Source organism: Kocuria aegyptia, from assembly GCF_039530085.1.
Taxonomy (GTDB): domain Bacteria; phylum Actinomycetota; class Actinomycetes; order Actinomycetales; family Micrococcaceae; genus Kocuria; species Kocuria aegyptia.
In genome coordinates, this window is sequence record NZ_BAAAOA010000046.1 from 1 (window position 1) to 108,391 (window position 108,391).

Sequence of the window (108,391 nt, forward strand, 5' to 3'; positions counted from 1 at the left end):
GCGCACGGAAGACATGGGTCGAGGCCTCTTTCCCGGCAGGCACGTGCCGGACGATCCGAAGGAGAAGATGGAATATGAACGAGATTGTCCCTCTGGTCGAGAGGGGGAACACGAGTACGGCGGCTCAATGAGGAAAGCTCGAAGGGTTGTCACTGAGTGAATGCGAGCGAACTGACAGTCGTGGTGGTACCCGGGTTGAGGTCTACTCGCGAACCATCGGGCATCAGGAGTTCCGCGGTAGCGCCGGTGGGGACGGTGGTTGTCACCGACAGTTGCCCGTTGTCGAGGGACCATTCGATGGCCACGGGTCCGTACGGGGACTGATGTGAAGCTCGGGCCCACGTCAGATCTCCGCCGGGGCGGGGCTGGAACCGTGTCCGGCGCCAGCCGGGCTCGATGGGCTCGAGTCCGGCGATGGTGGAGTACATCCATCGGGCGACCGCGCCGAGGGCGTAGTGGTTGAAGGAGGTCATTTGGCCCGGGTTGATCGTGCCGTCCTCCTGCTGGCTGTCCCAGCGTTCCCAGATGGTGGTGGCTCCCTGGGTGATCGGGTAGAGCCAGGAGGGGCAGCCGCGTTCGAGCAGTTGGCGGTACGCCGTGTCGAGGGAGCCGGTGCGGGTGAGGGCTTCGGAGACCAGCGGGGTTCCGACGAAGCCGGTGGCAATCCGATGGCCTGCGGCTTCGACCAGTTCCCGTAGCCGATCGCCGGCGATGGTGAGCAGGTCCCCGTTGACCAGTTCCATGCAGATGAGCATCGCGTAACCGGTCTGCGACTCCTGGGCCAGACGGCCGTCTTTGTCGAGGTATCGGCTGCGGATGGCGGCGGCGACCTCGTCGGCGAGTCTTGCGTAGTGGTCGGCGTCCTCGGTGCGGCCGAGGACCTGAGCGGTCTTGGCCAGATGGCGGGCGGACCAGGCGAAGTAGGCGCTGGCCACCAGGTCGCGGTCGGTCATGGCCTCGGCTGGGTCTTCCGGCGGTGCGGAAGGGTCCAGCCAATCGCCGAGCTGGAAGTCCCCGGTCCACAGACGGTCGTCTCCGGCGCGGCGCTCGAGCAGATCCACCCATGCCTTCGCGCTGGGCCACTGCCGCTCGAGTACGGCCCGGTCAGCCGAGGCGAACCAGACATCCCAGGGGGTCAGCACGGCAGCGTCACCCCATGCAGCGCCCGGGCGGATGGGGGTCCACGTCTCCCGGCCCGGTACCACAGGTACGTACCAGGGCACGGTACCGTCATCCAGTTGTTCGGCGGACAGGTCCTTGAGCCAGGACGAGAGCATGCCCGTGGCGTCGAAGAGCGTCATCGCGGTGGGGGCGAAGACCTGGATGTCCCCGGTCCAGCCGAGCCTTTCATCGCGCTGCGGGCAGTCAGTGGGCACGTCGACGAAGTTGCCGCGCATGGACCACAGAACGTTCTCGTGCAGACGGTTCAGACCCGCATCGGAGCACTCGAACCAGCCGGTGCGCTCCATCGCCGAGTGGTAGACCCTCGCCTCCACCTCCAGAGCGTTCAGTACCGCCGGGGGCGCTGTCACTTCTGCGTAGCGGAACCCGTGGTACGTGAATCGCGGTTCCCAGGATTCAACCTGGTCCGTGGCAAAGGTGTAGCGATCGGTGGCCTTGGCCAGGCGCAGAGGCCGGACACAGAGCTCCCCGTCCTGCAGGACCTCCGCGTGGCGGAACACGATCGTCTCCCCAGGGACGCCGGGAGCACGGAAGGCCAGACGACCCACCACGTTCTGCCCGAAGTCCAGGATCGCCCGGTTCTCCTCCTTGCGGTCGACCGAGATCGGAGTGACGGTCAGCATGTGTCGTATGGGAGGCCCGTCTGGGGCCACCAGGGTGGCGGGATCCCGTTCGCCGGTGCTCACGCCCTCCCAGTCGGAGTCGTCGAAGCCGGGCTCCGACCATCCAGCCGGAATCTGGCGGGCGTCGAAGGTCTCGCCGTCGTAAATGCCCGAGAACAGAATGGGGCTCGGTGCTGACCGCCACTGGGCGTCCGTGGCCAGGATCTGCCGTGAACCGTCGGCGTAGTCCACCTCCAGCTGCGCCAGCAATGACAGATCGGATCCGTAGAGGTTGCGGTTGCCGCCGTTGAAGCCCAACCGTCCGCGGTACCAGCCATCACCCAACCATGCGCCCACAGCGTTGGTGCCGGTGCGCAGGCCCTGAGTGATGTCGTAGGTGAACACGCGCAGCCGCTGGCCGTAGACCGTCCACCCCGGCGCCAGGGCATCCTCTCCCATGCGGCTGCCGTTGAGCTCCAGCTCGAACAACCCGTGGGCAGTGACGTGCACCCGGGCGCGCACCACGCCGGGGCCGACCTCGAACTCACGTCGCAGGATGGAGGGCCGGCGATCGGATTCCGGGTCCTCGGGACGGTCGGCGGCAACGGGCACGGCCTCCCAATCGGCGGCTGTCAGACCGCGCTCGAGCAGGTAAGGGTCACTCCACGGTGAGGGATCCCCATCGTTTCCGCGCACGCGCACTCGCGCCACGACGGCCTGCCGTGGTTCCAGTGAGGCCCCGGGCCAGGGCACGTAAAGGGACTCGTTGCTCTCCACGGGACCGTGGACGGTCACAACGCTGCGGTCGAGGGCGTCACTGATCTCGACCTCATAAGCCTTCTGCTGCCAGTCGACCGGTGCATCGATCCACCAGGACAGACGGGGGCGATCCTCGCCAACGCCGAGACTGGCCTGCCCGATCCCTGGAGTCGAATGGTGATTCTCGAAACGGACACCTCGAACGGCGATTTCAGTATTCACTCTCATAGCACTTTCATTCGATGGTCAGGAATCGGCTGGTGGGATGGCGGCGGGTACTGCACAGCGCGTACCGCTGGCCTCTCACGACGCCGAAAAAGGGTCATGGCGGTCGATCGAAGGGGCAGACATGGCCCCCACCATGGGTTGTGAAGCTCGGTGCCCGGCTGACGCGACGGCGACAGCCGGGCACCCGTGGCGCGGGAGACCCCGGGGACGCCTTTGTGAACTACTCGCCCTGTGCGTAGGCCGAGTCCATCTGGGCCAACGCGTCCTCGACCGTGGTCTGGCCGCCGAGGAGCTCCTGAACCGCGGCGAAGTGGGCCTGCTGGACGCGGGCGTTGGGCCAGAGCTGGTCCATGAACGGGTCGGTCTTGCCCTCCTGCTGGTGCTCCTGCAGGACGGTGAGAGCTGGGTGCGTCTCGTACTCGTCGTTGGGGATGGCGGGCAGGGCGGCGTTCGTTTCGGCGTACAGGTTCATGCCTTCGGGGCTCTGGATGAAGTCGATGAACTTGAGGGCGTTCTCTTTGTTGTCCGAGGACGCGTTGACGGCGTACGCGGAGCCGGCAGCGCCGGCCATCCGGGTCTCTTCGGGGTCATCGGTGGCGGGCAGGGGCAGCATGTTGAGCTCGGTGCCCTCAGGTGCTTGATCGAGGATCTGGGGAACGGCGGAGTTCACCTGGACGACGCCGAGGGCCTCTCCTTGTGCCACCATCGACAGGCTGCGTTCGTAGTCGGTGCCCAGGGGGTTGTCCTGGAAGCACCCGGCGTCCTGCATCTCGAGGTACTGGTTCATCGCGTCTTCCCACCCGGAGTCGGCGAATGTCGCTTCGCCGGCGGCCATGTCCTGGGCGAAGTCGGGATTGGGGCCGTAGACGAGGGTGGGGGTGAGCGCGTAGTTGACCAGCTGGGTGACCCAGTTGGTCTGCGCGCCCAGCGCGAATGCCGTCTTACCGGCATCCTGTGCGGCCTGGCAGAATTCGAGGAGTTCGGTGCGGGTGGTCGGCGCGGTCAGGCCGGTCTCTTCCATGGCGGTGGTGTTGTAGACCGCCCCGATGCCGGAGAAAGAGATGGGTGCGCCGTAGACGGTTCCGTCGACCTCCATGACCTGCGCGACGCCTTCCGGAAGGTCCCCGACGTGGTCTGATATGTCGTCGACGAATCCGCCGCTGCCGACGGTGTCCACGGTCATGGGGTTGCCGGTGCCCGGCCACACGAACACGATGTCGGAGGCGGTGCCGGAGGAGAGCTGGGTGCGCGTCGTCGTCTGGTACTCGTCCAGGGAGGATGTCGTGTATTCGATGTTGATGTCGGGGTTGGCTTCCTCGAACGCCGGAACGACGACGTCGAGAGCCGCCTTCTCGTTGGACGTGGCGGCGAGGGTCAGCGTGTCTCCGTCCCCACCGCCGGCCTCGCCACCGCCACCGCAGCCGACGAGGAGGAAAGAGGTGGCGAGGGCAACGGGCGGGAAGATCTGTGTTGAACGCATGGTGATCGCTTTCTGTGGTTGAGAGATGCGCGGTGCAGGGGGGTGCGGAGCGCTGGTCAGCCCTTCAGGCCGCCGGCGAAGCCCTGGATGATCGTCTTCTGCATCAGGAAGTAGATGACGAGGATGGGTGTGATGGTGATGACGAGGCCAGCAAAGACGAGGTTCCACTGGGACACGTACTGGCTGACGAACGAGAACAGCGCGACCGGGACGGTCTGGTTGCCACTGCCGCTGAGGTAGAGCAACGGGGTGAGGAAGTCGTTCCAGACCTGGAGCACGTTGAGGATAACGACCGTGCCGGTAATCGGGCGCAGCAACGGAAAGACGACGCGCCAGAAGGCCTGGACGGATCCGCACCCGTCGATCGCGGCGGCCTCCTCGTACTCCGGGGGCAGCACCCGGATGAAACCGGTGTAGAGGAAAACGGAGAAGGGAATCTGCGAGCCGCCGTAGAAGAGGATCAGTGACCACGGCGAGCCCAGCAAACCCAGGTCCCGAACAGTCGTGTAGAGCGGAATGAGTGCCAACTGGAACGGCAGGAGCAGACCGACCATGAACCCGTAGAAAGCCCACCTGGACCAGCCGCGTGCTACGCGGGCCAGGCAGTAGGCGGCCATTGCGGAGACGACGACGATCAGTGTGACGCTGACGACTGTCACAAAGCCACTGGTCAGCAAGGCCCGACCGAGGGAGGCCTGCTGCCAGGCGTCGACGTAGTTCTGGAACGTGATGTCTGTGACCGGAGCCAGCGGAGAGCTCTGATCATCGGTGCGCTTGAATGAGAGGTTGATGAGAACGTAAAGCGGCACGAAGAAGAGAGCGGTGACCCCGAGCATGAGCAGCTCGATCCCCAGCGTGCGGCCGGTATAGCGATTCACTTGGAACCTCCTTGGCGGGAGAGCAGGCCGTACTGGGCACCCGAAAGAACCGTGACGAAAATGGTGAGGACGAGTGCCATGGCGATGCCGTAGCCGAAGTCGCCGAACTGGAAGGCGTTCTTGTAGATCATCGTGGACATCGTGTCGGTGGCCGTGCCGGGCCCGCCACCGGTCATGACCCACACCTGGTCGAAGAGCTTCAGGCCACCAATGATCGACAGCATGAGATTGATGGTGATGGCCGGGGCCAGTTCGGGACGGATGATCGACCAGAAGCGACGAAACGCCCCGGCCCCATCCACATGCGAGGCCTCGAGGATCTCCTGGGGCACACCCTGCAAGGCTGCAAGAAAGATGACCATCGAATAGCCGGCGAACTGCCAGACGACAACACCGACGATCGCCCACAGCGCGATGTCCGAGTCGCCGAGCCAGTTCTGCTGAAGCGATCCCAGGCCGACCGCGCCGAGCAACTGATTGAGAGCTCCATCAGGGGTGTACATGAAGCGCCACAGATATGCGGTCGCCACAGGAGTCACCACCGCCGGGGCGAAGAGGACCACCCTGAGGACGTTACGACTTTTGATCTTCGTATTCACCCCCAGAGCCAGCAAAAGCCCGATGAGGTTCTGGATGATGACGACTCCAGCAGCGATGAGCAGGGTGTTGATAATCGCACCGTATGCGCCAGGGTCGGCGAGAATGCGGCGGAACTGCGCCAGGCCTACGAAGTCGCGGTCGGCGGAGAGTCCGTCCCAGTTCGTGAAGGCGAAGGCCGTGCCCTGGAGACTCGGCCACACCACCACGAAGAGATACAACGCGGTTGCAGGCGCGAGGAACCACCACGGTACTCGACCGGCCACCCCGTTCTTGCGGCGAGTTCGGCGCGGAGCAGTCTCCCGGGCGTGGGCTGCAGCCGACATCCGAGCTTCAGCCGCCTGCACGACAGGTTCCTGCTCCGTGTGATGTTGCTGAGGAATAGGCGGTGCCATCGTCGATGCTCCGATCTGAGTCGTTTCAAATTGAAACGTTCCCACAGCTACCTCAGAGTGTCAATGGTCACATTTTATGACATTGCCGTCCGGGTCCGGCGCTGGCGCGGACCATGCGTGTCCCGGTGGCGCGAGGGACTGCACGACCCCTCCGGGCGACATCGTCGTCGGCAGGTTGAGGTGCTGCAGCGACAGCCCTGGGTGGTGGCTCTGCCCGGTCATTCGCCCTGGGTGGACAACCATAAACCCTGCCATCGCTGGGTTCACGCGTTCATCAACAACCGTCACACCCGGTGGGTGCGTCGATCGGTATGGGCGGCGGCCCTGCATCAGCTTCTCTTCGAGGCAGATCGCCCAGCTGTCATACTCCAACCTGGGGGCGTCCCTGTCCTGTTCTGTGGCCCTCCTCCGTGGCTCACCATTGACGTGATAAGCATCACTGGATAGACTTATGAAACGATTCATATATTTGGTGACGGCATCGTGTCGGCCACCAGAGTTGTATCCCACAGCCGTCTCCCACAGCCGTCTCCCACGGAAGATGTGAAATACATGCCTGTTCTCGACGACATCGCGCCTCAGCTGGCCGCCCAGGCCATCGAGCTGCCCTCATGGGCGTTCGGCAACTCCGGGACCCGGTTCAAGGTCTTCTCCACCCCGGGCACCCCGCGCACGATCCAGGAGAAGATCGCTGACGCGGCCACGGTGCACCGATTCACCGGGCTGGCCCCGACGGTGGCGCTGCACATCCCGTGGGACCAGGTGGACGACTACGCCGCCCTGGCGCGGTACGCGAGTGACCAGGGCGTGGCTCTGGGCACGATCAACTCCAACACCTTCCAGGACGAGGACTACAAGTTCGGCTCCCTGACCCACTCGGACCCCACGATCCGGCGGAAGGCGGTCGACCACCACCTGCGGTGCCTGGAGATCATGGCCGCCACCGGGTCGCGGGACCTGAAGATCTGGCTGGCCGACGGGTCGAACTACGCCGGCCAGCAAGACATGCGCGGGCGCCAGGACCGGCTGGCGGAGTCGCTGGCGGAGATCTACGCCCAGGTCGGGGCCGAGCAGCGGTTGGTGCTGGAGTACAAGTTCTTCGAGCCGGCGTTCTACCACACCGACGTCCCGGACTGGGGCACGGCCTGCGCCCAGGTCACCGCCCTCGGGGAGCGGGCGCTGGTGTGCCTGGACACCGGCCACCACGCTCCGGGCACCAACATCGAGTTCATCGTGATGCAGCTGCTGCGGCTCGGGAAGCTCGGCTCCTTCGACTTCAATTCCCGCAACTACGCCGACGACGACCTCATCGTGGGGGCGGCGGACCCGTTCCAGCTCTTCCGCATCATGGTCGAGGTCGTCCGCGGCGGCGCCCTGGACCCGGCCTCGAGTGTGGCCTTCATGCTCGACCAATGCCACAACGTGGAGGAGAAGATCCCCGGTCAGATCCGCTCGGTGCTCAACGTCCAGGAGATGACCGCCCGCGCCCTGCTGCTGGACCGCGCGGCCCTGACCGCCGCGCAGGAGGCCGGGGACGTGCTCGGCGCCCACCAGGTGCTGATGGACGCCTTCTACACCGACGTCCGCCCCGCCCTGGCCGCCTGGCGGGAGTCCCGGGGCCTGCCGGCGGAGCCGATGGCCGCCTACGCCGCCTCTGGCCACCAGCAGCGCCTGGCCGCCGAGCGGATCGGCGGCACCCAGGCCTCCTGGGCCTCCTGAGCCCGACCGCGTCCTCCCCGACCGACCTCACCAGATCTCCCCGAACCTGATCTCTCCGACGAGGAGCACCCTGTCATGAACGCCCAGCACACCGCAGCCCAGCAGACCGCCCAGGACACCGTGGCGGACCTGATCGCCCGCTCCAACCGGCTCGGCGCGGACCCGAAGAACACCAACTACGCCGGCGGGAACACCTCCGCCCAGGGCACCGCCACGGACCCGGTGACCGGTGAGAACATCGAACTGCTGTGGGTCAAGGGCTCCGGCGGGGACCTCGGCACCCTGACCGAGAATGGTCTGGCCACGCTGCGCCTGGACCGGGTCCGTGCGCTGACCGGCGTCTACCGCGGGGTCGAGCACGAGGACGAGATGGTCGCGGCCTTCGACTACTGCCTGCACGGCAGGGGCGGGGCCGCGCCGTCGATCGACACGGCCATGCACGGGCTGGTCGACGCCGCCCACGTGGACCACCTGCACCCGGACTCCGGGATCGCGGTGGCCACCGCCGCCGACGGCGAGCGGCTCACCGGCGAGATCTTCGGTGGGAAGGCCGTGTGGGTGCCCTGGCGCCGCCCCGGCTTCCAGCTGGGCCTGGACATCGCGGCGGTCAAGGAGGCCAACCCGGAGGCCGTCGGCTGCATCCTGGGCGGCCACGGGATCACCGCCTGGGGCGACACCAGCGAGGAGGCCGAACAGAACTCGCTGTGGATCATTCGCACCGCCGAGGCCTACATCGACCAGCACTCTTCGGACGAGCCCTTCGGCCCCGCCCTGCCCGGCTGCGGGGCCCTGCCGGAGGCGCAGCGCCGGGCCAAGGCCGCGGCCCTGGCCCCGGTGATCCGCGGGCTGGCCTCCTCGGACCGGGCGCAGGTGGGCCACTTCACCGACGACGCCCGGGTGCTGGAGTTCCTGGCCGCCGCCGAGCACCCGCGCCTGGCCGCACTCGGCACCTCCTGCCCGGACCACTTCCTGCGCACCAAGGTCAAGCCCCTGGTCCTGGACCTGCCCGCCGGCGCCCCGGTCGAGGACTCGATCGCGCGGCTGAAGGAGCTGCATGAAGCCTACCGCGCCGACTACCAGGCCTACTACGACCGCCACGCCACGGCCGACTCGCCGGCCATCCGCGGGGCGGACCCGGCGATCGTGCTGGTCCCCGGGGTCGGGATGTTCTCCTTCGGCAAGGACAAGCAGACCGCCCGCGTCGCCGGGGAGTTCTACCTCAACGCCATCAACGTCATGCGCGGGGCCGAGGGGATCTCCCGCTACGCCCCGATCGACGAGGCCGAGAAGTTCCGCATCGAGTACTGGGCCCTGGAGGAGGCCAAGCTGGCCCGCATGCCGCAGCCGAAGCCGCTGGCCACCCGGATCGCCCTGGTGACCGGTGCGGCCTCCGGGATCGGCAAGGCCATCGCCACCCGCCTGGCCGCCGAGGGCGCCTGCGTGGTGATCGCCGACCTCGACCCCGAGAAGGCCCGGGCCGCGGCCGCGGAGCTCGGCGGCCCGGACGTGGCCGTCGGGGTCGCCGTCGACGTCTCCGACGAGGCCGCCGTGCAGGCGGCGATCGCTGAGTCCGTCCTGGCCTTCGGCGGGCTGGACCTGGTGGTCAACAACGCCGGGCTGTCCCTGTCCAAGCCGCTGCTGGAGACCACCGAGGCCGACTGGGACCTGCAGCACGACGTCATGGCGAAGGGCTCCTTCCTGGTGTCCAAGAACGCCGCCCGGGTGCTGATCGCCCAGGAGCTGGGCGGGGACATCGTCTACATCTCCTCGAAGAACTCGATCTTCGCCGGCCCCAACAACATCGCCTACTCCGCCACCAAGGCCGACCAGGCCCACCAGGTCCGGCTGCTGGCCGCCGAACTGGGCGAGCACGGCATCAAGGTCAACGGCATCAACCCCGACGGCGTGGTGCGCGGCTCCGGGATCTTCGCCGGCGGCTGGGGCGCCAAGCGCGCCGCGGTCTACGGCGTGCCGGAGGAGGAGCTGGGGGCGTACTACGCCCAGCGCACCCTGCTCAAGCGGGAGGTGCTGCCCGAGAACGTCGCCAACGCGGTGTTCGCCCTGTGCACCGCCGACTTCTCCCACACCACCGGGCTGCACGTGCCCGTCGACGCCGGCGTGGCCGCCGCCTTCCTCCGGTGAGCCCGGTGCGCACCACCGCGGCGGTCGCCGCCGTCGACCTCGGAGCCACCAGCGGGCGGGTGATCCTCGGGGGCCTCGCGGACGGGCGGCTCCGGATGCGCCCCGTCGCCCGCTTCCCCAACCAGCCCGTGCGCCTGCACGAGGGGCACCGGGCCGGGCTGCACTGGAACATCACCGAGCTCCACCGGTCCCTGACCGCCGGGCTGGCCCAGGCCTTGCGGGGGGACGAGGACGTCGTCTCCGTCGGGGTCGACTCCTGGGCGGTGGACTACGCCTTGCTGCGGGACGGCCGGATGCTCGGGGTGCCCTACCACTACCGGGACGAGCGCACCGCCGCCGGGGTGGCCGCCGTGCACGGGCAGGTCGGCCCCGAGGAGCTCTACGCCCGCAACGGCCTGCAGCACCTGCCGTTCAACACCGTCTTCCAGCTGGCCGCCGACCGGGTCGCGGGCACGCTCGACCTGGCCGACCGGGCGCTGCTGATCCCGGACCTCATCGCCTACTGGCTCACCGGGCAGGAGGTGACCGAGGCCACCAACGCCTCCACCACCGGCCTGCTCGACGCCCGCACCCGGCAGTGGGACACCGGGCTGCTGGCGGAGCTGGGACTCGCCCGGGAGCTGCTCGCCCCCGTCGTCGCCCCCGGCACCACCATCGGGTCGCTGCTGCCGGCGGTGGCGGCCGACCTGGGCGCCGGCCCCGGGCTGCCGGTCACCGCCGTGGGCTCCCACGACACCGCCTCGGCGGTGGCCGCGGTGCCGAGCACCGCCGAGGACGCGGCCTTCATCTCCTCCGGGACCTGGTCCCTGGTCGGCATCGAGCTGGAGGCCCCGGTGCTCACCGAGGAGAGCCGGGCGGCGAACTTCACCAACGAGGGCGGCGTGGACGGTCGGGTGCGGTACCTGAAGAACGTCTCGGGGCTGTGGCTGCTCACCGAGTCCATGCGCACCTGGGACGGGCCCGGGGCCACCGACGCCCAGCGCAGCAGCGACCTCGCGGCCCTGCTCGCCGAGGCCGCCGCGGTCACCCGCCCGGTGCCGGTCTTCGACGCCACCGACGACCGCTTCACCGCTCCCGGGGACATGCCCGCCCGCATCACCGCCTGGTGCCGCGAGCACGACCTCGAGCCCCCGCGCACCCGCGCCGAGGTGGTGCGCTCCATCCTGGAGTCCCTGGCCGCGGCCTACGCCACCACCATCGAGCAGGCCGAGCGGCTCTCCGGGCGGCCCATCCGCACCGTGCACGTCGTGGGCGGCGGATCGCAGAACGCCCTGCTGTGCCAGCTCACCGCCGACCGCACCGGCCGCCCCGTCCACGCCGGACCGGTCGAGGCCACCGCGATCGGCAACGTCCTGGTCCAGCTGCGGGCCGCCGGGGTCGTCCCCGGTTCCCTGGAGGCCCTGCGGGACATCGTGGCCAGGACCGCCGAACCCGTCCGCTACGTCCCGCGGGTGCTCAGCCCCGCCCGCCGGCCGTAGCCGGACCCGGCCGGATCCTGCGCCGCGGTGGTGTGCCGCGCCAGGGGGCGGACCATGAGGGCGCTCCGGGTGAAGGCGCCGGCGAGCGCCGCCGGCGCCGCGAGGGCGGCCGGCAGCGCCAGGCCCGGCCTGCCGGAACCGCCGGCCGGCGGTTCCGGCCGGTGCACCGGTCCTGGGCCACGGCCCTGTCCAGGCGGCACTCAGTGCGGCCTCCTACAGTTCGAGGCTGACGTCCGGAGTGCCGCGGCGTCCCGGAAGAAGCCCGAACGATCGAGGACCTGCATGCCGACCTCCCCTCATGCGCTGCCGTCGTTCCGGACGCTGCCCCGATGGTGCCGGCTGGCCGTGACGCTGGGCGTCGTGCTCGCCCTGCTCGTGGCGGCCACGGTGTCGGCCACCGCGGTGCGCTTCGCGCGGCTGGCCGCCGACATCGACACGGTCGAGCTGACGCGGGAGGAGACGGCGGCACCCGCGAGCACAGCGGCCGGGCGCGGGGTCAATGTGCTGGTGGTCGGCTCGGACGCCCGGGACGACGATCCGCTGATGGGGGACCGGGCCGACTCCATGGTCCTGGTCCACCTCAGCGAGGACCGCTCCCGGATCGATGCGATCCAGATCCCTCGTGACACCGTGCTGGACCTCCCCGCCTGCGCCGAGGACCTCGACGACGTGTACTCCGGCTACTACGGCATGATCAACGGTGCGCTGGGTGCAGGGGCCGGATGCCTCGTCACGGCGGTGGAGTCGTTGAGCGGTGTGTCCCTGGACCACTTCCTCGAGCTGCGCTTCGAGGGCTTCGCCCGCATCGTCGACTCCCTGGACGGGCTCCCGGTGGACCTGCCGGAGTCGCTCTTCGACCCGAAGGCGGAGCTCGACCTCCCGGCCGGTGAGCAGGTCCTGGACGGGGACCAGGCGCTGGCCTGGTCCCGGACGCGCTACAGCATCGGGGACGGCAGCGACATCGCGCGCATGGGCAACCAGCAGACGGTGATGCACACGGTCGTGGACCGCGTCAGGGACCGGAAGCTGCTCACGCACCCCCGGCGGGCCCATGCGTTCCTGGACGCCGTGACCTCGTCGGTGCGCACCGACACGGACCTGGCCCGGGTCGGCACCATGGCGAGGCTGGGGGCGGGTCTCGCCCGCGTTCCCCAGGAGAACATCAGCATCGAGACCATGCCGTGGGAGCCGGACGTCCACGACCTCAACAGGGTGGTCCCCGCGGCGGAGGCGGAGGAGATCTTCCAGGCCCTGTCGGCGGACGTGCCCGCCCTGGACCGTCCCGCACCGCCGTCCGGAGGATGGGCGCCCGCAGCGGACTTCTGAGGCCGGCCGGGACGGACGGGGCCGGGGCCCGGACGACGGGGCTGGGGCTCGGACGCCGGCCTCAGACCGAGCAGCAGCCGGTGACCTCGTCCTCCGAGAGGCGGCGCTCGCCCACGTAGAACAGCACGGAGCCCCCCGGCAGCGGGGTCTCCCACCCGGGGACGAGCAGCGCGCCGTCGTGCTGGACGGCGAGCACGGTGGCGCCGAAACCGCGGCCCATGGCCTCCTGGACCCGCCCGAAGCCCGTGCCGGCCAGCCCCGCGGGCAGCCGGATGCTGTAGGTGTTGCGCCCGCCGTGGGTCATGAGCTCGGTGTACACCGCGGCGATGCCCGGGTCCTGCAGCTCCTCGGTCGCCAGGCGCGGCGAGTGCCACTGCACGCACCGCACGTCGTCGTCGACGTAGGAGAAGTTCCGGGCCCGGCCCATGTCGCGCAGCGTCACGACGACGTGGGCGTCCGGGTTCACGTGCGTGACCGCCACGGTGAGCGTGAGCGCCTCGTTGTCGTCGCGCGCGTCGACGAGAACCCGTGCCGCGCGGTGCACGCCCGCCCGGCGCAGCACGGCCTCGTCGGCGAGATCGCCACGGACGAACCCGACGCCGGGGTGCTCGGGCATCGGGTGCTGCGGCACGTCCTCCCACGCGCACAGCACGATCGACCCGGTGCCGTCCCCGGTGAGCTCCTGGACGAGCCGTTCGGTGCGGCCGGGCGTGTAGCCGAGGATGACCAGGTGGTCCGACATGCCGAGGTCAATCCGGCCCTTCATGCGCTGTCCCTTTGCGTTCTCGATCGCGGTGGCGATCCTGGTGAAGATGATGGTCAGCGTGGCGATGCCGCCGACGATGACGTACACGCCGACCAGGTGGCCGCCGGGAGTGGTGGGGAAGAAGTCGCCGTAGCCCACGGTGGAGGCCGTCACCAGGAACCACCACCAGTAGTTCTCCGCGGCGGTGATCGTGTTCTCGGGCGGTTCCGCCCAGGCCATCAGGGGCCAGCTGGTGAGGAAGACCGTGGCGATGAGCAGCAGCGGCAGCCCCCAGGCCCGCAGACGGCCGAGCCGGCGGACCAGGCGGAACAGGATGAACGGCACCGGTGGTCTCCTGTCTGGTCGTGGGCACCCTCAGAGACCTTACGCCGGTCCGCGCCGGCGGCAACCAGTGCGCGCCCGGCGGTCTCAGCCGGCCGAGCGGCCCAGCCGCTGCCCGTGGTGGAGGTGCCCCGGGACCGTGCCGGTCAGCACGGTCTCCGCGAGCGCCTCGCCGAGCGCGGGAGCCTGCTTGAACAGGTTGTGCCCGGCCAGGGCGGTGAGCCCGTCCTCGGACCAGACGCCCACACCGTCGTCGCCCCACGGCAGCCGGGTGACCCAGCAGTGCACGTGGTCGACCGGATGCGGGTCCAGGCCGGGCAGGGCGCGCCGCACGTAGGCCGCGGTCCGGTCGGCCAGGGCGGCGAGCTCGGCGGGATCGGCGAGGCCGCCGCCCGGGTGGGCGGGCGTGTCCGCGCTGAGCCCCACCGAGTAGTGCCGGCCGTCCGGGTACGGCGCGGCGTACACGCCCGTCTCCCCGAAGGCCCCGCTGCCGTCCTGGAAGGTCGGGAGGCCGCGGCCGGTGCCGGGGGCGGCACTGCCGGGGCCTGCGCCCCCGGTGGTTGCCGGCCCGGGGGCCAGTGCGAAGCCGAGGCGGACGTGCGCGCCGACCTCCACGGGCAGGTCGAGCCCCGCTCCGCGGGCCAGCGGCGCGGTGCCCCGGCCGGCGCACAGCAGCACGTGGTCGTAGGTCTGGCAGCTGGTCCCGGTGCGCACCTCCACGGCCCCGCCGTCCGTGCGCCGCACCGAGAGCACGTGCTCGCGCAGCATCGCCTCCTCGAGCCGGTGCACCAGCGCCGCGACGGCGGCGAGGGTGCGGATGGCGCCGCCGTGGACGTCGAGCATCGCGGGGCCGGTCCAGTCGGCCAGCAGCGGCAGACGGTCGTGGAGCTCCCCGGGGGAGAGGCGCCGCACGGGGACGTCGGCGAACGGCTCCAGGGCGCGCAGCTTGTCCTCGACCCCGTCCCCGATCGCCACGGCGCCGTCGGGGGAGACCAGCTCGACGCCGAACTCCTGCTCCCACTCCCGCCACAGGGCCCGGCTGCGGGCGACGAGCGCCACCAGGCGGGGGTCGTCGTGGGCGTGCCGGAAGATCCGGCCCTGTCCGGCGGACTGCCCGCCGCCGGGCGGCCCGGACTCGTACAGGGTGACGTCGGCGCCGCGCGCCCGCAGGACGTGGGCGGCGGCGAGGCCCACGATGCCCGCCCCGACCACGGCCGTGCGCGTCACCGCGGCGCTCCGGGAACGCTGGTCATGCCGTTCGGGTGCTCCGCGGTCCGAGTGCTCAGCCGTCCTGCTCGGGGTCGGTGCTCTCGCCGAGGATGTCGTCCAGGGCCTCCCGCACGGCCTGCCGGGTGGCCAGGCGCACGCTCGCGGCGCCCTGCTTGTCCGCGGTGTCGGCGTCGGCGATGTTGCTGCGCTCCTCACGCTCCTGCTCCAGGGCGTGGTCGCGGGCGGAGCGGATACGGTCCATGATCTCGTTGGCTTCCATGGCTCCATCCCATCACGGACGTCCGGCATTGAACAGGGGGCTGATCATTCTCCCCGGGTCACCGGGCCCGCCGCCGGGTCCGCGGCGGCGTCCTCCTTCAGCTCGGGCGCTCCGCCGCCGACCATGACCACGGCGCTCGCGGCCACCACCAGGCCCATCCCCACGAGCTGCAGGCCCGTGAGCGCCTGGCTGAGCACCAGGAGCCCCGCGAGCGCGGCGACCGCGGGCTCCAGGCTCAGCAGGATCCCGAAGACCTTGGGCGGGATGGCCCGCAGCGCCAGCAGCTCGAGGGAGTAGGGGACCACGGAGGAGAGCATCGCGATCCCCACCCCGGCGCCCAGTACGCCCCACGTCAGGGCCGGGGCGTGCGCGGTGAGCACGCCCACCGGGGTGACCAGGACGGCGGCCACGACCAGGGCCACGGCGAGACCGTCCAGCCGGTCGAAGTGCCGGCCCGCGGACCGGCTGCCCAGGATGTAGGCGGCCCAGCCCGCCCCGGCGAGCGCCGCCCAGGCGATGCCGGCGAGGTCGAGCTCCGCCCACGGCACGGTGAGGGCCTGGGAGATGAGCACGATCCCGCACAGGGCCGCCGCCACGGCGACGATGTCGCGGGCGCGCCGGGAGAGCACCGCGGACAGGGTGAGGGGGCCCAGGAACTCGATGGTCACGGCCACGCCCAGGGGCAGGGTGGCCAGGGACTGGTAGAACGCGAAGTTCATGCCCGCCAGGGCCGCCCCGAAGGACAGGCCGGAGCGCCACGCCGCCCGGCTGCGCCCGCGCAGCCGCGGCCGGATGACGGCCAGCATGATCGCCGCGCTGATGAGTAGCCGCATGGTCACCGTGGCGGACGCCCCGATCAGGGGCACCAGGACGGCGGCGAGGGCCCCGCCGAACTGGACGGAGACGACGGCGGCCAGCACGAAGACGGTCGGCCGCAGCCTGGGACTGCGGGCGGGAGCGAGGGTGGTCACCCGTTCAGGGTAGGGCTCCGCCGCGGTTGCTCCGTCACCGGCGGTGCGCGAGGGCCACCGCGCCGTGCACCGGGTCGCGCTCGAGCACCCGCAGCTCCCCGAGACCGCGGGCCGCGGCGGCCTCCCGCAACCGGCGCCGCAGCAGCGGCTGGTGCCGTGCCAGGCCACCGCCCACCACTACCGGGCCGGCCAGTTCCAGGCGCCGGGACACGGTGGCGGCGAGGTCGGCCAGCGCGCCGGCCGCGCGGTCCACCAGCTGCAGGGCGTCGTCGTCGTGCGGCGCGGCCTCGAAGACGACCCGGGAGAGCCCGGCCCAGAACCCGCGGTCCGCGCCGCCGTGGAACCGCTCGATGAGCGCGCCGGGCTCGGTGAGCCCGCAGCGCGCCAGTACGGCCCGGTCCAGGGCGTCGGGCCGCAGCCCGTCGTCGAGCCGGGCGAGGGCGCGGCGCACGAGCTCGCGGCCCAGCCAGTAGCCGCTGCCCTCGTCGCCCAGCAGGTGCCCCCAGCCGCCGGCGCGGGCCTCCCGGCCGTCCGGGGCGGCGCCCCAGGCGGCGGAGCCGGTGCCGGCGATGACCGCGATGCCGGTGCTGCACCCGCCGGCGGCCAGGACCAGCCGGGTGTCGTGCACGACGACGATCCGCGCCGACCCCGTGTGCGCGGCGACGAGCGTGCGCAGCGCCTCGGCGTCCGCGGGCGTGTCGACGCCGCCGGCCCCCGCCACGACCACGTCCGCGGCGCCGGCCCCCAGCTCACCGAGGACGCCCGCCAGGGCGCGGGAGGCCTCCTCGGGACTGACGTTCTGCACGTTCGCGCTGCCGCCGACCGCCTCCTGCACCGGGTGGCCGTCCTCGACCCGCAGGCCGTGGGTCGTGGTGCCGCCGATGTCGAGGCCGATGAGGATGCTCATGGGCCCATCCTGCCGTGCACGGCCGCGCCGGCCCAGGGCACGACGACGCCCGACCGGGTGCCGGTGCGAACCGGCCCGATCGGGCGTCGTGGACCGTGTCCGGTCAGGCCGCGAGGGCCAGGGGCGCGGGGCGCAGACGGCAGCCCTCGAAGGAGAACAGCCGGCGGACGCCGGTGCCGGCCTCGAGGATCCACAGGACCCCCAGGGGGTGCGAGACCTGCCCCACGGTGCCGACGCAGCTCTCGTAGAACTCGTCCCAGATCTCGAGCCGGTCGCCGGGCCGGATCTGGTTCAGGTCGGTCATCCACTTCTCAGCAGCGGTCATGACGCCACCTCCCATCTTGGTTTTCGTCATCGGGTCCTTCCATGGTGCACTGTCCCGGGCGCCCCGTGCGGCCGCCCCGATTTGACAAACCGCCCGGACGTCTTGACCTTCGTCACACCCCCGTCCGGTCGGCAACCTGCACCGGTTGTCCGAGGGGTGTCGGGGGCGGCGTTCTGTGACGGCCGTCCCGGCCGCGGGCGTGAACAACAACACGTCGTGAATTCGTCGTCGCAGGCCGTCATCCGTGTCGCGGGCGCCGGCCGGCGCCCGCGCTGTGACGGGTCCATGCATGGATCTCCCATGCATGGACCACCAGGCCCGGCGCCTCTAGGGTCGAAGGCGGAGGTGGACCATGAGCGCAACGGAATGCAGCACCGAGCGGGGCGGCGAGGACGTCGTTCCCCTCCCCGAGGGCGCCCCGCACCGGGCCGGCACCGTCCCGGACGCCGTCTGCGATTCCGCCGGCGCGGCGTGAGCGGGACGGGCCTGCAGGCGCTCCTGGCCGCGGCACCGGTGCTGGTGGTGCTGGTCCTCATGACCGCGGCCGGCTGGTCGGCCGCACGGGCGGGGCTGGTGACCGCGGTGGTCACGCTGGTGCTGGCCGTGACCGCGTTCGGCTTCGGCGGGGCCGCCGACCCGTTCACCGCGTGGTCCGGATCCGCGGGAGTGCTGGCCGAGGCGTCCTTCATCGCCCTCACCGTGATCGGCATCATCGGCCCGGCCCTGGGGATCCACCACCTGCAGCAACGCACGGGCGCGGCCCTGCGGCTGCGCTCCGGGCTGGCACGGCTGCACCCCGACCCCCGGCTGGGCGCGCTCCTCGTGGCGTGGTTCTTCGCGCTGTTCCTCGAGGGGGCCGCCGGGTTCGGGACACCGGTGGCCCTCGCCGCCCCGTTCCTCGTGGCCGCCGGAATGCCGCCTTTGCACGCCGTCTCGGCGGCCATGATCGGGCACGCCGCCGGCGTCTCCTTCGGCGCCGTGGGCACACCGGTGCTGGCCCAGACCGCGCTGGTCGACGTCACCGGGGCCGAGCTGGCCCGCGCCACCGTGCCCTACCACGTGATCCTCGGCGGCGTCCTGATGACCGCGGTGGTGCTCACCATCGGCCGCGCCTTCGGCGACACCCGCGGACTGTGGTCCTGGGGCGCGCTCGCGGCCGCCGCCTTCCTGGTGCCCTACGGGCTCATCGCCTTCTTCGTCGGCCCCGAGCTGCCGACCCTGGGCGGGGCCCTCGTTGGGTTCTCCGTGTTCGCGCTGGTCCTCGTGCGGCGCCGCGGCCGGGTGGGTGCGGGTGCGGGGCCCGGTGCCGCGACCCCTGCTGCGCCCCGCGCCGTCCCCGGCGCGGAGCCGGTGGAGGGCCGGGAGCTGCCGATGGTGCTGGCGGCCGCCCCGTACCTGGTGCTGGTGGCGCTGGTGCTGGTCACCCGGCTGGTCCCGCCGCTGCGGGACGCCCTGCGGGACGTCGTGCTCGAGTGGGGGACGGGCACGGGCTTCTCCGGCAGCGTGCAGCCGCTGTTCCACCCGGCCGTGCTGCTGACGGCGGCCTTCGTCGCCGGTGCCCTCCTCCAGCGGGCGCCCGGCCGGGACGTCCTCGGCGCCTTCGTGGCGGCCACCCGTCAGCTGGGCCCCGTGCTGGTGGCGCTGGTCGCGATGGTCACCATCGCCCGCACGATGTCCCACGCGGGGATGACCGACGAACTGGCCTACGCCGCGGCCGGCGCCGGCGCCGCCTGGCCGCTGGTGGCCCCGGCCGTCGGGGCGTTCGGGACCTTCGTCACCGGATCGGCGACCGCCTCCAACGTGCTCTTCACGGAGCTCCAGGCCACCACCGCCGAGGCGGTGGGGCTGCCCGTGCTGCCGCTGCTCGGGGCGCAGGGGTTCGGCGCCGCGGTCGGCAACCTCATCTGCCCCCACAACATCGTGGCCGCCGTGGCCACCGTGGGCCTCACCGGCCAGGAGGGCCGGGTGCTGCGCTCCACGTTCCCCACCGCCATGGTCTACGTGGTCCTCGGCGGGGTGCTGGCACTGCTGCTCGCCCGGTGAGACCGTCCCGGCTGCCGCCGCGGCGCCGGGACGCCCCGGAGCGTGCCCGGGCACCGCGGTGGCAGCCCCCGCCGAGCTCAGCCGGCCGGTTTCTGCGGGTCGTCCGGGGCGGTCTGCTCCCGCAGGCGCCGGTCGAAGAACGCGACGATCCGGCGCCGGGCGTCCAGGGCGGCCGGGTCGTCGTAGGCGGTGCCGCTGAACCGGCCGAGCACCCGCAGCGCCGGGGAGAGGTCCTCGGGGTAGTGGTCGTTCATGAAGCCGTGGCCCATGCCGGGGTAGATCCTGATGTCGTGCTCCACCCCGGTCTCCGTGAGGATGCCCTCCAGGCGCCGGCCGGCGTCAGCGCCCAGGGGCGTGGTGTCCGCCCCGCCTCGACGTCGTCGAACGTGCGCCCCCGGCGGGCGCCGATGTCCTTCATGACCGTGCGCAGGCAGCGGAGCCGGCTGCCCCGGTGGATGAGGTCCGGGGCGACCGCCGGGAACTCCTCGCCCGCCAGCCGGTCCGCCTGGTGGCGCAGGTCCTGGCTCATCCCGGTGAAGTCGTGCACGAGCACCACACCGGGCCAGGGCCCGGGCCGCCGGGCACCGCCACGTGCACGGGCATCCGCCCGAGGTCCGTGGCGACGACGGCGTCGCTCATGACCGCTCAGGCCTGCCGGGCGTGCACGGCCTCGGCGGCACCGGACGCCACGAGCCGGCGGCGGTAGGACATGCCGCCGACCAGCGCCACCACGAACAGCACCGACATGGCGATGAACAGCGGCCACGGGCCGAACTGGTAGATCAGCGGCACCGAGGCCGCGGTGATCAGCCCGCCGCCGAAGAACGGTTCGAAGAACAGCTGCTTGTAGCCGAAGGCCTCCATCGCCGGGCTCTCGTCGTGCGGGTCGGCGATGCGCATGAGGATGAGGCCGGTGGCGGTCACGCCCATGGACTGGCCGAAGTCCGCGATGCCGCGCTCGAGCCAGTAGTCGGGGATGATCTTCGGCACGAACAGGATCAGGAAGCCGGTGCAGAAGACGATGCCGGCCACGGACAGGATCAGGAACGTCTCCCAGTTCGCGGCGATCGCGGTGAGGGACAGGGTCGCGATCGCGGCGAGGATCAGGAAGTCGAGGGCGATGCCCTGGATGCGCAGCATCATCTGGTGGTCCAGCAGATGGCCGATGCCTCGCCGGTCCATGACCAGCTGCACCACCACGCCGCCCAGCATGGCGAGCGGGAAGAGGGGCACGAACGCGAGCAGCTCCACGGTGTCCGCCCACAGGGCCTGCTCGATCCACTGCAGGGCCGTGAGGATGAGGTAGCCGATGAGGATGGCGATGCCCACCACGGCCACGTGCAGGGTGAGCGGCTCGATCGAGGCCGGCCGGGAGGTCATCATGGCCGCGGGGATGTTCTCGTCCCGGCGGTAGAGGCCCTTCTGCTCCTCGATGGACTGCTCCACGTTGGTCCTGATCACCTTGGTGCGCCCGGTCCGCACGCCCCAGTTGATGACGGCGATCCCGATGACGATGCCGCCCACCAGGCCGACGGTGGCCATGCCCAGGGCCAGGTCCGCGCCCTCGGCGAAGCCGAGCTCCTCCATCACGGGCCGCATCCCGGCCGCGGTGCCGTGGCCGCCCTCGAAACCGATCTCGATCAGGGCGCCGGCCATGGGGGAGATCCCGAACAGCGGACCGAGGACCGCGATGACCAGCAGCAGCCCGATGACGTACTGGCCGGAGCCGAAGGCGAGACCCACCGACAGCTGCGGGCCGGCGAGCCGGGCGACTCGCCGCGGGCCGGGGATGGACGCCCCGAGGAAGAGCGTCGCGAAGACCACGCTGATGAGCAGGCTGGGGAGCGCGGACCAGACCTCGAGGATCTCCGGGGTGAAGACGCCCCCGTCCGCGAGCCAGCCGACTCCGGCGGCCTCCCCGAGCCGGCCCAGGACCTGGGGGCCGGCCAGCAGGGTGAGGAAGCCCGCGATGATGGAGCTGGGCAGGAAGATCTTCTGGATCCACCGCACCCGGACCCGCAACCACTTCCCCACGAGGAACAGTGCTGCCAGCAGGATCAGGGCGAAACCAACGTGGTCGGGGCTCATGGTGGGGCTCCTGGGTCGAGGCTCGGGCGGTCGGGCCAGTCTACGCAGGAGTGGCCGACGGCACATCCGGGACCGTGGGGGCCGGCGTCCGCCCCGGTACCCTGGCAGGCGTCCCCTCTTCCACGCGCCCACTTCCGCCCGCCGTCTCCCACGGCACTCTCCCACCGCCCCCTCCCACCGTCCCCTCTCACCGCCCAGGAGCACCTGTGACGCCCTCCTCGCCCCCGGACCGTCCCTCGACACCGCCGGCCACCACGGCCACCGCCACGCCGACCGCCACGACGACCGCCGGCGGGGAGGTCCGCCGCAGCATCCCGGGCAACGTGGTGCGCGGCGCGCTCATCGGCGTGGTCGAGACCGTCCCCGGGGTCAGCGGCGGCACCGTGGCGCTCGTGGTCGGCATCTACGACGAGCTCATCAACTCCGCGGGGCACGTGGTGTCGGCCGGCAAGCGGGCGCTGCTCGGACCCGACCGCTCCGCCGGGGTGCGGCACCACCTGGGCCGGGTGCACTGGCGGATCGTGGTGCCCGTGGTGATCGGGATGGTGGCGGCCCTGCTCACCGTGGCCGGCCCGATGAGCCACCTCGTGGAGGAGTACCCCGTCACCATGCGGGCGCTGTTCTTCGGCATGGTCCTGGCCTCCGTCGGGGTGCCCCTGCGCCTGGCGGGCGGGGCCCTGCGGATCCGGGACGCGGCCGTGGTGGCGCTCGCGGCGGCGATCGCATTCGTGCTCGTGTCCATCCCGCCCACCACGGTGGCGCCAGCGCCGCTGCTCATCGTGCTCGCGGCCATGGTCGCGGTGTCCGCGCTGCTGCTGCCCGGGCTCTCCGGCTCCTTCCTGCTCCTGACGATCGGGCTCTACCAGCCGACGCTGCGGGCCGTCGACGAGCTCGACCTCGGCTATCTGTCCCTGTTCTTCCTCGGCGCCGCCCTGGGCATGGTGGTCATCGTCAAGGGCCTGCAGTGGCTCCTCGACCACCACCACCGCGTCACCATGCTGGCGCTCACGGGGCTCATGCTCGGCGCCCTGCGCACCCTGTGGCCGTGGCAGCTCGAGGACCGCACACTGCTCGCCCCCGAGGGGGACTGGTGGGTGCAGCTGCTCGCGGCCGCGGCCGGCTGCGTCGTCGTCCTCGCCCTGCTGGCCGTCGACGCCCGCACCCGGGCGCGCACCGGGCACGGCTCCCCGGAGGAGCTCGCCGGCGTCGAGTCCGGCGACGACGCCGCGGACGGCGCCCGGTAGACGGTCCCCGGCCCGCCGCGACAGACTGGCAGGAGACACCCCGTCCGCGGATCCCCTGGGGAGGAGGCCGGAGAGCGCCCATGGAGCACCTCACGCACTTCTCCCAGGAGTTCCTGAAGGCCCTGCGGAGCCTGCTGCCCATCGTGGTGGTGGTCGTGGTGTTCCAGCTGGCCGTGTTCCGGGAGGTGCCGGCCCAGCCCCTGCAGCTCGTCGCCGGGCTGCTGATCGTGGGCGTCGGCATCGCCCTGTTCCTCCAGGGCCTCGACCTCAGCGTGTTCCCGGTCGGCAAGAACCTGGCCAACCAGTTCGCCCGACGGGGCGCCCTGGGGCTGCTGCTGCCGTTCGGCTTCGCCATCGGCTTCGCCGCGGTGGTCGCCGAGCCCGCGCTGATCGCCGTGGCCGAGCAGGCCGAGCTCGTGAGCGAGGGACGGGTCAGCGCCCTCACGCTGCGCCTCGTCATCGCCGTGTCCGTGGGCGCGGTGCTCATCCTCGGCATCCTGCGCACCCTCCGGGGATGGGCGGTGCACAAGCTGCTGATCCCCGGCTACGCGCTCGTGCTCGCCGCCACCTACGTCGCCCCACCGGAGATCGTGGGCCTCGCCTACGACTCCGGCGGCGTCACCACGAACATCGTCACCGTGCCCCTCATCGCCGCCATCGGGATCGGCCTGGCCAACTCGATCCGGGGCCGCAGCGCGCTCCGGGACGGCTTCGGCCTCGTGGCCCTGTGCGTCATGGTGCCGATGATCGGCGTGCAACTGTACGGGATCTGGGTCTACGCCTTCGGCGATCCCGCGGAGGTCAGCGCCGCCGGCTCCGGGAGCGCCCCGGTGCACTGGGCCCTGCAGCACGTCCTGGGGCTCGCGCAGATGCTCCGGGACGTGCTGCCCATGGTGTTCGTGGTCCTGTTCTTCCAGTACGTCGCGCTGCGGCGCAGCCTGTCCCACCGGCTGCGCGTCGCCGTGGGATTCATGATGGTCCTCGTGGGGCTCTACGCGTTCGTCGTCGGGCTCAAGATCGGGCTGCTCCCCATCGGGACGCTCATGGCGGAGCAGCTGATCGAGCGCGGAGCGCCCGCCCTCATCCTGCTCTTCGCCCTGCTCATCGGGTTCGCCACCACCATGGCGGAGCCGGCCCTGGTGGCCATCGGGGAGCAGGCCGAGGCCGCCTCGCCGGGCAGGATCAGCGGTTCCGCCATCCGGCTCGTGGTGGCCGTCGGCGTGGCGGCCGGCATCACCCTGGGCGTGTACCGCATCCTCGTGGGAGCACCGCTGCACTACGTGATCATGGCGGCCTACGCCGTCGTCATCGTCCTGGTCCTGCTGGCGCCGAAGTACATCGTGGCCCTCGCCTTCGACCTCGGGGGCGTCACCACCTCGGAGGTCACCGTGCCCCTCGTGACGGCTCTCGGCATCGGGCTCGCCGGCGCGATCGAGGGCCGGGACGTGCTGATCGACGGCTTCGGCCTGATCGCCTTCGCCTCCATCTTCCCGATCATCTCGGTGCTCGGGTACGCCATGATCCTGGAGAGGATCCCCCGCCTGCAGAAGGAGCCGACATGAAGTTCACCGCCGTGGTGGTCATCGCCCCCGACGAGCTCGAGGACACCTGCATCGTGCAGGCCCAGCGCGCCGGGGCCACGGGCGTGACCATCCTCCCGGGCAAGGGGATCGGGGGCGAGACCAAGCGGACGTTCTTCGGCCTGACGTTCGAGGGCTCCCAGACCGTGCTGCTGATGGTCGTGGGCACGCACCTGGCCACCCCCATCCTCAAGGCGCTGCACGACGTCCTGATCGACGACGACGGCGGCTCCCGCGGCATCGCCTTCAGCGTCCCCATCGACCACCTCACCGGTATCGACATGCAGCAGGTCGCCCGGTTCGAGGAGCACATGCGCCGCGAGGGCGCCTGACCCGAACCCGTTCGAGCCCCGTCCGAGACCCCCAGGAGGATCCCCGTGCTGACCGTCAAGGACGTCATGGTGCGTGACGTCATCACCATCTCCCCCTACAGCACCCTGCGGGAGGCGCTGTCGGCCATGAGCAGCCACGGGATCAAGAGCCTGGTGGTGGAGCCGCAGCACCGCCACGACGGCTACGGGCTGCTCAGCTACAGCGAGCTGCTGCAGATGATCGTGGCGGAGGAGGGGGACGTGGACCTCCTCAACGTCTACGACGCCGCCGTCAAGCCGGTGGTGACCGTCGGCGAGGACCTGTCCGTGAACCAGGCCGCGGCGCTGATGACCCGCTTCCGCCTCAACCGCCTGGTGGTGGTCCAGGGCAACGAGCTCATCGGGCTGCTCGCGATGAACGACATCCTGGCGCGGCTGATCAGCGACCTCACCTGAGACCGCGGTCCGGGCCCGCGGTCCGGGGGCTCAGGCGGGATCGTCCTCCGGCGCGGCGGTGACCTCGGCGAAGTACCTCTCGACCGCCCCTTCCTGACGGCCGGGGGCGACCACGAGCAGCGTGTCGTGACGGCGCAGCACGGTGTCGCCCTCCGGTGCGAACGAGTCCGGGCCGCGCATCACCAGGGCGACCACCGTGTCCGCCGGCAGGTCCAGGCAGCGCAGCGGAAGACCGGTCAGACGGGAGTCCTGGGTGAGGGTGACCTTGAACAGGTCCGCCCGCCGCTCGTCCATCGGGGCCGGTTCGATCTCCACCGCCGTGCAGGCACCGGTCCGCACCAGGCCGAGCCGCCGGGCGACCCACGGCAGGGACGGGGCCTGGATCGCGGTGTAGCAGACCACGAACACCAGCACCGCGTCGAAGAGCCTGTCGGCGTCCTCCATCTGGGCGGCCATGGGCACCGTGGCCAGGATGATGGGGACCGCCCCGCGCAGCCCGGCCCAGGACAGGAAGGCCTGCTCCCGCCAGGGCATCCGGAACCACACGGCGCACAGGGCCACGGCGAGAGGACGCACCAGGAAGGTCAGGAACAGCCCGGCGAGCAGCGCGGTCACTGCGGTGTCCCAGGTGATCCGGCCCGGACTCGCCAGCAGCCCGAGCATCACGAACAGCCCGATCTGGGCGATCCACCCGGTGCCCTCGGCGAACGCCTGGGTGGCGTGCCGGTGCGGCAGGCGGCCGTTGCCCAGCACCATGGCGCAGAGGTAGACCGCCGCGAAGCCGGAGACGCTGATCTGGGTGGCGAGCCCGTAGGCCAGCACGGACCAGGCCAGGGCGGCCAGCGGGTACAGACCGGCCGCCGGCAGCGCGAAGCGGCGCAGGACGAACACTCCCAGGGCCCCGAGGACCGCGCCCAGGGCGATGCCCCCCGCGAGCTGGGCCACGACCATGGCGGCCACCCCGGCCACCCCGCCGGCCGGCCGGTCCCCGACGGCCAGGGCGGTGGCTGCGGTCACGATCAGCACCGTCGGGGCGTCGTTGAGCCCCGATTCCCCTTCGAGCACCGCCCGGACCCGCCCCGGCAGGGGAATGCCGCGCAGCACGGAGAACACCGCCGCCGCATCGGTGCCGGCGTTCACCGCGCCGAACAGCAGCGCGAGGATCAGCGGCAGCCCCAGGGCATAGTGCCCGATGACCGTCATCAGCCCGATGGTCACGACCACCCCGACCGTGGCGAGCACCGTGGCCAGCCCGATCGAGGGGCGGATCTCCTCCCACTTCGTCGTCAGCCCGCCCTCGGCCAGGATCAGCACCAGCGCCGCGTAGCCCAGTCCCTGGGCGACCGTGGCGTCGTCGAACTCGAAGCCGAACCCCGACTCGCCCAGCACCATCCCGAAGAGCAGGAACAGCAGCAGGGCCGGCAGGCCCAGCCGCGTCCCGACACGCACACCACCGATGGCCACCAGCGTGACGAGCGGGGCGATCAGCATCACGACGTCGATGGCATCCACAGCCCTATCATCCCATCCGGTCCCGGACGCCGCGGGCGAGCACGGCGGAGGGCCCCGGCGTCGACTGCGACACCGGGGCCCTCCGTGTGGTTCGACGGCTGAACCGTGTTGCTAGATTCCGTCCTTGAAGTTCTTGCCCGCGTCCTTGACGTTCTCGCCGGCCTGCTTGGCACTGCCGGACAGCTTGTCCGCCTGGCCCTCGGCCTGGAGGTCGCGGTTGTCGGTGGCGTCGCCGACCTTTTCCTTCGCGGTGCCGCTCGCCTTCTCCGCGGCGTTGCTGATCTTGTCTCCGAGTCCCATGGGCTCTCCCTCCGGTCGGTGAACAGGTGCATCCAGCCTAAGCCGCACCGGATGCTGTGGGAACCGGCCGGGCGCCCGGGAGCGGCCATTCCCCCCAGGGCGAACAGTGCCCGCTCAGCGCTCTGGGACGTCGAGCCCCGCCGCGGTCAGGCGTGCCCGCAGCCAGGCCGGGATCTTGCGGTCCATCCTGCGGTAGTGCCCCAGGTGCCTGCGCCAGTCCTCCGCGGCGACCGGGTGCGGGGCGTGCTCCGGGAGGGCCGGGTCCTCGTCGTAGTTCAGCACGAGCTCCACGCCGGGGCGCTGCCAGCGCCGCTCGGCCACGGTGACGATCAGCGTGGCGGAGAGCCAGGACCCGTCGACGAGGTCGGCGTAGTCCTCCTGGAGGGCCCGGGCCAGCCGCCGCGGGGCGCTGCGCAGGCCTGTCACGTCCACGGGGCGGCGGGTCGTGCGGTCACCGCGGACCTCCCGCACCTGCAGGCGCAGGTCCCGGCCCACGCTCAGGACGTCCAGCACCAGCGCGTCCCATCCCGGCTCGGCCCCGTGGGCGCGGACGAGCCACCGGGCCAGCCGGTCGATGGCCCTGCGCTGCCGGGGGCTCTGGAGTCTGTCGGTCCGCACGGCCACACGCTAGCAAGCCCCAGCCGCCCGGAGCGGAGCCGGACCGTCCGGGGACAGCGACCTGCTCCGCTCGACCGCATCCGGGTCCCCGGCGTCGACCTTGTCCGCGGGCGCGGGGAGCGCGGACCGGCAGGGCTCACTGGTAGGAGACGAACCACGGCTGGGGCTCGATCGCGGACGTCTCCTCCGGCGTGAAGGTGGGCGTGTCCTCGTCGTAGAAGTTCTTCCACGCCATCCGGATCCCCTCCGGCAGGCCCTGCTGCAGCCGCTCCCACGTGCCCATCTTCAGTTCCGGGGTGCCGTGGCCGTCCGCGTGCAGGACCAGCGCGAGCTCCGGGCGGGAGGCGTCCACGAGGTGGCGGTTCGTGATCATCGACTCCGCGAACTGGTGCAGGAGAACCACCTTCTGCGGCAGGTCGTTCTCGCGGGTCAGCTCGGCGAGCCAGGCCGTGGTCGCGTTGATCTCCGCCGCGTCCACCGTGCCGATCTGCACCATGTGCACCTGGTCCGGGCCCAGCCGCCACTCCGGGTCCAGGGCCAGGCCCACGTTGGGCAGCTCGAGCAGCTCCTGGTACTGCTGAGCCTGGCTCAGGAAGTCCTGCCGGCCGGGCTGGAGGTCCAGCACCACGTAGACGTCCTGCTCCGCCGCGGCCTCCACGTACGGGCGCAGCTCCGCCACGGAGAGCTCCTCGGAGTAGTCCCCGTCCTCGCCGGGGGCCGCGGACGCCGTGGTCGCGATGATCTCGAACGCGGGGACCACCGGCACCTCGCTGAAGGGTTCGTACTGGGCGGCGAGCTCCTTCGCCCGGGCCGCCGACTCCTCCGGGCCCTGCTCCCCGAGCACGCCGAGGGCCGGGGTGCCGGGGCGGCCGTACAGGGCCACCATCCGCCGGTCGGGGAACACCTCGGTGCCTCCGCCGATCAGCTCCGCGGGTTCCTCGGAAGTGGGCGTGGGGGAGGGGGAGGCCGCCGGTGACGACGCGCTCGCCGCCGGCGTCGACGCCGAGCCCGGGCGGGCGTCCTGGGCGCAGCCGGTCAGGAGGAGAGCGGCGCACAGGGCCAGGACGAGGGAACGGGGCAGCGACGAGCGGGTCATGGTCTGTCCTGGGGCCGGGAGCAGGGGGGTCCGCCCAGCCTACGCACCGGCCGGTGCCCCCGGTGGGAACCAGGCCGGGAACGAGGCCGGGAAAGGGCCGGACGCGGCGCCGGGCGCGTCACGGAGCGACCCGGACGGCCCGGGTCGCGGCCCGCCGGACCGCGACCCGGAGCGCCCGCCGGGCCTCAGGCGGAGCCGGGCTCGCCCAGCTCGCCCAGTTCCTCGAGCAGCCGCAGGCCGCGCTCGGCCCAGGCGATCTCCTGATCGGCGCGGGCCACCTGGCCCTCGTAGGCGAAGACCTTGAACCGGGTGATCCGCTCCCACTGGCCCTCGGGGTTGGCCGCCAGCCGGCGGACCAGGGTGGGGCTCGTGCGGTCCTGCAGCGCCTTGATCTGCTGGAGGGCCTGCGTGCGCTGGTCCCGGTAGTGCTCGATGTGGGCGCGCAGCTGCGCGGCCGCGGCCCCGGGGGAGGCCCACTCGAAGTAGGCGGCCTTCAGGTGGGCGGGATCCCGCTCCCGGACGTAGCCGAGCGGCTGGTCCTGCCACTGGCGCAGGGCACGCTCGCCCTCGGGGGTGATCGAGTACTCCGTCTTGGTGGCCCCGCGCGAGCCCCACGGGACGGGCCGGCTCGTGAGCAGCCCCTCCGCGTGCATCTTGCGCAGCTCCGGATAGATCTGCGAGTCGGGGGCGTGCCACACGTGGCCCACGGAGGAGCTGAACTGCTTGACCACGTCGTAGCCCGTCAGCGGCCCCGAGGAGAGCAGTGCCAGCAGGGCCGAGCGGAGGCTCACGGGCGGTTCCTTCCGTCGAAGCAGGAGTCGTCCTGCTGAGCCTAGCCCGGAGCCGTGCCCGTGACCCTTGTCACTCACTATGGAGATAGGTATTGTGTGTCCTGCGCCACCGACTACCTATCGAGATAGTAAGTGGCCGTGCTCGCCCCGGACCGCCCAGCAGAGGACCGCACCATGACCGTCTCCGCCACCAGGACCACCTCCACCGCCAAGCTCCTGTCCCACCCGCTCAACGCCTGGTACGCCGCCGGATGGGACCACGAGATCACCGGCAAGGGCATCCTCTCCCGCACCGTCGCCGGCCGTCCGCTGGCCCTGTACCGCACCGAGGACGGCCGCCCCGTGGCCCTGGCGGACGCCTGCTGGCACCGGCTCGCCCCGCTGTCCCAGGGCAAGCTCGTGGGCCGGGACGAGATCCAGTGCCCGTACCACGGACTGCGCTACAACGCCGCGGGGCGGTGCACCTCGATGCCCGCCCAGGAGACGCTGAACCCCTCCGCCACCGTGCCGTCCTACCCGGTGCTCGAGCGCCACCGCTACGTGTGGGTCTGGCTCGGCGACCCCACGCAGGCGGACCCCGCCCTGCTGCCCGACATGCACCAGATGGACAGCACGGAGTGGGCCGGCGACGGCGAGACCATCCACGCGCCCTGCAACTACCAGCTGGTCCTCGACAACCTCATGGACCTCACCCACGAGGAGTTCGTGCACTCCTCCAGCATCGGCCAGGACGAGCTGTCCGAGTCGGAGTTCGAGACCACGCACGACGAGCGCTCCGTGACCGTGACCCGCTGGATGCGCAACATCGACGCCCCGCCGTTCTGGCTCAAGAACATGCGGGACAGGTTCCCGGGCTTCGAGGGCAAGGTGGACCGCTGGCAGATCATCCACTACACCTTCCCCTCCACGATCTGCATCGACGTCGGCGTCGCCGAGGCCGGGACCGGGGCGCCCGAAGGGGACCGCTCCCGGGGCGTCAACGGCTACGTGATGAACACGATCACCCCGGAGACGGACCGCTCCTGCCACTACTTCTGGGCCTTCATGCGCAACTACCGCCTGGAGAGCCAGCTCATCACCACCCAGCTGCGCAACGGCGTGCACGGCGTGTTCGGCGAGGACGAGGCGATGCTCCAGGCCCAGCAGGCGGCCATCGACGCCAACCCCGAGCACGAGTTCTACAACCTCAACATCGACATGGGCGGGATGTGGGTGCGCCGGCTCCTCGAGCGGGCGCTCGAGGCGGAGGGCCGCCTCGCCGCCGCCCCGACCGTTCCCGCCGGGGCCTGAGGGGGGACCGTGGCCGACTCACAGCACGAGGTCTGGCAGAACGCCGCAGTCGCCGCGGTCGAGGACGTCGCCGCCGGCATCCGGCGCATCGTCCTGCGCCCCGACCGGCCCCACCCGGTGCGCCCGGGCGAGCACGTGGACGTGCGCGTCCTCGTCCACGGCGAGCAGCAGGTGCGCTCCTACTCGGTGGTCGACGCCGACGACGACGGTGCGCAGCTGGCCGTCAGCGTCTTCCGCACCCCGACCTCCCGCGGCGGCTCCGTGTTCATGCACGGCCTCGAGCCCGGCCAGGTCCTCGAGATCACCCAGCCGCTGCAGAACTTCCCGCTGCGCGTCGGGGCGCCCTCCTACGTCCTGCTGGCCGGCGGCATCGGGATCACGGCGATCGCCGGAATGGCCGCGCTGCTGCGCCGGCTCGGCGCGGACTACCGCCTCGTCTACGTGGCCCGCTCCCGCGCCGCCATGGCCTATCTCGACGACCTGACGGCCCTGCACGGGGACCGGCTCGAGGCGCACGTCGACGACGAGGGCGGCGCGCTCGACGTCCCGGCCCTCGTGGCCGGCGTGCCGGAGAGCGCCGAGCTCTACATGTGCGGCCCCATCCGGCTCATGGACGCGGTGCGCCGCGCCTGGACCGAGCGGGAGCTGGACCCCACCAACCTGCGCTACGAGACCTTCGGCAACAGCGGCTGGTTCGAGGCCGAGCCGTTCGTGGTCCGCGTCCCGCGGCTGGCCGCCGAGGTCGTCGTCGGCCCCGACGAGTCCCTGCTCGAGGCCCTCGAGCGGGAGGGCCTCGACATGATGTCCGACTGCCGCAAGGGCGAGTGCGGGCTCTGCCAGGTCAAGGTCCTCGGCCTGGCCGGGCGGATCGACCACCGCGACGTGTTCTACTCGGACCGGCAGAAGCAGACCGGCACGTCCATGTGCTGCTGCGTCTCACGGGTGGTCTCCGCCCCGCCGGAGACCGTGCCCGGCGGGCACCCGGCCGCCGTCCTCACCATCGACGTCCCCTGAGAGGCACCCCATGGACATCCGACACCAGATCGACGCATCCAGGATGTCGTCGTACCAGTGGCTCATCATCGCGGTCACCACGTTCCTCAACGCCCTCGACGGCTACGACGTCCTCGCCATGGCGTTCACGGCCACGTCCGTGACCGAGGAGTTCGGGCTCTCCGGCACCCAGCTGGGCTGGCTGCTCAGCGCCGGGCTCATCGGCATGGCCGTGGGCTCCCTCGTCCTCGGGCCCTTCGCGGACCGGTACGGCCGGCGGAAGATCCTCGTCGTGGCTCTCGCGGTCAACGCCCTCGGCCTGTTCCTGTCCACCACGGCCGGGTCCGTGCTGGAGCTCGGGCTGTGGCGGGTCGTCACCGGCCTGGGCGTGGGCGGCATCCTCGCCTCCGCCACCGTGATCACCAGCGAGTACGCCAGCGCCCGCCACCGCGGCATGGCCGTCAGCATCTTCACCGCGGGCTACGGCGTGGGCGCCACCCTCGGCGGGATGGGCGCGACCCAGCTGATCCCCGCCTTCGGCTGGCGCTCGGTGTTCCTCACCGGCGGCCTGCTCACCCTCGTGGCGATCGCGCTCGTGCTGACCGTGCTGCCCGAGTCCGTCGACTATCTCCGCACCCGGCGGCCGGCGGGCGCCGAGCAGAAGCTCGACCGCATCGCCCGGCGCCTCCGCCTCGAGGGCCAGGTCGAGCTCGGCCCGGCCCCGGCCGGCGACGGCACGCAGCGCAGCAGCGTCGGCAGGCTGCTCAGCGGCCGCTACCGCACCGCGACCCTCCTTCTGTGGGCGTCCTTCTTCGTGATCATGTTCGGCTTCTACTTCGCCAACTCCTGGACGCCCCGGCTCCTCGTGGAGACGGGGATGACCGAGCAGCAGGGCATCATCGGTGGGCTCATGCTCACGATGGGCGGCACCTTCGGGTCCCTGCTCTACGGGGCGCTGACCACCAAGTGGAACGAGCGGCTGACCCTGATGGCCTTCACGGTGCTCTCCGCCGTGACCCTCGTGCTGTTCATCACCACCACGTCAGTGCCCCTGCTGGCGTTCTCCTCCGGCGTGGTGGTCGGCATGCTCATCAACGGCTGCATCGCGGGCCTCTACACCGTGGCGCCCATGACCTACGAGCCCGGCATCCGGACCACCGGCGTGGGCTGGGGCATCGGGGTCGGGCGGGCCGGGGCGATCCTGGCCCCGATCGCGGTCGGGGCGCTGCTGGACACCGGCTGGACCCCCACGCACCTCTACATCGGCGTGGCCGTGATCGTCGCCCTCGCGGCCCTGGCGCTGCTCCGGCTGCGCCCCTACGAGGAGGCCGCGGAGCCGGCCGGCGAGCGACCGGGGCGGCGTCGTACGCCGTCCTCCCCGGCCGGCTGATCCCGGGCCGGCGCAGGACCGCGGCCGGGTGCCGCCGCGCGGGCGGTGACACCCGGCCGCAGGCGTCCCCGCCCGGCGGACCTGGGGGCCGACGCCCGCGGTGAGGAGCCGGGGACCGCGTGGCGGGCCGCGCTCAGTACCCAGCGAGGTCCGCGCAGTCCTCCTCGTGGGGCAGCAGCGGGCGGAGGGCGACCGACCAGCGCCTGTCGTCCTCGGACACCCACGGTGTCAGCGCATCGGCCGCCACCGCGGCGTCCAGGACGGCCCGGGCGTGCTCGCCGGTGGCCAGCACGCAGCTCAGCCCCAGGCGTGGTTCGAGCGGCTCCCCGGGCAGCGGGGGCCCCGGCCACGGCACCGGGCGGGGCTCCGGGCCGCTCCCCGGACCGCCTCCCGGGTCCCGCCACTCGGTGACCACGCCGGCGACCGCCTCCGGGACGTAGATCTCCTCCTCGCCGACGGCGTCGCCGGGCAGCACCGAGGCGGGCTCGCCCAGCTCCCGGACGAGCGCCTGCAGCTCGGCCCGTGCGGCCAACTGGTCGGCGGTCAGGCCGCTGCCCGGTCCGGGCGGCGCCTCGGCGCCCAGGGCGTACACCTCCCGCACCTGGGTCCCGCCCGGCGTCCGCACGGTGAAACGGGTCGAGGGCAGGTCGGCCACCGGCGGCCGGCCGAGGTCCGCGGACCCGCCGACCCCCGCCCGGAGCGCACGCTCGACCAGGACCGGAACGGCGTCCTCGTCGACGTGCTGCACCTGCAGGGCGGGAAGCGCGGGGGGCGGGAAGACCTGGATCTGCGGGCCCGGGGTGATGACCCGGCCGTCGGCGTGGACGCTGACCAGCGGCAACCGGGCGGCCAGCCGCTCCGGGGTGAGGAGGCCCCCGGTGTGGGCCACCTCGATCACCGGTTCCCGCGCCGGGTCCTCCGCGCGCTCCGCCGCCGGTTCCGCCGCCGGAGCCGACGGTGCGCCCGGGGGCGCCGTCGCCCCCGGGGGCGTGGAGGAGGCCCCGGCGGGATCCCGCGGCGTGCACGCGGTGACCAGGGGCAGGGCGGTCAGTGCGAGCGCGGTCCGCGCGGCGCGTGACATCGCGGCATCACCAGCCCCGGCTGCCTGGAGCGCCCTTGAACGGGCCCGCCACCCGCGAGGTGATCCAGCCCCCGTAGAACCCGCCCTCCTGCGGGAGCACCTGCTCCCCGGCGACGAGGCACCGGTCCATCAGGCCGGGCATCAGGGCCACGTGCCCGCGCAGGGACTCGAAGCCCGGTGCGGGGAAGGGGTAGGTCCAGGCTGCCCGGTGGGCGGTGCGGTCCCCGCCCCGGACGTCGAAGTACGCCGCCGCGCCCTTCCACTCGCACCACGAGCTCCCCTCGCACGGGAGCAGACTGCCGTCGGCGAACGCTTCGCGGGGCAGGTAGTAGGTGGGCGGGTGGCTGGTCTCCAGCACCCGCAGCGCCGCCGTGGTGGAGGCGATGCGCTCGCCGCCCAGCCACACCTCCACGAGCTCCGGGGTGGGCTCCGTCCGGGGCGGACGCGGATAGTCCCACACGGACTCCTGGCCGGGGCCGGGAGCGTCGGGCCGGGGTCGTCTCATGTGCGCTCCGTCCGGACGTCCGCCCGGCCGCGCCGACCGGCGCGGCCTTCGGGCGTCACACAGTGGTGAGTGCTGCATCACTATGCTACGGCGCATGACGGCACCCTGGAGTGCTTGCTCGGGAAATCATAGGGTTCTGGAGTGCTCATCTCAGGACTTCTCATCGGTGCCGCCCTCGGATTCGTTCTCCAGCGCGGCCGCTTCTGCGTCACCGGCGCGTTCCGCGACGTCTGGGTCGCGAAGAACACGTGGTGGCTGTCCGCCTTCTTCGTGGCCATCGCCGTCCAGGCGGTCGGCATCTGGGTGCTGAACGCGCTCGGCGTCATCACCCTCGAGGCCTCGGCCTTCCCCTGGCTGGCCACGATCATCGGCGGCTTCATCTTCGGCTTCGGCATCGTCCTCGCCGGCGGCTGCGCCACCGGTACCTACTACCGCGCCTCCGAGGGGCTCGTCGGCTCCTGGTTCGCGCTCATCTTCTACGCGCTGTTCGCGACCGTCTCCAAGTACGGTCCGCTGGCCGGGACCACCGAGGCCCTGCGCGGGGTCACCGTCGGCACGCAGGGCTCGATCCACGAGACCCTCGGAGTCTCCCCGTGGGTGCTCGTGCTGGTCCTCGTCGGCATCGCCGGCGTATGGGCCCGCCACCACCTCACCAAGCCCCGGATGAAGATGGCCACGCTCCCGCCGGAGAAGACCGGTCTGAACCACCTGCTGTTCGAGAAGGCGTGGAATCCGTTCGCGACCGCCCTGGTCATCGGCGTCATCGCCATCATCGCATGGCCCGCCAGCTGGGCCACCGGCCGCGAGTCCGGCCTGGGCATCACCACCCCGTCCGCCAACCTCACGAGCTACCTGACCACCGGCAACGTCGAGCTCGTCGACTGGGGCGTGTTCCTGGTCCTCGGCATCCTCGTCGGCTCGTTCGTCGCCGCCAAGGGCTCCGGCGAGTTCAAGCTCCGCGTCCCCGACGCGCAGACGATCATGCGCTCCATCGGCGGCGGCGCCCTCATGGGCATCGGCGCGGCGTGGGCCGGTGGCTGCACCATCGGCAACGCTCTGGTCGCCACCGCCGCGTTCGAGTGGCAGGGCTGGGTCAGCTTCGCCGTCATGATCCTCGGCACCGGCGCGGCCGCCAAGATCTTCATCGCCCCCCGCAAGAAGTCCACCGCCCCGGGCCGCGTCCCGGCCGGCGTCTGATCCCCACCGACCCCCAGCTCCAGGAGGAACCACTCATGGCACAGCACGTCCTCGAGACCGACGGTCTCGTCTGTCCGTTCCCCGTGGTCGAGGCGAAGGCCGCGATGGCCGAGATGCCCGCTGGCGACGAGCTCGTCATCAACTTCGACTGCACGCAGGGCACCGAGGCCATCCCGCGCTGGGCGGCCGAGAACGGATACCCCGTCACGCAGTTCAGCAAGCGCGGTGCGGCCGAGTGGTCGATCACCGTGCAGAAGGCCTGATCCCTCCGGATCGCCATCCAGCGGCGGACCCCCGCGGCCGAGTTCCCTCGGCCGCGGGGGTCCGCCGTCGTCGGTGACCCGGGTCACGCCCGCCCTATAAAAATGAACGTCGATCATTTAGACTGGCAGGCACCGCGTTCTCGTCCGCAGAGAGGAACCACCATGAGCGACGTCCTGCAGAACTACGTCGACGGCGCCTTCGTCGACGCCCACGGCACCGGCCGGATCGACGTCGTCGACCCCACCACCGGCACGACCGTCGCCGTCTCCCCGGTCTCGGACGCCACGGACGTGGACCACGCCTTCACCGCCGCCAAGAAGGCCTTCCGGGCCTGGAAGCGCACCACGCCGAGCGAGCGCCAGCTGCTGCTGCTCCGGCTCGCGGACGCGCTCGAGGCGCACAGCACCGAGCTCGTCGACGCCCAGCACCGCAACACCGGCCAGCCGCGGCAGATGATCGCCGACGAGGAGGTCGCCGCCGGCGCCGACAACCTCCGCTTCTTCGCCGGCGCCGCCCGGACCCTCGAGGGCAAGGCCGCGGCGGAGTACATGAGCGGGCACACCTCCTACGTGCGGCGCGAGCCGGTGGGCGTCGTGGCGCAGGTGACGCCCTGGAACTACCCGCTGCTCATGGCGATCTGGAAGCTCGGTCCCGCGCTGGCCGCGGGCAACACCGTGGTCCTCAAGCCCTCGGACACCACCCCGGAGTCCACCCTGGTGCTGGCGCGGCTCATCGACGGGATCTTCCCCGCCGGGGTGGTCAACGTCCTGCTGGGGGACGGCTCCACGGGCGCGCTCATGACCGCCCACCGCACCCCCTCGATGGCCTCCATCACCGGATCCGTGCGCGCCGGCCGCGCCGTGGCGCTGGCCGCCGCGCAGAACCTCACGCGCAGCCACCTGGAGCTCGGGGGCAAGGCGCCCGCGGTGGTCTTCGCGGACGCCGACCTGCCCGCTGCCGCGAAGGCGCTCGTGGAGTTCGGCACCTTCAACGCCGGGCAGGACTGCACCGCCGTGACGCGCGTCCTGGTCCAGGACGGTGCCCACGACGAGTTCGTGCGGCTGCTCGCCGCGGCGGCCCGGGACATCGTGACGGGGGACCCGGACGAGTCGAAGAACTTCTACGGCCCGCTCAACAACGCCCGCCACTTCGAGGACGTGTGCCGCAAGCTCGCCGAGCTGCCCGAACACGCGAGCGTGGTCACCGGGGGCAAGCCGGTCGCGGGCGCCCCCGGCTACTTCTTCGAGCCCACCGTGGTGACCGGCGTACGCCAGGACGACGCCCTCGTGCAGGAGGAGACCTTCGGCCCGGTGCTCACCGTGCAGCCCTTCACCACGGAGGAGGAGGCGCTCGAGCTGGCCAACGACGTCGACTACGCCCTGGCGTCCAGCGTGTGGACCACCGACCACGGCACGGCCATGCGGGTCTCCCGCGAGCTCGAGTTCGGGTGCGTCTGGGTCAACACCCACGTCATGCTGATCTCCGAGATGCCGCACGGCGGGTCCAAGAGCTCCGGCTACGGCAAGGACCTCTCCCTCTACTCGGTCGAGGAGTACACCCAGGTCAAGCACGTCATGCACGCCCTGGACGCCTGAGCCGGGGCGGCAGGGGCCCGGTCCCGCCCGGCGGCTCAGCCCGGTCCGGTGGACCGGTCCCGTGCGGCCGCCAGGCGCAGCCGGAAGCCGTCCAGCATGGCGGTGAGGGCGGCCTCGAAGGCCTCGTCCGCCGCGGCGGCGGCGTCCGCGGGCCGCGCCCGCACGGCGTCGGCGAACACGGGGGCGAGGTCGGACCGCTCCCCGGGGTCGAAGATGTCGGCGGGCGCCGTGGCGTCGTACGCCGCGCCGAAGACCAGCGACTCGACCGAGACGATCACGTCCACGATGCTGGCGCGCTCCCAGCCCGCATCCGCCAGGCCGGAGGCCACGGTCTCGTACATCTGCAGGGTGTGCGGCGAGTCGGCGACGGGCTGGACGGCCATGATCGGGATCATGGCCGTGTGCTGGGCGTAGCAGTCCCGGTAGGACCGCGCCCAGCTCTCGAGGGCCCGATCCCACGGGACGGTCCCGAAGGCGGAGCAGTCGATGCCCTGGTTGATCGCGTCCTGGACCCGGATCAGCACGTCGCGCTTCGAAGGGGTGTGGTTGTACAGGGCCGAGGTGGAGACCTTCAGCTGTCGCGCGAGCTCCGTCATGGTCAGATGCCGGTACCCCCGGGTGGCCACGATCTTGATGGCGGCGCTGGTGATCCGCTCCTCGGAGAGGACCGGCTGGCTCGGGCGCCCGCGGCGGCGAGGAGGGGTTCGGGCGGGGGCCATCGCGAGGTCCTCCTGGGGGTGGTGCTGCGGGTCCCGGCGCCGCGGCGGCCGCGGCCACCGCGGATCGGGCGGTCAGTTCGAGTGTAGGTCGGCGGCCGGGCGGCCGTGCCCCCGGCCGTCGTCTCCTTGACCGCCGCCGGGACCGCTCCTAGCGTGTGGACGATGACGGACGCCGAGCTCCACTTCTACTTCGACCCCACCTGCCCCTTCGCCTGGCTGACCAGCAAGTGGGTCCGCACGGTCGCGGCCCGCCGGGACCACCGGGTGGACTGGCGCTTCATCTCCCTGCGCCTGCTCAACGAGCACGTGGACTACGGCGCGTGGTTCCCGCCGGAGTACGAGGCGGGCCACACCGCCGGCCTGCGCCTGCTGCGCGTGGCGGCCCGGACCCGCGCCGAGCACGGGCGCGAGGCCGTGGGGCGGCTCTACGCCGCCCTCGGGGCGCACACCTTCGACGCCGACCCGGTTCCCGCTCCCGACGCGCCCGGGGAGGACCGCCGTGCCACGCAGGCCTTCCTGGGGCCGGTCCTGGAGGCCGCAGGGCTCCCGGCCGGGCTCGCCGCCGCCCTCGAGGACGAGTCCCTGGACACGGTGATCCGCGCGGAGACCCAGGAGGCACTGGCCCTGACGGGCCGTGACGTGGGAACCCCCATCATCCACTTCCAGCCGCCGGAGGGCGTGGCCTTCTTCGGCCCGGTCATCAGCCGGCTGCCGGCGGAGGAGGAGGCCCTCGAGCTGTGGGACCACGTGGTGGCGCTCGCCCGGTTCCCCGGCTTCGCCGAGCTCAAGCGCAGCCTCCGGGAGCAGCCGCAGCTGCGGGGCCTCGGCGCTGCCCCGGATCGCCCCGGTGCCGAGGAGGACTGGCACGCCGGGAGCCGCCGCACCAAGAAGTAGCCTGCTCGCCGCCCGGCGGACCCGCCGTGCGACTTTCTTGTTGCGCCTCTTGACGGGTCCCTGTCCGCTCCCGCTTAATGAATTAAGTTCATTTTAGCGTGAAGGAGAGCACAGTGACCGATCAACGCACCCTGGGCAGCGAGACCGCGATCGAGCGCGACGTCGTCGTCGTCGGAGCCGGCCCCGCCGGGCTGATGGCCGCCCGTGAGCTCGTGGCCGCCGGCCGGACCGTGGCCGTCCTGGAGGCCCGCGACCGCGTGGGCGGGCGGACCTGGTCGAAGACCGTGGACGGCGCGTTCCTGGAGATCGGCGGGCAGTGGATCTCCCCGGACCAGACCGAGCTGCTCGCCCTCGTCGAGGAGCTCGGCCTGGGCACCTACCAGCGCTACCGCGAGGGCGGGTCCGTCTACCTCGCCCCGGACGGCACCCGGCACACCTACACCGGCTCGATGTTCCCCGCCGGGGAGTCCACGATCGCCGAGATGGAGCGGCTCGTCGGGATCCTCGACGGGCTGGTCGAGCAGGTCGGCGTGGCGCAGCCCTGGGCGCACCCGCTGGCCCGGGAGCTGGACACGATCTCCTTCCACCACTGGCTGCGGCAGCAGTCGGCGGACGAGGCCGCCTGCGACAACATCGGCATCTTCGTGGCCGGCGGGATGCTCACCAAGCCGGCGCACGCCTTCTCCGCGCTGCAGGCCGTGCTGATGGCCGCCTCCGCCGGGTCCTTCTCCAACCTCGTGGACGAGGACTTCATCCTGGACCGCCGCGTGGTCGGCGGCATGCAGTCCGTCTCGGAGGCCATGGCCGCGGCCCTCGGCGAGGACGTCGTGTTCCTGGACACCCCGGTGCGCACGATTCGCTGGGGCGGGCCGGAGGACACCTACGCCGAGCACGCCCCCGGCACCCCGGTCACCGTCTGGTCCGACCGGATCACTGTGAAGGCGCAGGACGTGGTCGTGGCCGTCCCGCCGAACCTCTACTCCCGGATCTCCTTCGAGCCGCCCCTGCCGCGGCTGCAGCACCAGATGCACCAGCACCAGTCCCTCGGCCTGGTGATCAAGGTGCACGCCGTCTACGAGACGCCGTTCTGGCGGGCCAAGGGTCTCTCCGGCACCGGCTTCGGCGCCCACGAGCTGTGCCAGGAGGTCTACGACAACACCAACCACGAGGACCCCCGGGGCACCCTGGTGGGCTTCGTCTCCGACGAGAAGGCCGACGCGGTCTTCGCCCTGGACGCCGAGCAGCGCAAGCGGGCGATCCTCGAGTCCCTCGCCCGCTACCTCGGCGAGGAGGCGCTGGAGCCGGTGGTCTACTACGAGTCCGACTTCGGCTCCGAGGAGTGGACCCGCGGCGCCTACGCCGCCAGCTACGACCTCGGCGGGCTGCACCGCTACGGCGCGCACCAGGCCACCCCGGTCGGCCCGATCCGCTGGGCCTGCTCCGACCTCGCCGCCGAGGGCTACCAGCACGTCGACGGGGCCCTGCGCCAGGGCCGGGCCGCGGCGGACGCGATCCTGCGCGCCGGCTCGCTGACGGGAGCGGGGCGATGACCACCGCCGGGGTGCCGCGCTACGTCGTCGGCTGCAGCGGCGACCGCCGCAGCCGGGACGCCGTGCGGCTGGGTGCCGCGCTCGCCCGCGACGTGGGCGCCGAGCTGGAGATCGTCCTCGTGCTGCGCACGGACGACCCGTACCAGCAGGTCTACCCGCCGGTGGGGGACATCTCCGCGGTGCTCCGCCGGCAGGCCCGCCAGTGGCTGCGCGAGGCCGCCGCGCTGGTGCCCGAGGGCGTCACGGCCCGCGCCCACGTGCGGGAGGCGCGGTCCGCGCCGGCCGGCCTGGTCGAGGCCGCCGCGGAGTTCGGGGCCGCGATGATCGTGGTCGGCGCCGGCACGGGCGGCGGCCGCCCGGCCCTGGGCTCCGTGGTGAACTCGTTGCTGCACAGCTCGCCCGTGCCCCTGGCGCTCGCCCCGCGCCGGTACTCCGGGGACGAACCGCTCACCCGGCTCTACGCCGCCGTGGGCACCCGCCCCGGAGCGCACCAGGTCATCCGGGAGGCCGTCCGGGCGCTCGAGCGCTCCGACCTGGAGCTGGAGCTGATCTCCTTCCTCGAGGGGGAGGCCGCGGACCCGGACGCCACCGAGCAGGCCCGCCGCCGCGTGAAGGAGCACCTGGAGGCCGCGGCGGCCGAGGCCGGACGCACCCGGCCCGTGACCGTGCGGGTCGCCTCCGGGCGGACCCTCAAGAAGGCCGCCCAGGACGTCGACTGGGCCCCCGGCGGGATCCTGCTCATCGGCTCGTCCCGCCTGGCCCGGGGGCGGCAGACCTTCCTGGGCACCACCGCAGCACGGCTGCTCAAGCACATCCCGGTGCCGACGGTCGTCGTGCCGCGGCCCGCCCCGGCCGCCGACCAGGCCCAGACCGAGAAGGAGGCCGCGTCATGAGCACCGGCACCGCACCGCTCGTCGACCAGCAGGGCACGCGCCACGAGAAAGGGCTCAGCAAGGGGTCGGTGGGGCTGCTCGGCTCCGTGGTCATCGGCGTGTCCACCATCGCGCCGGCCTACACCCTCTCCGGGGCCCTCGGGCCCACCGCCGCCGCGGTGGGGACCCACCTGCCGGCCATCCTGCTGGTCGGCTTCGTCCCCATGCTGCTCGTGGCCATGGGGTACCGGCAGCTCAACCGGGCCATGCCCGACTCCGGCACCACCTTCACCTGGGTCTCGAAGGCCTTCGGCCCGTGGATCGGCTGGATGGGCAGCTGGGGCCTGCTCGCCGCCACCATCCTCGTGCTCTCCAACCTGGCCGGGATCGCCGTGGACTTCTTCTACCTGGCCCTCGCCCAGCTCACCGGCAACGAGGCCATCGCCGAGCTGACCCGCAACGTGCCCGTCAACGTGGCCACCTGCCTGGCGTTCGTGGCGCTCGCGGCCTGGATCTCCTACCGGGGCATGGAGGCCACCAAGGTGGTGCAGTACGTCCTGGTCGTCTTCCAGCTGCTCGTCCTGCTGTGGTTCGCCGCCGCGGCCTTCGGCCACGTGGCCGGCGGCACCGCCTTCGACGGCCTCGCCGTGCGCGCCGAGTGGTTCAACCCGTTCGGCGTGGAGACCTTCTCCGCGTTCGCCGCGGGGGTGTCCCTGTCCGTGTTCATCTACTGGGGCTGGGACGTGGTGCTCACCCTCAACGAGGAGAGCAAGGACTCCACCACCGGGCCCGGCCGTTCGGCCATCGCGACCATCCTCGTCATCGTCGCCCTCTACCTGGCCGTCTCGCTCGCCGTGCTGTCCTACGCGGGGGTGGGTGCCGCCGAGCTCGGCCTGGGCAACTCGGACATCCAGGAGAACGTCTTCGCGGCGCTCGCCGGTCCGGTCATGGGGCCGTTCGCGATCCTGATGTCCCTCGCGGTGCTGTCCTCCTCGGCGGCGTCGCTGCAGTCCACGATGATCTCCCCGGCGCGCACCATGCTCGCCATGGGTCACTACGGCGCGCTGCCGGCGAAGTACGCCCGGATCACCTCCCGCTTCCAGTCCCCGGGCTACGCCACGATCGCGGCGGCCGTCATCGCCTCGGTGTTCTACGCCGTGATGCGCGCGGTCTCCGAGAACGTCCTGTGGGACACCATCACCACCCTGGGGATGATGGTCTGCTTCTACTACGGCGTCACCGCCCTGGCCTGCGTGTGGTACTTCCGCCGCGAGGCCTTCCGCACCGGCAAGGGGTTCCTGACGAAGTTCCTGGCCCCGCTGCTCGGCGGGATCCTGCTGCTGGTCTTCTTCGTCCAGACGTCCTACGACTCCATGGACCCGGAGTACGGCTCGGGGTCGTCGATCGGCGGGGTCGGCCTGGTGTTCGTCCTCGGGGTGGGCATGCTCCTGCTCGGGGTCGCCGTGATGCTCGTCCAGTACCGGCGCAACCCCTCCTTCTTCCGGGAGCGGTTCGAGACCACCGAGCTGCCGGTCGTCGACTGAGCCGGGTCCTCGACCGAGGGGCCGGCCGGCCGGACCGGTCCAGGGGAGCGGGCCGGTGGCCCGGGGACGCGTTCCCCGGCCACCGGCCCGTCCGCCGTGGCCGCCGAGGGCCGGTCCCGTCCGGGTGGATCCTCGGTAGATTCGACAGGGCCCGCACCGTCCGAGGAGTACCCATGGCCCGTCCCCGTTCACCGCTCCTGTCGGTCGACGCCATCGTCACCGCCGCGCTCGCCCTCGTCGACGAGACGGGGGACTTCAGCTTCCCCAAGGTCGCCCGCCGTCTCGGGGTCAGCCAGTCGGCGCTGTACAACCACATCGACAACCGGGAGCACATCGTCGAGCTGATGCGCGGCCGCGTGTTCGCGGCTCCTGCGCCGGTAAACCTCGAGGGCGTGCCGTGGGAGGACGCGCTGCGCGCGCTCGTGCGGGGCTATCGCGACTGCATGGTCGCCCACCCCCGCCTCGTCCCCCTGCTCATCACCCAGACCGTCCAGGACCTCGGGGTGATCGGGATCTACGAGGACATGGCCGCCGTCCTGGAGCGCTCCGGGCTCGTGCGGGAGGCGATCGTCCCTGCGATCTCCGCGATCGACTACCTGGCCCTCGGCTCCGCCCTGGACCTGACGGCGCCCGAGGTCGTCTGGGCGCCCCCGGAGGGCCGGTTCCCCGTCCTGAGCCGGGCCATCGAGGGCCTGGGCTCCGTGGAGGAGCGAGCGGAGGCCGCCTTCGCCTTCGGCCTGGAGGTGCTCGTCGCGGGAGTGCGTACGCAGGCGTCACACGAAATTTACTGAAAGCCTTTCACCAAACTCTTGTGCCGTGCGGACCAGCGACCCATACTAATGAAAGCCTTTCATTTTATGTGACGGCACTCACATCCCGCCGACGAGGGGAAGACCATGTCCGAGACCAGCTCTGCGTCCGAGGGCTCCGGCCGCGTGCCGTTGACCGCCACCCGCGCCGTGTCCGTCTTCGGGGTCAGCGTGGTGGGGTTCATGACCGCCAACCTGGTCCCGGTGATGATCGTGGCCCTCACCGGGGGGCTCGGGCTCTCCGTCACCGCGGCGGGAACGCTGATGACCGCGTCGTTGCTGGCCTGCGCCGCGTCCTGCCTGGCCACCTCCCGCTGGACGGCCCGGGGCGGGCGCTACGTCGTGGCCCGGGCCGGACTGGCGCTGACCGCCCTGGGCTTCGGCGCGGCCGCGTTCGTCCCCGCCGTGCCCGTGGTCGTGGTCGGCGTCGTCCTCGGCGGTCTCGGCGCGGGCGGAGCGGTCTCCGCCGGGGGCGCGGCGCTGGGGGCGCTGCGCAACCCCGACCGGGCCTCGGGCATCAGCGGTTTCACCAACCGTGCGATCGTCTCGGTGGTCCTGTTCGTCATCCCGGTCCTGGGCGCGGGCATGGGCAGCGCCTTCGGCCTGCTCGCCGGCCTCGCCCTGGCCGCGCTGCTCACCACCGGCTGGCTGCCCGACCGTCCCGTCCCGGAGGCGGCCGCCCTCGGGCCCGTCCCCGGGGCCTCCTCCGCCGCGCCGACCACCACGGCGTCCCGGGCCACGACGGTGGCCGGGGTCGGGCTGCTGGCCTGCTTCGCGCTGTGGGCGCTGAGCGAGGACTCGCTGTGGGCGGTCGCCGCCACGATGGGCGCCGAGCAGGCAGGACTCGACGAGACCGGGATGGGCCTGGTGCTGAGCCTGTCCACCCTCGGCGGTCTGATCGCCTCGGCCCTCGTGGGGCTGGCCGGCAGGCGTCTCGGGCGCACCGCGCCGCTGGCGGTCGCCCTGGTGGCCGGGGGGCTGCTCAAGCTCCTGGCCGGGAGCGTGACGGACCCGGGGTGGTACATGGTCGTCGTCATCGCCTGGAACACGATCTACATGCTGGCCTTCATCTACATCATCGCCGTGGCCGCCGCCCTGGACGCCTCGGGCAAGTGGTCGGCGCCGGTGCTGGGGGTCTACCTCGTCGGGTCCTCCTTCGCCCCCGTCTTCGGCACGTCCGTCTCGGCGGCCGCCGGCTACACCGTCCTGGGCGCGGTGCTGGCCGGGATGACGTTCGTGCTCCTGGTCCCCCTGGTCCTCATCTCCCGCCACTCCGTGCGCGCCGAGGCCGCCGCCCGGCCGGTCCCGGAGGCCGGGTTCCCGCAGGCGGCGATCGTCTGATGTGCTCCGCCCCGATCGTCCCCGTCCCCCGAGCAGAGAGCAGCACCGTGTCCGCACCCACCGTCTACACCCACGCAACCGTCTTCACCGCCGACGGCGCCGACGCCGAGGCCTTCGTCGTCGAGAGAGGCCGTTTCCTGCACGTCGGCAGTGAGGAGTCCGCCCGGCGGGTCGCCGGCTCCGGCGCCGCCGAGGTGGACCTCGCCGGGGGCTTCGTCCTGCCGGGAATCATCGACGCCCACACCCACCTGCTGATGACGGGCCAGTCCCTGCAGAAGGTGGCGCTGCGCGACGCCGTGGATCTGACCGAGATCCAGGCCCGGTTGCGCCGGGCGGCCGAGGAGAACCCGCGCGCGCCCCGCCTGCTCGGCGCCGGCTGGCTCCACAGTGCCCTCGGGGGCGCCGCGCCGACCCGGCAGATGCTCGACGAGGCCGTCCCGGACCGCCCCGTCTACCTCGACGCCAACGACCTGCACTCGGTGTGGGTCAACAGCGCGGCCCTGGTGGAGCTGGGGATCGAGGACACGACCCCGGACCCGATCGGCGGCCGGATCGGCCGCGACCCGGTCACCGGGGCGGCCGACGGGATGCTGCTGGAGACCGCCGCCCAGCAGATCGTCTGGCCCGCGCTGGCCCGGGCGGCCACCGACGCCGATCGCGACACCCACCTGGAGTCGGCGTTCGAGCACTACCTCGCCGTCGGCGTCACCGGGGCGGTCGACATGGCCGTCCAGGACGACGACCTCGCCGCTCTCCGCCGCGCGCTGCACCGGCACGGTGGGACGCTCCCGCTGCGGGTCAAGGGCCACTGGCTCGTGCACCGCCGCGGCGACGACGCCGAGAACCTCGCCCAGGTCGCCCGGGCGGCACGGCTGGCCGAGGAGCTCTCCGGGGAGTGGCTGCGGATGTGCGGGATCAAGATCGTCGTGGACGGGGTGATCGACAGCTGCACCGCGGCGATGAAGGAGCCCTACGCGGACGGCAGCACGTGCGGGCCCATCTGGGACCGGGAGTCGTTGTTGCCCGTGGTCGCCGCCGCCGACGCCGCCGGGCTGCAGGTCGCCCTGCACGCGATCGGCGACGAGGCCTCGGAGATCGCTCTGGACGCGATCGAAGAAGCCCACCGGGTCAACGGGCCCCGGGACCGCCGGCACCGGCTCGAGCACCTGGAGACGGTCACCGAGGCCAACGTGGGCCGCCTGGCCGCCCTGGGCGTGGTGGCCTCCGTGCAACCGGTCCACGCCGACCCGGCGATCCAGGACAACTGGCGTGCCGTGCTGGGCGACCACCGTGTCGAGCGGGCCTATCCGTGGACCGAGTTCCTCGCTGCCGGCGCCACCCTGGCCATCAGCACCGACGCGCCGACCGCGCCCCACCAGCCGCTGCCCAACCTGTACGTGGCCACCACCCGGAGGTCGGCGCTGGACCCCGCGCTGCCGGCTCACCTGCCCCGCTACGCCCTGCACCTGGCCGACGCCCTGTGCCACGCCACCCGCGACGCCGCCTTCTCCTGCCGCGCCGAGCAGCAGGAGGGCCGCATCCGCGCCGGCCACCTCGCCGACTTCACCGTCCTGGACGCCGATCCCTTCGCGGCCGAGGCGGCGCAGCTGCTGACCAACCGCAGCCGGCTCACCGTCGTCGGGGGCCGCGTCGCCTTCGACGCCACCACCAGCACGCCCGCCGCCGCGACCGCGTCCTGAAGCCCCACGCCCCGACACCTGTCCGCCCGACGACCCGAGGAACACCGACCATGCACCCTGCCCCCGAGACGACGACCGGCACGGCCGCCGGCGCAGCCACCGTGATGCCCGCCGAGTGGGACCCCCACGAGCGGACCTGGATGGCCTTCCCGCCCCCCAACGACACCTTCGGACCCGCCGGCAGCGGGACCCTCGTCCGCGCGCGGCGCGCCTGGGCCGCCGTGGCGCGGGCGATCGCCCGCCACGAGCCCGTCACCGTGGTGGCGGCTCCCGCCGACGCGGACGCCGCCCGCGCCGCACTGGGGGAGGGGATCGAGGTCGTGCAGGCCCCGCTCGACGACGCGTGGCTGCGCGACTCCGGGCCCACCTTCGCCCACGATGCGGCCGGGGAGGTGGTCGCCGTGGACTGGGTGTTCAACGGCTGGGGCGCCCAGGCGTGGGCCGCCTGGGGCCACGACGAGCACCTCGGCCGCTTCGTGGCCGAACGGGCCGGGGCCGAGGTGCGGTCCAGCACCCTCGTGAACGAGGGGGGCGGGTTCCACGTCGACGGGGAGGGCACCGTCCTGCTCACCGAGACCGTCCAGCTGGACCCGGGCCGCAACCCCGGGGCCACCAAGGAGCAGGTGGAGGCCGAGGTCCACGCCCGCCTGGGCACCTCCCGGGCCATCTGGCTGCCGCGCGGGCTCACCCGGGACTACGACGAGTTCGGCACCCGCGGCCACGTCGACATCGTCGCCGCCTTCGCCGGGCCCGGCACCGTCCTGGTGCACCGCCAGGACGACCCGGCCCACCCCGACTTCGCGGTGAGCCGGCAGATCCGCGCGGTGCTGGAGGCCGCCACCGACGCGAACGGGCGGCGGCTGCGCGTCGTCGACGTCCCCGCCCCCACCGTCCTCGACGCCGGGGACGGGTTCGTCGACTACTCCTACATCAACCACTACGTCGCCAACGGCGTGGTCGTGCTGTGCGCCTTCGACGACCCGCACGACGCCGTCGCCGCGAAGATCCTCGCCGAGGCCTATCCCGGCCGGGCCGTCGAGCTGGTCGACGCCCGCGACATCTTCGCCTTCGGCGGCGGCATCCACTGCATCACCCAGCAGCAGCCGGCCGCCGGCGGTGCCACGGACGGGAAGGGCCTCCGGTGAGCACGGCCGGCCAGGAACTGGACCGCGAGCCCGGCAGCCGGCCCGGTACCGGGAACGGCAGCGGGTTCGGCGTCGTCGAGGCGAGCATCGCCGAACTCCGCGCCGCCCTGGAGTCCGGCCGGACGACCAGCGAGGAGCTGGTCACCGCCTACCTGGCCCGGATCGAGGCCTACGACCGCGGTGGGCCGGAGCTCAACGCCGTCGTCGTGGACAACCCCGCGGCGCTGGCGGAGGCCCGCGCCTCCGACGCCCGCCGGGCCCGCGGGGCCGCGCTCGGGCCGCTGGACGGCATCCCGTACACGGCCAAGGACAGCTACCGGGTGCGCGGGCTCACCGTGGCGGCCGGCTCGCCCGCGTTCGAGCACCTCGTGGCCCAGGACGACGCCTTCACGATCGAACGGCTGTGCGCGGGCGGCGCGGTGCTGATCGGGCTGACCAACATGCCCCCGATGGCCAACGGGGGCATGCAGCGCGGGCTCTACGGCCGGGCCGAGAGCCCCTACAACGGCGACTACCTCACCGCGGCCTTCGGCTCGGGCTCCTCCAACGGCTCCGGGACGGCCACGGCCGCGAGCTTCGCCGCGTTCGGCCTGGCCGAGGAGACCTGGTCCTCCGGCCGCGCCCCGGCCTCCAACAACGCCCTGTGCGCCTACACCCCCTCGCGCGGGGTGATCTCCGTGCGCGGGAACTGGCCGCTGGTGCCCACCATGGACGTCGTGGTCCCGCACACCCGCACCATGGCGGACCTGCTCGAGGTGCTCGACGTGGTGGTCGCCGACGATCCCGAGACCCGCGGCGACTTCTGGCGCGTGCAGCCCTGGATCGACATCCCGGCGGCCTCGGCCGTGCGGCCCGCCTCCTACCGGGCGCTGGCCCTCCCGGACCGCGCGGCCGCCGCGGGCGTCCTGGCCGGGGCGCGGCTGGGAGTGCCGCGGATGTACGTCAACGCCGACCCCGGGGCCGGCACCGCCGGGAACCCCGGGATCGGCGGCCCCACCGGCCGGCGGATCGAGACGCGCCCCTCCGTGATCGCCCTGTGGGAGGCCGCCCGCCGCGACCTCGAGACCGCCGGTGCCACGGTGGTCGAGGTCGACCTCCCCGTGGTGAGCAACTACGAGGGCGACCGCCCCGGAGCGCCCACGATCGCGACCCGCGGTCTGGTCAGCCCGGAGTACCTGCACCGGGAGATCCTGGACCTCTCGGCCTGGGCGTGGCAGGACTTCCTCGACGCCAACGGCGACCCCGCCCTGCACCGGCTCGCCGACGTGGACGGGTCCCGGATCTTCCCGCGCCCGGCCGGCGCCCTGCCCGACCGCTACGACGGGTTCGACGACGACATCGCCGACTACCCGGGCTTCGTGCGCGAGCACGGAGTGCCCGTCCTGACCGGGATCCCGCACCTGGCGGACGGTCTGCGCGGGCTGGAGCAGACCCGCCGGATCGACCTGGAGGAGTGGATGGACGGGCTGGGCCTGGAGGCGGTCGTGTTCCCGGCCGTCGCGGACATCGGTCCCGCCGACGCCGACGTGAACCCGGCCTCCGCGGAGCAGGCCTGGCGCAACGGCGTGTGGGTCGCCAACGGCAACCTCGTGCCCCGGCACCTCGGCATCCCCACCGTCACCGTGCCGATGGGCACGATGGCCGACACCGGGATGCCCGTGGGCCTGACGATCGCCGGGCGGGCCTGGGACGACACCGCCCTCCTGCGCCTCGCGGCAGCCTTCGAGGCCACCGGCTCCCGGCGCACCGCGCCTCCGCGCACCCCACCGCTGCCCGGCTGACCCCGAGCGTGCCCGCGAGGTGGCACGTGCCGGCGACCGGCCACGCCCCGGTCGCCGGCACGTGCCACCTCGCGGGAGGGGTGGGTCACCAGATGTTCACGCGCTGCTCCGGGGCCAGCCACAGGCCGTCGCCGGGGCGGGTGCCGAAGGTGTCGTGGAACGCGAACATGTTCTGCACCACGCGGTTGCAGCGGAACTCGTCCGGGGCGTGCGGGTCGGTGGCGAGCCGGTTGACCAGTTCCTGCTCCCGGGCGGTCGAGCGCCACAGCGCCGCGTAGGCGTAGAAGAACCGCTCCGCGCCGGTCAGCCCGTCGAGCTCCGGCGCGCTGTCCTGGTCCAGGCCCCGCTCGGCCAGGGACATCCGGTAGGCCACGAGGGCGATCTCCAGCCCGCCCAGGTCCCCGATGTTCTCGCCCACCGTGAAGGCTCCGCTGACGCGGTGCCGGGCCGGGTCCAGCCCGCGCGGGGTGCAGCCGTCGTACTGGGCGACGAGCGCGGCGGTGCGGCGGGCGAACTCCGCGCGGTCCTCGTCGGTCCACCAGTTCTCCAGGTGGCCCCGGGCGTCGTACTTCGCGCCCTGGTCGTCGAAGCCGTGACCGATCTCGTGGCCGATCACGGAGCCGATCGCGCCGTAGCACACGGCGTCGTCGGCGTCGATGTCGAAGAACGGCGGCTGCAGGATCCCCGCGGGGAAGACCACCTCGTTGAGCACGGGGTGGAAGTAGGCGTTGACCCAGTGGGGATAGAGGAACCACTCCCCGCGGTCCACGGGAGCGCCCATCTTCCCGACGGTGCGGTCGTGCTCCAGGGCCAGCCCCGCCCGGACGTTGCCGAGCAGGTCCCCGGGGTCCAGCTCCAGGCAGGAGTAGTCCCGCCAGGTCTCGGGATAGCCGACCTTGACCGTGAACGTGGACAGCTTCTCCAGGGCCCGGGCCCGGGTGGCCTCCGACATCCACTCCAGCCGGGAGATCCGCTCCCGGTACGCGGCCAGCAGGTGCGCCACGAGCTGCTCCACCCGGGCCTTGTGCGCCGGCGGGAACCAGCGGGCCACGTACTCGCGCGCCACGTCGTCGCCCAGGACCCGGGTGACCAGGAACTCGGCCCGCTTCCACCGCTCGCGGGGGCGGGTGATCCCGGACAGGGCGGTGCTGTAGAAGCGGAAGTTCTCCTCGACGAACGCCCGGGGCAGGAACGGGGCGCGCTTGGACACGATCCGCCACGACTGCCAGATCCGGATCTGCTCCTCGGACCACTCCTGCCACAGCCGGCCCAGCTGCGCCACGAAGGAGGGCTGACGCACGATGACCCGGTCGAAGATCCCAGCGCCGCGCCCCGGGGCGGTGCCCTCGAGCCACGCCTCCCACGGGAAGCCGGGCGCCATGGCCTCCAGGCCGGGCACGTCCACGGGGTTGTACATCTCCTCGACGTCCCGCGCCGAGACGGTGTCCCAGTGGGCGGCGGCGAGCTGCGTCTCCATGGCCAGCACGGTCGCCGCGGCCTCCGCGGCGGGCACGCCCCAGCGCGCCGGCAGGCCCGCCAGCTCGAGCATCGCCGCGACGTGGGCGGTGAACGCGGTGCGCAGCCGCTCGTGCAGCGGGTCCGTGTAGTAGCTGTCCGTGGGCAGGGACAGCCCGTCCTGGCGCAGGAAGAACGAGTAGCGGGAGGAGTCCCGGGAGTCGTTCTCCACGAAGAAGGACAGCGGCCCGTCCACCCCGGTGCGGTGCAGGGCGGCCGAGGCGCGGGCCAGACCCTCCTTGCCGCGGGCGGCGTCGAGCACCGCGAGGTCCGGGTCCAGGGCGGCCCGGCCCCGGCGCTCGATCTCGTCCTCGTCGAGGAACGAGCGGTACAGCGCGCTCATCCGCGACCCGGCCGGGGCCTCCCGGACGATCTCGTGCACCCGCTGCGTGTTCCGGTCGGTGAGGATCGCGGAGGCGCCGTCGAACGCGCGGTCGTCCGGCAGCTCGTGCGCCTCGATCCAGCCGCCGTTGACGTGACGGTACAGGTCGTCCTGCGGGCGGACGCCGGGGTGGACGTGCTGCAGCTCGAGGCCGGAGTCGGTGGTCACGGGAGCTTCCCCTGTCGTCGTGGCGGGGCGGAGAGCGCGCGGGGCGGTGGCGTCCGCCCGGCTCCAGCCTACGGACGACGGCGCCGTGGCCCGGTTCGCGCGGGCCACGGCGTCCGTGGTGCTCGTCACATCCGCCCGGCGGGTGCGGCGACGGGTCAGCTCGCGGCCGGCTCCGGGCTCCCGGTGCTCCCGGCGTCCGCGGAGCCCAGCCACTCGGCCTTGAGCTCCTCGAGGGTGCCGTCCTCCTCCATGGCCGCCAGCGACTCGTTGACCCGATCCAGCAGGGCCGTGTTGCCGGTCTTCACGGCCAGGCCCAGCTCCTCGCCGGTCTCGATCTCCTCGACGAGCTCCAGCTCGGGGTTGTCGTCGATCGCGGGGCCGGCCACCGAGATGTTGGCCACCACGGCCTGCACGTCACCGGTGTTGAGCCCTTGGATCATCAGGGACGAGTCCTCGTACTGGACCACGTCCGCGCCGTTCTGCTGCGCGAACTCCTCGCCGGTGGTGGCCTGCTGCACGCCCACGCGCCGGCCCTCGATGTCGGCCACACCGCTGATGCCGGAGCCCGGGGCCACGAGCAGCCCCAGGTTGTCCTCGACGTACGGCTGCGAGAAGTCCATCACCGACTCGCGCTCCTCGTTGATGGTCATCCCGGACGCGGCGAGGTCGCACTGGTCGGTGTCCAGCGCCGATCCGGTCTCGATGGCCTCGAAGGACGTGGTGATGACGTTCGGCTCCACGCCGAGGTCCTCCGCGATCCGGTCGACCAGGTCGATGTCGAAGCCCACGGTCTCGCCGTTCTCGACGTACTCGAAGGGCGCGTAGGGGATGTCCGAGCAGACCGTGAGGGTCCCGGGGCTGATCAGGTCCAGCTCGCCCTCGCCGGCGGCCTCCCCGCCCCCTCCGGTGCTCGTGCACGCGCTCAGGGCCAGCGCGGAGACGGCCAGCACGGACAGGGTCGCTGCGCCGTGGAACCTGCTCTTCATGGGTCTGTCCTTCCCTCGGGAGGTGGCGGGCCGCCGCGGCCGGCACGGCGTCGTGCCCGGTGCGCGGCCCGCCGGTGAATGTGCCCCAGTGTAGGTGCTGACCGGCTGCCGGGATGTTGCACACCACTGGTCGGTAGTCAATTCGTCGTCCCCACTCCGGGCGACACCCGGCGCGACACCCGGCGCGACGCCCGGTGCGGCACTGCGGCCCGCACCGGACGGGCTCCCGGTGACGTGCGGGCGGCCACGGTGGGCCTCCCGGCGTCCGCCGTGCTCGGCGGATTCGGCACAATGGGGCCATGACCCGCACCGACGACCCGCACCGCAGCACCCGGGAGGGACGATGACCGCACCGCAGGCCCCCGCGAGCGTGCGCGTGGACGTGTGGCTGTGGGCGGTGCGCGTGTTCAAGACCCGCTCCGCCGCCACGGCCGCGTGCCGCGCCGGCCACGTGAAGATCGACGGCACCTCGGTCAAGGCCGCGCAGCCGGTGCGGCCCGGCCAGCGGGTGGCCGTGCGCCGTCCCGGCCACGAGCAGGTCCTGGAGGTCGTGCAGCTGCTGACCAAGCGCGTCGGGGCACCGGTCGCCGCGAAGGCCTATGTCGACCACAGCCCGCCCCCGCCCCCGGCGCTGCACGCCGCCGTTCCGCGGCGGGACCGGGGCGCCGGCCGGCCCACCAAGAAGGACCGCCGGGAGATGGACCGCCTCCGGGGGCTGTGAGCCGCCCCGGCGCGCGGCGTTCCGTGCGCACTCCCAGGAAGACGCAGAATAATCCGCACTGCACGTGTGCCGTGGGTCACCCCGCCGTCCGGCGGTCCGACGCGCGGCCGGAACCGGAGGAGCAGACCCATGGCACTGCTGGACACAACGGTGTGGACCGGAAAGATCTACGTCAACGGATGGCGCGAGGGCCGCGGCGGCACCGAGGACATCACGAATCCGTCGACGGACGAGACGCTCGGGCAGATCGGCTTCGCCTCGCCCGAGGACGTGTACGAGGCGGCCGAGAAGGCCGCGGCCGCCCAGCAGGAGTGGGCGGCGCTGAAACCCTCCGAGCGCGCCGGGGTGCTGCGCCGCGCCGGGCTGCTGTTCGAGGAGCACGCCGAGGAGGTGATGGACTGGGTGGTCCGGGAGACCGGGGCGATCCCGCCCAAGGCCGGCCTGGAGGCCTCGGTCGCGGCCGCGGAGTGCTACGAGGCCTCGGCGCTGCCGACCCACCCGCACGGGGAGTACCTGCCCTCGGACGCGCCGCACTGGTCGCTGTCCCGCCGGGTGCCGGTCGGGGTGGTCTCGGTGATCTCGCCGTTCAACTTCCCGCTGATCCTCTCGATCCGCTCGGTGGCGCCGGCCCTGGCCCTGGGCAACGCGGTGCTGCTCAAGCCGGACCCCCGCACCTCCGTCACCGGCGGCGCGCTCATCATGCGCGTCTTCGAGGAGGCCGGGCTGCCCCCCGGCGTCCTGCAGCTGCTGCCCGGCGGCGGTGACGTCGGGGCCGCCACGGTGGAGGCCCCCCAGGTGGACGTCGTGTCCTTCACGGGGTCCACGGCCGCCGGCCGGCACGTGGGCGCGGCGGCCGCGCAGCACCTCAAGCGCGCCCACCTGGAGCTCGGCGGCAACAACGTGGTCATCGTGCTGCCGGGCGCGGACGTGGACCTGGCCGCCGGGGTCGGGGCGATGGGCTCCTTCTTCCACCAGGGCCAGATCTGCATGACCACCGGGCGCCACCTGGTGCACGAGGACCTGCACGACGAGTACGTGGACAAGCTCGCGGCGAAGGCGGAGGCCCTGGTGGTCGGGGATCCTTCCGGCGGGCCCGTGCACCTGGGGCCGATCATCGACGAGCGCCAGCTCAAGGCCATCGACGCGATCGTGCAGGAGACCGCCATCGCCGGCGCCCGGGTGGTGGCCGGGGGCTCCCACGACGGGCTGTTCTACCGGCCCACGGTGCTCACCGAGCTGACCCACGAGATGACGGCGTGGAAGGACGAGATCTTCGGGCCGGTGGCGCCCGTGATGAAGGTCAGCAGCGCCGAGGAGGCGGTGGAGCTCGCCAACGCCTCCGAGTACGGGCTGTCGGTGTCCATCATCGGGGACGTCGGCGAGGCCATGAAGATCGCCGACAGGATCCGCTCCGGCAAGATCCACATCAACGAGATGACCGTCGCCGACGAGGCCAACGCCCCCTTCGGCGGCACGGGCGCCTCCGGCACCGGCTCCCGGTTCGGCGGGCCGACCGCCAACATCGACGCGTTCACCGAGACGCAGTGGATCACGATCAGCCCGGACGTCCCGCACTACCCCTTCTGAGCGCCGGCCCGTCCGGGCGCCGTCCTGGCCGGGCGTGCGAGGCGGGGGCGGGGAGTCGTCGGTAGCCTGGACCGGTGACGACGACCTCCCGCCCCCGCGGCCTCAACCGGCAGATCCTGGCCCTGGCCGTCCCCGCCTTCGGGGCGCTCGTGGCCGAGCCGTTGTTCCTGCTGGCGGACTCCGCGATCGTCGGCCACCTCGGCACCCCGCAGCTCGCCGGCGTGGGCGTGGCCGCGGCCGTCCTGCAGACGGTCGTGGGGCTGATGGTCTTTCTCGCCTACAGCACCACCCCGGCGGTCGCCCGGCACCTCGGGGCGGGCCGGCTCCAGGAGGCCGTGGCGGTGGGCCGGGACGGGCTGTGGGTGGCCGCGGGGTTCGGCCTGCTCCTGTCCGCGGCGGGCTGGGCGCTGGGCCGCCCGCTGCTGGCGCTGATGGGCGCGCGCGGCGAGGTCCTGGAGCACGCCGTCGTCTACCTGCACTGGTCCCTGCCCGGGCTGACCGCCATGCTCCTGGTGCTGGCGGCCACCGGCGTGCTGCGCGGGCTCCAGGACACCCGGACCCCGCTGCTCATCGCGGGGATCGGGGCCGCGGCCAACGCGGGGCTCAACCTCCTGCTCGTGCACGGCGCGGGCCTGGGAGTGGCCGGCGCGGCGATCGGCACGAGCGCCGTGCAGTGGGCCATGGCCCTGGCGTACCTGCGGATCCTCCGCCGGCTCGCCCGCGAGCACGGCGTGGGGCCCGGGACCACGTGGCCCCGGCTGCGCTCCCACCTCACCGTGGGCTCGTGGCTCATGCTGCGCACCGTCTCCCTGCGGGTCGCCATCCTGGCCACCGTCCTGGTCGTCACGGGACAGGGCGCCCAGAACCTCGCGGCGCACCAGTTGGTGCTGACGGTCTTCAACTTTCTGGCCTTCGCCCTCGACGCCCTGGCCATCGCGGCGCAGGCGCTGCTGGGCCGGGACATGGGGGCGCGGGACGTCGAGGACCCGGCGGAGCGCCGGGCGATCCGGGCCCTGATGAACCGGCTGGTCCTGTGGGGCCTCGGCTTCGGCGTGCTGACGGGCCTCCTCGTGGCCCTGGTCGGCACCCGGCTGGGCTTCCTGCTCAGCCCCGACCCCGCGGTGCAGGCCCTGTTCGCGGCGGCCCTGCTGGTGGTGGCGGTCGGCCAGCCGCTGGCCGCCTACGTCTTCGTCCTGGACGGCGTGCTCATCGGGGCCGGGGACGCCCGCTACCTCGCGGTGGCCGGGGTGCTCAACCTCGCGGTCTACGCCCCGCTGCTGCTGCTCGTCGCGCTCCACGCCGGGACGGGGACCGGGGGGTTCGTGTGGCTGTGGGCCGCCTACGCCGGCGGCTACCTGGGAGCCCGGGCGCTGACCCTGGGACTGCGCGCCCGGGGCGACTCCTGGCTGCTCCGGAACGCTCGGTAACACGCCGGAGCGCACCCCGGGGATGTGCGCTGGATCACCTACGATGCCACCATGAACAGTGAATCCCGTGCAGAGAAGCAGTCCACCGCCGGCTCCGGGCACAACGTGGTGCTCGTCGGCATCGACGGCTCCGACCAGGCCCGGCACGCGCTCGAGCGAGCCATCGACGAGGCCCGGGCACAGGACCTGACCGTGCGCCTGCTGGGCGCCTACCCGGTCATCGGGGTGGGGGACCCCGGCCTCGAGATGCGGTTCACCGAGGCCGTGATGAAGGAGAACGCCGACCACCTGGCCGAGGCCCGGCAGGCCGTCGAGCAGGCGGGACTGCCCGTCGAGGTCGTGGAAGCAGGCGGGGACGCGGCCAAGGCCGTCGTGGAGCAGTCGGGCGCGGCCGCGCTCATGGTCATGGGCAAGCGTGGTCGCGGCGGCGCGCTGCGCGGCCGGCTGGGCTCGGTGTCCGCGGCGGTCGCGGCGCACGCCAAGTGCCCGGTCATCATCGTCCCCGAGGCCGCGGAGGAGCGGCACTCCGGACGGCGCGGCGGCAGCGCCGGTGACTTCGCACTCGAGGCCGAAGGGCCGGTCAAGGCGGAGGAGATCGACTTCACCGGCAAGGTCGTCGTCGGCCTCGACGCCCTCGGCTCGCGCAACCCGGCGCTGTGGAAGGCCGTGGAGTACGCCCAGGAGCACGGCAAGGCCCTCGCGCTGGTCTCCGTGAACGGAGCCATGTCCGGCACGCCCTCCTGGTTCCAGGACGAGTTCAACCAGGCCCGGTACTTCCACGAGGCCGACCGGAAGCTCGCCCAGGTCTCCGGCGAGATCGCCGCGGAGCACCCCGAGCTGACGGTCGAGCACCACATCTTCGTGGGCCGCCCGGCCCGCATCCTGATGAACGCCACGCACTCCGCGGACCTGGTCGTGGTGGGCTCCCGCGGCATCGGCGGGTTCCGGGGACTGCTGCTCGGCTCCGTGTCCCAGGCGGTGCTGGAGAACGCCACCGGCCCGGTCATGGTCGTGCCCGCGCACCCCGCCTGAGCACCCGGACGCCGGCGAGATCAAGGAGCAGCGGGACATGGCGGAACAGGTCGTCGTCGGCTACGACGGCTCCGGGAACAGCGAACGCGCCCTCGACTGGGCGATCCAGGAGACCGGAGCCCTCGCCGGGGAGCTCAAGGTGGTGGTCGCCATGGGGCGGCCCGTCGCCGTGGACCCCAGTCTCTACGGGCCGTTCCTGGAGGCGATCGAGGAGGAGGCCGACAAGGTGGCCGCCGCCGCCGTCTCCCGGGCCCGGGACGCCGGTGTCCCGGTGGCCGCGGTGGTCGAGCGCGGTGACGCGGCCGGGGTGCTGGTGCACGAGTCGGAGGGCGCCGCGGCGCTGGTGCTCGGCCGCCGCGGCCGGCGCGGGGTGCGCGGACGCCTGGGGTCGGTCACGGCCGCGGCCGCGGCGCACGCGAAGTGCCCCGTGATCGTCCTGCCGGACCGCTGGGACCCGCAGGCGCGGACCGGCCGGGGCGCGGTCGGCGCGTTCGCGGGCCGCGTGGTGGTCGGCGTGGACCGGCTCGGCCGGGACAACCCGGCCGTCCGGGCGGCCGGGCGGTACGCCGCCCGGCACGGCGAGGGCCTGGCGCTGATCAGCGTGGTCCCGGAGGCGCTGACCATGCCGACGGGCTCCGCCGACCTGGACCGGGCCGTGCGCGAGCAGCTCACCGAGCCCGCCCGCTCCCTCGTGGACCAGGTGGCGGAGTCGGTCCGGGAGGACCACCCCGACCTGGACGTCGAGGCCTACGTCTTCTCGGGTCTGCCCGCGGACCAGCTCGTCCGGGCCGGACGGTCGGCGGAGCTCGTGGTGCTCGGCAGCCGTGGCTACGGCGGGTTCCGGGGACTGCTCATGGGCTCCGTCTCCCAGGCCGTGCTCGCCGAGGGCGAGGGCCCCGTGATGGTGGTCCCGGCCCGCAGGAAGAGCTGACCCGTCCGCCCGCAGGAGGACTCCCGGGCCGTCCGTGGCCCGGGGCTCGTCCTGCGGGCGGATCCGCCGGCCGGGACCGGCAGGCCGTCCCGGGGAGGAGCCCGCGGACCGGTCCCGGACGGACGGGAGCACCCCGTGGACCGCGGAGCCCTCGCCGTGACCGCCCTGGCCGTCGCGGGACCGCCGGAGGCGGCGCCGGACCGCTCAGGCGGGAAGGCCGCGCCGGGCGGCCACGAGCGAGAGCAGGTGCCGGTGCACCGCGGTCTCCCCGGTCAGCTCGGGGTGGAACGAGATGCCGACGACCGCGCCGCTCGCCACCGCGACCACCTCGCCCCGGTGCCGGGCGAGGACCTCGACGCCCTCCCCGGTGCGGGTCACCGCGGGGGCCCGGATGAAGGCCGCGCGCACCACGTCCCCGCCGCCGCCCCAGGCGAGCGTGACCTCCTCGGAGGCCGTCTGGGGGCCGAACGCGTTGCGGGCCACCGTGACGTCCAGGACCTCGAGGGACTGCTGGCCGGGGGCCGGGTCCTCGATGCCGGACGCGAGCAGGATCAACCCGGCGCAGGTGCCCAGCGTGGGCAGGCCGCCGAGGACCGCGTCCCGCAGCGGATCCCGCAGCCCGAACAGGCGCAGCAGCCGGTCCATGGTCGAGGACTCCCCGCCGGGCAGGACGATCGCGTCCAGCCCGGTGAGCTGCTCGGCCGTCTTCACGAGCACGGGCTCGGCGCCGAGCTCCCGCAGCATCGAGGCGTGCTCGGCGACCCCGCCCTGCAGGGCGAGGACGCCGACGCGGGGCGCAGAGGTCACCAGCCGCGCTCCGCGAGCCGGTGCGGGGCGGGGAGGTCGCCCACGTTGATGCCGACCATCGCCTCGCCGAGCCCGCGGGAGGCCTCGGCGATCTTCTCCGGGTCGTCGAAGTAGGCGGTGGCCTTCACGATGGCCTGCGCCCGGGCCGCGGGGTTGCCGGACTTGAAGATGCCGGAGCCCACGAACACGCCGTCGGCGCCGAGCTGCATCATCATGGCGGCGTCCGCGGGGGTGGCCACGCCGCCGGCGGTGAACAGCACGACCGGAAGCTTCCCGGTGCGGGCGACCTCGAGGACGATGTCGTAGGGGGCCGCGAGCTCCTTCGCCTTCACGTAGAGGGCGTCGGGGGAGATCCTGTGGAGGGCCTGCAGCTCGGCGATCTGCCCGCGGATGGTGCGGATGTGCTTGGTGGCCTCGGAGACGTCGCCGGTGCCGGCCTCGCCCTTCGAGCGGATCATCGCGGCGCCCTCGGCGAGCCGGCGCAGGGCCTCGCCCAGGTTGGTGGCCCCGCACACGAACGGGACCGTGAAGCGCTGCTTGTCGATGTGGTTGACGTAGTCGGCGGGGGAGAGCACCTCGGACTCGTCGATGTAGTCGACCTTCAGGTGCTCGAGCACCTGCGCCTCCACGAAGTGGCCGATGCGCACCTTCGCCATGACGGGGATGGACACGGCGGCCTGGATGCCCTCGATCAGGTCCGGGTCGGACATGCGGGCCACACCGCCCTGCGCGCGGATGTCGGCGGGCACGCGCTCGAGGGCCATGACGGCCACGGCGCCGGCGTCCTCGGCGATGCGGGCCTGCTCGGCGGTGACGACGTCCATGATGACGCCGCCCTTGAGCATGTCGGCGAGACCGCGCTTGACGAGCGGGGAGCCGGTCAGCGGGGTCGCGTCCGAGGCCGTGGTGCGGGCGGAGTTCTGGGCAGGGGTGGTCTGCAGATCGGTCATGGCATCCATCCTGGGGCCCGAAGTGGTCCACCGACAGGTCCACCATCGATAGAATCTGTTGGACCACAGGAAGCCCGGGACGAACAGGAGCGGTCCAGTGCGGCACCCCCACGACGTCGAGCTGCCCGTGCGCGTGGACCGGTCCGCTTCCGCGCCGCTGCCCGCCCAGCTCGTCCAGCAGCTGCGGGAGCTGGTGGTCTCCGGGGCCCTGCGCCCCGGGGACGCGCTGCCCTCGACGCGCGGGCTCGCCGCCCGGCTCGGGATCTCCCGCGGCTCCGTGGTCACCGCCTACGACCAGCTGCACGGCGAGGGCTACCTGCACGCGACCAACGGGGCCACGGTGGTCCACCCGGACCTGGCCCGCTCCCGGGCCGAGCCCCCGGCGGCCCGGCCCGGTCCCCGCCCGTCCGCGGCGCCGCCGCGCCGGGCGCGGAAGCGGCCCATGATCGACCTCACGCCCGGGCGGCCGGACACCGGCCGGCTGGCCACCCCGCAGTGGCGCGCGGCGTGGCGGGACGCCGCGGCCGCCGCCGGCACGGATGCGCCTCCGCCCCAGGGCTCGGAGCCGCTGCGCGAGCAGATCGCCGAGCACCTGCGGCTGATGCGCGGCGTGGTCCGGGACCCCGGGGACCTCTTCGTCACGGCGGGCGCGCGGGACGGGCTCCAGCTGCTGCTCGCGGTGCTCGGGGGCCGCGCGGGCCGCGGGCTGCGCGTCGCCGTCGAGGACCCCGGCTACCCCTCGCTGCGCCGGGTCCCGGAGCGGCTCGGCCACGAGGTGCTGCCCGTGCCGATCGACGACCAGGGGCTCGATCCCGCCCGGCTTCCGTCCGGGGCGTGGACCGGCCCGGGGGAGTGGGAGATCGAGCGGGCCCCGGATGCCGTGATCGTCACCCCCAGCCACCAGTACCCCCTCGGGGCGTCGATGCCCGCCGCCCGGCGGCTCGAGCTGCTCGGCTGGGCGCGCGCCCACGACGCGCTGATCGTGGAGGACGACTACGACTCCGAGCTGCGCTATGTGGGCGAGCCGCTCCCCGCGCTGTCCGCCCTCGACCACGCCCCGGGCACCGTCCCGGAGCCCCCCGCCCCGGGACGGCTGCTCGGGGCCGGCGGCCACGTGGCCACGCTGGGCTCCTTCACCAAGGTCCTCGCGCCCGGGCTGGGGGTCGGCTACCTGCTGGCCCCGCCGGCCCTCCGGGGAGACCTGCTGCGGCTGCGCAACGACCTGGGCAACCCCGCCTCCGCGGTCGCCCAGGACGCCATGGCCCGCTTCCTGGCCGACGGCGGGCTGCGCCGGCACACCGCCCGGATGCGGCGGGAGTACCGGCGCCGGCGGGACCTGCTCACCGCCGCCCTCGCCGGGGTCCGCGGGGTGCGGGCCGTGCCCATGGACGGGGGGCTGCACGCCGTCCTCGAGTTCACCGGAGAGGTGGCCCTGGAGGAGCAGGACGTCGTGGACCGTGCCGCGGCCGCGGGCGTGCGGGTGGCGGCACTGGGCTCGTACTGGGCGCACGGCGCGCGGGGCGGTCGCCGCGGCGTCGTCGTCGGTTTCGGCGCCACCGGTGCCGCCCCGGAGGGCGAGGCCCTGCCGGACGCCCTCGCCGTCCTGGCCCGGGTGCTCGCGGCGCCCGGCGACGGCCCCGGTCGCTAGACTGGCCGGTGCCCCGCGGCTCTCCCCGCCAGCACGTTCCCCGAAAGGCGCACCGTGAACCCCGACCCGAGCACCGGCATCCACCGCGACCTGTTCGCGCCCACGCTGCTGCGCGCGCTCGTGGCCCTGGTCTTCGGCGCCGTGACCGTGTTCTGGCAGGAGCCGACGCTGCCCGTGGTGGCCTGGGGCGTGGGCCTGTACCTCGTGCTCACGGGCGCGGCGAGCGTGCTCCTGCAGCTGCGTCTCAACGGCAACGACCACGTGGACATGGGCCCCACCCGCCAGATCCCGCAGTCCTACGGCGTGCTGTACCTCCTGGGCGGGATCTTCACGGTCCTCGGCGCCGACACCCCCGCGTGGCTCGTGGTCTACGCGGCGTCCATCATGGGCCTGGCCGGGCTCACGGAGCTGGCCCTCGGGCTGAAGTTCCGCACGACCTTCCCGCTGGGCCGCGACTGGACCATTGCCGGGCTGGTCACGGTCCTCGCCGCCACGGGCCTCGTGCTCGTGGTGGACCTCGGCCCCAAGGCGCTCTTCGGCGTGGTGGGGGCCGCCGCGGTGGTCATCGGCGTCACCCACCTGCTGGCCGCCCTCACCCTGCGGCACGAGGACCGCCGGGGACGGGCCCCCGCCGGAACCGCGTAGACTGGGCTACCGCACCGCAGGCTCCGGCCTGCCGGGGACATCAGCTCACGAGGAGGACCAGTGGCACAGCGCAAGGGCTCGAGAGGCGGCTTCCGGGCCGACGTCAAGGGCCCCCTGATCCTGTCCGCCGTGCTGGCGACGGTCGCGTTCGCCGCCGTGGGGATCTTCGCCAGCGGCGGCACGGGCAACCTGCTGCGCCTGGACCTCGCCTTCATCGCCGCCGGCATCGTGTTCATCGTGACGCTCGTGATCAGCGCCACGCTGATGATCGTCGAGAAGCCCAACGACCCCCACCTCGGCGTGGGCGCGGGCGTCAACCGCTCCTCGGCCAAGCTCTACGCCGAGGCCCGGGCCCGCCGGGAGGCCTCGGCACGTCCCGCCGGCGATCCCCAGTTCGGGCAGCGCGTCCGGCCCGACACCGAGGGCGAGGACCTCCTCGGCCGGCGCTCCGCCGACGGCACCGGCCGTGCGGACGGCACGGACGACGAGGGCCCCGCCCCGCGCGCCTGAGGATCCCTCGGTTCCCGGCTCCGCGCACTGCAGGTCTCCGCGCGTTCCCGGCACCCGCTCCCCGGCAGACCCGGTCCGAAGGACAGCCCTACCGCAGCCGCTGCCCGCTCGGTAGATTGGGACGGCACCTGAGCAGCAGGGCCGGGCCCCGTGCCCTGCTCGAGACCGGACGACGGGAACCAGCATGAGCCAGCAGCCGGAGATGCCCAGCGAGGGCGACAAGGAGTTCGAGGAGAAGGTCGAGCAGCGGATGGCCGACAAGCAGGACGCCGAGCCGGACGACGACACGTACTCGAACGCTCCCCAGGAGGAGCAGAAGACCGAGGTGCCCGTCCTGGAGGAGGACGAGGAGAGCCTGGCCAACCCGGGCAGCACGGACGCCTGAACGGCGCACCATCCACACGGGAGCACCCCGGGAGGACATCGGTCCTCCCGGGGTGCTCCCGTGTGCGGGCGGTGCCGGGTCAGCGGCCGAAGCCCCGCAGCCGCAGGGAGTTCAGCACCACGAACACGGAGCTGAACGCCATGGCGGCGCCCGCGATCACGGGATTGAGCAGCCCCGCGGCCGCCACGGGGACGGCCACCGTGTTGTAGGCGAAGGCCCAGAACAGGTTCGACTTGATGATCGACAGGGTCCGACGGGACAGGGCGATGGCCGTGGGCACCGACCCGACGTCGCTGCGCACCAGCGTGATGTCCGCGGCCTCGATCGCCGCGTCCGTGCCGGTGCCCATCGCGATCCCCAGGTCGGCCTGGGCCAGGGCCGCGGCGTCGTTGACCCCGTCGCCCACCATGGCGACCACGCGGCCGTCGTCCTGCAGGTCACGGACCACCGCCACCTTGCCCTCCGGGCTGACGTCGGCGACGACGTCCTCGGCGGCGATGCCGGCCTCGGCGGCGACGGCCCGGGCCACGGGCCCGTTGTCGCCGGTCAGCAGCATGGGCCGCAGGCCCAGCTCCCGGAGCCGCGCGACCGCCTCGCGGGCGTCGTCCTTGACGGTGTCGCGCAGGTCGACGAAGCCGACGAGGGCACCGTCGACGGCCACGAGGACCGTGGTGACCCCGCCCTCCTGGGCGCGGCGCAGGGCATCGAGCTGGCCGCCGTCCAGGCGCACGCCGTTCTCGGACAGCCAGGTGGTGCGCCCGACCACCACCGAGCGGGAGTGCATCCCGTCCGCCACGTGCGCGCGGACGCCGCCGCCGGGGGCGGAGACGAACCCGGAGACCGGGAACCGGTGCGGGGTCGCCGCGGCCACGGCCCGCGCGATGGGGTGCTCGGAGTGCTGCTCCACGGTGGCCGCGAGGTCCAGGACCTGGTCCCGGGAGTACCGGGACACGGGCGTCACGGCCGCCACGGAGAGCTGCCCGCTCGTGACGGTGCCCGTCTTGTCCAGCACCACGGTGTCCACGGTGCGGGTGTCCTCGAGCACCTCGGCGCCCTTGATCAGGATGCCCAGCTGCGCGCCGCGCCCCGTGCCGGTGAGCAGGGCCGTGGGGGTGGCCAGGCCGAGGGCGCAGGGGCAGGCGATCACGAGCACGGACACCGCGGCCACGAAGGCCGCGTGCACGTCCCCGGTCAGCACGAGCCAGCCCACCAGCGTGGCCAGGGAGATCACCAGCACGACCGGGACGAAGACCCCGGAGATCCGGTCGGCCAGCCGGGCCACGGGGGCCTTGCTCGCCTGCGCCCGGGACACCATCCGGCCCATCTGGGCCAGGGTGGTGTCGGCGCCCACGCGGGTCGCCTCGACCAGCAGGCGGCCGTTGGTGTTGATCGTGGCGCCGGTGACGGCGTCGCCGGCCTCCACCTCCACCGGCAGCGACTCGCCGGTGAGCAGGGAGGTGTCCACGGCCGAGCGGCCGTCCACGACCACGCCGTCGGCGGCGATCTTCTCCCCGGGGCGCACGACGACCAGGTCCCCGGGGCGCAGCTGCTCCGCGGGCACGTTCGTCTCCACGCCGTCCCGCAGGACCACCGCGTCCTTCGCGCCGAGCTCCAGCAGCGCGCGCAGCGCCTCGCCGGAGCGGGCCTTCGCGCGGGCCTCGAGGTAGCGGCCCAGCAGCAGGAACGCGGTGACGAGGGCGCCGGTCTCGAAGTAGAGCTGGTGCCCGCTCATGTCCATCGCGTGGCCGGGCATCGCGCCGGCCGTCATGGCGGGCTCGCGCAGCAGGTTCCACAGCGAGAACAGGTACGCGGCGGACACGCCCAGGGACACGAGGGTGTCCATGGTGGAGGTCAGGTGCCGGGCGTTGACCGCCGCCGAGCGGTGGAAGGGCCAGGCCGCCCACGTGACGACCGGCAGGGTCAGGGCCGCGACCACCCAGCCCCAGTGCGGGAACTGGAAGCCGGGCAGCATCGAGATCACGAACACCGGGGCGGAGAGCGCGGCCGCCACGAGGAGGCGCCGGCGCAGGGATTCGGGCGAGCGCAGCGAGGACGCCTCGCGCCCGGCGACCTTCGCCATGGCGTCGGAGCGGTCCGCGGCGTCGTCGTCGCCGGGCGCGTTCGTGACGACGGCCCCGTACCCGGCCTGCTCGACGGTCCCGACGATCTGCTCGTCGCTCACGCCCGCGGGCACGTGGACGGTGGCGGTCTCGAGGGCGAGGTTGACGGAGGCGTCGACACCCTCGAGCCTGCCCAGCTTCCTCTCGACCCGGCTGACGCACGAGGAGCACGTCATGCCCGTGATCTCGAGCTCGAGGGTGCGCAGCGGACCGGCAACCTCGGTGGGGACGGGCGTGCGGGTCTCAGGCAACGCTGTACCCCGCTTCCTCGACGGCCTTCTCGATCTCGTCCTCCGACAGCTCCCGGGTGGACGTCACGACCACGGGGGAGACCCCGCCGGCCACGAGGTCGACGTCGACGGACTCGACGCCCTCCAGTCCGGTGAGCTCCTCGGTGACGGACATGACGCAGTGGCCGCAGGTCATGCCGGAAACGTTGACGGTGGTCTGCACGGTGATCTCCTCGGGGGTTCGTTCGACGGGGGCTCGTTCAACGGGGGTGGTGCGTGCGCCCGGGGGCGGGTCAGCTCTTGAGCAGGCGTGCGATGGCCGCGGACGCCTCCTGGAGCTTGTCGTCGACGCTGGCGGCGTCCCCGGACTCCTGGGCCGCCTCGACGGCGCCCACCACGCAGTGGTTCAGGTGCTCGTCCAGCAGCCCGAGGCTCACGGCCTTGAGCGCCGACTGGACCGCGGAGACCTGGGTGAGGATGTCGATGCAGTACTTGTCCTCCTCGACCATCCGGTGGATCCCGCGGACCTGGCCCTCGATGCGCCGCAGGCGCTTGAGGTACGCGTCCTTGTCCTGGGTGTACCCGTGCGGCGGCTGGCTCTGGGTCATGGCTCCTCCTCGGTCGTCCTGCCGCCACTATATACCCCTTGGGGGTATATCTCCAGCGCCCGGTCCGGGGCGGCCCGGCGATGTGCCAATCTTGAGGCATGGCTTCACTGATCGAGGACTACGCCCTGCTCTCGAACATGCGCACGGGCCCGCTCGTCTCCCGCACCGGGTCCATCGACTGGCTGTGCGCGCCCCGGTTCGACTCCCCCTCGGTCTTCAGCGCCCTGCTCGGGGAGGCCGACCACGGGCGGTGGCTGCTCGCCCCCGCGTGCACGGTCGCGGAGGGGGCCGACGGCGAGGTCCTCGACGAGGAGGAGAGCGGCGCCCAGGTCGCCGAGCGGTTCTACGTGGAGAACACGTTCGTGCTGCAGACGGTGTGGGTCACGGACTCCGGGTCCGTGCGAGTGACGGACTTCCTCCCGCTGACCTCCCGCACGGACGTGGTGCGCCGCGTGGAGGGCCTCACGGGTGAGGTCGAGATGTACCACGAGCTGCGGGTGCGCTTCGGCTACGGCGCCGTGGTCCCCTGGGTCAGCCGCTTCGAGGGGGAGGAGGACCCGGAGGGCGGCGACCCCGCCCCGCCCATGCTCGTGGCCATGGCCGGCCCGGACGCCCTCGTGCTGCGCGGGGAGCCCCTGCCCGAGTCCGCCGACGACGACGACGAGCGCCGCCACCGCGGGACCTTCACGGTCTCCGCCGGCCAGGCACGGGACTTCGTGCTCACCCACTTCCCGTCCCACCGCACGCCGCCGGCGCCCGTCGACGTCAACGAGCAGCTCACCCGCACCGTGGAGCTGTGGCAGGAGTGGTCCGGGCTGTACTCCCCGCCGGACGACGGGGAGGACGAGCCGGTGCACATCGTCCCGGTGCGCGGTCACGCCGTGGCCCGGCGCTCGGACGTGGTCCGGCGCTCGCTGCTCGTGGTGCGGGCGCTGATGCACCAGGAGACGGGCGGGCTCGTGGCCGCCCCCACCACGTCCCTGCCGGACGTCGTCGGCGGGGAGCGCAACTGGGACCACCGCTTCTCCTGGCTGCGGGACGCCGCGATGGCCCTCGAGGTCATGCTCGACCACGACCACGACCGGGAGGCCGCGCAGCTGCGCAACTGGCTGCTGCGCGCCGTGGCGGGCGACCCGCACGACCTGCAGAACATCTACGGGATCGCCGGGGAGCGCCGGGGGCGCGAGCACCAGCTCGACCTGCCCGGCTACGAGCGCTCCCGGCCGGTCCGCGAGGGCAACGGTGCCGCGGGCCAGCACCAGTCGGACGCCGTGGGGCACGTCATGATGGTGTTCGAGAAGCTCCGCCGGCGCGGCGCCGTGGAGGACCACCTCTCCTGGCCCCTGCAGCAGGCGATGCTGCGCTCGGTCGTGGAGAACTACGAGGTCACGGACCAGGGTCTCTGGGAGATGCGCGGCGAACGGCAGTACTACACGCACTCGCGCGTGCTGATGTGGGCGGCCCTCCAGTGCGGCGTGGACGCCGTGCGCGTGCACGGCCTGCCCGGCGACGCGCAGCTGTGGGAGCAGCTGCGCGACGCGCTCGCCGAGGAGATCTGGACCAGCGGCTACGACCCCGAGGTCGGCTCCTTCGTCCAGTACTACGGGGCGAAGACCGTGGACGCCTCCCTGCTGCAGCTGCCGCAGGTGGGCTTCGTGGCCTACGACGACGAGCGGATGCTCGGGACCGTGCGGCGGATCGAGGAGGAGCTGCGCCACCCGGTCGGGCTCATCCACCGCTACCGCAACGTCCTGGGCCCGGTCGACCCCGATGACCCCGACGCGTACGCGGGGGTCATCGGGGTGGACGGCTTCCCGGGCCAGGACAACCCGCACCTCGGCGCGTCCCTGTGGCTGGCCGCCCAGTACGCGCGCTCGGGCCGCACGGACAGCGCCCGGAAGCTGGTGGACCTCGTGCTGTCCCGCGCCAACGACCTCGGGCTGCTCTCCACCGAGTGGTCGCCCGAGCACCGGCGGATGACCGGCAACTTCCCGCAGACCTTCACCCACCTGGCCCTCGTCCAGGCGCTGGACGCGCTCGACGCGGCCCAGGGGCGCCGCGCCGCGGCCGGCCCGCACGAGGCCGGGTCCGTGGCCGAATCCGTGGCCGAATCCGTGGCCGCGGGGCAGCCCGGGCCGGGCGCGGGCGGGTCCTCGGCCGCCGTCGCGGCCGGTGGCGTCTCGTGAGCCACGCGGCCCCGGTCGACTGGCGGGCCTCGCCGGCGGTCCGGATCGGGCTGTCCGTGTCCGTGGCCACCGGGCTGTACGGGATCTCCTTCGGGGCCCTGTCCGTGGCGGCGGGACTGACCTTCTGGCAGACCGTCGCCCTGTCCGCGCTCATGTTCACGGGCGGCTCCCAGTTCGCCTTCATCGGCGTGGTCTCGGGCGGCGGGGCGGGCGCCTCGGCGCTGGGCGCCGCCACGCTGCTGGGGATCCGCAACGCCGTCTACGGGATGAGCATGAACGCCCTCGTCCGCCCGCGCGGCTGGCGCCGGCTCCTCGCCGCGCACGTGACCATCGACGAGTCCAACGCGGCAGCCTCCTCGCAGGTCCACCCGGTCGAGGAGCGGCGGGGCTTCTGGACCGCGGGCCTGGGCGTGTTCGTGCTCTGGAACCTGTTCACCGTGCTGGGCGCCCTGCTGGGCAACGCCCTGGGCGATCCCGCGCGGTGGGGCCTGGACGGCGCGGCCGTGGCCGCGTTCCTGGGCCTGCTGTGGCCCCGGCTGAGTGCCAGGGAGCCCGTGGCGGTCGCGGTGGTCTGCGGCCTCGTCACGGCTCTGACCATCCCGCTGCTGCCGGCGGGGCTGCCGATCCTCGTGGCCGCCGTGGTCGCCGCGTTCCTGGGCCGCTCCCGCGGCGCCGGCGCGGCCGCATCCGGCGCCGGTGCGGCGTCCGGCCCCGGTGCGGCGTCCGGCCCCGGTGCGGCGTCCGGCCCTGGCGCGAAGGAGGCGGGGGCGTGAGCACGTGGTTCTGGGTGCTCGGGGCGTGCGCGCTCGCCTACGCCCTGAAGCTCGTCGGCTACCTCGTGCCGGACCGGGTCCTGGACGACCCGCGCGTGGGGCGCATGGCGGGCACCGTCACCGTGGGCCTGCTCGCCGCGCTCGTGGTCATGAACGCGTTCGGCTCCGGCCAGGCCCTGGTGCTCGACGCCCGGCTGGGCGCGCTGGTCGTGGCGGGCGCGGCCCTGATGCTGCGGGCCCCGTTCCTGCTGGTCGTGATCCTGGGGGCGGGCGCTGCGGCGGTGCTGCGGCTGCTCGGCGCGCCCTGACCCCGGTGGCTCAGCCGCGCCCCGTGGCGTCCGCGGTGCTCGGCAGGATGTTGTGGTTGAGGCGGAACAGGTTGCCGGGGTCGTAGCGGTTCTTCAGCTCGACGAGACGCCGGTGCGTCCGCTCCCCGTAGGCCTGCCGTGCCGCCTCCGTGGTGACCGGGCCGTGCTCGGCGCCGAGGAAGTTCACGTACAGGCCCGCGTCGGCGAACGGCTCCACGGCGGCGTGGGCCTTCCGGGCGAACGCCGTGAGGCGGGCGTCCTCGGCGGCGTCCGTCCAGAAGCCGTACACGTTGAGCCAGTACCGCGCGGACCGGTTGGGGAAGGCAGTGGCGCCGGCGGGCACGCGCCCGAAGAACCCCTCCATGTGATGGACGTCGATGCCCGTGCCGAACCAGGTGATCTCCGAGGCCACGCCGAGCAGGGCGTCGACCACCTCGTCGTCCAGGCGCGAGAACGAGGCGTTCTTCCAGTAGCCGCGCGCCCCCTTCGGGAAGAGCTCGTCCATGGCCGACTGCCACTCGGTCCACTGCACGGGACCGACCTCCTCCTCGTCCGGCGGGGCGTCGGCCCGCAGCTGCTCGACCAGGCGCAGGCCCTCGGCGTGGTCGGGCGACATCCAGGCGAAGCCGATCATCAGCACGGGCTCGTCACCCGCGCCGAAGCCGGGCGGCAGCCGGAGGATCGAGACGATGCCGTTCATCTCGTCCGGCAGGTTCACCGTCCACCGGGCGAACGCCTGCAGGGCCGCACGCCACTTCGCGCGCCCGTAGAAGAGGCTCCCGCCCAGCACGGACGGGGGCAGCTCCCGGGCCCGGAACGTGAAGGAGGACACGACGCCGAAGTTCCCGCCCCCGCCGCGGATGCCCCAGAACAGGTCCGGATTGTGCTCGGCGTTGGCGTGCAGGTGCTCCCGGGTCCCGGTGATCACCTCGGCGTCCACGAGGTTGTCGAGGCTCAGGCCGTTGCTGCGCGTCAGCCAGCCGACGCCCCCGCCCAGGGTCAGTCCCGCGACCCCGGTGGCGCTCACCACGCCGAGGGGCACCGCCAGCCCGTGCGGGACCGTGGCGCGGTCGACGTCGGCGAGGGTCGCGCCCGGCTCGACGGTCACGCGCCGGGTCCGCGGATCCACCTCGACCCGCCGCAGCGCGCCGAGGTCGAGGACGAGTCCGCCCTCCACGGTGCCGTGTCCGGCCACGTTGTGCCCGCCGCCGCGGACGGCCAGCGGCAGCTCCGTGTGCTGGGCGGCGGCCAGCACCGGGTCGATGTCGGACACGGCGCCGGCCCGTACGACCGCTCGGGGACGCACGTCGACCATGCCGTTCCAGACCCGTCTCGCCTCGTCGTAGAGCGGGTCGCCGGGCTCGACGAGCGTTCCAGTCAGACGGGTCCGCAGCTTCTCCAGCTCTCGGGCGATCTGCTGCTCAGGCTCCCCGCGGTCCACGGTCTTCATGGGACTGGCTTCCTCTGGGCGGGGCACGGGGCCCCGGGCTGCTGCTCGTGCTCGACGACGGCGCGCGGACCGTCGCCGGCGATGCCGGTCGGGTCTCGGGCGGACGCGGAGCGGTCCGGGCGCCCGGCCCCGCCGGGCCTGGGGTTCCGGTGCGGAGGATGCGGAACGGCGCGGGATGGTGCTTCCACCAGGTTAGGAGCGTCCTCGGCGCCGCACAACGGTCCCGGCGCAACGATCCGGGCGGCAGCCCGGCGGGATGCGGTGCGGCAGGACCGTCCCCGGCCGGAGGGAAGACCGGGCCCGGAACTCAGGCGAGCGGCAGCACGGGCGGGATGATGCCGTCCTCGATGGCCCGCTTGTAGAGCTCGAGCTTGGTGCGGGCAGGCCGGTCCACCGCGGCGTACTTGCGGCGGATCCGCTTGAGGTGCTCCTCCACCGTGGACTCCGCGATCTCCAGCAGCCCGGCCACCTCCTGCTCCTGAAGGCCGTCCACGTAGAGCGCGAGGACCTGGCGCTCCCGGGCGGAGAGCTTGGCGGGAGCCCTGCTGGGCAGCTCGGCCAGGGCCGACTGGAGCACGTCGCTCACGAAGTGGCCCAGCTGCCGGGACAGGCGCATGGTCCGGAACACGGTCCTGATGGGCTCCCACTTGCCGACGGCTCCCGCTGCCCCGCAGGCGAACGCGGACCGGACCCGGGCGAGATCGTCCGGCGGGACCAGCATCACCACGGTGTGCTCCTGCGCGGTGAGGTCCGTGATGTTCTGCACGAGGCTGCGGCCGTCCAGGGTGTTCAGGCTCAGCAGGACCACCATCTCCTCGGCCGGGTTCTCGGCCAGGAAGTCCGGGACGTTCCCCGCCACCGCACGCACCCGCACGCCGTGCTCGGGGTGCTCGGCGGCTTCGCGCTGCATGGCGATGCGCGTCATGGGCTGGGGGCTGATCACGGCGGCGTTCAACATGGTGGGGCTCCTCGACGTCTCCCGCACCGGGCTGGGCGGGACCTCCGCGGCCGGGGGATCGCCGGCCCGCGACGGCAGCGGGGGTCCGGATCCCGGAGCGGCCACGCGTCCACCATCCATATGTCCATATCGGAATATACGAGAGTGTGGCGGGGTCCTGGGGCGCTGGATCCTCCGGGTCGGCGCCGCCGGCGGAGATGATGCGGTGTGCTCCTCCACAGTGGCGGACCCGCCCGCGCGCGAGCAAGACGATTTCGTACGGACCTGTAACTTCGCACACCGCACACCTCTGGACAGGCCCTGCGGGGCCGCCCTGGCGATCGGCCGGTCCGTGCCCGGGAGGAGCAGGTGCGGATGCGGCTGGAAGAATGGGAGAGCCCGCATCGGTCGAGGAGAGGTCCGTTCCGTCATGCACATCGACGTCTTCCCGGGGCCGGTCGGTCCGGGACGCCGAACGGGAGAGCAGCGCGAGTTCCGCGGGCTCCTCGAGGAGCTCGCCCTGCGCGGCATCGACGCCCGGTTCGTCGGCCCGGAGGCGGATCCGGTGCTCGAGGCACCCGGGGAGGAGCCCCCGGGCGCCGGGGGCGGCGCTCCTCCGGGGCGGCCCGCGGCGGAGGCGTTCCTGCTGGTGGGCCTCGGCGGGGACGCCCCCACGGACGACGCCCAGCTCGTCCCCTGGCTCGACCGGGCGCGGACCGCCGCGCAGACCGGCCGGCCCCTCGTCATCAGCGGGCTGGCCCTCGACCCCGGCACCCTTCCGGAGGAGGCCGTGCGCCGGCTGCTCCCGGCCGCCGCCCTCGTCGGGTTGCGGGACGAGGCGTCCCTGGCGGTGGCCCGCCGGCTGTGCCCCGAGCACCCCGGCCTGCGCGTCGGCTGGGAGGACGCGCTCCTCCTGCCTCGTCCTGCCCCCGCGCGACCGCCCGCGCAGGACGGCTCCACGCAGCGGCACGGGGCACGGCACGGGCCGGGCGACCGGCAGCGCGAGCAGGAGGAGCCGGTGGCGCCGCCGCGGATCGTCGCCGCGGTGGTGCGACCGGCCGGCCCTTTCCCGCCGGAACAGCTCGCCCGGGTGCTCGCCGCCCTGCTGGACGCCCTGGTGCACCGGACGGGGGGAACGGTGACGCTCGTGGCCTGTGGCGGTGGCCCGGCCGACGAGCAGTTCGCGGCGGACGTGGCCGCGCTGCTGCGGGGCGACGTCGAACGCGTCCTTGCGGGTCCGGAGATGGCGGACGAGGCCTCGGTCCGGGCGGACTGGGTCCTGACCACGTGCTTCCGCGGCGCGGCCCTCGGCCTGGCCGCGCGAGCTGTCGTGCTTCCCGTGGGCCCGGACAAATATTCCATACTGAGCATGAACGGCGTCCTGGGTCGCTGGGGACTGGTGGACGGAGTCGTGCCCCTGGCCGGCCTGCTGACCCCGGGGGACGCGGCGTGGGACACCCGCGCTGCCGTCCAGCAGTGGGCGACCGAAGCCGTGGCGCACCGGGGCGCCCTGCGTGCCGCACTGGCGGACGCTGAGCCGGCGGTCCGGGAAGCGGCGGCCCGGTGGTGGGACGACCTGGCCGGGGCGCTCCGCGGGCGGCCGCCGCAGCCTGCGCCGACAGCGGCGGCCGCGCCCCGTGGGGTCGGCGCGCCGGTGGTGCGCGCCCTCCGTCGCCGGTACACCGTCCCCGAGATGCCGCCTGAGCGGCCCACCGTCACGATCGTGCTGCGCCACCGCGAGGCTCCGGCGCGCCTCGGCGGCGCCGTCGACGACCTCCTGGCGCAGACCTTCACCGACTGGCTGCTGGTCGTCGTCGACGACGGCGGCGATCCGCACGAGGTGGACGAGGCCCTGGCGCCCCGGCGGGAGGAGCTCGCGGGGCGCGTGACGGTCCTCCACCACCGCAGGCCCCTCGGCCTCGCGGCGGCCGCCAATCGCGGGCTGCGGGCGGGGGAGTCGGAGCTCGTCGTCCTGCACGACAGCGCCGGGGTCTGGCCCCCCACACTCCTGCAGCGCGCCGTGGCCCACCTCGAGGACCCGCTCGTGGCCGACGACGGGGTCGTGGTGCCGACCCGGGCCCGGCTCGTGGCCGGCGACGGGGTCGCGGCACCGGCCGACGGCCGTGCTCGGGCCGACCAGGACGTCCCGCCCGATCGCCCGGGGCGGGAGCAGCTCACCCTCACCGATGTGCTGGACGGTGACCGCACCGCGGTCGACTCCCCGTTCCTGTACCGACGGGCGGTGCACGGGGTCCTGGGCGACTACGACGAGACCCTCGGCGCCGCGGCGGACTGGGAGTTCACCCTCCGCTTCCTCGAGACGTTCACCGTGGGCCTGCTCCCGGCGTGCCCGCCCGGGCCGGGGGACCGGACGGACGGAACCTCCGCCGTGCGGGGCGAGGTGGCGGTGCGCGACCGCCACCTCAGGCAGTGGACCACGGAGCACGGGATCGGTCTGCCGCTGTACCTGCGCCGGGCGGCCGCGCAGGAGGCCGGAGCCCTGCACCGCAGGCTGGACGCCGCCGAGGAACTCGCGCTCGAGCTCCTGGACGTGGTCCGGGCCCAGTCCCGGCAGATCGAGCGGCTCGAGCGGACCGTGGCGGAGAAGGGCTTCGCCGCCTTCTGGCGGCGTGCGTGGCGCTCCCTGCGCGGCCGCTGAGCGACCCGGCTCGGTGGGGTCGATCGGCAGTTTGCTTCCCGTTCTTCTCGTTGATATGACATGCTTCACCCTGGGGTGCCAGGTCTCGACGTGGAAGACGCGTCCGGGAGGCATCCTCCGCACAGTGTCCGCAGCAGATGAGGAGTCGGGGCATGGGATGGCTTGATCGGCAGCACTCGGTGGCACCACCGGGATTCAACCGCTGGCTCATTCCGCCGGCCGCCCTCGCGGTGCACCTGTGCATCGGCCAGGCCTATGCCACCAGCGTGTACAAGAACGCGCTGGTGGCCCACTTCGACGCCAGCCTCACCCAGATCGGCATCATCTTCTCCATCGCCATCGTCATGCTGGGCCTGTCCGCCGCCGTTTTCGGCACGTGGGTGGACACCGGTGGGCCGCGCAAGGCGATGTTCACCGCGGCACTGCTGTGGTCCGGCGGGTTCCTGGTGGGCGCGCTCGGCATTTTCACCGAGCAGCTGTGGCTCGTCTACCTGGGCTATGGGTTCATCGGTGGCATCGGCCTGGGCATCGGCTACATCTCGCCCGTCTCCACGCTGATCAAGTGGTTCCCCGACCGTCCCGGCCTCGCCACGGGCATGGCGATCATGGGCTTCGGCGGCGGTGCACTGATCGCCAGCCCCCTCTCCGCGGCCCTGCTCACCTTCTACGACCCGAACTCCGGCACCGAGGGCTGGGTGGCGAGCGGGGACGCCGTCGGGAAGCTGTTCCTGACTCTGGCGGTCGTCTACCTCGCGTACATGCTCTTCGGCGCGTTCACGATCAAGGTTCCTGCCTCGGACTGGAAGCCCGAGGGGTTCGATCCCTCGAAGGTCAAGTCGAAGGCCCTCGTCACCAAGAACCACGTCTCGGCCCGCAACGCGATCCGGACCCGGCAGTTCTGGCTGGTGTGGATCGTGCTGTTCTGCAACGTGACCGCCGGGATCGGCATCCTCGAGCAGGCCGCCCCCATGATCCAGGACTTCTTCCGCCAGGCGGACGGCGCCTCCCTCGTGACCGCGGCCGTGGCCGGAGGTTTCGTGGGCCTGCTGTCCATCGGCAACATGGGCGGGCGCTTCGTGTGGTCCACCACCTCGGACGTCCTGGGCCGCAAGCGGATCTACATGGTCTACCTCGGCGTCGGGGCGGTCCTCTACACCGTGCTGGCGCTGTTCGGCTCGACCTCCACGCTGCTGTTCGTGCTGCTGGCCTTCGTCATCATCTCGTTCTACGGCGGCGGCTTCGCCACGGTGCCGGCGTACCTCCGGGACCTCTTCGGGACCTTCCAGGTGGGGGCCATCCACGGCCGCCTGCTCACGGCCTGGTCTGCCGCGGGCATCGCGGGCCCCCTCATCGTCAACGCCTTCCTCGACGCCCAGGGCACCCCCGGCGAGCTCACGGCGCAGGCGTACCAGCCGGCGCTGCTGACCATGGTCGGACTGCTGGTCGTCGGCTTCGTCGCCAACCTCCTGGTCAAGCCGGTGGACGCCAAGTACCACGAGCCCGAGCACCGGTCCGCACCGTCCGACACCGAGATCCTCGAGAAGGAGGCATGACATGAGCCGTGCACGACTGGCACTGGGCTGGGTCCTCGTCGGGGTCCCGCTCGCCTACGGAGTGACGATGACCCTCATGCGGGCGACCGCGCTGTTCTGACGGGCCGGACCGGCCCCGGGGGGCGTCCGGAGCCGGGCCGGGGCAGCCCGAGGTGGCCGCGCAGCGTGGACGCGGTGTACCGGGTGCGGAAGAGCCCCCGGCTCTGGAGGACCGGGACCACGTGGTCCACGAAGTCGTCGAGGGACTCCGGCAGCCGGGGCGGCATCAGGTTGAAGCCGTCGGCCGCACCCGAACGGAACCACAGCTCCATCCGGTCCGCGACGGCCTCCGGGGTGCCGACGACCGTGCAGTGCCCGCCCCCGGCGGCGAGCCGCCCCAGCAGCTGCCGCACCGTGGGCCGCTCGACCGCCACGATCCGCAGGATCGTGGCGTAGCGGCCCTGCGGCCCGGTGAAGCGCTCGAGCGGCGGCAGCTCCGGGACGGGGGCGTCGAGCTCCCAGCCGCTGCAGTCCTGCTGGACGAACGCGGAGAGCTGGGCCAGGGACTGCTCCTCCGGCAGCAGGGCGTCCACCTCCGCCTGCTTGGCCCGGGCCTCCGCCTCCGTGGAGCCCACGTAGGCGACCAGACCCGGCATGACGGCCACGCCCTCCGGGTCCCGCCCGGCCGCGGCGACCCGCCGCAACAAGTCCGTGCGGTACGCCAGGGCGCTCTCGAGGTCGTAGGCCACGGCGTAGACCGCCTCGGCGTGCCGGGCGGCCAGGTCCCGTCCCGGCCCGGAGGCGCCGGCCTGGAACAGGACCGGGCGCCCCTGGGGCGGGCGCGGCACGGTCAGCGGTCCGTCCACGCGGAAGTGCTCGCCGGCGTGGTCGATGCGGGTCACCTGCTCGGGGTCGGCGTGCAGCCCGTGCCGGTCGCCGACCAGGGCGTCGTCGGACCAGGAGTCCCACAGCCGGTGGGCCACATCGATGAACTCGGCCGCCCGCGCGTAGCGCTCGGCGTGCGGCGGGATCCCCGGCAGCCCGTGGTTGCGCGCCTCGGCGTCGAACATGGAGGTGACCACGTTCCACCCGGCCCGGCCCCGGCTGATGTGGTCGAGCGAGGCCAGCAGGCGGGCGGCGTGGAACGGCGTCCAGAAGGTCGCCGAGACGGTGCTGACCAGTCCGATCCGCTCCGTGGCGCGCGCAATGGCGGACAGGGCCGTCAGCGGTTCGAGGAACCACCGGGGCCCGTCCCCCACGTCGCCGGCGCTGTGCCCGTCGGCGAAGAACACGGCGTCGAAGAGCCCGCGCTCGGCGGTGCGGGCGAGGCGCTCCCAGTGGGCGATGTCCCCGAGCTGCTCCAGCGGGGAGTCCGGGTGCCGCCAGGCGGCCTGGTGGTGGCCCGCGCCGAAGAGGAAGGCGTTGAGGTGCAGCTGCCGGGGCGAGGTCACGGCGGCCCCCGTCAGTCGAGGACCAGTCCGCCGTCGACCACCAGGTTCTGCCCGGTGACCGAGCGCGCCCACGGGGAGGCGAAGAACAGGAGGGCGTCGGCGAACTCGGCCGGGGTCGTGACCCGGCCCAGGGGCGTGGTCGAGGCGATGTAGTCGAAGACCTCCTCCGGGGTGGCGGCGCTCGCGTCAGTCGTGCGCAGCAGGCCCCCGGAGACCATGTTGACCGTGACGTTGTGCGCGCCGAGGTCCTTGGCGAGGGTGCGAGTCAGGGAGAGCAGTGCAGCCTTCGCCGCCGTGTAGTCGTGGTACGGCACCACCGGGTTCTGGAACAGGTTGGTGCCGACGTTGATCACCCGGCCGAAGCCGCGCTCCCGCATGCCGGGCAGGGCCTGCTGGGTGGTGTTCAGCGCCCCGCGGACGCTGCCGGCGAACTGGGCCTCGAACTCCGCCCAGCGGATGTCCTCGGCCCCGGAACGGGCGTCGCCGTTGAAGGAGAAGTCGGCCAGGGCGTTGTTCACCACCGTGGTGACGGGGGAGCCGAAGTGCTCCCGCGCGGCGCGCAGCAGCTCGCCCACCTGCCCGGGGTCGGTGACGTCGGCGGGCAGGGCCACCGCCCGGTCGGGGCCGTACCGCTGCGCGAGCTCCTCCGCGGCCGCCGCGCTGGTCCGGTGGTTGACGACGACCTTCGCGCCCTGGCCCGCGAAGGCCTCGACGACGCTGCGGCCGAGGCCGCGCGCCCCGCCGGTGACGAGGACGATCTGTTCTGCGATCTGCATGGGTCTCCCTGGGGTCAGGGCGAGGAGACGCGGGAACGGCAGCGGCCGGTCCCGGCAGGACATCCCTTCGCCAGTCCTAACTGGATCAGGTTCGACGGGTGTCATCTCAGCCGGTGCGTCGTTCGGCGCCGGCACCCCGTGTCACTGCGGACGAGTATAGACACCTCGCCCCGGGGTCGCCCGCTCCGCGCGCGGCCGCGGGTCATGCCCGGCGGCGGTCGTCGCCGGGGGCGTCGTCCTCGGGCGGCTCCCTGTGCCCGAGGAAGCCGCGCAGCAGCGCGGCCGTGCCCTCCAGGTGCGCGAGGGAGGCGGCCCGGGCGGCGGGGGCGTCTCCCGCCAGGACGGCGTCGGCGAGCTCGCGGTGCTGGCGGTCGGAGTGCTCGAGGTTGACCGGCAGCACGGGAATCCGGTCCAGCAGGTCGCTGGCCCGCGAACGGACCTCCGCGACCGCGCGGACCAGGCTGGGGCAGCCGCCCAGCTCGGCCACCGCGATGTGGAAGCGCGCGTCGGCGGGGCGGTAGTCCTCCGGGGGGCTCTCCTCGACCTGCCGCAGGCACGCCAGGAGGTGCTCCCGGGCGGCCGGGCTGAGGGACGCCGCCGCGGCCAGCTCCGCCGCGGCGGGCTCGACGACGGCGCGGAACACGAGCACGTCCTCGACGTCCGCGGGGTCCACCGGGGGGAGGGTCTCGTCCGGCAGAGCGGTGCGGCCGGTCACGAAGGTCCCGCCGTACCGGCCGCGCACCACCTCCAGGACCCCGGCGGCCTGGAGCTCGTGCAGGGCCTCCCGCAGGGTGGCGCGGGAGATCCCGAGCATCGCCGCGGTCTCCCGCTCCGGTGGGAGCCGCTCGCCCCGGCGGAACAGGCCGAGCCGGATCGAGTCGAGGATCCGCTCCACGGCCTCCTCGAAGGCGTTGCCCTGGCGCACGGGCCGGATGCGCGGGTGCCGGACGGGATCGCTCACGGTGGCGCTCCTCCCTGCGGTACGACGTGCGCCCATCGTGTCACGGAGCACGGAGCACGGAGCACGACCCGCAGAGCCCGGGACCCACCGCCGGCATCGTGCCCCCGAACCGTCTCCGGCGGCATCCCGTCCACCGTGCCGGGCGGCGTCGAGGACGAAAGCGGCGCGCCGCCCGGTCCGGGCAGCGCGCCGATCCTGCCGGCCGGGACGGCCGGCCGAGGTCCTAGTGGGTGAGGTCGATGGCGACCACGCCCACCGCGATGATCAGCGCCGCGGAGACGAGGAAGCCCGCCGTGATGGCGATGAACGCCCACGAACGGCCCGGCCCGGAGCCCTGGGAGTCGGAACGGGAAGAGGTCGATGCACTGGTCTGGTTCATGCCCACCATTCTGCGGCATCCGCCCGACCGGCTCCACCGCGACGCGGTCCCGTGCGCCGCTCGGCGATGGTGCACCCGCGCCGCGGGCTCTTGACGGCGCACGGGGCAGCCCACAGACTGTGACCACTCGCGCCAAACGTCTGTTTTCAGACCTTTGTGGAATCCCGGAGGGATCGTCCCATGCCCGAATCCCCAGTACAGCCCGCCCGCACCGACGAGTACTTCCAGCACCGCCAGCTCCGGTCCGGGGCCGCAGGCTGGGTCCTGCTCGCCGGCCTGGGCATCGCCTACGTCATCTCCGGGGACTTCTCCGGCTGGAACATCGGGCTCTCCGAGGGCGGGTGGGGCGGGCTGCTCATCGCCTTCGTGCTGATGGGCCTGATGTACACCTGCATGGTCTTCGGCCTCGCCGAGCTCTCCTCCACGCTGCCCACGGCCGGGGCCGGCTACGGGTTCGCCCGCCGCGCCCTGGGCCCGCTCGGCGGCTTCGCCACCGGGATGGCCGTGCTCATCGAGTACGCCGTGGCCCCGGCGGCGATCGCCACGTTCATCGGCGGCTACATCGAGGCGCTGGGCCTGTTCGGGATCACCAACTCCTGGCCCGTGTACCTCGTGACCTACCTGGTGTTCATGGGCATCCACATGTACGGGGTGGGCGAGGCGCTCAAGCTGATGTTCGGGATCACCGTGGTCGCAATCCTCGCGCTGGGAGTGACCGTCGTCGCGCTCGTGCCGCACTTCGACACCGCGAACCTCTTCGACATCGTCCCGAACGACGCCGTGGGGGCGAGCGCGTTCCTGCCCATGGGCTACGCCGGGGCGATGGCGGCCCTGGTCTACGGCATCTGGTTCTTCCTGGCGATCGAGGGCGTGCCGCTGGCCGCCGAGGAGACGGCCGACCCCCGCCGGGACATGCCGCGCGGGATCATCGTGGCCATGGGCTTCCTGCTGGTCTCCGGCGCGCTCATGCTGGTCCTGGTGCCCGGGGCGGCCGGGTCGGAGGCGATGAGCACCTCGGACAATCCGCTGCCGGAGGCCATCCGCACGGTCGCCGGGGCGGACAGCGTCATGGCGGCCGTCGTGAACTACGCGGGCCTGGCCGGGCTGGTGGCGAGCTTCTTCTCCATCATGTTCGCGTACTCCCGTCAGCTGTTCGCCCTCTCCCGGGCCGGGTACCTGCCCCGCTTCCTCTCGCTGACCGGCCGGCGCAAGACCCCGTGGGTGGCGCTCATCGTGCCGGGCACCGTCGGCTTCGTGCTCGCGGCCGCGACCGGCGACGGCGGACTGCTCATCAACATCGCCGTCTTCGGCGCCACCGTCTCCTACGTGCTGCTGAACCTCTCCCACATCGTGCTCCGGCTGCGCGAGCCGGACCTCCCGCGCGGCTACCGCACCCCGGGCGGCGTGGTCACCACCGGCATCGCCCTGGTGCTCGCGCTCGTGGCCGTGGTCGCGACGTTCCTGGTCGACGTGCTCGCCGCGTCCATCACCGCTCTCGTGTTCGTCGTCTTCCTCGCGTACTACTGGTTCTACAGCCGCCACCGCCTCGTGGGGCACGCCCCCGAGGAGGAGTTCGCGCAGATCCGCTCCGCCGAGGCGGACCTGCACTGACTCCCCGCCTCCCACCCCAGCGACCTCAGCGATCCCAGCGACGAAGGACCGGACCCATGACCGAGACGCCCCAGCACCCGCGGAACAACCGGATGCTCACCGTCGAGCAGCTGCGGCAGCACGTCGCCGACGGGCTCGTGGACACCGTGGTCCTGGCCTTCACCGACATGCAGGGCCGGCTGCAGGGCAAGCTCAACCACGCGCAGTTCTTCCTGGACTCGGTGCTCGACGAGGGCGCCGAGGGCTGCAACTACCTGCTGGCCGTGGACACGGAGATGAACACCGTGGGCGGCTACTCGATCAGCAGCTGGTCCTCGGGCTACGGGGACATGGAGTTCGCCATGGACCTGGACACGATCCGGCTGATGCCGCACAACCCCGGCCAGGTCCTGATCCAGTGCGACCTCACCGGCCACGGCGGGCAGCCCATCCCCATGTCGCCGCGGTCCATGCTGCGCCGCCAGCTCGACCGCGCCCGGGACATGGGCTTCACCATGGTCACCGGCACCGAGCTGGAGTTCTGCGTCTACAACACCAGCTACGAGGACGCCTGGGACGCCGGCTACCGCAACCTGGTCCCGGCCAACCAGTACAACGTGGACTACTCCGTGCTGGGCTCCCAGCGGGTCGAGCCGCTGCTGCGGGAGATCCGCAACGCCATGTACGCGGCCGGGCTGACCGTGGAGTCCGCGAAGGGCGAGTGCAACCTCGGCCAGCACGAGATCGCGTTCCGCTACGACGAGGGCATGGTCACCGCGGACAACCACGTGGTCTACAAGCTGGCCTCGAAGCAGATCGCCCACCAGCAGGGGAAGTCCATCACTTTCATGGCCAAGCCCAACGAGCGCGAGGGCAGCTCCTGCCACATCCACATGTCCCTGCGCGGACCGGACGGCGAACCGGTCTTCTGGGACCGCGAGCGGGACGCCCGGTCCCGCACCTACGACCACTTCATCGCCGGGGTGCTGCGCACCATGCGCGAGTTCACGCTGTTCTACGCCCCCACCATCAACTCGTACAAACGCTTCGTCGAGGGCAGCTTCGCCCCCACGTCGGTGGCCTGGGGCGTGGACAACCGGTCCTGCGCCGTGCGCCTCGTGGGCAGCGGCGCGAGCGCACGGATGGAGAACCGGCTCCCCGGCGGCGACGTGAACCCGTACCTGGCGCTGGCCGCGATGCTGGCCTCCGGGCTGCACGGCATCGAGCAGGAGCTCGAGCTCGAGCCGATGACCGAGGGCAACGCCTACGAGTCCGACGCCCCCGTGGTGCCCTCGACGATGCGCGAGGCCCGGGACCTGCTGGCCGGCTCGGAGCCGGCCCGGGAGCTGTTCGGGGAGGACGTCGTCGAGCACTACGTGCACTACGCCGACGTGGAGCTGGCGGCCTTCCAGGCCGCCGTCACCGACTGGGAGCTGCGCCGTGGCTTCGAGCGCCTCTGAGCCGGGCGGCACCGGGTACCGGCCGCGGATCGCCCTGACGACCTACTACCAGGAGGGCTCCTGGGGGGTCTGGAGCTCCGTGGCGGCGATCGTCCCCGGCGCGTACGTGGAGGCGGTCGCCGCGGCCGGGGGCACGCCCCTGCTGCTGCCCCCGGTGGGCGCCGATCCCAGCGTGCTGGAACTGGTGGACGGGCTGGTCGTCATCGGCGGAGTGGACGTGGACCCGCGGTTCTACGGCGCCGAGCGGCACGAGCTGACCTCGTCCCAGCCCTCGCGCGACGAGCACGACCTCGCCCTGACCCGGGCGGCGCTCGAGCGCGGGCTGCCGCTGTTCGCGATCTGCCGCGGCGCCCAGATCCTCAACGTGGCGCTCGGCGGCACGCTGATCCAGCACCTGCCCGACGTCAACGAGAACGCCGCCCGGTACCAGCCCGGGCCCGGCCGGTACGGGCGGGTCGAGTTCACCACCGAGCCGGGCAGCCGCTGCCGCGAGCTGCTCGGCGAGACCGCGGAGTCCCCCTGCTACCACCACCAGGCCCTGGAGACGGTGGCCGAGGGACTCGTGGTGACCGCCCGCGCCGCGGACGGGACGGTCGAGGCCGTCGAGACCACCGAGGGCGGCTGGACGCTCGGCGTGCAGTTCCACCCCGAGGAGAACCGCAAGGACCCCCGCCTCTTCGAGGGCTTCGTCCGCGTGGCGCACGGCTGGGCGCAGCACCGCGCCCGGCAGGACCGCCCCGGGGGGACCGGACGGGCCGAGCACGCTCCACAGCGAGAGGACACCCGCATCCCATGACCACCACCCGGATCATCGACCCCGCCACGGAGGAGTTCGTCGGCACCGTCGAGCTGGCCTCCCTCGAGCAGACGGACGCGGCCGTCGAACGGGCCCGGCAGGCGTTCGGGACCTGGCGCGCCGTCGCGCCCGCGGACCGGGCCCGGCTGCTGCGCCGCTTCGCCGACGCCGTGGACGCCGACCTCGAGCACCTCGCCCGCCTGGAGGTCCGCAACGCGGGGCACACCATCGGCAACGCCCGCTGGGAGGCGGGCAACGTCCGGGACGTGCTGAGCTACTACTCCGGGGCGCCCGAACGGCTCTCGGGACAGCAGATCCCCGCCCCGGGCGGGGTCAATCTCACCTTCCACGAACCGCTGGGCGTGGTGGGCGTGATCGTGCCCTGGAACTTCCCGATGCCGATCGCCGCGTGGGGCTTCGCCCCGGCGCTCGCCGCCGGGAACACGGTGGTGCTCAAACCGGCCGAGCTCACCCCCCTGACCGCGATCCGGCTCGGGGAGCTGGCGCTGGAGGCGGGGCTGCCCGAGGGCGTGCTCACCGTGCTGCCGGGCAAGGGCTCGGTGGTGGGGGAGCGCTTCGTGACCCACCCGGATGTCCGGAAGGTCGTGTTCACCGGCTCCACCGAGGTGGGCCGGCGGATCATGGCCGGGTGCGCCGACCAGGTGAAGCGGCTGACCTTGGAGCTGGGCGGGAAGAACTCCAACATCGTGTTCGCCGACGCGGACCTGGAGCGGGCCGCAGCGTCCGCCCCCGCCGGCGCCCTCGACAACGCGGGCCAGGACTGCTGCGCCCGCTCCCGGGTGCTCGTCCAGCGCTCCGTGCTGGAGACGTTCCTGGAGCTGCTGGAGCCCGCCGTGCGGGACTTCGCCTGCGGGGACCCGTGGCGCGAGGACACGCAGATGGGACCGCTCGTCTCCGCCGCGCACCGGGACTCCGTGGCCTCGTTCCTCGACGACGACGCCCCGGTCGCCTTCCGCGGCACCGCCCCCGACGGCCCCGGCTGGTGGTTCCCGCCGACCGTGCTCACCCCGTCCCCGGACTCCCGGGTGTTCCGGGAGGAGATCTTCGGCCCCGTGCTCGCCGTGGTGCCCTTCGAGGACGAGGCGGACGCCGTCCGGATCGCCAACGACACCGAGTACGGGCTGTCCGGCTCCATCTGGACCCGCGACGTCGGACGCGCGCTGCGGGTGTCCCGCGCCGTCGACGCCGGGAACCTCTCCGTCAACTCGCACGCCTCGGTGCGCTACTGGACGCCGTTCGGCGGTTTCAAGCAGTCCGGCTTCGGCCGGGAGCTCGGCCCCGACGCCCCGCAGGCGTTCACCGAGACCAAGAACGTGTTCCTCGCCACCGGCTGACACCGCCGGCCGGCGCCCCAGCACCCCTCTCATCCCGTCCCCGGGGACCCGCCCACCACCGAAGGAGAACCCATGGAGGTCAACGCCCGCCGCCTGGCCGGCCGCAGCGCCGTCATCACGGGAGGGGCCAGCGGCATCGGTCTCGCCGCGGCGCGACGCCTCGCCGCCGAGGGCGCGCACGTCGTCGTCGCCGACCTGAACCCCGCGGCGGGGAAGGCCGCCGCCGAGGAGGTCGGAGGGCTGTTCGTGCGCACCGACGTGGCGGACGAAGCGGACGTGATCGCGCTCTACGCGGCGACCCACGAGGCCTACGGGTCCGTGGACATCGCCTTCAACAACGCCGGGATCAACCCGACGGACGACGGCTCGATCCTGGACACCGGCCTCGACGCGTGGCGGCGGGTGCAGGAGGTCAACCTCACCAGCGTCTTCCACTGCTGCAAGCACGCCATCCCGTACATGCGGGAGCAGGGGAAGGGCTCGATCGTCAACACCGCCTCCTTCGTGGCCGTCATGGGCGCCGCGACCTCCCAGATCTCCTACAGCGCGTCCAAGGGCGGCGTGCTGTCGATGAGCCGGGAGCTGGGCGTGCAGTTCGCCCGGGAGGGGATCCGGGTCAACGCGCTGTGCCCCGGCCCGGTCAACACACCGCTGCTGCAGGAGCTGTTCGCCGCGGACCCGGAGCAGGCCCAGCGCCGGCTCGTGCACGTGCCGGCCGGGCGGTTCGCGGAGCCCGAGGAGATCGCCGCGGCGGTCGCGTTCCTGGCCAGCGACGACGCCTCGTTCGTCAACGCCGCCACGTTCCTGGTGGACGGGGGGATCTCCGGGGCCTACGTCACCCCGGTGTGACCCCACCACGGCCCGTCGGGCCCGCCGGGCTCAGTGGGCGGCGGCGACCATGTCCTCCCGCAGCGCGGCCACGAACCCGTCCACGTCCTCCTCGGTGGTGTCCCAAGAGCACATCAGGCGGACCTCGCCGACCGCCGGGTCCCACACGTAGAACGGCCAGCGCTCCTGCAGCCGGGCGGTGGTCCCGGCCGGGAGCACCGCGAAGACCGCGTTGGCCTCGGGGGTCTGCGTGACCCGGGCGCCGGGGACCTCCGCGATCCCGGCCGCCAGGCGCCGGGCCATCGCGTTGGCCCGGCGGGCCGCCTCGAGCCACAGGTCCCCCGTGTGCAGGGCGAGCAGCTGCGCGGACACGAAGCGCATCTTCGAGGCCAGCTGGGTCGAGAGCTTGCGCACGAACCGGGGCTGGCGCACCGCGTCCGGGGTGAGCACCACGACGGCCTCCGCGCCCATCAGCCCGTTCTTGGTCCCGCCCCACGAGACCACGTCCACGCCCGCGTCGGTGGTCAGGGCCCGCAGCGGGACGTCCAGGGCCGCGGCCGCGTTGGCCAGCCGGGCGCCGTCCAGGTGGACCGTCAGGCCCAGGCCGTGCGCGTGCTCGCAGACCGCGCGCAGCTCCTCGGGCGTGTACACGGTGCCGAGCTCGGTGGACTGGGTGACGGTGACGACCCGCGGCTGGGCGTGGTGCTCGAAGCCGAAGCCATGCGCCTCCCGATCGATCAGCTCCGGGGTCAGCTTCCCGTCCGGAGTGGGCACGGCCAGCATCTTCACGCCCGCGACCTTCTCGGGGGCCCCGCACTCGTCCACGTGCGCGTGGGCGGTGGCCGTGCAGATCGCGGCGTCCCAGCGGTCGGTCATCGCCGCGAGCGCCACGACGTTGGCGCCGGTGCCGTTGAACAGGGGATGGCACTCCGCCTGCTCCCCGAAGTGCCGGCGGACCACGTCCTGCAGCGCCTCGGTGTAGGGATCCGCGCCGTAGGCGCCCACGTGGCCGCCGTTGGCGGTGGCGAGGGCCTGGAGCACCTCGGGGTGGACGCCCGCGTGGTTGTCGCTGGCGAAGCCCTTCCGGGCGGGGTCGTGCAGACGGGAGAGGACGGAGTCGGTCACGGGTGGCCCTTCCGGTGGGTCGGCGGTGTGCACGGCGGCACTCGCACTCTACTCGCGCCCCGCCGGGACCGCCGGGGCCGGACCCCGGATAGGGTCGGGGCATGCGCATCGTCCGGGCCGCCGCGGCGGTGGTCGTCGACGCGGACGGCCGGCTGCTGCTGATCCGCCGGGGCACCGAACCCCAGCGCGGGCGCTGGAGCGTGCCCGGCGGCCGGGTGGAGCCCGGTGAGACCGTGGCCGAGGCCGCCGTCCGGGAGGCCTTCGAGGAGACCGGCGCCCGGGTGCGCGCGGAGCGCGAGCTGGGCGTGGTGTACGTGCCCGGCGGTCCGGGCCTCGTGTACGAGGTGCACGACGTCGCGGCGACGTTCCTGGGCGGGATGCTCCGTCCCGGTGACGACGCCGACGCCGTGCGCTGGGCCGCCCCGGAGGAGCTGCCGGGGCTCGAGACCACCGACGGCCTGCTGGAGCACCTCGCACGCTTCGGGGTCCACCCGGCCTGAGCAGAGCGGCCCCGTCCGGGCCGGACCGCCGTGCGCCGCGGCCGGCCGCGCTCTGCCCGGCCGTGCCCTGGCCGCGTACGATCGCCGGCGTCCCTGCAGCCCGGCCCTGCAGCCCGGCCCCTCGCCCGGGCCCGGAGCCCGTGCTTGGATAGGGGCATGGCACGGACGCGGGGTTTCTACGTCGACACCGTGGAGCGCACGACCACGGCGGACCGGGACGCGGTGTGGGCGGTCGTCGAGGGCATCGGCGGCGAGCGCGGCTGGTACAGCACCGACCGCGTCTGGGCCGCTCGCGCCACGGCCAACCGTCTGGGCCTGCCGCCCGGGAGGCTGCGCCACCGCGAGGACCCGGACCGGCTCGCGGCCGGGGAGCGCCTGGACTGGTGGACGGTCGAGGCCCTCGAGCCGCCGAGGCGGCTCCGGCTGCGGTCCGTCGTGCGGATGCCGGGGGACGCCTGGCTGGACATCTGCCTGGAACCGGGGCCGGACGGCGCGCTCGTCTACCGCCAGACAACGGTCTTCCGCCCGGCGGGCGCGACCGGCCGCGCCTACTGGTACGCCATGCTCGCCCCGCACCGGGCGGTCCTGGGCCGGCTCGCCACGGACATCCTGCGGCAGGCGGGCGGATAGGGCTCTTCCGCCGCGGCCGCTCCGGCCGTAGCGTGGACTCACCGGCCAGCCTGACGCCCGGTGGACGCGGCCGGTGGCCGGGGGAGTGCCTCGGCACCGCTGCCGGGTGGAGCCTCCAGGAGTGTGCCGCCATGACCGCCGACGCCCCGTCCGTCCCCGACTCCCGTGCCCTGGCCGACGAGGCCGTCGCCCTGGTCCGCGAGTGGCTCACGCGCGCCGCCGAGGGCCGGCGGCACCGCGACGGCGCCGCCGACCGGCTCGCCACCGTCCTCCAGGACCCCCACGGGCTCGAGTTCACCGTCGGCTTCGTGGACCGGGTGGTGCGCACCGAGGACGTGCGGGCCGCCGCGCAGGCCCTGCACGCGCTCGCCGAGATCGTGCCCCGCACCATGCCCGCGGCGGACCGTGCCCAGATCCGGCTCGGGGCCGCCCTCTCGGCCTCGGCACCCCGGGTGGTCGTCCCCGCCGCCCGGACCAGGCTCCGCCAGCTCGTGGGCCACATGATCGTCGACGCGCGCCCCAAGCCGTTCGGGCGGGCCGTGAAGCGGCTGACGGCTCAGGGCCACCGGCTCAACATCAACCTGCTGGGCGAGGAGGTCCTCGGCGAGGAGGAGGCGGACAAGCACCTGGCCGACGCCGCCGCGCTGCTGGACCGGGACGACGTCGACTACGTGTCCGTCAAGGTCTCCTCCGTGGTCCCGCAGCTGTCCCACTGGGGCTTCGAGGGGACCGTGGCGAAGGTCGTCGAACGGCTGCTGCCCGTCTACCGCGCCGCCGCCCAGGCCCCGGCCGGGAGCAAGTTCATCAATCTCGACATGGAGGTCTACTCCGACCTGCACCTGACCACCGAGGTGTTCACCCGCCTCCTGGGGCACCCGGAGCTGCGGGGCCTCGAGGCGGGGATCGTGGTCCAGGCCTACCTGCCGGACGCGCTCTCGGTGGTCCGGCGGCTCTCGGTGTGGTCCGCCGCGCGGGTCGAGGCCGGGGGCGCGGGGATCAAGGTGCGGCTCGTGAAGGGCGCGAACCTCCCCATGGAGCGCGTGGACGCCGAGCTGCACGGCTGGCCCCTGGCCACGTGGAGCAGCAAGCAGGAGACCGACACCAACTACAAGCGGGTCCTCGACTGGCTGCTGGTGCCCGGGCGGATGACGGGGCTGCGGCTGGGGGTGGCCGGGCACAACCTCTTCGACATCGCTTTCGCCCGCCTGCTCGCGGAGCGCCGCGCAGTGACGGACCGGATCGAGTTCGAGATGCTCCAGGGCATGGCGGTCGAGCAGGCCCGGGCCGTGAGCGCCGACGTCGGGCAGCTGCTGCTCTACGTGCCCGCCGTGCGCCCGGCCGAGTTCGACGTGGCCGTGTCCTACCTCGTGCGACGGCTCGAGGAGAACGCCTCGCACGAGAACTTCATGTCGGGGATCTTCGAGCTGGCCCCGGACAACGAGGTCTTCGCGCGGGAGGAGCAGCGCTTCCGCGCCGCCCTCGAGGCGCTGGACCCGCGGCAGGACGCCGCCCCGGCCCCCGCCCGCGCCCAGGACCGCACCGCTCCCGGCGCCGGGTCCGCGCACCTGCCGCTGGAGGAGCCCTTCCGCAACGAGCCGGACACGGACGTGTCCGTGCCCGCGAACCAGACGTGGGCGGACGAGATCGCCGCCCGGATCACGGACCGGCAGTGGTACGAGGCCCTGCCCGTGCCCGGCCCGGTCGGCGCGGAGGACGTCGAGCGGCTCGTGCGCACCGGCCGGGACGCCGCCGAGGGGTGGCACGCCCGCGGCGCCCGCGAGCGCGCGGAGATCCTGAACCGGGCGGCCGACGTCCTGGCCGCCCGCCGCGGGCACCTGCTCGCCGTGGCCGGTGCGGAGGCCGGCAAGACCCTGGGGCAGACGGACCCCGAGGTCTCGGAGGCGATCGACTTCTGCCGCTGGTACGCCCGCCGCGCCCTCGAGCTCGAGACCGTGGACGGGGCCCGGTTCGTCCCGGACCGGCTCGTGCTGGTCACCCCGCCGTGGAACTTCCCGCTGGCGATCCCCACCGGGTCCACGGTCGCGGCCCTGGCCGCCGGCGCCGCAGTGCTGCACAAGCCAGCCCCGGAGGTCCGGCGCTGCTCGACTGCTGTGGTCGAGGCGCTGTGGGAGGCCGGCGTGCCGCGGGACGTGCTGCAGCTCGTCGACTCCGTCGAGGGGGAGGTGGGGCAGGCCCTCGTCTCCCACCCCGGGGTGGACCGCATCGTCCTCACCGGCGCCTACGAGACGGCCCGGCTCTTCCAGTCCTGGCGGGCGGGCCGGCCGATGACCGCGGAGACCTCGGGCAAGAACGCCCTGGTCGTCACGCCCAGCGCGGACCGGGACCGGGCGGTGTGGGACCTGGTGACCAGTGCGTTCGGCCACGCCGGGCAGAAGTGCTCGGCCGCCTCCCTGGGCATCCTCGTGGGAAGCGTGGCGGAGTCCGCGCGGTTCCGCCGGCAGCTGCTCGACGCCGCGTCCTCCATGGTCGTGGACTGGCCGCAGAACCTGCAGGCCTCGGTGGGCCCGGTGATCGCCGAGCCCGGCGAGAAGCTGCACCGCGCCCTGACCCGCCTCGACCCGGGGGAGCAGTGGCTGCTCGAGCCGCGGCAGCTCGACGACACCGGGCGGCTGTGGCGGCCCGGGATCAGGACGGGGGTGGCTCCGGGCTCCTTCTTCCACCGCACCGAGTGCTTCGGCCCCGTCCTGGGGCTGATGGAGGCCGCGGACCTGCGGGAGGCGATCGAGCTGCAGAACGCGGTCGAGTACGGGCTGACCGCCGGGCTGCACGCCCTGGACCCCGACGAGGTGAGCACCTGGCTGGAGCTCGTCGCGGCGGGCAACCTCTACGTCAACCGCGGCATCACCGGGGCCATCGTCCAGCGCCAGCCCTTCGGCGGCTGGAAGAAGTCCTCGGTGGGCCTGGGCGCCAAGGCCGGCGGGCCGAACTACCTGGTCCAGCTCGGCTCGTGGCAGAAGGCGCCGTTCGAGCGGACCCCGCCCGCGGAGGCCGGCACCGAGCTCTCCGATTCCGTCGCCCACCACCTCGCCGAACTCCGTCCCCTCGTGCCCGAGGCGGACGCCGCCTGGCTGACGGCCTGCGCCGAGCAGGACCAGGCGTGGTGGGACCGGGAGTTCGGCCGGGCCCACGACCCCACCGGTCTGCAGTCCGAGGCCAACCTGTTCCGCTACCGCCCGCGCGACGTCGTCGTGCGCGCGGCCCAGGACGCCCCGCTCACGGACGTGGCCCGGGCGGGCCTCGCCGCGGTGCGCTCCGGGGCGCGCGCTGTCCTCGCCCCCGCGGCGGAGGTCCCCGCCGAGGTGCGGGGGCTGTTCCGCTCCGTGCTGGACCCATGCGGGGACGAGGCGTTCGCCCGGGTCGCCGCGGACTGGTCCGACCCGAGCGGGGCCGGGCGGATCCGGGTGGTGGGCACCGCGGCCGGCCTCGCCGAGGCGCTCGCGGGGCGGCCCGAGGTCGCGGTGCTCTCCGGCCCGGTGGTCGGCGCCTCGCGCGTGGAGATGCTGCCGTTCCTCGCCGAGCAGGCCGTGTCCGTCACGATGCACCGTTTCGGCAACCGTTCGACGGACGCCGAGACGGTGGTGCACCGGCTCGTCGCGTCCTCGCCCGGCCTGGGCACGCCGGCGCCACCGGCCGAAATGTAGGGCCCGCCCCTGGTGGGGACGGACCCCCGGTGCCAGGCTGAGCCCATGCGCGCATCCCTGAGGTACCTCGCACTGGGTCTGGCCGGAGCGCTCGGCGTCTCCGGCACCGTGCTCGGCGGCTCCGCGGCCGTCGCGCACGACGATCGGCAGCACGGGGGCCGGGGTTCGCCCGTCACCGCCGAGCTGCCCAAGGTTCCCACCATGACCGGTGGCGGCGGCGCGGTCTCCTCCGTGGACCCCCTCGCGAGCCAGGTCGGCATCGACGTGCTCGAGCGGGGCGGCAACGCCGCGGACGCCGCCGTGGCCGTGGCCGCCGCCCTGGGCGTCACCGAGCCGTACTCCGCGGGCATCGGCGGCGGCGGGTTCTTCGTCCACTACAGCGCGCAGACCGGTCAGGTCCGCACGATCGACGGACGCGAGACCGCCCCGGCGACCTACACCGAGGACGAGTTCCTGGGCGAGGACGGCGAGCCCCTCGACTTCGCCACCGTGGTCAGCTCAGGGGCGTCCGTGGGGGTGCCGGGGACGCTGGCCACCTGGGAGACGGCCGCCGAGGAGTTCGGCACGATGGACCTGCACCGATTGCTGCGGCCCGCGGAGCGGATCGCCGCCCGCGGCTTCACGGTAGACGAGAACTTCCACGAGCAGACGGCCCAGAACGCCGAGCGCTTCCGGATGTTCCCCGAGACGGCCGAGCTCTTCCTGCGCGACGGCGAGGCGCCGGCGGTCGGGGACGTGTTCCGCAACCCCGACCTCGCCCGGACCTACCGCACGATCCGGCACGAGGGCACCGGCGTCTTCTACGACGGGTCGATCGGGGCGGCGATCGTCGACGCGAGCCGGGAGCCGGCCACCGCCGAGGGCGTTGAGGTGCTCCCCGGTGAACTGACCCCGGAGGACCTGGGATCCTACGAGGCCCTGCTCAAGGAGCCCACCCACACCGAGTACCGCGGCCTGGACGTCTACGGCATGGGCCTGCCCAGCTCCGGCGGGATCACGGTGGCCGAGACCCTGAACCTGCTCGAGGCCTACGACGAGCGCACCGGGACCGGGCTCGCCGAGGTCTCCGAGGCCCAGTACCTGCACCGTTTCGCGGAGGCCACGGCCACCGCCTTCGCCGACCGCAACCGGTGGATCGGGGACGTCGAGGGCGTGCCCGTGGCGGAGCTCACGAGCCAGGAGTTCGCCGACGAGCGCGCCTGCCTCTTCGACCCCGCGGCGGCCCAGGACCGGCCGATCCCCTTCGGCGAGCCCGACGGGGAGTACACCGCCTGCGGCACGCCCGGTGACCGTCAGCCCGAGCCCGTCGGCGGCGTCTCGACCACCCACCTCAACGTGGCCGACCGGTGGGGCGACGTGGTCTCCTACACCCTCACCATCGAGCAGACCGGCGGCTCCGGGATCACGGTCCCGGAGCACGGGTTCCTGCTCAACAACGAGCTGACCGACTTCAGCTTCGCGCCCGTCACCGAGGGCGTCCCGGACCCGAACCTCCCGGGCGCGGGCAAGCGGCCCCGCTCGTCGATGAGCCCGACGATCATCCTGCGGGACGGGGAGCCGTGGATGTCGGTCGGCACTCCCGGCGGCGCCACCATCATCACCACCGTGGCCCAGATCATCACCGAGCACGTCGACCGGGACCGCGCCCTCGTCGACGCCGTGGCGGCGCCCCGGCTGAGCTCCCGCAACGGGCGGGCGGAGGTCGACCTCGGCCTGGCCGACTCCGAGGTCGGCCGGCAGCTGAGCGGACTGGGCCACGAGCTCGTCCCGCCCCCGCGCCAGTGGATCGGCAACGCCTCCGCCATCCGGATCCTCGGCGACGGCCGCTTCGAGGCGGCGGCCGAGACCGAGCGCGGCTACGGCGGCTCCGCCATGGTGGTGCACCCCGAGCCGTGAGCACCGCCCACCGGGCAGGCGCCGGGCCCCGTCCGCACGCCGGGCGGGGCCCGGCGCCTGCGAGGGCTCGGGCGTGTCCTTCCCGTACCTGCCCACGGCCTACGCTGGGCCGGGGGCGCGGCCGCCGCGCCCTCCCGCCCGACCCAGGAGCAGCACGTGTTCAGCCATCCCGCCCCCGAGCCCCACGAACCCACCGGCCCCTCCGCGACCGCGCCCGGCGAGCCGGCCCTGGACGCGCGGTGGCGCGCGGCGACCGCCGGGTGGCGCCCGTCCTCGATCCGCTCCGCCGACGCCGGGCGCGTCTGGGCCTGGGTGCGCCACTGCTGGGAGGGTGTCGTCGCCCTGCCGGGCGGCCCGGAGGACGCCGCCGCCCCGGAACGGCCCGGGGCCGGCGGGCGCGTGGACGACCTCATGACCGTGGCGGCGCTGTTCGTCCTGCAGGAGCGCTTCCTGGCCGTCGCCGCCGGCGAGCCGGCCCCGGCGGAGGCGCCCGACCCGCGCCGGGACGGCGCCCCCCTGGGCGACGACGAGGTCCTGGCGGTCGTGCGGCGGACGTGGGAGCTCGACCCGGGGCAGGAAGGGACGGAGGAGTTCGCGGCGGAACTCGCCGGCTTCCTGCAGGACCACCTGGACGAGCTCGCCGAGGAGATCCGCGAGCGGCTGGTGGACCGGCGCGGTCCCACCCAGGTGTTCGCCGAGCTGTGGAGCCTCGAGCACGTGGACGAGCTCGAGCCCGCCGACCAGGACGAGGTGCCGCCGTTCCCGCTCTCCACCGACGACATCGCGTGGATCGTCAGCGGCGTCCCCGGCCCCGAGAAGCACACCGCCTGGGTGTGGCTCACCCGCTGAGCCGCGCCCCGAGCGCGGCGGTGCCGCCGGAATAAGCATGCCCGCCGACGGCTTTTATGGATATATCCACAAAACTCGCGACGAGGAGCCCCGCATGACCGTCCAGCTCGGCCTCAACACTTTCGGCGACCTCTATCCCGGGCCGGACGGGCAGATGCTCAGCGGGGCGCAGGTGATCCGCAACATCGTGGCCGAGGCCGTGCTGGCCGACCGGGTGGGCCTGGACTTCTTCGGCGTCGGCGAGCACCACCGGGAGGACTTCGCGGTCTCCTCTCCCGAGACGGTGCTCGCCGGCATCGCCACGGTCACGGAGCGGATCCGCCTGGGCTCCGCCGTGACGGTGCTCAGCTCCGACGACCCGGTGCGCGTCTACCAGCGCTTCGCCACCGTGGACGCCCTCTCCTCCGGCCGCGCCGACGTCATCCTGGGCCGTGGCTCCTTCACCGAGTCCTTCCCGCTGTTCGGCTATCCGCTGGACGAGTACGAGGCGCTGTTCGAGGAGAAGCTGCAGCTGTTCGACCGGCTCCGCACCGAGGGCCGGATCGACTGGGAGGGCCGGCTGCGCGCCCCGATCCGGGGACTGGAGGTGTACCCCAAGACCGAGGCCGGGGCGCTGCGCACGTGGGTCGCCGTGGGCGGCTCGCCCAACTCGGTGGTCCGGGCCGCCCACTACGGGTTGCCCGTCATCTTCGCGATCATCGGTGGCAGCCCGGCGGCCTTCGCACCCTTCGCCGACTACTACCGCCAGGCTCTCGAGCACTTCGGCAAGCAGCCGCAGCCGGTGGCCTTCCACTCCCCGGGGTACGTGGCCGAGACCGACGAGCAGGCGCGCGAGGAGTTCTTCCCGCACCAGGCCTACACGCACGACCGGATCGGGAAGGAGCGCGGCTGGGGCCCGCTGACCCGCGCGGAGTTCGACGCGATGTGCGGGCCGGAGGGCGCCTACTTCGTGGGTTCGCCCGAGACGGTCGCGCGCAAGATCGTCCGGTCCTCGGCGGCGCTCGGCGCCTCCCGCTTCGACCTCAAGTACGCGGTGGGCACCCTGGACCACGCCCGGATGACCCGCAGCATCGAGCTGTTCGGCACCGAGGTGCGCCGCTACGTCGAGGACATGACCGCCGATCTGCCGGAGGGCGTCACCGCGTAGCCACCGACCCCCGGCCACCGGTGACAGCGCCGGTGCGGGCCGCTCAGAACCGGCTCGTGACGGCGTCGTGGGGCAGGGTGGCGAGCACCGTGGTCCCCACGCCCGGTTGCGACCGGACCTCGAGCGCGGCCCCCGCCGCGTCGGCGATGTCCCGCATGATGCGCATCCCCAGGTGGCCCTCCGGTGACCCCCGGGAGTCGTCGAAGCCGGTGCCGTCGTCACTGATCGTCAGGACCGTGGCGCCGTGCTCCACGCCCAGCCGCAGGCTGACCGTGGACGCGTGGGCGTGCTTCGAGATGTTCGCGAACGCCTCCCGCGCGACCTTGAGGAACATGCCCTCCTGCTCCGGCGTGAGGAACACCGCTGGACCGATCTGCACGGACGTGTCGATCCCCCGCTGGGCCAGCGGGTCCGCGAGGCGGGACAGGGCCTTGGGCAGCCCGAGGGTCATCAGGTCCGGGGAGTACAGGGCGGTGGTGATCCCGCGCAGGGTGCGCAGGCTGCCCTGCAGGATCGTCCGGGACCGGCCCAGCGCGCTGCGCTGCTCCGGGACGTCCGCCACCATCTCCTGGGCCTCCAGGGAGTAGGACAGGCCGGCCAGGTCCTGGATCACGTCGTCGTGCAGGTCCCGGGCGACCCGGACCCGCTCCAGCTCGGCGGCGTCCACGGCGTGCTGGAGCAGCTGGGCGCGCGCTGTCCGGTGGTCCTGGATCCGGCGGGCGAGGCCCACCGCCGGGGCGAGCTGCGCCAGCTGGAACAGCGCCAGGGTCAGCAGGAACGCCGGGGCCATGCCCATGAGCACGGAGTGCTGCTCGTCCCGCACGATCGAGTCGTCGTAGTACGCCTCGAAGACGAGCTGCTCGCCGCCGGCGGGCACGAACCCCACATAGACCTCGACCAGCCGCCCGGCACCGGACTCGCGGGAGTTCTCGGCCTCCTGCTGGTGCTCGATGGCGGCGACCCCGTCGCCTTGGGCCACGAGGTCCTCGTCCCACGAGGGCGGACCGTAGTTCTGCCCGATGAGCTCGTGCTCGTCGGAGTAGACGATCGTCCCGCTCTCGTCCCAGATCTTGATCCGGCGGATGGTCCCGTCGGTGAGCCAGGGGCGCAGCCGGGTGTCCAGCTGGGCCGTGGCCGCCGGGTCACCCACCAGCAGGTCGTCGGTGATCAGCGGCGCCACGGCGTAGTTGGCCAGCCGCTGCGTGACCCGCAGGACGTGCTCCACCGCGTGCTCCTCGGCCACGGCCCGGATCCACCACGTCGCGGGCACGGCGGCGATGAGCAGCACCACGAGCCCCGTCAGGAGGAACCGCTGCACGGCGGCCCGTACCTCCGACCGGTCGGCGACCGGCGGCGGGGCCACCGGCCAGTCGGCGAGCGGGGCCGCCGTCTCGGGGGCGGCGCCGTCCGAGCGGACCAGGATCCGTCTCATGACCGGGCCGTCAGCAGGCCGAGTCTCGAGGCGACGGCGACCGCCTCCAGCTGGGAGTGGGCTCCCAGCTTCACGAGGATGGTCTTCACGTACCCGCGGCACGTGTTCGGGGTGATGTTCAGCAGTCGTGCGTTCGCGCCCACGCTGTGCCCCTCGGCCATGAGGTGGAGGACCTGCAGCTCGCGCTGGGTGAGCGCGGGCACCCCGGCGCCCGGCCGGCGGCCCGGCTCCGCCGCGGTGAGCAGGGACGGGTGGACGGCCATCGTCCCGCAGCGGGCGCTGCGGATGGTCTCGAGCAGGGTCGCGAGCGAGCCGTCCTTCGGCAGGAACGCGCAGATCCCGGTGGTCGCGGCGGCCTCCAGCACGTGCTGCGTGGGGTCGCCGGTCAGCATCACGATCCGTGTCCCGGGCCGGTCCCGCAGGATCCGGGCGGAGGCCGTCACGCCGTTGCCGCCGGCGAGGTGGTAGTCCATCACCACCACGTCGGGCCGCCGCGCCCCGCACAGGCGGATGCTCGACTCGACGTCACCGGCCACGCCGACACTGCGCAGGTCCGGCTCCTGGCTCAGCGCCCCGGTCAGCAGCTCCGCGAAGGTGGTGTGGTCGTCGACCACCAGGATCGAGGTGCGCGTGTCGCACTGCCCGTCCACTCCACCCGACATCTCCGACCTGCTTCCCGGCACACCCTGTATTACGTACCGGTAGTATGCCGATTGCAAATCGTGGGGACCAAACAGACGGGTGTCACCTTTTTTGGGGTTGACAAGGAGGCATGCCGTTCGGGAACGCTCTCGGTGGCACCTTCTCACGTCTCCGCCTTCCCTACGCAGCCGTGCTCAGGGATCGGCCCAGGAACGACTGGAGCACCGACGCGGCCTCCTGGCGGGCGAGTGGAGCGCGGGTCCCGAGCCCCCAGTCCGTGTCGCCGAGCTGACCGTGGAGCACCAGCAATGCTGTCAGGGCCTGCCCCAGCTCGTCGCCGGTCGCGGCGGTGGCCCGCAGCATGCGCGTGTATGCCGACTGCAGCACCTCGGACGGAGCGCATCCCAGCTCGTGGTCCAAGGTCCGCCGGCACTGCTCGTAGGCCTGCAGGCCCTCGACCGGACGCCCGGCGCCTTCGAGGCCCAGGACGAGCACGGTCCATGCGCGTTCATTCAACGGGTCGGCCGTGAGCACCTTCCGGGCCTGGAGGAGTGGTTCCTCGTAACGGCCCAGTTCGAGGCCTGCCTCGGCCATCAGTACGCGGACCTCGGTCACGCGGGCCGCGAAGGCGGCGCGCTGGGACTCGATCCACTCGCAGCCCTGTTCGTTCTCCAGCAGGGAACCCGAAGCAATGTCCAGCGCGCGGCGCAGCAGGAGATCCGCCTCCCGCGCGGAGGAGCGCCTCGCGGCGTCCAGCAGCCGCTCGAAACGGGGCAGGTCCAGGTCCACCATGGAGGCGTCCATGACATAACCGCCGTTCGTGGTCTTCAGCGGACCGTGCTTGCCCTCCCCGGGCTGGAGGTGTCGTCGCAGAACGCTGACGTAGCTCTCCAGATTCGCCGACGCCGCCGCGGGCGCATCGGCTCCCCAGAGCAGATCGACGAGTCGCTGTTTTGACACCGGCGTTCCCAGTTGCAGGAGAAGGATCTCGAGGATCCGCCGCTGCCGGGGCCCTCCCAGTTCCTTGGACGTCAAGGTCAGGTTTCCTCGGCGGACGACCAGCGGACCGATGACGCGCGCCGACAGGCGTGCTGCCGGAGTGCCGGCTGTGGACTGATCGTCGATGACTGAGACATGCATGGTGTCAACTCCCCCCGAAGTGGACTCCAGTGTGAGGTGCGCTCGTTGCCGTCCATCAGCCCCGAACGGGGGGGTGCATCCCCCCATATTGGGGGGATGCACCCCGATGTCGCTCCCGCAGGGGACAGCAACCCCGGAAACACCGGCCGGAGTCGCTGCGGAGCGCCGCCGCGCGGACGACTTGCGAGCTCGGTCCTCGGGCGTGCACCAGCTGGTTGGCAACATCAATCGTCACGAACGAGCGAAGGTATCCGCCGACCTCGCCGGCCTCCGTCAGGTCGAGGCGTCACGACAACTTTTCTTCAAGGTGATGCGCCGACGTTGTGCTCATGGCAATCCAGGAAGCGATCCCCATCAGCGCCGAGCACCCGACGCGGCGGAAACGCCGCCGCTGGATCCTGCCGGCGCTGTTCCTGCTGGCGGTCCTCCTGGTGCTGGGGCACAGTGCCGTCTCCGCGGAGGAGGAGCCGAGCACCATGCTCGGCGCCTCCGCCTCCGTCCCGGGGGGACTCGCACGCCTCAACGGCGTCATGCCGTACAAGGAGTTCGTGGCCCTGGAGAACCGAGAGGTTCCCGCTGAGCTCGCCGGCGACGTCCCGAGCGGCGCCCATCAGGTGGTCGTGCTGCTGGAGCTCACCGCCATGGACCCGGAGGGACTCGAGTTCACCGCGGACGACTACGTGGTGGACCGGCTCGGGAAGAACCGCTCGCCGGTGGTCTGGTCGTCCCCGTCCGAGGCCTCGCTCGCACAGGGACAGACGATGCAGGCGGAGCTGGTCTTCGAGGTGCCCGACAAGGCCCTCGAACTGACCCTGGAGGGAGCCGACGACGTCCGCCTCTCGATGGGGTCCGACCACCACAGCGGTGGTGGAAGACGCTGACCGCACGGAGCGGCCCCGCCGGGGGCAGGCCGTTCCAGCACACGCATTGATCAAGAACACGGGGCCGCGCAGAGTGCAACGGTCCCGGTCCAAGGGGGAACATCGTCATGGCTGTCTCGAGAAGAAACGTCCTGCTGCTGGGCGGGCTGGGAGTCGCGGGGGCGGCTCTGGGTGTGCCGACGTCGGCGGTCAACGCGAAGTCGGCGAGCGCACTCGCCGACTCCCTGATGCCCAGGCCGTTCAGGACCGACTTCTTCCAGCCACCCGTCCTCAAGGCGGATGCGGAGTCGATCGACCCGGCCGATGGGAAGAAGGTGCTCCACTACACGGTCACGGAAGAAGCGGCTTCGGCCCAGATCCTGCCGAAGGCGGGGCTCCTGACGCCCATCCTCGGCTACAACGGCATCTTCCCCGGCCCCACGATCGACGTCTACCAGGGCACGAAGGTCGAGCTCACCGTGGTGAACAACCTGCCGCTCAGGCACGCCCTGGGCGGCCACAGCCTGGACACCTCGACGCACCTGCACGGCTCCGCCTCGCTGCCCCAGTACGACGGGTACGCCAGCGACATCACGAGGCCAGGGTTCCAGAAGACCTACAAGTACCCGAACTTCCAGGGCGCCAGGACCCTGTGGTACCACGACCACGGTGTCCACCACACCGCGCTCAACGCCTACTCGGGACTGGCGGGGCAATACCACATGCACGACGCCAATTCGGAGCGGCTCCTGCCGCGCGGGAAGTACGACGTCGCGCTCACCGTCTCCGACGCGATGTTCGCCGCCAACGGGTCCCTGGGCTACGACGACAACAGCCAGTCGGGGCTGTGGGGGGACGTCGTCCTCGTGAACGGCAGGCCCTGGCCCGTCATGAAGGTGCAGAAGCGGGTCTACCGGTTCCGTTTCCTGAACTGCGCCATCTCCCGGTCCTTCCGGCCCACGCTCAGCACCGGGGACCCGCTGATCATGGTCGCCACGGACGGCGGGCTGATGCCGAGCGCCCAGCCGGTGCGTGAGTACCGGCACGCCAGCGCCGAGCGCTACGAGTTCCTCATCGACTTCAGCAAGTACAGGACGGGACAGCGGATCGAGCTGCGCAACCTGTCCAACAAGAACAACGTCGACTACGACTTCACCGACAAGATCATGGCCTTCGACGTCGTGGACGAGCCCGTGGACACCACCGATCCCACCTGGAACCGGATTCCCAGCACCCTCGCCAGCAGCGAGGTGATGGACCTGCAGGAGAGCAAGTCGTCCAAGACACGACGCTTCCGGGTGAAGCGTGACAACGGGATGTGGACGATCGACGGGGTCACATGGGAACAGGTGATCGCCAGCAACTACAGCAAGGTCGCGGCGGAGGTGCCTCTGGGCGCCACGGAGATCTGGGAGTTCGAGAACAGTTCGGGCGGGTGGTTCCACCCCATGCACATCCACCTGGTGGACTTCAAGATCCTGAGCCGCAACGGCAGGGCTCCGTTCGCCTACGAGAAGGGCCCCAAGGACACCGTCTACGTGGGCGAGGGGGAGACCGTCCGCCTGCTCATGAAGTTCGGTCCCCATGAGGGCAAGTACATGGTGCACTGCCACAACCTCGTCCACGAGGACCACGACATGATGGTGCAGTACCGGGTCGGCGCTGCCAAGGATCCGGACCCCAACGATCCGATGGAGGCCGCCCCGGCGGTGCCGGCGGGGACGAACGTGCCCGAGCCCGAACCCACGTCGGCACCCACGGCTGAGCCCACGTCGGCCCCCGAGGCGGAGCCCACTGCGGCACCGGCGCCGGCGCCCACGGCATCGCCGTCACCTACCAAGGGTTCGGGAAGCAGGACGGAGACCAAGACTCCGCAACCTGCCAAGACCAAGCGTCCCGTACGGTGACGTGCTCCTGCAGCCGCAGAGGACATGGTGCAGCGGACCTGCTGCCCCGAGCAGAGGAGATGAGCTGACATGGTGCAGCTGAGCCCGGCCCCCGTGCCGACCCGGAAGGACGAGAGCCGGTCACATCGTGGGCCCATCGGGTCGAGGATGTTCTGGGCGGTCCTGCTCGGCCTGGCGCTGGTCCTCGCCGCCCGGATCTGGTTGATCGCGCCCGTGGTCGTCGCCTCGGACAGCATGGAACCCACCATGGGGGAGGGCGGCGTCGCGCTCCTCCTGAAGCCGGGCCCCGACCCCGGCAAGGTCTCCGCGGGCACGGTGGTCGTCTTCCCCCACCCCGAGGACGGCAGCACGACGGTCAAGCGGGTCGTCGCGACCGGCGGCCAGTCGGTGGAGATCAGGGACGCTCTGCTGTTCGTGGACGGCCAGGAGGTCGCCGAGCCGTTCGTCGATCACAGCCGGATCGACGGCACCTGGTTCGGCCCTGCTGAGGTGCCGCAAGGGCACGTCTTCGTGATGGGCGACAACCGGGGCGTGTCCGTCGACTCCCGGCACTTCGGCACCGTCCCCGCCGAGGACCTGGAGGCGGCCGTCCTGCTGCCGCCCTGGAAGTAGATCCGCCGCCCCGCGGAGCACAGACCGGCGGGCCCGGGACCCAGCTCCCCTCGTCCCGGGCCCGCTTTCCCCTGTCTCGAACAGAACCCCAGCAAGGTATTTCCAAGCCCGGCATCGTTTCCTGGATCACATATGCACACCTCGGGGGAGAGGAAGATCCGATGAGAGCCACGAAGAGGAACCGCGTGCCGGAGGGGAGCGCAGTGTCCGGGAGCGTCTCGCGCCGAGGCGTCCTCACCGGCGTGATGGCCGGCCTGGCCACCCTGCCGGTCGCCGGCCAGGCCCATGCCGCGCCGAAGATGCCCGCGCCCAAGGCGCCCGCTGTGCGGCCCGCGGCTGCTCCGGTGCTGAGCGCGGCCAGATCGGGCCACGGCGTGGGGGCACCGCGCGGCTCCGACATCGCGATCACTGCGGGGCGGACCAAGGAGGGACGCTTCGGTGTCATGTTCAAGAAGCTCCCGGCCTTCGCCCCGAGCGACGACCTGCTGGCGGAGCTCGCGCAGCAGATGGTCGACCGCACCCCGCCGCTGGCCGACGTCTCGCTGAGCAACGACGGGTTCGACAACCCGGACATCCCCGCCGGCTACGCCTATCTGGGGCAGTTCATCGACCATGACATGACGCTCGACAAGACGCCCATGCCGCAGCAGGAGATGGACCCGAAGGGCCTCACCAACTTCGACACCCCCTTCTTCGAGCTGGGATCCGTCTACGGCAGAGGGCCGGGTGCCGACCCCCAGCTCTACGACCCGGCCGATCCGCGGCGGATGCGCATCGGCCGGAACCTCGACGGTTTCCCGGACCTGCCGCGCAACGCGGACGGCACCGCGATCATCGGGGACCACCGCAACGACGAGAACCTCATCGTCGCCCAGTTCCACCTCACCTTCCTGCAGCTGCACAACAGGCTCGTGGACGAGGGCAAGTCCTTCCAGCAGGCGCAGCAGCTGACCCGGTGGCACTACCAGTGGCTGATCGTGCACGACTTCTTGCCCCGCATGGTAGGCAGGGGCCTGGTGGCCGGCATGCTCAAGCCGCGCAAGGGCGGACCGACCGGGGTGGACTGCAGGTTCTACAAGCCCGGCAATCCCACCCGTCCGATGATGCCCATCGAGTACTCGGTGGCCGCGTACCGGTTCGGCCACAGCATGATCCGCGCCGAGTACGAGATGCACGACGAGGTCACCATTCCCTTCTTCGGGAACCCCTCGAACGACCTCCGCGGCTCCCGTCCGCTGCCGACCATCGCGCGGGCGGACTGGAACTACTTCTTCGACGTCCCCGGGATGAGCGAACCGGACGACCGCAACATGACCCGGATGATCGACACCAAGCTGGCGCTCCCGCTCAACGAGCTCCCGCCGACCGTGGTGCAGCACGTCGACGGCGCCATCCTTTCCCTGGCCCACCGGAACCTGCTGCGGGGCAAGCGGCTCGGCCTGCCGGCCGGCCAGGACGTCGCCAAGGCCATGGGCGTGGCCCCCATCCCCAACGATCGGCTCGGGCTCACGGACCCCGGCTGGAACGGCCGGGCACCGCTCTGGTTCTACATCCTGAAGGAGGCGGAGCTGCTCGGCGGCCGGATGCTGGGCCCCGTCGGCGGGAGGATCATCGCGGAGGTCATCCTCGGCATCCTCTCCCTGGACCGCACCTCGTTCCTCAACGCCCCGACCGGATGGGCGCCCGCGAAGACACCGTTCGAGTGCGGGGACTTCCTGGAGATGGCCGGGGCCCTCGAGAACATGCCCGTCGGCGACGAGGACGAGGGCGGCGAGGACGAGGTGGAGGACGAGGCCGAGACGGAGGAGCCCCACGACGAGGAGACGGAGGCCGCTGCGGTCGGCTGACGACCCTGCCGGCCGCAGCGGCCGCCGGAAGGGCCGCGTCAGGAACAACGGGACCGTCCCGCCCATCCGGGCGGGACGGTCCCGTGCGTGGTGGGCGTCCGGCCGGTGACGTGCGGACCGGGCGCGTGCCGTGACTTGTCCGCTCTCCGGGGACCGTGCGGTGCGCCGGGCTGCCGTGGCCCGGGCTGCCGTGCGCCGGGCTCAGCCGTGTGCTCGTCGTCGGTCAGTGCAGTGCAGTGCAGTGCAGTGCACTGCTCCGCGCGGGAGAGAGCGGGGGATGGGTCCCGGAGGGCAGGAACGGTGCCGGGCCCGTGCTCCGAGAGTTCTCGGAGCACGGGCCCGGCAGGGGAGGGAGCTGCTTCGTCGGTGTTATCCGGTGCCGACCACCCCCCGTGCTTCGCCGCCGCGCGTCGACTGCACGTGGATGCTGGAGACCCGCTGGCCGGAACCGGGCTTGGCCCGGTACTCCCAGTTGCCCAGGGTGTCCACCGGCACCGAGGCGATCTTGACGGGCGTGCCCGAGCTGGTGTTGTAGATGTTGACCGACGAGGACGGGTTGAGCAGCGTCGGTGCACCGGGGACGACGGCCGTGCCGGAGAGCCTGATCTCCTTGCCCACCCGGTGCCGCGAGGCCGCATCGACGGTGACCACGTCATCGCTCTTCAGCGTGATCGTCGCAGGGTCGCTCCTGTTGCCGGCGGCGTCCGTGACCACGAGCTGGAGCACGGGGTCCGCGTCCAGCGGCGCAGGCGCCGTGGCGCTGGTGGTGGTGAAGAACGGCACGGTGACCCTGGGCTTCACTACGTCCTTCTTGTCGAAGGCCACCTCGGGACCGCTGACCTGGGACCACTCGTACTTGACGACGCCGACGTTGTCCGTGGAGCCGATGCCGCCGTCCAGTTCGGTGGCGATGCCGCGGGCCACTGAGGCCGTCAGCTCGGCGATGGCCGCGGTCGGCTTCTCGGTGTCGGCCGCCGGTGTGCCACCGGCGCCGTTCCCGCCCTCGACCTCGGTGACGGGGCCGCCGTCGGGGCTCTCCGGGATGGGCGCGAGGCCGCTGGGCGAGGGATCGCCACCGGTCACGACGACGGGCACCGTCACCTTGCTCGTGGCGGAGGTCGAGACGGTGACGTTGACCGGGGGTGCCACGGTCTCGAACGTGCCCTCATGGGTGTTGTCGGCGCCGGCCACCATGCTGCCGTCGAACCCGGTGATGCCCGTGATCTTCGGGGCCGATCCGGGAGCCGCCTTCGCCGTGACGGTCAGCTTCGTGCCGTCGTAGGTGGCGCCCGTGGCGACGGAGACGTCGGTGACGCTCACGGTGCTGGTGCTCTGCGGGTCGTCGGTCAGATTCCTGACGGTCACCTCGCTCGGCGCTGCCCCGTCGACCTTGACGCGGGCGTAGGCGAGCTCGGAGTTGCCCGGCGCCTTCTCCATGGGCGTGGTCGCGATGTTCTGCCCCTCCACTTCGAGGACATCACCGCGGCTGGTCGCGAAGACGTCGAGGTAGCCGTCGTTGACGACGGCGTGCTCCGCCTTCACCCCCGTGTTGGTGGCGATCTTGCCCTGGACGGTGAACTGGTCGGTCGACGCCGAGACGGGCGCGCCGGTCGCGGCGTTCGTGCCGGAGACCGAGAAGGTGGTCCGGAGACCGCCCACGATCCTGTGCGGCACGTCCGGGTTGCCCAGATAGCCCTCCGGGGCCCCGGTGTCCCACTTCAGGAACGGGCCGAGGTTGCTCCCCAGCGGCGTGTTGAAGTTCCCGACCGCGGGGGAGATGTCCTCCACGAGCTTGGCGTTGCCCTCGGCGTCGGTGTCCACCTCGATGGTCCCGTACGGGTGCGGGAAGGACAGCGTGCTGTTGGCCGGCCCGTCCTTGACCACGAGGCGCTGCCGGGCGAACACCATCTGCTCCCCGTCCGCCACCTCGTTGCCGAAGGCGGCCTCCAGCCCGAGCGTCAGGACGGCGCTTCCTCCACCGGGAAGGTCGAGCTCGGAGCCGGCCAGCATGTAGAAGATCTCGTGGGGGAAGTTGCCCGCGACGCCCTCCCGCGGAAGAACGAGCGGCTGCTCGGGGTCGAAGCCTTCCTCGGGTGCCAGGCCGCACAGCGGGTTCCTGCCGTCGTCGCACAGTTCCACGCGCGTCCCGGTCTTGTCCTCGTACCAGGCCGGGAACCCGTACTTGCTGTTGACCGGGCCGACGGCCTCGAGCTGAAACTTGTTCGTCTCGGTGACCTTGGTGGCGGCGACCGATGCGCTGATGCCCGTGACACCCAGCATCAGGACGACGGACGCCGCGAGACCCCGGCGGAAGCGAGGTCGTCGCGGCGGATCCCGCAGCAGCTCGTTGAGACCGATTGACGTGCTCATGATGACTCCTCATAGAGCGATGGTGATGACATCGCCAATATGTGAGCCGGCTCTTGTAAAAAGCCTGTGGCGGACGAGACCGGGATCGGCGCCGTGGAAGGGCGCCTCCGGGACGGGGACGCACGGCGTCACACCGGGCCGGGGAGCACGTGGCGGTGCTCAGCCCCGCAGTCGCGCCACGGCGTCCTGCTGCTCGAGGATGTCCTGGCGCATCTCGTCCTCGAGGAAGGTGAGCAGGGCGCGGGACAGGTCCGGGTTCTCGGAGGCCACGGCGTCCCGGGCCACCGCGGCCCGGAAGTTGTGGGCGAAGGCGTCGATGGCGGTCTGCGCCACGCAGCTGTGCGTGGAGATCCCGCACAGCATCAGGTGCGTGGCGTCCAGGTTGCGCAGCCGGGCCGCGAGATCGGTGTCGAAGAACGCGCTGTCACGGGTCTTGACCAGCCCCGTCCCGCCCTCGGTGTCGAGGCCGGCCACGTACGCGGACTGCTCCGTGCCGGGGAACGCGAAGCCCTGCTCGTCGTCGTGCATGTTGACGGTCCACGTGGAGCGGTCCCGCTCGTGCTGGGTGCGGATCAGCAGGACCGGGCAGCCGCCGTCGCGGGCCGCCCGGATCAGCTCGTTGACCTTCGCCGTCACGGATTTCCGCTGCTCCTCGAGCTCGGGGAAGTCGAAGTACGAGTTCTGCATGTCGATCACGAGCAGGGCGGTGCGGCCCTGCGCCGGGTGCTGGGTCATGGCGTCCTCTCCGGTGGGGGGAGAGCCCCGGGCGGGGCTCCCGCGGACAACGATCTGGTCAGCGAACTTACTACCATTGGGCGGGCGGCTCCACCCGGACCGGGCTCCGGTAGCCTGAGACGCATGGCCTATCACGCGGACGCCCTGGAGCTCGAGGGCAAGGAGATCCTCACGTGGGAACGCTTCGGTGAAGCGACCCAGGAGCTCGCGCAGAGCGTCGTGGACAGCGGCTTCCTGCCGGACATCATCATCGCCGTGGCCCGCGGGGGCCTGCTCCCGGCCGGGGCGCTGTCCTACGCGATGGGGGTCAAGCTCTCCGACGCGATCAACGTGGAGTTCTACACCGACGTCCACCAGACCTTGCCCGATCCCGTGCTGCTCGCCCCGATGCTGGACACCGAGTCCATCGCGGGCCGGAGGCTGCTCGTCGTCGACGACGTGGCCGACTCCGGGCGGACCCTCGCCCTGGTGCTCGAGCTGCTGCGCGGTCTGGGCGCCGAGGCACGCTCCGCCGTCATCTACGGCAAGCCCCGCTCCGTGATCCGCCCCGACTACCTGTGGAAGGCCACCGACGACTGGATCGTCTTCCCGTGGTCGGCCGCCCCGCCGGTCACCGCCGGCCCCTGAAGCGCCCCCGCTCCCACGGACGCGCCCGTGGGGGGGGGGGGGG

At 72.8% G+C, this 108,391-nt stretch carries 97 protein-coding genes and 1 riboswitch; of the genes, 56 read left to right on the plus strand and 41 right to left on the minus strand.

The features are described 5' to 3' along the window. Positions 1-149: 149 nt before the first annotated feature. The 4 genes from ABD220_RS14320 to ABD220_RS14335 all read right to left on the minus strand — a co-directional run bounded on the left by ABD220_RS14320 (position 150) and on the right by ABD220_RS14335 (position 6,073). Entirely contained in the window at positions 150-2,765 is a 2,616-nt protein-coding gene (locus tag ABD220_RS14320; protein ID WP_344123658.1) for a family 78 glycoside hydrolase catalytic domain, read from the minus strand. Between the two features lie 226 nt (positions 2,766-2,991). Beyond that, positions 2,992-4,251 carry an ABC transporter substrate-binding protein gene (locus tag ABD220_RS14325; protein WP_344123660.1) on the minus strand — a complete coding sequence of 420 codons (1,260 nt, stop codon included), beginning with the start codon at positions 4,249-4,251 and terminating at the stop codon, positions 2,992-2,994. A 56-nt stretch (positions 4,252-4,307) separates the two neighbouring features. After that, positions 4,308-5,129, minus strand: a complete 822-nt coding sequence (locus ABD220_RS14330; RefSeq protein WP_344123661.1) for a carbohydrate ABC transporter permease — start codon at positions 5,127-5,129, stop codon at positions 4,308-4,310. Further along, on the minus strand, positions 5,126-6,073 hold the full coding sequence (locus tag ABD220_RS14335; RefSeq protein ID WP_344123663.1) for a carbohydrate ABC transporter permease: 948 nt from the start codon (positions 6,071-6,073) through the stop codon (positions 5,126-5,128). The genes ABD220_RS14330 and ABD220_RS14335 overlap by 4 nt, the downstream gene beginning before the upstream one ends. Before the next feature lie 600 nt (positions 6,074-6,673). Here ABD220_RS14335 and rhaI point away from each other — a divergent pair. The 3 genes from rhaI to ABD220_RS14350 all read left to right on the plus strand — a co-directional run bounded on the left by rhaI (position 6,674) and on the right by ABD220_RS14350 (position 11,460). Further along, positions 6,674-7,840 (plus strand): L-rhamnose isomerase, encoded by a 1,167-nt coding sequence (gene rhaI, locus ABD220_RS14340; protein ID WP_344123664.1) that lies wholly within the window; start codon positions 6,674-6,676, stop codon positions 7,838-7,840. Positions 7,841-7,915: 75 nt separating this feature from the next. After that, positions 7,916-9,982, plus strand: a complete 2,067-nt coding sequence (locus ABD220_RS14345; protein ID WP_344123665.1) for a bifunctional aldolase/short-chain dehydrogenase — start codon at positions 7,916-7,918, stop codon at positions 9,980-9,982. A gap of 5 nt (positions 9,983-9,987) precedes the next feature. Then, the gene (locus tag ABD220_RS14350) at positions 9,988-11,460 is read left to right on the plus strand and encodes a rhamnulokinase (protein ID WP_344123667.1); all 1,473 of its coding nucleotides are present in this window, start codon (positions 9,988-9,990) and stop codon (positions 11,458-11,460) included. On the opposite strand, the gene ABD220_RS14355 is transcribed toward ABD220_RS14350, so the two are convergent. Beyond that, the gene (locus tag ABD220_RS14355; protein WP_344123669.1) at positions 11,421-11,627 is read right to left on the minus strand and encodes a hypothetical protein; all 207 of its coding nucleotides are present in this window, start codon (positions 11,625-11,627) and stop codon (positions 11,421-11,423) included. The two genes, ABD220_RS14350 and ABD220_RS14355, sit on opposite strands and share 40 nt — an antisense overlap. 115 nt (positions 11,628-11,742) lie before the next feature. On the opposite strand from ABD220_RS14355, the gene ABD220_RS14360 reads away from it, so the two are divergent. Further along, positions 11,743-12,786, plus strand: a complete 1,044-nt coding sequence (locus ABD220_RS14360; RefSeq protein WP_344123671.1) for an LCP family protein — start codon at positions 11,743-11,745, stop codon at positions 12,784-12,786. 61 nt (positions 12,787-12,847) lie between these two features. Here ABD220_RS14360 and ABD220_RS14365 read toward each other — a convergent pair whose 3' ends face one another. The 6 genes from ABD220_RS14365 to ABD220_RS14390 form a co-directional block, all read right to left on the minus strand. Further along, the gene (locus ABD220_RS14365; protein WP_344123672.1) at positions 12,848-13,876 is read right to left on the minus strand and encodes an ion channel; all 1,029 of its coding nucleotides are present in this window, start codon (positions 13,874-13,876) and stop codon (positions 12,848-12,850) included. Between the two features lie 84 nt (positions 13,877-13,960). Further along, positions 13,961-15,100, minus strand: a complete 1,140-nt coding sequence (locus tag ABD220_RS14370; protein ID WP_344123674.1) for an NAD(P)/FAD-dependent oxidoreductase — start codon at positions 15,098-15,100, stop codon at positions 13,961-13,963. A gap of 55 nt (positions 15,101-15,155) precedes the next feature. Further along, on the minus strand, positions 15,156-15,362 hold the full coding sequence (locus ABD220_RS14375; RefSeq protein WP_344123675.1) for a hypothetical protein: 207 nt from the start codon (positions 15,360-15,362) through the stop codon (positions 15,156-15,158). A 44-nt stretch (positions 15,363-15,406) separates the two neighbouring features. Continuing rightward, the gene (locus ABD220_RS14380) at positions 15,407-16,333 is read right to left on the minus strand and encodes an EamA family transporter (RefSeq protein ID WP_344123676.1); all 927 of its coding nucleotides are present in this window, start codon (positions 16,331-16,333) and stop codon (positions 15,407-15,409) included. A gap of 34 nt (positions 16,334-16,367) precedes the next feature. Continuing rightward, entirely contained in the window at positions 16,368-17,240 is an 873-nt protein-coding gene (locus ABD220_RS14385; RefSeq protein ID WP_344123677.1) for an N-acetylglucosamine kinase, read from the minus strand. Positions 17,241-17,343: 103 nt separating this feature from the next. Continuing rightward, on the minus strand, positions 17,344-17,595 hold the full coding sequence (locus ABD220_RS14390) for a hypothetical protein (RefSeq protein WP_344123678.1): 252 nt from the start codon (positions 17,593-17,595) through the stop codon (positions 17,344-17,346). Between the two features lie 322 nt (positions 17,596-17,917). Here ABD220_RS14390 and ABD220_RS14395 point away from each other — a divergent pair, with 322 nt between their 5' ends. Beyond that, the gene (locus tag ABD220_RS14395; protein WP_344123679.1) at positions 17,918-18,040 is read left to right on the plus strand and encodes a hypothetical protein; all 123 of its coding nucleotides are present in this window, start codon (positions 17,918-17,920) and stop codon (positions 18,038-18,040) included. Further along, the gene (locus tag ABD220_RS14400) at positions 18,037-19,608 is read left to right on the plus strand and encodes an L-lactate permease (protein ID WP_344123680.1); all 1,572 of its coding nucleotides are present in this window, start codon (positions 18,037-18,039) and stop codon (positions 19,606-19,608) included. The genes ABD220_RS14395 and ABD220_RS14400 overlap by 4 nt, the downstream gene beginning before the upstream one ends. Positions 19,609-19,685: 77 nt before the next feature. Here the strand turns inward: ABD220_RS14400 and ABD220_RS14405 are convergent, their stop codons facing one another. The 3 genes from ABD220_RS14405 to ABD220_RS14415 all read right to left on the minus strand — a co-directional run bounded on the left by ABD220_RS14405 (position 19,686) and on the right by ABD220_RS14415 (position 21,696). Then, positions 19,686-19,907 carry a dienelactone hydrolase family protein gene (locus ABD220_RS14405; protein WP_344123682.1) on the minus strand — a complete coding sequence of 74 codons (222 nt, stop codon included), beginning with the start codon at positions 19,905-19,907 and terminating at the stop codon, positions 19,686-19,688. Continuing rightward, positions 19,859-20,137 carry a hypothetical protein gene (locus ABD220_RS14410; protein WP_344124780.1) on the minus strand — a complete coding sequence of 93 codons (279 nt, stop codon included), beginning with the start codon at positions 20,135-20,137 and terminating at the stop codon, positions 19,859-19,861. Before ABD220_RS14410 ends, ABD220_RS14405 begins: the two co-directional genes overlap by 49 nt. A gap of 116 nt (positions 20,138-20,253) precedes the next feature. Beyond that, the gene (locus tag ABD220_RS14415) at positions 20,254-21,696 is read right to left on the minus strand and encodes a sodium/glutamate symporter (protein ID WP_344123684.1); all 1,443 of its coding nucleotides are present in this window, start codon (positions 21,694-21,696) and stop codon (positions 20,254-20,256) included. A 206-nt stretch (positions 21,697-21,902) separates the two neighbouring features. Between ABD220_RS14415 and ABD220_RS14420 the strand changes: the two genes are divergently transcribed. From ABD220_RS14420 to ABD220_RS14435, 4 genes are all read left to right on the plus strand, one after another. Beyond that, on the plus strand, positions 21,903-22,940 hold the full coding sequence (locus ABD220_RS14420) for a DUF368 domain-containing protein (RefSeq protein ID WP_344123686.1): 1,038 nt from the start codon (positions 21,903-21,905) through the stop codon (positions 22,938-22,940). An 80-nt stretch (positions 22,941-23,020) separates the two neighbouring features. Continuing rightward, a complete protein-coding gene (locus tag ABD220_RS14425) occupies positions 23,021-24,502 on the plus strand; it encodes a DUF1538 domain-containing protein (protein ID WP_344123688.1) in 1,482 nt (493 codons plus the stop codon). Continuing rightward, the gene (locus ABD220_RS14430) at positions 24,499-24,852 is read left to right on the plus strand and encodes a P-II family nitrogen regulator (protein WP_344123689.1); all 354 of its coding nucleotides are present in this window, start codon (positions 24,499-24,501) and stop codon (positions 24,850-24,852) included. The genes ABD220_RS14425 and ABD220_RS14430 overlap by 4 nt, the downstream gene beginning before the upstream one ends. A 45-nt stretch (positions 24,853-24,897) precedes the next feature. After that, positions 24,898-25,287 (plus strand): CBS domain-containing protein, encoded by a 390-nt coding sequence (locus ABD220_RS14435; protein ID WP_344123691.1) that lies wholly within the window; start codon positions 24,898-24,900, stop codon positions 25,285-25,287. 30 nt (positions 25,288-25,317) lie between these two features. Here the strand turns inward: ABD220_RS14435 and ABD220_RS14440 are convergent, their stop codons facing one another. The 5 genes from ABD220_RS14440 to ABD220_RS14460 all read right to left on the minus strand — a co-directional run bounded on the left by ABD220_RS14440 (position 25,318) and on the right by ABD220_RS14460 (position 29,604). After that, positions 25,318-26,799 (minus strand): potassium/proton antiporter, encoded by a 1,482-nt coding sequence (locus ABD220_RS14440; RefSeq protein ID WP_344123693.1) that lies wholly within the window; start codon positions 26,797-26,799, stop codon positions 25,318-25,320. A gap of 111 nt (positions 26,800-26,910) precedes the next feature. Beyond that, on the minus strand, positions 26,911-27,099 hold the full coding sequence (locus tag ABD220_RS14445) for a CsbD family protein (RefSeq protein WP_344123695.1): 189 nt from the start codon (positions 27,097-27,099) through the stop codon (positions 26,911-26,913). 114 nt (positions 27,100-27,213) lie between these two features. Beyond that, positions 27,214-27,717, minus strand: coding sequence for a hypothetical protein (locus ABD220_RS14450; protein WP_344123697.1), 504 nt, complete (start codon positions 27,715-27,717; stop codon positions 27,214-27,216). Positions 27,718-27,853: 136 nt separating this feature from the next. Further along, a complete protein-coding gene (locus ABD220_RS14455; RefSeq protein WP_344123699.1) occupies positions 27,854-28,813 on the minus strand; it encodes a hypothetical protein in 960 nt (319 codons plus the stop codon). Positions 28,814-28,998: 185 nt separating this feature from the next. Next, positions 28,999-29,604, minus strand: a complete 606-nt coding sequence (locus tag ABD220_RS14460; protein WP_344123701.1) for a PadR family transcriptional regulator — start codon at positions 29,602-29,604, stop codon at positions 28,999-29,001. A gap of 174 nt (positions 29,605-29,778) precedes the next feature. Between ABD220_RS14460 and ABD220_RS14465 the strand changes: the two genes are divergently transcribed. From ABD220_RS14465 to ABD220_RS14475, 3 genes are read left to right on the plus strand one after another with little or no spacing between them, the layout of a single operon-like run. Beyond that, positions 29,779-30,894, plus strand: a complete 1,116-nt coding sequence (locus ABD220_RS14465; protein ID WP_344123703.1) for an aromatic ring-hydroxylating dioxygenase subunit alpha — start codon at positions 29,779-29,781, stop codon at positions 30,892-30,894. A 9-nt stretch (positions 30,895-30,903) separates the two neighbouring features. Continuing rightward, positions 30,904-31,908, plus strand: a complete 1,005-nt coding sequence (locus ABD220_RS14470; RefSeq protein WP_344123705.1) for a PDR/VanB family oxidoreductase — start codon at positions 30,904-30,906, stop codon at positions 31,906-31,908. 10 nt (positions 31,909-31,918) lie between these two features. Beyond that, positions 31,919-33,277: an MFS transporter gene (locus tag ABD220_RS14475; protein WP_344123707.1), complete on the plus strand. Its 1,359-nt coding sequence runs from the start codon at positions 31,919-31,921 to the stop codon at positions 33,275-33,277. Positions 33,278-33,410: 133 nt separating this feature from the next. Here ABD220_RS14475 and ABD220_RS14480 read toward each other — a convergent pair whose 3' ends face one another. After that, positions 33,411-34,358, minus strand: coding sequence for a hypothetical protein (locus ABD220_RS14480; protein WP_344123709.1), 948 nt, complete (start codon positions 34,356-34,358; stop codon positions 33,411-33,413). 7 nt (positions 34,359-34,365) lie between these two features. Then, the gene (locus tag ABD220_RS14485; RefSeq protein ID WP_344123711.1) at positions 34,366-34,863 is read right to left on the minus strand and encodes a DUF427 domain-containing protein; all 498 of its coding nucleotides are present in this window, start codon (positions 34,861-34,863) and stop codon (positions 34,366-34,368) included. 141 nt (positions 34,864-35,004) lie between these two features. On the opposite strand from ABD220_RS14485, the gene ABD220_RS14490 reads away from it, so the two are divergent. The 3 genes from ABD220_RS14490 (at position 35,005) to ABD220_RS14500 (ending at position 37,919) form a co-directional block, all read left to right on the plus strand. Beyond that, a complete protein-coding gene (locus ABD220_RS14490; protein ID WP_344123713.1) occupies positions 35,005-36,060 on the plus strand; it encodes a YeeE/YedE family protein in 1,056 nt (351 codons plus the stop codon). Positions 36,061-36,095: 35 nt separating this feature from the next. Then, a complete protein-coding gene (locus ABD220_RS14495) occupies positions 36,096-36,323 on the plus strand; it encodes a sulfurtransferase TusA family protein (RefSeq protein WP_344123715.1) in 228 nt (75 codons plus the stop codon). 162 nt (positions 36,324-36,485) lie between these two features. Beyond that, a complete protein-coding gene (locus ABD220_RS14500; RefSeq protein WP_344123717.1) occupies positions 36,486-37,919 on the plus strand; it encodes an aminobutyraldehyde dehydrogenase in 1,434 nt (477 codons plus the stop codon). A 35-nt stretch (positions 37,920-37,954) separates the two neighbouring features. Here the strand turns inward: ABD220_RS14500 and ABD220_RS14505 are convergent, their stop codons facing one another. Further along, positions 37,955-38,638, minus strand: coding sequence for a TetR/AcrR family transcriptional regulator (locus ABD220_RS14505; protein WP_344123719.1), 684 nt, complete (start codon positions 38,636-38,638; stop codon positions 37,955-37,957). Between the two features lie 162 nt (positions 38,639-38,800). Here ABD220_RS14505 and ABD220_RS14510 point away from each other — a divergent pair, with 162 nt between their 5' ends. From ABD220_RS14510 to ABD220_RS14550, 9 genes are all read left to right on the plus strand, one after another. Continuing rightward, positions 38,801-39,532, plus strand: coding sequence for a mycothiol-dependent nitroreductase Rv2466c family protein (locus ABD220_RS14510; RefSeq protein ID WP_344124781.1), 732 nt, complete (start codon positions 38,801-38,803; stop codon positions 39,530-39,532). 113 nt (positions 39,533-39,645) lie between these two features. Beyond that, positions 39,646-41,082, plus strand: a complete 1,437-nt coding sequence (locus ABD220_RS14515) for a flavin monoamine oxidase family protein (protein ID WP_344123721.1) — start codon at positions 39,646-39,648, stop codon at positions 41,080-41,082. Next, entirely contained in the window at positions 41,079-41,975 is an 897-nt protein-coding gene (locus ABD220_RS14520) for a universal stress protein (protein WP_344123723.1), read from the plus strand. The genes ABD220_RS14515 and ABD220_RS14520 overlap by 4 nt, the downstream gene beginning before the upstream one ends. Then, the gene (locus ABD220_RS14525) at positions 41,972-43,498 is read left to right on the plus strand and encodes an APC family permease (protein ID WP_344123725.1); all 1,527 of its coding nucleotides are present in this window, start codon (positions 41,972-41,974) and stop codon (positions 43,496-43,498) included. Before ABD220_RS14520 ends, ABD220_RS14525 begins: the two co-directional genes overlap by 4 nt. 173 nt (positions 43,499-43,671) lie before the next feature. After that, positions 43,672-44,289 (plus strand): TetR/AcrR family transcriptional regulator C-terminal domain-containing protein, encoded by a 618-nt coding sequence (locus ABD220_RS14530; protein ID WP_344123727.1) that lies wholly within the window; start codon positions 43,672-43,674, stop codon positions 44,287-44,289. Positions 44,290-44,394: 105 nt separating this feature from the next. Further along, positions 44,395-45,648 carry an MFS transporter gene (locus ABD220_RS14535; protein ID WP_344123729.1) on the plus strand — a complete coding sequence of 418 codons (1,254 nt, stop codon included), beginning with the start codon at positions 44,395-44,397 and terminating at the stop codon, positions 45,646-45,648. Between the two features lie 47 nt (positions 45,649-45,695). Continuing rightward, on the plus strand, positions 45,696-47,348 hold the full coding sequence (locus ABD220_RS14540) for an amidohydrolase (RefSeq protein ID WP_344123731.1): 1,653 nt from the start codon (positions 45,696-45,698) through the stop codon (positions 47,346-47,348). A 50-nt stretch (positions 47,349-47,398) separates the two neighbouring features. Then, positions 47,399-48,493: an agmatine deiminase family protein gene (locus ABD220_RS14545; protein ID WP_344123733.1), complete on the plus strand. Its 1,095-nt coding sequence runs from the start codon at positions 47,399-47,401 to the stop codon at positions 48,491-48,493. A gap of 17 nt (positions 48,494-48,510) precedes the next feature. After that, on the plus strand, positions 48,511-50,274 hold the full coding sequence (locus tag ABD220_RS14550) for an amidase (RefSeq protein WP_344124782.1): 1,764 nt from the start codon (positions 48,511-48,513) through the stop codon (positions 50,272-50,274). Between the two features lie 85 nt (positions 50,275-50,359). Here ABD220_RS14550 and ABD220_RS14555 read toward each other — a convergent pair whose 3' ends face one another. Beyond that, positions 50,360-52,339 carry a M13 family metallopeptidase gene (locus tag ABD220_RS14555; protein WP_344123735.1) on the minus strand — a complete coding sequence of 660 codons (1,980 nt, stop codon included), beginning with the start codon at positions 52,337-52,339 and terminating at the stop codon, positions 50,360-50,362. 155 nt (positions 52,340-52,494) lie between these two features. After that, complete coding sequence (locus ABD220_RS14560; protein ID WP_344123737.1) at positions 52,495-53,325, minus strand: ABC transporter substrate-binding protein; 831 nt, start codon at positions 53,323-53,325, stop codon at positions 52,495-52,497. A 343-nt stretch (positions 53,326-53,668) separates the two neighbouring features. Between ABD220_RS14560 and ABD220_RS14565 the strand changes: the two genes are divergently transcribed. From ABD220_RS14565 to ABD220_RS14585, 5 genes are all read left to right on the plus strand, one after another. After that, positions 53,669-54,046, plus strand: coding sequence for an RNA-binding S4 domain-containing protein (locus tag ABD220_RS14565; protein ID WP_344123739.1), 378 nt, complete (start codon positions 53,669-53,671; stop codon positions 54,044-54,046). Positions 54,047-54,175: 129 nt separating this feature from the next. Beyond that, on the plus strand, positions 54,176-55,633 hold the full coding sequence (locus ABD220_RS14570) for a benzaldehyde dehydrogenase (protein ID WP_344123741.1): 1,458 nt from the start codon (positions 54,176-54,178) through the stop codon (positions 55,631-55,633). A gap of 74 nt (positions 55,634-55,707) precedes the next feature. Continuing rightward, positions 55,708-57,060, plus strand: coding sequence for an MATE family efflux transporter (locus ABD220_RS14575; RefSeq protein WP_344123743.1), 1,353 nt, complete (start codon positions 55,708-55,710; stop codon positions 57,058-57,060). Positions 57,061-57,111: 51 nt separating this feature from the next. After that, positions 57,112-58,092: a universal stress protein gene (locus ABD220_RS14580; protein ID WP_344123745.1), complete on the plus strand. Its 981-nt coding sequence runs from the start codon at positions 57,112-57,114 to the stop codon at positions 58,090-58,092. Positions 58,093-58,129: 37 nt separating this feature from the next. Then, on the plus strand, positions 58,130-59,023 hold the full coding sequence (locus tag ABD220_RS14585) for a universal stress protein (RefSeq protein WP_344123747.1): 894 nt from the start codon (positions 58,130-58,132) through the stop codon (positions 59,021-59,023). 204 nt (positions 59,024-59,227) lie between these two features. Here ABD220_RS14585 and pdxT read toward each other — a convergent pair whose 3' ends face one another. Together pdxT and pdxS are read right to left on the minus strand one after the other, a co-directional pair. Continuing rightward, on the minus strand, positions 59,228-59,830 hold the full coding sequence (pdxT, locus tag ABD220_RS14590) for a pyridoxal 5'-phosphate synthase glutaminase subunit PdxT (RefSeq protein ID WP_344123749.1): 603 nt from the start codon (positions 59,828-59,830) through the stop codon (positions 59,228-59,230). Then, positions 59,827-60,780 carry a pyridoxal 5'-phosphate synthase lyase subunit PdxS gene (gene pdxS, locus ABD220_RS14595; protein WP_344123751.1) on the minus strand — a complete coding sequence of 318 codons (954 nt, stop codon included), beginning with the start codon at positions 60,778-60,780 and terminating at the stop codon, positions 59,827-59,829. Before pdxS ends, pdxT begins: the two co-directional genes overlap by 4 nt. A gap of 97 nt (positions 60,781-60,877) precedes the next feature. On the opposite strand from pdxS, the gene pdxR reads away from it, so the two are divergent. The 4 genes from pdxR to ABD220_RS14615 all read left to right on the plus strand — a co-directional run bounded on the left by pdxR (position 60,878) and on the right by ABD220_RS14615 (position 63,968). Next, complete coding sequence (gene pdxR, locus ABD220_RS14600; RefSeq protein WP_344123753.1) at positions 60,878-62,428, plus strand: MocR-like pyridoxine biosynthesis transcription factor PdxR; 1,551 nt, start codon at positions 60,878-60,880, stop codon at positions 62,426-62,428. A gap of 54 nt (positions 62,429-62,482) precedes the next feature. Then, positions 62,483-63,073 carry a DUF308 domain-containing protein gene (locus ABD220_RS14605; protein WP_344123754.1) on the plus strand — a complete coding sequence of 197 codons (591 nt, stop codon included), beginning with the start codon at positions 62,483-62,485 and terminating at the stop codon, positions 63,071-63,073. A 60-nt stretch (positions 63,074-63,133) separates the two neighbouring features. Then, positions 63,134-63,583: a hypothetical protein gene (locus ABD220_RS14610; RefSeq protein WP_344123756.1), complete on the plus strand. Its 450-nt coding sequence runs from the start codon at positions 63,134-63,136 to the stop codon at positions 63,581-63,583. A gap of 184 nt (positions 63,584-63,767) precedes the next feature. Continuing rightward, complete coding sequence (locus ABD220_RS14615) at positions 63,768-63,968, plus strand: hypothetical protein (RefSeq protein ID WP_344123757.1); 201 nt, start codon at positions 63,768-63,770, stop codon at positions 63,966-63,968. A gap of 79 nt (positions 63,969-64,047) precedes the next feature. On the opposite strand, the gene ABD220_RS14620 is transcribed toward ABD220_RS14615, so the two are convergent. The 3 genes from ABD220_RS14620 to ABD220_RS14630 all read right to left on the minus strand — a co-directional run bounded on the left by ABD220_RS14620 (position 64,048) and on the right by ABD220_RS14630 (position 66,926). Further along, complete coding sequence (locus tag ABD220_RS14620) at positions 64,048-66,339, minus strand: heavy metal translocating P-type ATPase (RefSeq protein ID WP_486326942.1); 2,292 nt, start codon at positions 66,337-66,339, stop codon at positions 64,048-64,050. Then, the gene (locus tag ABD220_RS14625) at positions 66,332-66,541 is read right to left on the minus strand and encodes a heavy-metal-associated domain-containing protein (protein WP_344123759.1); all 210 of its coding nucleotides are present in this window, start codon (positions 66,539-66,541) and stop codon (positions 66,332-66,334) included. The genes ABD220_RS14620 and ABD220_RS14625 overlap by 8 nt, the downstream gene beginning before the upstream one ends. Positions 66,542-66,611: 70 nt before the next feature. Beyond that, positions 66,612-66,926, minus strand: coding sequence for a metal-sensitive transcriptional regulator (locus tag ABD220_RS14630; RefSeq protein ID WP_344123761.1), 315 nt, complete (start codon positions 66,924-66,926; stop codon positions 66,612-66,614). A gap of 98 nt (positions 66,927-67,024) precedes the next feature. Between ABD220_RS14630 and ABD220_RS14635 the strand changes: the two genes are divergently transcribed. From ABD220_RS14635 to ABD220_RS14645, 3 genes are read left to right on the plus strand one after another with little or no spacing between them, the layout of a single operon-like run. Then, positions 67,025-69,112 (plus strand): glycoside hydrolase family 15 protein, encoded by a 2,088-nt coding sequence (locus ABD220_RS14635; protein ID WP_344123763.1) that lies wholly within the window; start codon positions 67,025-67,027, stop codon positions 69,110-69,112. Next, positions 69,109-69,885 (plus strand): AzlC family ABC transporter permease, encoded by a 777-nt coding sequence (locus ABD220_RS14640; RefSeq protein WP_344123765.1) that lies wholly within the window; start codon positions 69,109-69,111, stop codon positions 69,883-69,885. Before ABD220_RS14635 ends, ABD220_RS14640 begins: the two co-directional genes overlap by 4 nt. Next, positions 69,882-70,193 carry an AzlD domain-containing protein gene (locus ABD220_RS14645; protein ID WP_344123766.1) on the plus strand — a complete coding sequence of 104 codons (312 nt, stop codon included), beginning with the start codon at positions 69,882-69,884 and terminating at the stop codon, positions 70,191-70,193. The genes ABD220_RS14640 and ABD220_RS14645 overlap by 4 nt, the downstream gene beginning before the upstream one ends. A gap of 10 nt (positions 70,194-70,203) precedes the next feature. Here ABD220_RS14645 and ABD220_RS14650 read toward each other — a convergent pair whose 3' ends face one another. Beyond that, positions 70,204-71,643: an FAD-binding oxidoreductase gene (locus ABD220_RS14650; protein WP_344123768.1), complete on the minus strand. Its 1,440-nt coding sequence runs from the start codon at positions 71,641-71,643 to the stop codon at positions 70,204-70,206. A gap of 307 nt (positions 71,644-71,950) precedes the next feature. Then, positions 71,951-72,601: a helix-turn-helix transcriptional regulator gene (locus tag ABD220_RS14655; protein ID WP_344123770.1), complete on the minus strand. Its 651-nt coding sequence runs from the start codon at positions 72,599-72,601 to the stop codon at positions 71,951-71,953. A 409-nt stretch (positions 72,602-73,010) separates the two neighbouring features. On the opposite strand from ABD220_RS14655, the gene ABD220_RS14660 reads away from it, so the two are divergent. From ABD220_RS14660 to ABD220_RS18125, 3 genes are all read left to right on the plus strand, one after another. Next, positions 73,011-75,239 (plus strand): glycosyltransferase, encoded by a 2,229-nt coding sequence (locus ABD220_RS14660; protein ID WP_344123772.1) that lies wholly within the window; start codon positions 73,011-73,013, stop codon positions 75,237-75,239. 152 nt (positions 75,240-75,391) lie between these two features. Further along, positions 75,392-76,792, plus strand: a complete 1,401-nt coding sequence (locus tag ABD220_RS14665; protein WP_344123774.1) for an OFA family MFS transporter — start codon at positions 75,392-75,394, stop codon at positions 76,790-76,792. 1 nt (position 76,793) lies between these two features. Continuing rightward, entirely contained in the window at positions 76,794-76,892 is a 99-nt protein-coding gene (locus ABD220_RS18125) for an MFS transporter small subunit (RefSeq protein WP_425552569.1), read from the plus strand. Here the strand turns inward: ABD220_RS18125 and ABD220_RS14670 are convergent. From ABD220_RS14670 to ABD220_RS14685, 4 genes are all read right to left on the minus strand, one after another. Continuing rightward, a complete protein-coding gene (locus ABD220_RS14670; protein ID WP_344123776.1) occupies positions 76,867-78,222 on the minus strand; it encodes an LLM class flavin-dependent oxidoreductase in 1,356 nt (451 codons plus the stop codon). The two genes, ABD220_RS18125 and ABD220_RS14670, sit on opposite strands and share 26 nt — an antisense overlap. Positions 78,223-78,233: 11 nt before the next feature. Continuing rightward, complete coding sequence (locus tag ABD220_RS14675; RefSeq protein WP_344123778.1) at positions 78,234-78,998, minus strand: 3-oxoacyl-ACP reductase; 765 nt, start codon at positions 78,996-78,998, stop codon at positions 78,234-78,236. A 45-nt stretch (positions 78,999-79,043) separates the two neighbouring features. Further along, positions 79,044-79,147: riboswitch (TPP riboswitch) on the minus strand. 53 nt (positions 79,148-79,200) lie between these two features. Then, positions 79,201-79,959: a FadR/GntR family transcriptional regulator gene (locus tag ABD220_RS14680; protein WP_344123779.1), complete on the minus strand. Its 759-nt coding sequence runs from the start codon at positions 79,957-79,959 to the stop codon at positions 79,201-79,203. 223 nt (positions 79,960-80,182) lie between these two features. After that, positions 80,183-80,338: a hypothetical protein gene (locus tag ABD220_RS14685; protein WP_344123780.1), complete on the minus strand. Its 156-nt coding sequence runs from the start codon at positions 80,336-80,338 to the stop codon at positions 80,183-80,185. Positions 80,339-80,518: 180 nt separating this feature from the next. On the opposite strand from ABD220_RS14685, the gene eat reads away from it, so the two are divergent. From eat to ABD220_RS14710, 5 genes are all read left to right on the plus strand, one after another. Next, positions 80,519-81,949: an ethanolamine permease gene (eat, locus tag ABD220_RS14690; protein WP_344123782.1), complete on the plus strand. Its 1,431-nt coding sequence runs from the start codon at positions 80,519-80,521 to the stop codon at positions 81,947-81,949. Positions 81,950-82,005: 56 nt separating this feature from the next. After that, on the plus strand, positions 82,006-83,388 hold the full coding sequence (locus ABD220_RS14695) for a glutamine synthetase family protein (protein ID WP_344123784.1): 1,383 nt from the start codon (positions 82,006-82,008) through the stop codon (positions 83,386-83,388). Further along, on the plus strand, positions 83,369-84,184 hold the full coding sequence (locus ABD220_RS14700) for a gamma-glutamyl-gamma-aminobutyrate hydrolase family protein (protein WP_344123786.1): 816 nt from the start codon (positions 83,369-83,371) through the stop codon (positions 84,182-84,184). Before ABD220_RS14695 ends, ABD220_RS14700 begins: the two co-directional genes overlap by 20 nt. After that, complete coding sequence (locus ABD220_RS14705; protein ID WP_344123788.1) at positions 84,181-85,539, plus strand: aldehyde dehydrogenase family protein; 1,359 nt, start codon at positions 84,181-84,183, stop codon at positions 85,537-85,539. The genes ABD220_RS14700 and ABD220_RS14705 overlap by 4 nt, the downstream gene beginning before the upstream one ends. 72 nt (positions 85,540-85,611) lie before the next feature. Next, entirely contained in the window at positions 85,612-86,388 is a 777-nt protein-coding gene (locus ABD220_RS14710) for a 3-oxoacyl-ACP reductase (RefSeq protein WP_344123789.1), read from the plus strand. A gap of 30 nt (positions 86,389-86,418) precedes the next feature. Here the strand turns inward: ABD220_RS14710 and ABD220_RS14715 are convergent, their stop codons facing one another. Continuing rightward, positions 86,419-87,492, minus strand: a complete 1,074-nt coding sequence (locus ABD220_RS14715; RefSeq protein ID WP_344123791.1) for a threonine aldolase family protein — start codon at positions 87,490-87,492, stop codon at positions 86,419-86,421. Positions 87,493-87,593: 101 nt separating this feature from the next. Here ABD220_RS14715 and ABD220_RS14720 point away from each other — a divergent pair, with 101 nt between their 5' ends. The 6 genes from ABD220_RS14720 to ABD220_RS14745 all read left to right on the plus strand — a co-directional run bounded on the left by ABD220_RS14720 (position 87,594) and on the right by ABD220_RS14745 (position 96,176). Then, entirely contained in the window at positions 87,594-87,992 is a 399-nt protein-coding gene (locus tag ABD220_RS14720; protein WP_344123793.1) for an NUDIX hydrolase, read from the plus strand. Between the two features lie 156 nt (positions 87,993-88,148). Further along, entirely contained in the window at positions 88,149-88,622 is a 474-nt protein-coding gene (locus tag ABD220_RS14725; protein ID WP_344123794.1) for a DUF2867 domain-containing protein, read from the plus strand. A gap of 131 nt (positions 88,623-88,753) precedes the next feature. After that, a complete protein-coding gene (locus tag ABD220_RS14730; RefSeq protein WP_344123795.1) occupies positions 88,754-92,284 on the plus strand; it encodes a proline dehydrogenase family protein in 3,531 nt (1,176 codons plus the stop codon). Positions 92,285-92,329: 45 nt separating this feature from the next. Further along, positions 92,330-94,180 (plus strand): gamma-glutamyltransferase, encoded by a 1,851-nt coding sequence (gene ggt / locus ABD220_RS14735; RefSeq protein ID WP_344123796.1) that lies wholly within the window; start codon positions 92,330-92,332, stop codon positions 94,178-94,180. Positions 94,181-94,336: 156 nt separating this feature from the next. After that, complete coding sequence (locus ABD220_RS14740; protein WP_344123799.1) at positions 94,337-95,029, plus strand: hypothetical protein; 693 nt, start codon at positions 94,337-94,339, stop codon at positions 95,027-95,029. A gap of 94 nt (positions 95,030-95,123) precedes the next feature. Next, positions 95,124-96,176 (plus strand): LLM class flavin-dependent oxidoreductase, encoded by a 1,053-nt coding sequence (locus ABD220_RS14745; RefSeq protein ID WP_344123800.1) that lies wholly within the window; start codon positions 95,124-95,126, stop codon positions 96,174-96,176. 43 nt (positions 96,177-96,219) lie between these two features. Here ABD220_RS14745 and ABD220_RS14750 read toward each other — a convergent pair whose 3' ends face one another. The 3 genes from ABD220_RS14750 to ABD220_RS14760 form a co-directional block, all read right to left on the minus strand. After that, entirely contained in the window at positions 96,220-97,608 is a 1,389-nt protein-coding gene (locus ABD220_RS14750; RefSeq protein WP_344123802.1) for a sensor histidine kinase, read from the minus strand. Next, positions 97,605-98,270, minus strand: a complete 666-nt coding sequence (locus ABD220_RS14755) for a response regulator (RefSeq protein WP_344123803.1) — start codon at positions 98,268-98,270, stop codon at positions 97,605-97,607. The genes ABD220_RS14750 and ABD220_RS14755 overlap by 4 nt, the downstream gene beginning before the upstream one ends. A gap of 160 nt (positions 98,271-98,430) precedes the next feature. Then, positions 98,431-99,285 (minus strand): AfsR/SARP family transcriptional regulator, encoded by an 855-nt coding sequence (locus tag ABD220_RS14760; RefSeq protein WP_344123804.1) that lies wholly within the window; start codon positions 99,283-99,285, stop codon positions 98,431-98,433. 434 nt (positions 99,286-99,719) lie between these two features. Here ABD220_RS14760 and ABD220_RS14765 point away from each other — a divergent pair, with 434 nt between their 5' ends. From ABD220_RS14765 to ABD220_RS14780, 4 genes are all read left to right on the plus strand, one after another. Then, a complete protein-coding gene (locus tag ABD220_RS14765) occupies positions 99,720-100,271 on the plus strand; it encodes a hypothetical protein (protein ID WP_344123806.1) in 552 nt (183 codons plus the stop codon). Between the two features lie 107 nt (positions 100,272-100,378). Next, positions 100,379-102,157 (plus strand): multicopper oxidase family protein, encoded by a 1,779-nt coding sequence (locus tag ABD220_RS14770; protein ID WP_344123808.1) that lies wholly within the window; start codon positions 100,379-100,381, stop codon positions 102,155-102,157. A 69-nt stretch (positions 102,158-102,226) separates the two neighbouring features. Next, a complete protein-coding gene (gene lepB, locus ABD220_RS14775) occupies positions 102,227-102,769 on the plus strand; it encodes a signal peptidase I (RefSeq protein ID WP_344123809.1) in 543 nt (180 codons plus the stop codon). A 161-nt stretch (positions 102,770-102,930) separates the two neighbouring features. After that, the gene (locus tag ABD220_RS14780) at positions 102,931-104,616 is read left to right on the plus strand and encodes a peroxidase family protein (RefSeq protein ID WP_344123811.1); all 1,686 of its coding nucleotides are present in this window, start codon (positions 102,931-102,933) and stop codon (positions 104,614-104,616) included. Between the two features lie 369 nt (positions 104,617-104,985). Here the strand turns inward: ABD220_RS14780 and ABD220_RS14785 are convergent, their stop codons facing one another. Both ABD220_RS14785 and ABD220_RS14790 read right to left on the minus strand, forming a co-directional pair. Then, on the minus strand, positions 104,986-106,986 hold the full coding sequence (locus ABD220_RS14785; protein ID WP_344123813.1) for a hypothetical protein: 2,001 nt from the start codon (positions 106,984-106,986) through the stop codon (positions 104,986-104,988). A gap of 159 nt (positions 106,987-107,145) precedes the next feature. Beyond that, complete coding sequence (locus ABD220_RS14790; RefSeq protein ID WP_344123814.1) at positions 107,146-107,721, minus strand: cysteine hydrolase family protein; 576 nt, start codon at positions 107,719-107,721, stop codon at positions 107,146-107,148. 123 nt (positions 107,722-107,844) lie between these two features. On the opposite strand from ABD220_RS14790, the gene ABD220_RS14795 reads away from it, so the two are divergent. Continuing rightward, positions 107,845-108,348, plus strand: coding sequence for a phosphoribosyltransferase (locus tag ABD220_RS14795; RefSeq protein WP_344123816.1), 504 nt, complete (start codon positions 107,845-107,847; stop codon positions 108,346-108,348). The last annotated feature ends 43 nt before the right edge of the window (positions 108,349-108,391 follow it).

What these genes read in the sequence shown, in the direction of transcription:
- ABD220_RS14325 (WP_344123660.1), bottom strand. Translation starts at nt 4,251, where the DNA reads ATGCGTTCAACACAGATCTTCCCGCCCGTTGCCCTCGCCACCTCTTTC.
- rhaI (WP_344123664.1), top strand. Translation starts at nt 6,674, where the DNA reads ATGCCTGTTCTCGACGACATCGCGCCTCAGCTGGCCGCCCAGGCCATC.
- ABD220_RS14345 (WP_344123665.1), top strand. Translation starts at nt 7,916, where the DNA reads ATGAACGCCCAGCACACCGCAGCCCAGCAGACCGCCCAGGACACCGTG.
- ABD220_RS14360 (WP_344123671.1), top strand. Translation starts at nt 11,743, where the DNA reads ATGCCGACCTCCCCTCATGCGCTGCCGTCGTTCCGGACGCTGCCCCGA.
- ABD220_RS14375 (WP_344123675.1), bottom strand. Translation starts at nt 15,362, where the DNA reads ATGGAAGCCAACGAGATCATGGACCGTATCCGCTCCGCCCGCGACCAC.
- ABD220_RS14385 (WP_344123677.1), bottom strand. Translation starts at nt 17,240, where the DNA reads ATGAGCATCCTCATCGGCCTCGACATCGGCGGCACCACGACCCACGGC.
- ABD220_RS14390 (WP_344123678.1), bottom strand. Translation starts at nt 17,595, where the DNA reads ATGACGAAAACCAAGATGGGAGGTGGCGTCATGACCGCTGCTGAGAAG.
- ABD220_RS14395 (WP_344123679.1), top strand. Translation starts at nt 17,918, where the DNA reads ATGAGCGCAACGGAATGCAGCACCGAGCGGGGCGGCGAGGACGTCGTT.
- ABD220_RS14410 (WP_344124780.1), bottom strand. Translation starts at nt 20,137, where the DNA reads ATGAGCCAGGACCTGCGCCACCAGGCGGACCGGCTGGCGGGCGAGGAG.
- ABD220_RS14415 (WP_344123684.1), bottom strand. Translation starts at nt 21,696, where the DNA reads ATGAGCCCCGACCACGTTGGTTTCGCCCTGATCCTGCTGGCAGCACTG.
- ABD220_RS14425 (WP_344123688.1), top strand. Translation starts at nt 23,021, where the DNA reads ATGGAGCACCTCACGCACTTCTCCCAGGAGTTCCTGAAGGCCCTGCGG.
- ABD220_RS14430 (WP_344123689.1), top strand. Translation starts at nt 24,499, where the DNA reads ATGAAGTTCACCGCCGTGGTGGTCATCGCCCCCGACGAGCTCGAGGAC.
- ABD220_RS14445 (WP_344123695.1), bottom strand. Translation starts at nt 27,099, where the DNA reads ATGGGACTCGGAGACAAGATCAGCAACGCCGCGGAGAAGGCGAGCGGC.
- ABD220_RS14455 (WP_344123699.1), bottom strand. Translation starts at nt 28,813, where the DNA reads ATGACCCGCTCGTCGCTGCCCCGTTCCCTCGTCCTGGCCCTGTGCGCC.
- ABD220_RS14465 (WP_344123703.1), top strand. Translation starts at nt 29,779, where the DNA reads ATGACCGTCTCCGCCACCAGGACCACCTCCACCGCCAAGCTCCTGTCC.
- ABD220_RS14475 (WP_344123707.1), top strand. Translation starts at nt 31,919, where the DNA reads ATGGACATCCGACACCAGATCGACGCATCCAGGATGTCGTCGTACCAG.
- ABD220_RS14480 (WP_344123709.1), bottom strand. Translation starts at nt 34,358, where the DNA reads ATGTCACGCGCCGCGCGGACCGCGCTCGCACTGACCGCCCTGCCCCTG.
- ABD220_RS14485 (WP_344123711.1), bottom strand. Translation starts at nt 34,863, where the DNA reads ATGAGACGACCCCGGCCCGACGCTCCCGGCCCCGGCCAGGAGTCCGTG.
- ABD220_RS14495 (WP_344123715.1), top strand. Translation starts at nt 36,096, where the DNA reads ATGGCACAGCACGTCCTCGAGACCGACGGTCTCGTCTGTCCGTTCCCC.
- ABD220_RS14500 (WP_344123717.1), top strand. Translation starts at nt 36,486, where the DNA reads ATGAGCGACGTCCTGCAGAACTACGTCGACGGCGCCTTCGTCGACGCC.
- ABD220_RS14505 (WP_344123719.1), bottom strand. Translation starts at nt 38,638, where the DNA reads ATGGCCCCCGCCCGAACCCCTCCTCGCCGCCGCGGGCGCCCGAGCCAG.
- ABD220_RS14510 (WP_344124781.1), top strand. Translation starts at nt 38,801, where the DNA reads ATGACGGACGCCGAGCTCCACTTCTACTTCGACCCCACCTGCCCCTTC.
- ABD220_RS14520 (WP_344123723.1), top strand. Translation starts at nt 41,079, where the DNA reads ATGACCACCGCCGGGGTGCCGCGCTACGTCGTCGGCTGCAGCGGCGAC.
- ABD220_RS14525 (WP_344123725.1), top strand. Translation starts at nt 41,972, where the DNA reads ATGAGCACCGGCACCGCACCGCTCGTCGACCAGCAGGGCACGCGCCAC.
- ABD220_RS14530 (WP_344123727.1), top strand. Translation starts at nt 43,672, where the DNA reads ATGGCCCGTCCCCGTTCACCGCTCCTGTCGGTCGACGCCATCGTCACC.
- ABD220_RS14535 (WP_344123729.1), top strand. Translation starts at nt 44,395, where the DNA reads ATGTCCGAGACCAGCTCTGCGTCCGAGGGCTCCGGCCGCGTGCCGTTG.
- ABD220_RS14545 (WP_344123733.1), top strand. Translation starts at nt 47,399, where the DNA reads ATGCACCCTGCCCCCGAGACGACGACCGGCACGGCCGCCGGCGCAGCC.
- ABD220_RS14560 (WP_344123737.1), bottom strand. Translation starts at nt 53,325, where the DNA reads ATGAAGAGCAGGTTCCACGGCGCAGCGACCCTGTCCGTGCTGGCCGTC.
- ABD220_RS14565 (WP_344123739.1), top strand. Translation starts at nt 53,669, where the DNA reads ATGACCGCACCGCAGGCCCCCGCGAGCGTGCGCGTGGACGTGTGGCTG.
- ABD220_RS14570 (WP_344123741.1), top strand. Translation starts at nt 54,176, where the DNA reads ATGGCACTGCTGGACACAACGGTGTGGACCGGAAAGATCTACGTCAAC.
- ABD220_RS14580 (WP_344123745.1), top strand. Translation starts at nt 57,112, where the DNA reads ATGAACAGTGAATCCCGTGCAGAGAAGCAGTCCACCGCCGGCTCCGGG.
- ABD220_RS14585 (WP_344123747.1), top strand. Translation starts at nt 58,130, where the DNA reads ATGGCGGAACAGGTCGTCGTCGGCTACGACGGCTCCGGGAACAGCGAA.
- pdxS (WP_344123751.1), bottom strand. Translation starts at nt 60,780, where the DNA reads ATGACCGATCTGCAGACCACCCCTGCCCAGAACTCCGCCCGCACCACG.
- ABD220_RS14615 (WP_344123757.1), top strand. Translation starts at nt 63,768, where the DNA reads ATGAGCCAGCAGCCGGAGATGCCCAGCGAGGGCGACAAGGAGTTCGAG.
- ABD220_RS14630 (WP_344123761.1), bottom strand. Translation starts at nt 66,926, where the DNA reads ATGACCCAGAGCCAGCCGCCGCACGGGTACACCCAGGACAAGGACGCG.
- ABD220_RS14635 (WP_344123763.1), top strand. Translation starts at nt 67,025, where the DNA reads ATGGCTTCACTGATCGAGGACTACGCCCTGCTCTCGAACATGCGCACG.
- ABD220_RS14650 (WP_344123768.1), bottom strand. Translation starts at nt 71,643, where the DNA reads ATGAAGACCGTGGACCGCGGGGAGCCTGAGCAGCAGATCGCCCGAGAG.
- ABD220_RS14655 (WP_344123770.1), bottom strand. Translation starts at nt 72,601, where the DNA reads ATGTTGAACGCCGCCGTGATCAGCCCCCAGCCCATGACGCGCATCGCC.
- ABD220_RS14660 (WP_344123772.1), top strand. Translation starts at nt 73,011, where the DNA reads ATGCACATCGACGTCTTCCCGGGGCCGGTCGGTCCGGGACGCCGAACG.
- ABD220_RS14665 (WP_344123774.1), top strand. Translation starts at nt 75,392, where the DNA reads ATGGGATGGCTTGATCGGCAGCACTCGGTGGCACCACCGGGATTCAAC.
- ABD220_RS18125 (WP_425552569.1), top strand. Translation starts at nt 76,794, where the DNA reads ATGAGCCGTGCACGACTGGCACTGGGCTGGGTCCTCGTCGGGGTCCCG.
- ABD220_RS14675 (WP_344123778.1), bottom strand. Translation starts at nt 78,998, where the DNA reads ATGCAGATCGCAGAACAGATCGTCCTCGTCACCGGCGGGGCGCGCGGC.
- ABD220_RS14685 (WP_344123780.1), bottom strand. Translation starts at nt 80,338, where the DNA reads ATGAACCAGACCAGTGCATCGACCTCTTCCCGTTCCGACTCCCAGGGC.
- eat (WP_344123782.1), top strand. Translation starts at nt 80,519, where the DNA reads ATGCCCGAATCCCCAGTACAGCCCGCCCGCACCGACGAGTACTTCCAG.
- ABD220_RS14695 (WP_344123784.1), top strand. Translation starts at nt 82,006, where the DNA reads ATGACCGAGACGCCCCAGCACCCGCGGAACAACCGGATGCTCACCGTC.
- ABD220_RS14705 (WP_344123788.1), top strand. Translation starts at nt 84,181, where the DNA reads ATGACCACCACCCGGATCATCGACCCCGCCACGGAGGAGTTCGTCGGC.
- ABD220_RS14710 (WP_344123789.1), top strand. Translation starts at nt 85,612, where the DNA reads ATGGAGGTCAACGCCCGCCGCCTGGCCGGCCGCAGCGCCGTCATCACG.
- ABD220_RS14720 (WP_344123793.1), top strand. Translation starts at nt 87,594, where the DNA reads ATGCGCATCGTCCGGGCCGCCGCGGCGGTGGTCGTCGACGCGGACGGC.
- ABD220_RS14725 (WP_344123794.1), top strand. Translation starts at nt 88,149, where the DNA reads ATGGCACGGACGCGGGGTTTCTACGTCGACACCGTGGAGCGCACGACC.
- ABD220_RS14730 (WP_344123795.1), top strand. Translation starts at nt 88,754, where the DNA reads ATGACCGCCGACGCCCCGTCCGTCCCCGACTCCCGTGCCCTGGCCGAC.
- ggt (WP_344123796.1), top strand. Translation starts at nt 92,330, where the DNA reads ATGCGCGCATCCCTGAGGTACCTCGCACTGGGTCTGGCCGGAGCGCTC.
- ABD220_RS14745 (WP_344123800.1), top strand. Translation starts at nt 95,124, where the DNA reads ATGACCGTCCAGCTCGGCCTCAACACTTTCGGCGACCTCTATCCCGGG.
- ABD220_RS14750 (WP_344123802.1), bottom strand. Translation starts at nt 97,608, where the DNA reads ATGAGACGGATCCTGGTCCGCTCGGACGGCGCCGCCCCCGAGACGGCG.
- ABD220_RS14755 (WP_344123803.1), bottom strand. Translation starts at nt 98,270, where the DNA reads ATGTCGGGTGGAGTGGACGGGCAGTGCGACACGCGCACCTCGATCCTG.
- ABD220_RS14765 (WP_344123806.1), top strand. Translation starts at nt 99,720, where the DNA reads ATGGCAATCCAGGAAGCGATCCCCATCAGCGCCGAGCACCCGACGCGG.
- ABD220_RS14770 (WP_344123808.1), top strand. Translation starts at nt 100,379, where the DNA reads ATGGCTGTCTCGAGAAGAAACGTCCTGCTGCTGGGCGGGCTGGGAGTC.
- lepB (WP_344123809.1), top strand. Translation starts at nt 102,227, where the DNA reads ATGGTGCAGCTGAGCCCGGCCCCCGTGCCGACCCGGAAGGACGAGAGC.
- ABD220_RS14780 (WP_344123811.1), top strand. Translation starts at nt 102,931, where the DNA reads ATGAGAGCCACGAAGAGGAACCGCGTGCCGGAGGGGAGCGCAGTGTCC.
- ABD220_RS14785 (WP_344123813.1), bottom strand. Translation starts at nt 106,986, where the DNA reads ATGAGCACGTCAATCGGTCTCAACGAGCTGCTGCGGGATCCGCCGCGA.
- ABD220_RS14790 (WP_344123814.1), bottom strand. Translation starts at nt 107,721, where the DNA reads ATGACCCAGCACCCGGCGCAGGGCCGCACCGCCCTGCTCGTGATCGAC.
- ABD220_RS14795 (WP_344123816.1), top strand. Translation starts at nt 107,845, where the DNA reads ATGGCCTATCACGCGGACGCCCTGGAGCTCGAGGGCAAGGAGATCCTC.